This window comes from Flavobacterium sp. CFBP9031 (assembly GCF_034044945.1).
Classification (GTDB): domain Bacteria; phylum Bacteroidota; class Bacteroidia; order Flavobacteriales; family Flavobacteriaceae; genus Flavobacterium.
The window spans coordinates 57,672-173,014 of record NZ_JAXCWF010000005.1; the positions used below are offsets into that span (position 1 = coordinate 57,672).

The window sequence follows — 115,343 nt, forward strand, 5'->3', positions numbered from 1 at the left end:
TGAACAGGGGAAAGAGATTTACATCTAAAAGAACATAGAGGAAAGATATGATTGTGATTACAAATCCTTTTTTTATTGAAGATGAAACTCAAATTCTTCATTCTTTATTGGAAGAAGGATTGTATTCGCTTCATATCCGCAAACCTGATTTTTCAGAATTAGAAATGGCAAAGTTCATTCATCAGATCAAATTAGAATTTCGGACTAATCTGGTTTTGCACAGTCATCATCAGTTAGCCGAAGATCTTGGCATTGAAAGATTTCATTTTTCTGAGAAAGATAGAAAAGAATTTCCTGCAAGGTTTCCAAAACCTTGTAGGTTTAAATGCGAATCAATTTCAACATCAACGCATTCCATCGAAGATTTCAATTCGTTAGAAACGAAATTTAATTATGCGTTCTTAAGTCCTGTTTTTAAAAGTATTTCTAAAGAAAATTATTCTCCTCAAAAAGATCTTTTTGAAGAAATAAAATCAAGAAAAAATCATAAAACAAAAATGGTTGCTTTGGGCGGAATTGATTCAGGAAACATTCAAAAAGCATTTGAAAATGGTTTTGATGATGTCGCACTTTTGGGAACTATTTGGAAAAATGAAAATCCGTTAAAACAATTTAAATTATGTCAGAAAATCGTCCATTCGCACTTACAATAGCAGGTTTAGATCCGTCTGGAGGCGCTGGAATTTTGGCTGACATCAAGACATTTGAACAGCATAAAGTGACTGGTTTTGCTATTTCTACAGCGAATACTATTCAAACTGAAAATCAGTTTTATGAAATTCAGTGGACTGATTTGAGTTTTGTAATTCGTTCGATCGAAACTTTGTTTTTAAATTATAAAATCAGCGTTGTGAAAATAGGAATTGTGTCTTCTTTACATGATTTAAACCAGATTCTTTCAATTATAAAACAGCTTTCTCCTTCAACAAAAATTGTTTGGGATCCTGTTTTGAAATCGACTACAAAATTTGAATTTATGAATATTGAAGATCAATTAGATTTAAATAAAATACTGTCAAAAATAGATTTGATTACACCGAACTATCATGAAGCTGAAATTTTATTTCCTGATTATATTTCTAAAAAAAATAGATTTTCAACGAACATTTTATTAAAAGGCGGACATAACGAAAAGGCACTAGGAACAGATCGTCTGTTTCTAAAAGATGAAGTATTAGAATTGCTTCCATCAGAAAAAAACTGCTTTGAAAAACATGGCTCAGGTTGTGTACTTTCTTCTGCCATTGCTTCGAATTTAGCTTTAAATCAGCCTGCAAAAGAAGCCTGTAAAAACGCTAAAATCTATATCGAAAATTACTTGAGCTCAACTACAACTTTAATAGGATATCACTATGTATAGCAAACTTCAATATATTTCGCAGGGCGAAACTATCGAAAATCAATTGTATAATATTCATAAAGCACTTGACGCTGGTTGCAATTGGATACAAATGCGTTTTAAAAACCAAACACAAAAAGATGCTTTCACTTTAGCGGAAGCGGTAAAATGTTTGTGCGAAAAGTACACCGCCAATTTTATTGTAAATGACGATTTACATCTTACCAAAGAAATAGACGCTTGTGGAGTTCACTTAGGGTTAACCGATACCAAAATCGACGAAGCAAGAGCAATTTTAGGCGCTACAAAAATTATCGGAGGAACTGCAAATACTTTTGAAGATATCGAAAATCATGTTAAAAATGGCTGTGATTATATTGGTTTAGGGCCTTTTCGCTTTACTGCCACAAAAGAAAAACTAAGTCCAATTTTAGGGCTATCAGGCTATTTCGATATTCTTCAAAAACTGAAAAAAAATAAAATCGACATTCCGGTTTATGCCATTGGAGGAATCACATTAAGAGATGTGAGTCCGTTAATGGAGACTGGAATTCATGGAATTGCCGTTTCTGGAATCATTACCGAAAGTGATGAGAAAGAAAAATTAATTCAACAACTAAACGAAAAATTACATGCAAACATCATTGTTTAATATAGGAGACAAAACCCTTCAATCCCGCTTGTTTCTTGGAACGGGAAAATTTGGTTCTAATGAAGAAATGGAAAGCGCTATTTTAGCTTCAGAAAGTGAATTGGTTACGGTTGCCTTAAAACGTATCGATCTGGAAACTGATACAGATGCTATTTTATCGCATTTAAATCATCCAAATATTAATTTATTACCCAACACTTCAGGAGCAAGAAATGCCAAGGAAGCTGTTTTTGCAGCACAACTGGCTCGTGAAGCTTTAGAAACAAACTGGGTAAAACTCGAAATTCATCCCGATCCGAAATATTTAATGCCAGATCCAATTGAGACTTTAAAAGCAACAGAAGAATTGGCTAAACTCGGCTTTATTGTACTTCCTTACATTCATGCTGATCCTGTTTTGTGCAAACATTTAGAAAGTGCAGGAACTTCTGCCGTTATGCCTTTGGGTTCGCCAATTGGAAGCAATAAAGGTTTAAAAACGATTGATTTCTTAGAGATTATAATTGAACAAAGTGCGGTTCCTGTTATTGTCGATGCAGGAATTGGAGCTCCTTCTGATGCCGCAAAAGCAATGGAAATTGGTGCCGATGCTGTTTTGGTAAATACTGCAATTGCTGTTGCAGGAAACCCGAAATTAATGGCTGAGGCTTTTAAGGAAGCTGTAATTGCAGGAAGAAAAGCCTTTGAAGCCAAAGTTGCCAATCAACAAAATTATGCTTCGGCTTCTAGCCCTTTGACTTCTTTTCTTTATGAGTAATTTTTGGTTTCACGCAGATTTCTGCAGATTAAAGCAGATTTAATTTGATTTTTTTTATCGCTCAAATCTGTATAAAACCAACACCTTAAAAAAGAAAGAAAATTCTTTAATTTTGTTTTTTTTAATAAAATTTAAAGAATTATGACTGAGAATGAAATTTCGTATCTGATAAGAGGAGCAATTTTTAAAGTGTATAACAATTTAGGGCCAGGTTTGTTTGAATCTGTTTATGAAAGCGCTTTGTTTTATGAATTAGAAAAGCTGGATTTAAAGATTCAAAAACAAGTTGAAGTTATAATTCCATATGAAGAAATAACGTTAGATCCAGCTTTTAGAATTGATATTTTAGTAGAAGACAAAGTAATTATAGAATTAAAATCTGTAGAGGATTTAGCCCCTATTCATTACAAACAAGTAGCAACATACTTAAGATTAACAAACAAAAAATTAGGCTTGTTAGTAAATTTCAATACGACAAACATTCTTAATGACATTAAAAGAATTGCAAATAAAATCTAATCAATCACACAGATCAAAATTTAAATCATTTTAATCAGCTTAAATCTGTAAAATCTGCGTGAAACCAAAACAAAATGAAAACATTCAAATCTATTTTTGAGCAATATAATTGGGATGAAATCCAATCCAAGATATATAAAACCACTTCAAAAGATGTTGAACGCACTTTGGCCAAAACCAAATACAATCTTGATGATTTTTTAGTTCTAATTTCACCTATTGCTCAAAATTATTTAGAGCAAATGGCACAAAAATGCCATGAAATTACCAAGAAACGTTTCGGGAAAACCATCCAGATGTATGCCCCGCTTTACTTAAGCAACGAATGCCAAAACATTTGTACCTATTGCGGATTTAGTCTAGACAATAAAATCAAAAGAAAAACACTTTCTGATGCTGAGATAAAACTGGAAGTAGAAGCCCTAAAAAACACTGGCTTTGATCATGTTTTATTGGTTACAGGCGAGGCGAATTATACTGTAAACATCAATTATTTCTTGAATGCCATTAACTTAATCAAAAAAGATTTTTCGATTATTTCTGTTGAAGTGCAACCCCTTTCTACAGAAGATTACGAACGTTTACACAATGCTGGAGTATATTCGGTTTTGGTTTATCAGGAAACGTATCATCAGGAAGTTTACAAAAAGTATCATACAAAAGGGAAGAAATCAAACTTCGATTATCGATTAGAAACTCCAGATCGAATTGGAACTGCCGGAATTCACAAAATAGGTTTGGGCGTTTTATTAGGTTTAGAAGACTGGCGAACAGATAGTTTTTTTAATGCTTTGCATTTAGATTATCTGCAAAAAAAATATTGGCAAACGAAATATTCTGTTTCTTTTCCGCGTCTCCGTCCTGCTGAAGGCATTATCGAACCTAATTTTATTATGGATGATAAAGATTTGACACAACTTATCTGTGCTTACAGATTGTGGAATGAAGATTTAGAAATTTCGATTTCAACTCGCGAAAACGAAAAATTCAGAAACCACATTATTCCAATTGGGGTTACAAGTATGAGTGCTGGTTCTAAAACCAATCCGGGTGGTTATGTTGTAGATCCGCAATCTTTGGAACAATTTGAAATCAGCGATGAGCGCTCAGCAGAAGAAATTTCAAAAATCATTAAAAACGCGGGCTATGAACCCGTTTGGAAAGACTGGGACAAAGCTTATAGTTGAAATGTTTCAAGTTTCAGGTTTGAAAACTTAACATTTTACAATTCACAATTCACAATTCACAATTAAAAAAATGAGTATTATACAAGAGTTCCTTCGTTACAACAGACAAACTATTCTGCCTGAAATTGGTGATGAGGGTCAGGAAAAATTAAAAAAAGCTAGAGTTTTAGTAATTGGCGCAGGAGGTTTGGGCTGTCCGATTTTACAATACATTGCAACTGCAGGAGTTGGTTTTATTGGAATCATGGATTTTGACATTATTGAAATTCACAATCTTCACAGACAGATTTTGTATACCGAAAATGAAATTGGTCAACATAAAGCAATTGTGGCAAAAGATGTAGTTTCAAAACTCAATCCGTTGATTGAAACTGTTGCAATTAATGAAAAACTAACTGCTGAAAATGCTTCAGAAATCATTCAGCAGTATGATATTGTTGTTGATGGTTCTGATAATTTTTCAACTCGCTATTTAGTCAATGATACTTGCATTGAGCACGGCAAACCTTTAGTTTACGGAAGTATTTTAAAATTTGAAGGGCAAATTGCGGTTTTCAATCATAACGGAAGTAAAAATCTTAGAGATTTATTTCCCGAAATGCCAGATCCAAAAGATGTTCCAAATTGCAATTTAAACGGTGTTTTGGGAACATTGCCAGGAATTATTGGCAACATGATGGCGCACGAAACCTTAAAATTAATTTTAGAATTACCAACTTTAAAAAATGAATTGGTCATTTTTAATACTCTAAATTGGAATTTTACAAAACTGAATTTCTAAAAAATAACCTCATCACCAACGCTAATAATTCCAGAATTCAAACTCACGATATTAGTCCCAAATAAAACCGAATTATCTACATTTCGGTATTTACTTAAAGTTTTCAAAGGTTCTTTTTTTAAACGTCCATTTTCTGGATCATTGTTCACCATAACGCATCTTCCGCAAGGTTTTATGTTTTTAAATTGAACTCCGCCTATCGCAAAAGTCTTAAAATCATCTTCTTCATGAGGGTTTTCGGTGCTTACTACAATGTTGGGACGAAATCTTTTTATGGTAATTTTTTCATCGAGCTTCTCATTCAAAAAATCTAAACTTTTGGATCCAATTAATAAATAGGGATAACCGTCTGCCAAACTCACATTGAATGTTTCTTTTAATCTGGAGCTTTCGTGTTTACGATCTCCATTTTTTATTATTTTAACCAATTTGCATTCAAAACCTAAATGCAGGCTAAACCATTTTGATATTTCTAGATTTACCTCAACAACTTGGCTTTTATCATCCCACACATTTACTTCTATTGCATCTTCTAAACTTTCGTCAGTAGAGAATTCATGTTTTTGATCCTGAAACGTAATACTGATTTTTCCATTTGAGATCTGCGGATAAAATTGGCTCATAATGCGATGTTCTCTCTGCGTCAGCATTTGATTTTCTGCATTAATGAGCATCCAACGTCGATCGTTTTCAAATCCCATTTCTTCAGCTTTTGCAGACGTAAGGCTGATTCCCGCCAAACTCTTTATCGGATAAATATAAATTTCTTTTACGCTGTAAATTGCATTCATTTTCTATTTACTTTTTAAAATGGACATAAAGTCTTCACGATCAATTTGGCGACAACCCAAACTATCCAAATGTGGATTATAAACCTGACAATCTAATAATTTATAATTCTCTTTTTCTAAATGATTTACTAGAGATATAAAAGCCACTTTAGAAGCATTTGACACTTTCGAAAACATACTTTCTCCACAGAAAATATGTCCCAAATCGACGCCATACAAACCTCCAACTAAAACATCGTCTTGCCAAACCTCAACTGATTTTGCAATTCCTTGACGATTAAGTTCACAATACGATTCTACTATATCATCTGAAATCCAAGTTCCGTCCTGGCCAATACGTTGTATTTTCTGGCAGTTCGAAATTACTTCTTTAAAATTGGTATTAAAGGTAACTGTAAATTGTTTTCTATTTAAAATATTCCGCATGCTTTTAGAAATAACTAATTCGTCTAAAAACAAAACCATACGAGGATCAGGTGCCCACCAAAGTATAGGCTCACCTTCATTAAACCAAGGAAAAATTCCTTTTTGGTACGCCAATTTTAAGCGTTCGGGACTCAAATCACCACCAACAGCCAAAATACCTTCTTCATCGGCTTCTGAAACGGGCGGAAAATATAAATTATCAAATAAGAAATACATTATTTAAATTTCAATGACAAAATTCTAATTAGAATTATTAATTCAAAAACAAAATTCCAAATCCCAAACTCACGTGAATGAATTGGAATTTGGAATTTATAATTTGGAATTTAAACCTTTTTTAGAACGGTAAATCGTCTGGTTCGTCTTCGTTTATACTTGTTGCTGGTGCAAAAGTTTCTGCAGCTGGCATTGGTGCTCCTTGTGCAGGCCCTTCTGGAGCTAATCTTTCGATTCTCCAACCTTGAATACTATTGAAATATCTAGTTTCTCCTTGTGGGTTAACCCATTCTCTTCCTCTTAAATTGATAGAAACTTTTACTGCATCTCCTTGTTTATAGCTACTCAATAAATCGCATTTATCTTGTGTAAATTCGATTAAAATATGTTGTGGATACTGCTCCTCAGTAGTAACAACTAACTCTCTTTTTTTGAATGAGGCACTAACTTGCTGCTCTGGGTTAACCACTTTTACTTTTCCTGTAACTTCCATCTTCGTCTATTTAATTATTGTTTCTATTTCTTTTTATTTTTTAGCTAAAAGTACTTTCCAAGCCGATTCTACATCGCCATTATCCAAGTATTTTTTGGCCTCTAAGTGTACTTTTTTCTGGTCGTCTGAGCTTAAAACTCCTTTGACTGCGAAATTTTCTTTCACAAATATAGTAACTTCTTCTTTTGTAGGCAAGGCTTCTATATTACCTAATTTTCCTAAATCATTTCCATCAAAAACAAGGCTTTCTTTTACAAAATCTGGTATTGCATCTACTCCAACCCCTAGTGTTGTCAAGGGTTTTGCGACTTCAAAAAGTCCTTGATTAGATCTTGAATACCAATTATTTCCAAGTCTCGAAACTAAGTCAATTTTATGCTGATCGATTGCTCCATTTTCATCTAGAATCGATTCATCGATATGAATTTTCACCACTTCGCACAAAATCAGATTTCCTGCTCCACCTTCTGTTCCTAACGGAATAATCTGCGTAATCTTACACTCAAACTGAACGGGAGATTCTTTTACACGATATGGTTTTACTAAATCTGAAGGAATTTGGGTTAATCCCGCTTTAATAAATTCGTTTACTCCGTCTCCATATTCTGTGCTTGCTAAAGAAGTTTGCTGTACAATATCGTAATTTACAACATTTATCACTACTTCTCGAGTTGCTTCGGCATTAATTAAAGTATGTTTAATGGTATTATCGCGAACACGTCTTGATGGCGAAAAAACCAAAATTGGCGGATTGGCACTAAATACATTAAAGAAACTAAAGGGAGATAAATTTGGAATCCCTGTTTCGCTAATTGTGCTTGCAAAAGCAATAGGCCTCGGTCCGATTGAACTCTGCAGATAGCCTTGCAATTTGGCCGTTGGAATTTCTTTTGGGTTAACGCTGATCATACTTTAAAATTTAGACAGAATCTCATTTTAGTAGCTACAAAAGTATTGAAATGGTTTAATTCGAAGAAATAGTTTTGCAGATAAAAACGAAAAATCTTTCCACATCGGCAAAATATAAAATGTGTATATTTCGTTATATTTATACCTCAAAAAAACTGATATGTCTTTTTCTGAAAGAACAAATACAACCCGCTGGATTATTATTTCGGTCTGTTTTATAATCATTTCTCTAATTCTTTGGAACACTTATACTTTCTTCCAAATTTTTAAAAATGAAGAACGCTTGAAAATGAACCTTTTTGTAAAGGCTCAAATTTCAATAGTTAATGCAGATGAAAATACCGATGTAGAGCTTCCTCTTCAGATTTTCAACAATAACACTTCTATTCCGGGTATAATAATGTTGTATGATAAAGTGGTGAGTGCAGTAAATGTTCCCGACGAAATTCTGAATGATAAGAAAAAAAGAATTGCTTTCTTGAATAAGCTGAAAAATGAAAATGAACCAATCACTTTCGAATATGCACCAGGAAAATATCAGACGTTATATTATGGCAACTCTTCATTGCTAAATAAACTCAAATATTATCCAATTGCACTGCTTCTAATTATATTTTTATGTATTGCTTTAATTTACAACTTTTATAAAAGCACCAAAATGGCAACCCAGAACAAACTTTGGGCAGGGATGGCAAAAGAAACAGCGCATCAGATTGGCACACCACTTTCTTCATTAATTGGCTGGGTTGAAATATTAAAAACAGAAGATATTGATCCGTCTATTAGTATCGAAATCGAAAAAGATATCGAACGTTTACAGACTATTACAGATCGTTTTTCCAAGATTGGTTCGATACCCGTTTTAGAACTTCATGACATCGTACAAGAAACTAAAACTGCTTATGAATATCTACAATCTCGTTTTTCAAAGCAAGTCGCGTTTACGTTTCAAGCTCCAAACGAACCTATTTTAGCTATGATAAATCCAACGCTACATAGCTGGACAATCGAAAATTTAGTTAAAAATGCTATTGATGCTATGAAAGGAAAAGGAACACTAGATCTCTATCTCGAACAAGATGCAAATCATGTAAAAATCAACATTAAAGATTCTGGAAGCGGAATTCCTAAAAAACAATTTAAAACTATTTTTGAAACTGGTTTCACCACTAAAAAACGCGGCTGGGGTCTTGGTCTTTCTTTAACTAAAAGAATTGTCGAAGAATATCACAATGGAAAAATAAAAGTACTAAGTTCGGAAATTGGGAAAGGAACTACTTTTCAGATTTCATTAAATAAAAAAGTGCAGTAATATTGCTGCACTTTTTTGTTTTCTATATAATTTTTCAGCTTTATATGGCTTCGACTCCGCTCAGCCTGACAAGCTTATTCTATTTGAATCTTATAAATTTGACTGAATATCTTTTGCTAAAGCTTCGAATTCTTCTTTTGAAAGAGAAACTTTATCAATAAAACGCATTTCATCCATATGATTTAACGGAATCAAATGTACGTGTGCATGGGGCACTTCAAGCCCAACAACTGCAATTCCGATTCTTTTGCATGAAACTGTCTTTTCTAATGCTGCTGCTACTTTTTTAGAAAACTTCATTAGCCCTAAATACAGTTCTTCATCCATATCAAAAATCTTATCGATTTCTTGTTTCGGAATACAAAGTGTATGTCCTTTAGCATTCGGATTTACGTCTAAAAATGCTAAATAGTTCTCGTCTTCAGCGATTTTGTATGCCGGAATTTCTCCGTTAACTATTTTAGTGAATATTGAGCTCATGGTTTATTTGGTTAATCGTTTAACTGTTTATTCGTTTAACCGATTAAACAGTTAAACGATTAAACTTTAAAATATTTAGTCTCTAGAAATTTCTAGAATTTCAAATTTCAAAATTCCGTTTGGAACTGTAATTTCAGCTACTTCTCCAACAGATTTTCCTAATAAACCTTTCCCGATAGGAGAAGTTACAGAGATTTTACCTGTCTTTAAATCTGCTTCACTTTCAGCAACAAGCGTATATTTCATCTCCATTCCGTTGCTTTGATTTTTGATTTTTACATTCGATAAAACCAAAACTTTAGAAACATCCAATTGAGATTCGTCAATTAATCTTGCATTTGCATATACTTCTTCTAGTTTAGAAATTCTCATCTCTAACAAGCCTTGTGCTTCTTTTGCCGCATCATATTCTGCATTTTCAGACAAATCTCCTTTATCTCTTGCGTCTGCAATATCTTGAGATGCTTTTGGACGCATTACACTTTTCAGGTGCTCCAATTCATCTTTTAATTTTTTTAATCCTTCAGCTGTATAATAAGATACTTTACTCATAACTTCATCGTTTATATAAATACAAAAAATCCCATCGCGACGGGATTTTCTTACCACAAATATACTATAATTTTTAATAGTACATAATTATATGTTAATCATATAGATTTCAAATCTAAATAAATTATTTTTGTTTTAACTAATTCTTATTCAAATAATGAAAAAAATCTGGTTTTTTATCGCATTTACTGCTATTTTATTCTCTTGTAGTGACAATAGCAAGAGCAACAACAATCCTTACATTCCTAATTATTCTGTAAACGCATATCTTGATACCAATTTGCCAACTTATAACAAGTTAATGTATCCGAGCAACCCTGTTTATGTTGCCAATTACGGTGCAAAAGGAATTATTGTTATGAAAACTGGCGAAGGAACCTACACCGCTTTTGATGCTGCGTGTCCAAATCAAGCCTTAACTTCTTGCACTGCAATGACAATTGACGGAATTTATGCTGTTTGTTCTTGTGATAAAACTCAATATAATTTATACACGGGACTTGGAGACAAAGAATATCCGATGAAACAATATCGAGTGGAATCTTCTGGAACTGTTATTCACGTATACAACTAAAAACAAAAAAGCCTGAAAAATAAATTTCAGGCTTTTTTTGCATTTGGCTTAATTAGAATTTCAAACTCAAACCAATTAAGAAATTGGTTCCCGCTTGAGGATAATAGTATGGATAAACATCGTACATGTATCCGTTTGAAACATATTTTTTGTCGAAAATATTATTAACCAAAGCCGTTATGGTTATCGATTTAAAAATCTTATTAGGAATTATTTCGTAAGAAGCATTAAAATCGTTTACGAAGTAATCTGCCAATTTTGCCGCAGGAAGTTCAATGTTATTCATGTATTGTTCTCCAACATATTTCTGCAATAATGAAAGATACAATCCCTTAAGCGGTTTATATACTACTACGTTTCCGGCAATAACTTCTGGAGAATACGCAATTTTAGTTGTTCCGTAGTATTCGCCATCAACAGCCAAATCTACATTTTTGTTGCTGCTCAAAGTAAAGTTTGGTCGTAAAGTAAATTTCTCAGAAAGCGCAATTGTGGCGTCAAATTCAAAACCTAAACGGTAACTTTTCTCTGTGTTGGCACGAATTGGGTTTCCAACATCGTCTAATCTACCTGTTAAGATTAATTGATCTTTGTAAGCCATATAATACACATTAGAATTAAGTTGGAATTTCTCTGTATTAAATCTCCATCCTAACTCGTAATCATTTAATTTTTCAGGTTTTACATTTCCGCCTTCGTAATCGGTTCTATTTGGCTCACGATTCGCTCTTGCATAAGAAAAATACAAAGTACTATTTTGAGTAAAGGCATAATTTAAACCTGCTTTAGGATTAAAAAAATTGAAATTATCATCTACCAAGCCAGTTTCTGCACTATTAGCCTTGTACTTTACATTTCTATATTGTAAATCGCCATAGAAACTTAATTTTTCTGTGAATTGATAATTTGCTTTCGCAAAAATATTACCGTCTGTTTTTGATGAATAATCATCGTAGTAGTGATCTCCTAATTCAGACTGAGAAGCATATCTCGCCCAAATTACTTTTCCGAAATGATCTCCTTCATATTTATTCCAGCCTCCGCCTAAAATCACATTCAAGTCCTCTGTTACATATTTAGCAGAAAAAGTAGTTCCGTAGAAATCATTATCCAACCATTTTTGACGAATCAAATCTGTTGTTGTTACTGTTCCAACAGGATTTAAACTATAATCGGCCATGTCTGCATCTTCTTTATAATTTTCGAAATAACCTTTTCCTTTTGTATAATGCAATGCAAAATTTGTACTCCATTTATCAGAAATTGATTCGCTCCAATGCAATTGATAATGATCTTGATTGTAATTATCGGTTTCGTTATCATAATAACGTGTTACACCAAACTCATCTGTATATACTCCTGCCGAATTATATTTTCTGTTTTCGTTTAATGTTTCCCCGTCAATTCCATTCCAGGATTGATATGTTTTTTGAGTTCCGCCAAAAACCAAAGCTTTAATCAAAGTCGTTTTGCCAACATAAGTCCCTTGAAGGAAATATGATTTTAAGTCTGCGCTTCCACGATCAATATAACCATCTGTTTTTATTGTAGATAAACGTCCCGCAATTTCAAAATGATCATTCATCAAACCAGTACTAAATTTCACTGTATTTTTAAATGTATTGAAAGATCCTGCAGAACTAGAAATTTCGCCAGTTGCTTTATTAGCATAATTATCTGTTAGTAAATTTAAACTAGCTCCAAAAGCACCTGCTCCATTTGTAGATGTCCCAACCCCGCGTTGTAGTTGAAGGCTTTCTACAGAAGAAGCAAAATCAGGCATATTTACCCAAAAAGTTCCTTGACTTTCTGCATCATTATACGGAATTCCGTTTATGGTTACATTTACACGAGTAGCATCACTTCCACGCACACGAATTCCGGTATAACCTACACCGTTACCTGCATCTGAAGTTGTTACAACCGAAGGAAGATAATTCATCAGAACAGGAATGTCCTGACCTAAATTTCTGTACTTAATTTCTTTTTTATCCATATTGCTAAAACTCACTGGGGTCTTAGAAGTGACACGAACTGCAGAAACTAGAACATCGTCAAGCTGATTAACCTTTGTAGAATCTTGCTGTTGCGCAAAAGAGAAAAGAGAATAGAAAAAAGAGAATAGAAGAAATAAAATAGATTTGGTTCTGCTCATTTTTTGAACCTTAGAACCTTTGCAACTTAGTACCTCAGTACCTTTAAAGATAGTTTTCATTCGTAAAGAATTACGAATAAAAGGGGGAATTATTCTTTTGTTAAATTAATAAATGTGTTTCCCGACAAAATAAAGTGTGTACGCTCGATTGTGTCGTTTTTCCCTTAGCAACATTACTCGCTCAGGTTCTTTGGGTATGATCTCAGCTCGTTATTTAGAGCACCCCTTTGAGACAGTGCAAAGGTAATGTTAAAATATTTAAAACTCCAAAAAAGAAATTCCAAATTCCAAAACAGACTAATTCTGATTCTTTTGGAATTTGGAATTTTAAAACTTGGAATTTATTCCAAGTTCGGTTTTCTTCGAGATTGTTTTAAATCAGAAACATTCTTTTTGTCTTTAATTCTCTTTTTAATTACCGCTTTCGGAACTTTTGTAGCCTTCCTTACTTTCGGAACATGCAATCCTTTTTTGATAATTTCCAAAAATCGTTTAATTACAATTTCTTTATTTTTAAGCTGACTTCTGTCTTCGTCACAATTTAAAATCAGGAGATTTTCTGAAGTTAATCTTGCTGAGAGATTTTCCTGCAAGAGTAGTTTTTCTTCATCAGACAAAGCTTGAGAAGCATTCAAATCAAAATTCAGAACTACTTTTGATGAAACTTTATTTACGTTTTGTCCGCCCGAGCCGCTACTGCGAACGGCTTTAAAGCTTAATTCTGATATAATTTTTTCTGCATCCATATTATTGTGGCTGATGTGCCGCTTTCAATAAATCGTTTACCGTTTTTACGGGATTAAAAGTAATCAAAGGAACAGCGACAAAAACGGTTAACCAGTTGGCCATTGATCCGTTCCATAAACCAGGTAATTCGTAATTTTTAACTGATTTTCCCTCAACACTTTTTTCAACAATAAATCCTGCTTCTTGATCTACATATTGCAGCAGATTAAATTTTTCGTTTTTATAGTTTTTTATACCACAAACCAAATCTACAGGATTAAAATGTGTTGCCTCGGCTAAAATTTTCTCTTGTTTTTTATCTTCTAAATCAACTTGTGAAGTCTCTACAATCTGAAGCGATTTTATTCCTTTTTTATTCATAACCCAAAAAGGGCCACCGCCTGGTTCTCCTTCATTTTTAACCATTCCGCAAACGCGAATTGGTCTATCTAAAAGCTCTTTCAGTTTACTTATTTTATTTTCAAAAGTAAATTTATTGAAATCAGCAGTCATTTCAACGCTAAAACCCTTCTCTAAAAAAAGAAGTATTTCTTCAATATTATCTTCTTTAATTTTCTCTTGATCAATTAATCTTAAATATTCAAAAACCTTTTGCTGCATCTCAACCAAAACGCCTGCCAAAGCTTTTTTATACAATGTAATTTGATCAATATGATTTTGGATTACATTATCTATATTTTTAATAAAAATTACATCGGCATCCAGATTATTTAAGTTTTCAATCAAAGCGCCATGTCCTCCTGGCCTGAAAACCAAATTGTCGTTCTTATCTTTTACCAGCTTATTTTTTGTATCTATTGTGATAGAATCTGTGCTTTTACTTTGATAGGAATATCCAATGTCAATCTTAATACCTGAAGGTTTTTCGATTTTATCTTTAATTTCAGCAACCGCTATTTCAAATAAGTTTTGATGTATCTCTGAAACTGTAAAATGCAAATTAGATACATTTTTTGATGATGCATAATGTACGCACTCATTCAAATGTTCTTCAATCGGATTGGCAATGTGGGTATCATATTGATGAAATGGTAAAACAGCTTTGGGTTTGTTCGCTGAATTAAAATATTCTGGAGACAGGAGTAATTTTATAAAATAGTAATTTTTATAATCTCTTTCTAAACTCTCAAATTCAGGATAAATTTCTCTTAATTTTTTATCTACCGTCTCAAAGAAGGGAAACTTCTCCATACCAACAATAAAAATAGCAAGTTCTTTATCGTTTTTTCTGTTTATGTATGCATTTATTGTTTCTTTTGTAATATCAAAATCATTCAGAAATGCTATTAAGAATTTATACATTCTTGTTGCCGCACCTGATGCTGGAACAAATTTTTTAATTTTAAATTTATCCTTTTGCTGATCAAAAAATAAGGCTTTCTGCTGAAATTCATTCTCCGATAAATTTAAAATCCCATCATTGATTGTGGCTGGTCTAATTAAATTACTTTTTGCAATTCCTTTTTTAAAACTTTTTAACTGTTTTAGAATAGCATCAAAAGAAATACCTCTATTGTATATCTGCACAAAATCATTCGATGAGAAATCATTTTCTTTAGCAATAGTCAAATTCTCAATAATGGCTGTTGCTTTTTCCAATCTCGTTTCTTTATTACCAGATAAGATTATAAAGGGCTTTTTTGTATCTATTAAAGTTTGTTTAAAAGCAGAAAAAACAGTTTCTCTTCCTTCGGGAGTATCGCGAATATCGTCTTTTTCCCAAGGAACATCAATATCGGTCAAGAAAAATAAATCGTATTCATGTTTTAATGCCGCCTCATTCAAAAGCGGGTCACAAAAACCATAATACATTTCAGAGAATACTTTAGTCACCATTAAGTTGGTGTCACAAAACAAATATTTGTTTGCACTGGCCAATTTTTCGTTTTCTAATGCAGTCTGTCCATAAGCAATTGGCAACATATCATCTGCTACACAAATATGCTGATTTTCTTCCCATTTTTCTTGCAAATAGTCACGTGCAAACTCAGGAACCCATTCTGTTTCGTAGTAATCGGCAAGCTGTTTTGCTAAGGTTGTTTTCCCTGTACTTTCAGGTCCAAACAAAGCAATTTTTATGATATTTGTTTTTTGCTGTCTAAGATCTTTCTCCATTCTAAATAAGCTGAAATAGCCAAAATTGTAAAAATTATATACTGAAGTGACAGCATCCCTAGGCCACGATAAGCATAAAGAGGCACAACAATAATATCACCAATAATCCAAAGTGTCCAGTTTTCTATTTTTTTTCTGGCCATGTACCACATTCCAGCAAAAAATATCCCAGACGAAATCATATCGACATAATTGTCTTTATGAATTTCATAGTCAAAATATTTATAAATCCCGAAAACTACAAAAACGGTCACAATAAACAGTAAGATTCCGATTATTTTTTCATTAAAACTTGTACGGGTAATCGGCAGATTGTCTTCAGTCGTTCCTCCTTTTGCCCAAACGTACCATCCATAAATACTCATTATTGAGAAATAAGCATTAATAATCATGTCTCCTATATAACCCGCAACATAAAGCAGATAAACCGATATTACGGTAGCAATTAGTCCTGTTGGATATACCCAAATATTTTCCTTTTTAGCAAACCAAACGCTCAAAATTCCGCAAACAAATACTAAAAACTCTAAAGCAATATGCCATAGCGGTGCATTTTTATAACTTTCTAAGAAAAAATCTATCATCGGAAATGTGGTATTTGGCGTTTATTGTTCAAAAAAATGACTGTTGTTTTCAAAAGCAGTTCCAATAACAACCAAATCTGCACCAGCCTTATATGCTTTCTGAATTCCGTGCAAATCTACAATTCCTCCACCAACAATAACAGGAATTTTAATATTTTGAGAAATCAGCTCAATCATTTCTGTCGGAACAGACTGTTTTGCGCCACTTCCGGCTTCTAAATAAATCAGTTGATTTCCTAACATTTCTCCTGCCTGTGCTGTCGCCAAGACCAAATCAAGATTTTCGCGACTTAAGGGTTTCGTTTTACTTACACGAGCAACAGCGGTTTCTTTACCGCTTTCTATCAAAATATAACCAGTAGAAATAACTTCTAAGTTTGTTTTCTTAAGAATTGGAGCAGCCTGAACTTGATATTCAATTAAATAATCGGGATTTCGGCCAGATAATAAAGATAGAAACAAAATACCATCTGCCTTTGGTGAAATCTGCGAAGGATCTCCAGGAAACAAAATAACAGGCAGATTCGTTTCTTGTTTTAATGCCGTAATTAATTCCTCTAAAATATTATTCTGAACAATACTTCCTCCCACAAAAATATGAGTTGCCGGAGACTGAATGATTTTATCAATTAAATGATTTAAATTTTCCAGTACAATTTTATCAGGATCCAAAAGCACTGCCAGTAGTTTTTGACCGTTGCTTTTAGCTTCTAAAATCTGTTGTCTAATAGTGAGTAATTGTTCTTGCATACCAAGGTGTAAAAGTAAAAGTTTTTTAATGCAGAAGAACTATTTTGAATAAATTATATTTGTTCTACGTCTTTTGATAACATAAATAATACATTATGATTACAGTTGAATTACTAGAAAAATATGGTGTTGCAAAAAAATCATTTGATAAAAATGACATTATTTTCGAAGAAGGAAATCTGCCCTTACACTATTATCAGATTATTTCGGGTGAAATAAAAATGAGTAATTATAATGATGACGGACGAGAATTTATTCAAGGTATATTTTATAACGGACAATCTTTTGGCGAACCACCTTTATTTTTAAACCAAAAATATCCAGCAAATGCTATTGCTGTAGAAAAAGCTGAGGTTTTCATTCTTCCAAAAGAAAACTTTATGAAGCTTTTAGAAGAAAACCCAAAAGTCAGCATTAAAGTAATTGAGAATCTTGCGCAGCGATTGTATTATAAATCGGTTATGGCCGCCGAAATTTCTACACACGAACCCGAACATCGTGTATTGAAGCTCATAGATCACGGTATTGCCTATTTCAATTTTCAGAAAGATAAAAATGGATATCTGATTAATTTTACCAGACAGCAAATTGGAGACTTAACAGGTTTACGTGTTGAAACAGTTATTAGGACCATAAAAGCATTGGAGAAAAAAGGCGAATTGAAGATTATTAACCGAAAAGTATACAGATAAAAAAAATCCCATTTTATGATTTTAATCATAAAACGCAGCACTATTGTAGGCGTAATTTTGTTGGTATAAAAAACTGAATACCATGACACTATATCAAACAACATTCGACATTTTCAATAGAAACTATATGGGCTCTGCTGCAATGGCAGTTATTGGACAAAGCTGTTTAGGAGGCGCTGCAGCTATGTATGTTTTAGCCAACGGAACTTCAATTCCGCAAATGATTCAGCTAGGAATTATTGTTTTAGCTTGTGTTTTTGCAAACACATCTATTTTGGCACAAATGAAACATAAAGTAGTTTTCAACCTTATAATGCTAAGTGCATTTTTAAGTTTGTTCTTTATACTTTTAAATAGTTTAATTCTATGAAAAAACAAATAGACAATAGAGCTGATGTTTCCTTTTTGGTTCATCAGTTTTATGCTAAAATAAGAGCCGATCGAGAAATCGGCTTTTATTTTAATGAAATGATTTCTGATTGGGACGCTCATCTCGAAAAACTGACTGATTTTTGGGAAACCAATCTATTTGGTGTTCGCAAATACAAAGGAAATCCTCATGCGGTCCATAATGAAGTTGACGCTCATTTTGACGAAAAAATCACAACAAACGAATTCGGAATCTGGTTGAATCATTGGTTTCAAACTATTGACGAACATTTTGAAGGCGAAAATGCCGAAACACTAAAAAGACGCGCTCGAAAAATGAGCACTTTTTTATACATGAGTATGTTTCAGCACCGTCAAAAAGAAAGTGAAGTTTAAATATATAAATCTTGGGTTTGGAATTTGGAATTTTTAAATTGAAATTTTACTTCTCAAAAGCATAAACCAAAGTAAACTTACCCTCAAAATTATCTGATTGGACTTCTTGATAATGCACATCAAAATCCTTGATCAGATTATCAAAATGAAGACTTGCCTGCGTTTGGGTTTCTCCTAAAGAAAAGTTGCTCACATTAATATGATCTTTAAAACTGATCCCTTTTTCATTTCTGATTTTAAAGATCGCCTCTTTGGCACCCCAGATTACGGTAAGTTTTTTTATGTATTCTTCTATAGATGAAGTATCTAAATAATTACTTTCAAAGTCTGTAAATTTATCTGCAATTCTCTGGATTTTTTCTCGCTGCAATTCCATGTCAATTCCAACCTTTTCTTTGCTTATAATTATCGCCGCAAAATGGTAAGAATGTGTAATTGAGATATGATTATCACAATCAAAATAAGGTTTTCCAAACTCATCATAATGCAAATCTTTATCCGTAAAACCCATTTCCTGAATCAGCATACGAACACTTAAAAAAGCACGCTGATGCATTTGCGATTTCATTCCGTCCAATCTCTTTTGTGTTTTTTCTTTCAACACCACTTTACTCAATAATTCTTCGAGAGATTCTGTGATTTCCCAAATTAAAATTTTAGTCGTTTCATTGAATTGTATGGTCTGAAATAAAGGCATTACTTTTTTAGTTGTAAATTATGAATGGTGAATGATAAATTATTCTCTTGATTACTAAACCATATAAGTCATTTAAGAAGATATAACTGCTGGTTCAAAAAATGTATTAGTAAATATAAACAATTTGCAACAAAGGTAATAGTTTCAGAATCTTTTTTAAAATGAACTTATATTACTTATATGGTTTAAAACGATTCAGAAACTAACATTCTAGAGATTAAGAAATTAAAGATTTCACAAATCTGTCAGAAATTAGTAAAAATAAAAAGCTATTCCTTAAATTCGCAAAAAATTTACAATTCTACAAATATAATATAAATGAGTACAACGACTACGCCTTACGTGGCTTTCAAAGTAAAAGACATTTCTCTAGCGGCTTGGGGAAGAAAAGAAATTGAACTAGCTGAAGCTGAAATGCCAGGTTTAATGGCACTTCGCGCTGAATACAAAGACGAACAACCATTAAAAGGCGCTCGTATTGCTGGATGTTTACACATGACGATTCAAACTGCTGTTTTAATCGAAACTTTAATTGCTCTTGGTGCAGAAGTTACTTGGTCTTCTTGTAACATTTTCTCTACTCAAGATCAGGCTGCTGCTGCTATTGCTGCTGCTGGAATTTCAGTTTACGCTTGGAAAGGTCTTGACGAAGAATCATTTGACTGGTGTATTGAGCAAACTTTATTCTTTGGAGAAGACAGAAAACCATTAAACATGATTTTGGATGATGGTGGAGATTTAACTAATATGGTTATTGATCGTTACCCAGAATTGGTTCCTGGAATTAAAGGTCTTTCTGAAGAAACTACAACTGGTGTTCACAGACTTTACGAAAGAGTAAAAGCTGGAACTTTACCAATGCCTGCAATTAACATTAATGACTCTGTTACTAAATCTAAATTTGATAACAAATACGGATGTAAAGAATCTGCTGTAGATGCTGTGCGTCGTGCAACTGACTTAATGTTAGCTGGGAAAAGAGTAATTGTTTGCGGATACGGTGATGTTGGAAAAGGAACTGCTGCTTCTTTTAGAGGTGCTGGTTCTATTGTAACAGTTACTGAAATTGATCCAATCTGTGCTTTACAAGCTGCAATGGACGGTTATGAAGTTAAAAAATTAAACACTGTAATTGCTAATGCTGATATCATCATTACAACTACAGGAAATAAAGATATCGTTCTTGGAGAGCACTTCGAGCAAATGAAAGATAAAACTGTTGTTTGTAACATCGGTCACTTCGATAACGAAATCGACATGGCTTGGTTAAATAAAAACCACGGTGCATCTAAAATCGAAATCAAACCTCAGGTTGACAAATACAACATCAACGGAAAAGATATCATCATCTTGGCTGAAGGTCGTTTAGTAAACCTTGGTTGTGCTACTGGTCACCCAAGTTTTGTAATGAGTAACTCATTTACAAACCAAACCTTGGCTCAAATCGAATTATGGAACAACAGCGCAGCTTACAAAAACGAAGTTTACATGTTACCAAAACACTTAGATGAAAAAGTTGCTGCTTTACACTTAGCTAAATTAGGTGTTGAACTTGAAGTTCTAAGAGAAGATCAAGCTGCTTACATCGGTGTTGAAGTTCAAGGTCCATTTAAACCAGAATACTACAGATATTAATTGATTTTAGTCCCGATAGCTATCGGGATTAAATATCTTTGATTAAATATTTCAAACCCGACAGGTTTTAAAAACCTGTCGGGTTTTCTGTTTTTATGCTTCAGTAAAAAAACATTTCTCTCAAAAAATTGTACTTTTATAAATATCTGCTTACTTTTAATAACCAGAATAAGAATCTATTTATCAAATACTTAAATAGTAAAAAATTGAAAAAAACATCTTATTTACTCGTCTTCTTATTTTTATTAACCCTTCCGCACTTTCTTTTCTCTCAGGAAAAAAAGCCCAAAGTTGTATTAGTATTAAGTGGTGGCGGTGCAAAAGGAATTGCACATATTCCTCTTTTGCAAAAATTAGATTCTCTTCACATCGTTCCAGACCTTATTGTTGGAAACAGTATGGGAAGTATTATAGGTGGTTTGTATGCAATGGGATATTCTGGTGACAGCATAGAAAAAATCACTAAAGATATTTATTGGGATAAACTCCTAGGCGGAGGACAGGCGCTACGATCTGTAAGTGCCGAAGAAAAAAGAGAATTCCAAAGGTATTTAGTCGGAATAGGCGTTAAAGACGGGAAACTTAACAGCATTGGTTCTTTGTTAAATGATCAAAATCTAAGAGAATACCTTTCTGAATTAACTTTCCCTGTATACAATGTTAAAGATTTTGACAGTCTTCCGATTCCCTTTAGAGCCATGGCTACGGACTTGGTAGAAGGAAAAGAAGTTATTTTAAGCAAAGGAAGTTTATCCTACGCTATGCGCGCTAGTATGTCGCTACCCGCTATTTTTAAGCCAATGCCTTACGGAAAAACGGTTTTAGTAGACGGCGGAGTATTGAATAATTTCCCAACAGATGTTGCCAAACAAATGGGGGCCGACATTATTATTGGAAGTGACGTCGGAGGCGGAATGGAACCCGTAGATAAGCTAAACAATCTTATGACGATCTTAATGCAGACCAGTATGTTTCCGAGTAACATTAAAAATCCTGCAAATCGTGATTTATGTAATATATTGGTTGATCATCTACCCAATCTCCGTTTCTCAACAGCCGATTTTGCCGATAGCAACGAAATCTACAAAGATGGAAAAATAGCAACAAATCAAAATCTCCCAGCTTTAATTGCTCTTTCAGAAAAATTAAAAGGATTTCAGCAGCGAACGCACAAATTGCCCGATATGCCAAATGAGTTTGTTCTAGACACCATTGTTTATAAAAAAATAAGCCCCGAAAATCTTCCTCTTGTTGTTGGAAGAGCCAATCTTAAAACCCATGTAAAATACACTACAAAAGATTTAATAGCAGGCATTAACAGAGCAATGGGAACCAATCTTTTTGATGAGATTACATACAGTTATTTCATCCAAGACGGTGATAAATTAGGCATTACATTGTTTGGTTTTGAACGTGCCAAAAATCAGCTAAACACATCAGTGCATTATGATACATATAGAGGTGTTGGAATAATTTTTAACTACACCGGAAGAAATATCTTAGCTGATGCCTCACGACTTTTGATAACTGCCGATATTGCCGAACAGCCAAAAGCTAGAATCAATTATCAGAAAAATTTTGGAGGCCATAGAGAATGGTGGTGGGCAACTGAAGCTTATGGAGCTTTTCTCCGTCAAGAAATTTATATAAATGGTAAAGCATCAGACAATATACTCTACAATACTTTTGAAATCAACAGTGAAGTAAACAGAAACATAAATTCCCTGAAAAGCTATTTAGGCTTTGGACTAAATTACAGCTATACGAATCTAAAACCAAAATATGACCGAGAATACAACCCAAATTCTGTGAGTATTAACGACTACAACTTTAACAACATCGAATTCAACCTGCATTATTCTTATAATGACATGGATCGAGTTTTCTTTGCCACAAACGGAACCATTATAAAATCAAACATAGCACGGTCATTTCTTACCGATCTTAATGCCGCATTTTCAGATCCGGACTTAACACGTGTTTCTGGCTCAACAAATGGCTACACCAAATTTGGTTTAACCTACGAAAAGAGATTGCCTATAAAAAAGAAAATTACAGGAATCGTAGGGTTTGATTCTTATTTTATTTTTCAAGACAAACTTAAACATGACGATATTCCATTTTCAGGATTTGGTTATGCTGCAAAATATTTCATAGGCGGTATTATACCTAGTTCTGGCAGCAATCGCTTCTCGTTTGCTGGGCTCCATGAAGACGAACTTAATGTTACGCAATATATGGGAGTCAAACTTGCATCTCAGATCAATCTAATCGGAAAAATTTATCTAACGCCCCACTTCAATATCGCATCTGTAGGTTTTGACACTTTTAACGATTATCTAAAACATGCCTTCAATCCAAAAGGAAATTGGGACGAAAATATCGAGACCAGTCTCGTAATATCGGGAGGCGCCGCAATTTCCTATCAATCCATTTTAGGCCCAATCCATTTCGATACTTCATGGATCAATAATATCGACAAAGTACGATTATTTTTTAGCGTTGGACTATCCCTTAATCCTTAAAAGAAAAACCTAACGCCTAAACTTGAAACCTGAAACCTGAAACTTTAAACAAAAAAACAATCTGGGCGTGCCACCATCCCGATAAGAGGGCAAAAATACTTTATGCTCATTCGCCCTCTTATCGGGATGCTGTCGGGCTATACGTGCTACTTTGGTAGCCTACTTCTATCCCTCACGCTCACGTAGATCAAGAACGACTTAATTTAACAAGACATTTACAAGGTTTTTAATTTATAGCTTTAAATTTGAACTTAAAGCTTTTTAAAATTCAAAAAATGATCGAAAAAATTTCCTGCGACATACACGGCTCAAAAGAAATGTCTTTTACCTGCATTCATATCGCAACTGCAATAGATTCAAAAAATCAAGTTGGATTTTTCTATTCAGAAGCCGAGGAAGATCTTCCACAAATTGCTTGGTGCGGTTCCTGCGAACAATATCTTTTGGATAATGGAGAAGAATGGACAGAAACTTTTCAATCTCTTGCCGATTTCAAAATGTTATGTTCTGATTGTTTTGAAGAAGCAAGAAACAACGAAACAGAAGTTCATATTCGATAACTGCCTTTTCATGAAAAAAATCCTTATCCTCATTCTATTCTTTCTCTTTAATTCTTTAACATTTGCTCAAAGCAATGACATCTGGACTGCATTTCCTAACAAAGACACTACATTAACCGGGTTTAAAGACAAAAATGGAATAATCAAAATAGAACCCAAGTTTAGTGGTTTTACCATTGCGCGCAAATTCGAAAATATAATTGCTGTTACTGAAGAAGAAAACGGTAAATGGAACAGCTATTATTTAACCAAACAAGGAAAGATTATCGGGCAAGATAGCCTGTATGTATTTGATAATGGTCCTGACTGCGAAAACGAAGGTTTTATAAGATTTACAGATCGTAAAACTGATAAAATGGGAGTATTTAATGCCGAAGGAAAAATTGCAATTCCAGCAGAATACAGCGCCTTAACCAAAGTAAAAAACGGAATTATTACGGTTTTGAAAGACGCCAAAAAGCAACAAGACGGAGAACACTTTTTCTTGACAGGAGGAAAAGAGTTTTTAATCGACATCAATAACAAAGTCCTGATTGAGAATTTCTCCTATGATGACGAGTTGAATTTTTATTCTTTAGAAAAGTCAAAAGAACCAAGCAAAGACCCAACAAGAGACAGTTTTCTTGGAGTTGATGGACAATATTATTCTTTCATAAATTTTGATAAAGAGTTTAAATATTGGTTAGAAAATACTCTACTTAAGGACTTATCCAAAACCAATTTAGAAAAACATACTTTCGATAAAATAACCTATTGGAAAGAACCAGACGGCTGGATAAATGCTTCGAAAACCAAATTCATTAATCAAAATTATATCTATTTAAAACTAAAACTTCAGGAGCTTAAAAATCCAAAAACAGATTATTTTATTTCTTCTGGCGGATTAAATCAGTTTATTTTTGAATCAAGCGAATACGACATTTACTTCAACAATTGTAATGAATCTAAAGATTGGATTTATCCAACAATGGATATTGTTATCAATCCAAAAAAGCAAACCGATCGCGGGCAAGATCATTTTGAATTTCTAAGAACAGAAAACGGATACAAGCTGATCAGTGTTTCTTCTAGAACAGATAATCTTAAATAATTTTCAGCTTTAAAGTTTACCTTTGTAAAAAAGTGAACTATGAAGAATTTTATATTTTTAGGCCTAGCCATAATCTTCGAAATTATTGCTACTTCAGCATTAAAAAAGTCTGAAGAATTCACCAAACTTATTCCGAGCATCATCACCATTATTGGATATTGTGGTGCATTTTATTTTTTAAGTTTTGCCATTAGAACCATTCCGGTTGGTTTTGCTTACGCCATTTGGTCTGGTGTTGGAATTGTTTTAATTACTGCAATTGGCGCTCTTTTCTTCAAAGAAATTCCAGATTTGCCAGCAATAATTGGTCTTGCATTGATTGTAATTGGCGTTATTGTAATTAATGTTTTTTCTAAAACTACTGCTCACTAATTTAAATCTTAGGAGAAAATGACTTTTAGAAATGCTACAATTTCAGATTTAAACGAAATGCAGCAATTGTATATCGAAACCATACAATCTGTATGCAAAAAGGATTATAATGAAGCGCAAAGAGAAGCTTGGATTTCTGGCGTAAAAAATACAGAACGCTGGATTGCCGTTATCGAAACACAATACGTTCTATTAGCGGTAATTGAAAACAAAATTGCAGGCTTCGCAACTTTAAAAGATGGAGATTACATTGATTTTTTCTACATTCACAAAGATTTTCAACGACAAGGAATTGCAGATAAACTTTTAACCAAATTAGAACTTGAAGCTCAAAAACAGCATTCAAAAATGATAACTTCGGATATTAGCATTACTGCCAAACCTTTTTTTGAAAAGAAAGGATTTGTTGCAAAAGCTGAGCAAAAAAACGTACGCTTGGGCGTTGAATTGATTAATTACAAAATGGAGAAAAATTTATAATTTTTGTACAAGGCTTTATGCCAATCTTTGTTGAGTTACTTGCGGAGATTTCTCCTTCGTCGAAATGACAAAAAGACGAACCCTTTGCACCGTTACAAGAAAAAACATAGCGAACTTTGCGTAAATCTTCGCGCTCTTTGCGGTTAGAAAAAAACTTCCGCAAGTTTCGGATTTTATACCTTCTAAAACCAATCGATATTTGTATTATAAAATGGAAAGAAGATGAACACACAGGAAACCATAAATTATAATCGTATCGCTGAAGCTATAGATTATATCAAAGCTAATTTTAAAGAACAGCCCAATCTGGATGAGGTGGCTGAGAAAGTGCATTTAAGTCCGTTTCACTTTCAGAGACTTTTTAGTGAATGGGCAGGAACAAGTCCGAAGAAGTTTTTACAATATACCAGCATCGAACACGCTAAAAAGTTACTTAAAGAAAATCAAGCCACAATATCTGAAACTGCTTTTGAAACTGGCCTTTCAGGAACCAGCCGACTTCATGATTTATTTGTAAATATCGAAGGAATGACACCTGCAGAATATAAAAATGGAGGAAAAAATCTTGAGATCAATTATAGTTTTGCCGAAAGTCCATTTGGGAATATTATCGTTGCGTCTACTCAAAAGGGCGTTTGTTTTATGGCTTTCGCCGAAGATGAAATGACTGGATTTATCGCGTTGAAAGATAAATTCCCGAATGCTCAATTTTCGAAAAAACTGGATTTATTGCAGCAAAATGCCTTATTTATTTTTCAAAACGATTGGAGCAAATTATCTGAAATCAAACTGCATTTAAAAGGAACCGATTTTCAATTGAAAGTTTGGGAAACTTTACTAAAAATTCCAATGGGACAGCTTTCTACATACGGAACTATTGCGCACCAAATTCAGAAACCAAATGCATCACGAGCAGTTGGAACAGCAATTGGAAGTAATCCTGTGGCGTTTTTAATTCCGTGTCACCGCGTAATTCAATCTTCGGGAACATTTGGTGGCTATATGTGGGGAAATACACGAAAAACAGCCATTATTGGCTGGGAAGGTGCTCAAATAAAACCATAAAAACAAAATTCCAAATTTCGAATCCCAAATTCCAAATTTCAATGATTGATCTTCATTGAAAATTTCATAAAATATAATTGCCATGCAAACTATACAATCAAAAATCGCTTCTCAAGACTGGGAAAGCATCACCAAATCTATGCACGAAAACGGCTTTGCCATTATTCCAAAAGTGCTTAATAACGAACAATGCGAAGATTTAAAATTCGATTATGATAATCCGAATTTATATAGAAAAACCGTTGTTATGGAACGCTATCGATTTGGTTTAGGCGAGTACAAATATTTCAATTATCCGTTGCCTGATTTAATTCAAGATATTCGTTCTTCAATTTATCCGAAACTAGCTTCGATTGCTAATTCTTGGATGAAAGCATTGAACATCGATACCGTTTTCCCTAACAAACACGAAGAATTATTGAAAAAATGTCACGACAATAATCAGCTGAAAGCGACTGTTTTAATTTTAAAATATGGAAAAAGCGGATTCAATACTTTACATCAGGATTTATATGGAGATGTATATTTTCCTATTCAAATTGTGCTTTTTCTAAACGAACCTGATGAAGATTTTACTGGCGGAGAATTTGTGCTTACGCAACAAACTCCACGAGCACAATCGAAAGCCATTGTCTTAAAACCTAAAAAGGGAGATATTCTTGTTTTTACAACTAATTTCAGGCCAGTAAAAGGCACAAAAGGATATTATCGCGTGAATATGAAACATGGGGTAAGCGAAGTCCTTTCTGGCGAAAGATACACGTTGGGAATTATTTTTCATGATGCCCTTTCGTGATTTTTGCTCGCAAAGTCGTGAAGTCGTCAAGAGATGTTTTTAAGACTTAGCTAACATAATTTTTTAAGATTAATAAGTTCTAAACTTTGCGATTCTGCGACTTTGCGAGAAATAAATCTTTAACAATATAATTATGATTGAACACAATAAAATTTCAGATCGAGAACTTCGAAATAAAATCAAAAAAGGCGAAATTTGTTTCGGCGGCAATCAAAAACTAAAAATCTACGGAACGCTCAAATGTTCTTCGGGAAAAAGAATGAAAAGAGAAAATCGTGTTTTCTTTTTATCTGAAAATGACGCCAAACAAAATGGTTTCAGGCCTTGCGGGCATTGTATGAAATCGGAATATCAAAAATGGAAAAATGGACTTATTTAATCCTCAAACAGACGAAACAACCAATCTGCTTCCGAAAGATGGAACGGTGAATTATTATGGAAAATGCTTCTCCAGACAGGAAGCCGATTTCTATCGCGATGTCTTATTAAATACAATTGAATGGAAAAATGACGAAGCGGTGATCTTCGGAAAATTAATTTTAACCAAACGAAAAGTGGCTTGGTACGGCGATCAGGAATTTGAATATACGTATTCGAATACGACCAAAAAAGCGTTGCCTTGGACTCCTGAACTTTTAAAGTTAAAGAAAATCATTGAAGAGAAAACGGGAGAAACTTTCAATTCTTGCTTACTGAATTTATATCATACTGGCGAAGAAGGAATGGCGTGGCACAGCGATGCTGAGAAAGATTTGAAAAAAAATGGCGCAATCGGATCGGTAAGTTTTGGTGCCGAACGCAAATTTGCCTTCAAACATAAAGAATCTAAAGAAACCGTTTCTCTAATTCTGGAACACGGAAGTTTATTGGTTATGAAAGACGAAACACAAACGCATTGGCTGCATCGATTACCTCCAACAAAAACAACTCAAAAACCTCGAGTAAATTTGACTTTTAGAACTATTGTGAGATAAAATATTACTTCTTTTTTGTAGCAACATTTTCGTACGAACGTATTAAAGCGTCCTCGAACATTTCGGGTCTTACTCTTAAAAGCTCAACAATAGTCCAGCCTTGCGCTCCCCATTTATTTGGAATTGGATAAAAAATCTTTTCGCTTGACGCACAAAAAACCGATTGATCTATTTCGTTTAGTTTTAAAACCGCATGATTATTCTTTTCGTCAAAAGTGGCAAAAATCTTTTTTTTGATTCGAAAGGAAGTTTTCTCAAAATGGGGTTCTTCAGTCGCATCTGGAAACGACATTGCTAATTTTCTAAATTCTTCAATTGAAATCATATCGGCTTTTTTAGTTAGACCTAACAGTTTTTAAAAACCTGTTCGGTCTTCGTTATGTAAAATTTACCACCCTTGATTCAGTCCGTTTTTAAGCACCTCATCATATTTTTCTTTATCAAAAGAATATAAGTTTGGAGCTTTGTGTGCTACGTTACTTTTCTTTTCGTCCAATTTATTAAGAATTCCTATATTGGTGATTTTGCGTAAAAAATTTCGTCGGTCTAATTTTTTATCCAAAATCGTTTCGTACAATTTTTGCAGTTCTGGAATGGTAAATTTCTCTGGCAATAAATTGTAACCCACTGGCATTAAATTTAATTCTGTACGCAAAGTGTCTAAAGCTTTATCCAAAATTTCCTTATGATCTAGAATAAGCTCAGGAACTTCTTTATGATCAATCCATTCCACTATTTCGTATCTGCCTGTTGGATTTGGAAGAATTTTAGAAAAATCCACCAAAGCATAATATCCAATTGTAACAAAACGGCGTGTTAGCCATTTTCCTTTTTCTTCTTCAATTTGAAGATATTCCAAGATTTTTTTATCAAAATGCTGATGGTTACGATTTACTTTTCCAAACGTTGCAAATTGCCTTAAAAATACTCCATCAACACCTGTTCTGCCATTCAGAACCGTGATTGCAGCCGTATCAATATCCTGATCTACAGGAATAAAACCGCCGGGCAAAGACCATTTATTGGCACGTTCCACTTTAATCAATAAAACTTTTAACTGATTGTCATGAAAACCAAAAATAACACAGTCTATAGAAAGTCCTGGTTGATAATTTTCGTTATTATCTATAATGTCTTTTAACATCAGATTCGTATAAATTCTTTCTTTTAATAACGCTGCAATTTACTTCATTTTTATAAAACTGAAATATATTAAAAAACAAAGCGCTGATTTTCATTAAAACAGAAGTGTTGAAACTACAATTTTAACGAAAATTTAAAATCAAATTTAAAAAAAATAAGTACATTGCGTCATAATAACACATTAATGATTTTAATTGTTAAAATTAGAATCAAATTCAAAGAAAAATAATACAAGCTGTTTCCATTTTTCTTCAAGTGAGCGTAGAAATTTAAACACAGAAGTTATGATTGCCAATCCTTTAAAAGACATCAATAAAAAAATTAGAACCAGAATCTGGTCTTCATTCGGATTTGTTTCGAAAACATATCTTCTGGAAGAATCTCTAAAATATAGCGAAGAACAGGAGAGAATTTTCAATGAAATGATCGTCGAAACTGATGCAAAAGATAAAAAAGCAAAGCGAGAAGCTTATGAAAAAGCTTTGTATGCATCTTATAAAGGAATTGGCGCAATGGATTTTATAAATACCGTTTTAAAATAAATACCTACACATTTTTATAATTTATAATGCTGGCCTCACTTCGGTGAGGTTTTTTATTATAAATTTTACACTAAAATGAAAGAAAATGGTCATTTATTAGTTATTTTAGCCGTTTTAAAAGTAAGAATATACCCCTATAGAACGAATACATGGAAAACATCATTGAATCAGAAAGTTACAAAATTCAAAAACCAGAAAACTGGGCTCCCACAATTAATGACGATCAACTTATTGAATATATAAAAGAATCCGATTTCTCAAAAAAACAAGTTGAAGAAGGTCGTGATTTCTGCTACTTCTTAGATAAAATCTACTACACAAGCGATACTGAAAACAGCGAATATGCTTGCGTGGCCTATACTCTTAACGAGCCTTCCAATCTTGAAAACGCTTCGGTAAAAGATGTTGTTGTGGAAGAAAATGAAACTTATTTAATACACAGAATTAGCGTGCTGAGAGATGGTATTCTGATTGATAAAATTCCTGATACTAAAATTAAAGTTTTAGATAGTGAAAATCAGAGTGAAGGCGGCATTTTAAGCAGTAACAAAAAAGTAAATATTACGATTAAAGATTTACGTCTTTATGATGTTTTAATTACTGAAGATTCGCGCACCAAGGTTTTTACTGATCGCGATTTTATGCGAAAAGAATTTCTTAAGTATGTTTACGTAACACCAAGCACTTATTGGGCTTATGGCAAATACAAGTTTTCTTTTATCAATGACAGAAAGGAAGCAATCACATACAAAAAGACATTCTTTAGAGATGAAGAGGGAAATGTTTTGGAACCAGAAATTAATTTCTTGAAAAAAGAAGAAAAGTTTGTAATCGAAAAAGAAGATTATATTAACTCTTTTGATTCAAACCGAGAAATTGCTCCTTTTATTGATTTTGCAACAGATCGCAACTGGGTTGACTTATCAAATTACATTTCTCCGCTTTACGAAGACATATACAGTAAAGCTTCTTTAACAGAATTTGCTCCAAAACTGGTAGAAAAATTGGATGCCATTGCAGATCAAGACGAAAAATTACAATTTGCAATTGATTACGTGCAGAACCATGTTTACTACATTTATAATGCGGATGAAATGAATGGCCATAAACCGCAAGAGCCATCAGTAACGTATGAAAATAAACAGGGAGATTGCAAGGCAAAATCGGTTTTACTTAAAGTGGTTTTAGATTATATCAATATTGATGCTTCTGTAGTTTTGGTTAATTTCAATTCAGATCTTTACATTAAATATTACCTTCCGTCATTATTGACTTTTAATCATGTTATTGTAAAAATCAATTACAAAGGCGGAACTTATTTTGTTGATGCTACTTCAAGAGACGAATTCGGGCTAATTGAAAATCGCGGCTATATCTATTTTATGCATTACTTGGAAGTAAAACCAAATCAGGAATTGCAGATTAAGGAGCCTTACAGATTTCCTTATTATGGAATAACTGAAAAAGCAGATTTTAGTGCTCAAAATAATATAGGAACGCTAAAATTGGTTTCGACTTACAAAGGAGGTCGTGCCAATTATATGCGTAAATATTTCAAAAACACAAACAAAAGAGAGATCATTGACAGCTGGAATAATTTCTTGTTCTATGCTTTAAATTATTCTAATGATCGAAACGGAACGGATATCAGAACCATTTTTAAAGATGCGACGATTGAACTTGTAAGCGATGATAAAAAGCTAAATGAATTTACGATTCAGTATAATGCTACAGTCGAAAATCCGTATTTTACAGATGCAGAAAAGAATCGCTTTTTAATGTATTTTGATCGCAATGTGGTTAAAAATGCTGCACGCGACTTTATGCACACGGATCTTTTGTTTTGGCATAATTTTGATAACGAGAAGTACGAAATCAATTTAACGACAGATCAAAAAATCGATACTCAGGAAAAATATACAATTCAGGAAAGTACGATCACAAATCCTTATTTTGATTTCACAAGCCGTAAAAAAGTAACCAAACATGGTGCTTCTATAATTGTTGATTATAAACCGTTAATCAACTTAGAAATTCCAAGTGAAGATTTTGAAGATTTTAGAAATGCACATCATGAAATTGCCGACAGTAATTATGGCGTTGGAATTGACATTATCGAACAAGGTTTAATGAATATGCTGAAATATAGTTTTAAAAAACGATTAAAATAATTTCGATATAAAAAAACGGGGCTCAAAAAGAAGCCCCGTTTTTTATTTAATTTACTAATTCAAAATCAGATCTTAATTTAATATCTGCTGATGAAGTTCCGATCATTACTTCAAAATCTCCTGGTTCAGCAACCCATTCTACTTTATCATTATAGAAAGAAAGTTTCTCTTTGTCAATTGTAAATTCGATTGTTTTAGATTCTCCTGCATTTAATTTCACTTTCTGGAAATCTCTTAATTCTAAAACTGGTCTTACAACAGATCCAAATTTATCTTTCAAATACAATTGAGCAACTTCTTCTCCAGCTACTTTTCCGCTATTTGTCAATTGGAAAGAAACTTTAATCGTTTCATTGCTTTTTATTTTAGTTGAAGATAATTTCAAACCTGAATAATCAAACGTTGTATAGCTCAAACCATATCCAAAAGGATATTTTGGAGAGTTTTTCAAATCGATATAAGCCGAAACATAGTTTGTTGCGTTTTCGTCTTTAGCAGGTCTTCCTGTACTAAAGTGATTGTAGTAAATTGGAATCTGCCCTACTTCTCTTGGAAAAGTCATTGGCAATTTTCCAGACGGATTGTAGTCTCCAAATAAAACATTTGCAATAGCATTTCCAGCTTCAGTTCCTAACCACCAAGTGTATAAAATTGCCGGAACATTATCTGCAGTCCAGTTGAAAACCAAAGGTCTTCCAGCATTTATTAAAACGACAACTGGTTTTCCTGTTGCCATAACTGCTTTTACTAAATCTTCTTGAACTCCTGGCAAATGCAAGTCGCTTCTACTTTTGGCTTCACCGCTCATGTCGCGTCTTTCACCAATACTCAAAATCACAACATCGGCTTGTTTAGCTGTCGCAACCGCTTCTGCAAAACCATCTTTGTTTGTTCCTTCAATTTCACAACCTTTTGCATACAATAATTTGGTGTTTTTGCCCACTTTATTTTGCAATCCATCCCATTGCGAAACGATCCATTTATTGTAATCAACTTCTGGAAGTTCTACAGACCAGAATCCCATATTTTCTTTATATTCTTTTACCATTGGACCAATAAATGCAATGGTTTTAACATTTTTTGAAATTGGCAAAGTTTGGTTTTCGTTCTTTAATAAAACGATACTTTTTTCAGCCATTTCTCTAGCTGCTTTTCTGTGCTCCGGATTGTTTAATGCTTTTTCAGCACGTTTTTCATCTGAGTATCTGTAAGGATCATCAAATAATCCTAATTCGAATTTCTTACGAAGAATACGTTTTACAGCATCATCAATTAAATCAATAGAAACTCTACCTTCTTTTACCAAAGCTGCTAAATTGTAGCGATATGCATTACTTTCCATATCCATGTCGCTTCCTGCTGTAATCGCTGAATAAGCTGCTTCTTTAAGATCTTTAGAATAACCGTGTGCGACCATTTCTCCAATTGATCCCCAGTCTGAAACTACGAAACCTTGAAAGTTCCATTTTCCTTTTAAGATATCTCTTTGTAAATGTGCATTCCCAGTTGCTGGAATTCCGTTAATATCATTAAATGAATTCATAAATGTTGCAGCTCCTGCATCTAAAGCCGCTTTAAATGGCGGTAAATAGGTTTCCCATAACATTCTTTCGCTCATGTCTACAGAGTTGTAATCTCTTCCTCCAACTCCGGCTCCATAAGCCGCGAAATGTTTTACACAGGCCATAACAGAGTTTAAGTCTCCAAGTTTGTTTCCTTGAAAACCTTTTACTCTTGCGTAAGCAATTTTAGAGCCCAAATAAGTATCTTCTCCCGCACCTTCCATTACACGTCCCCAGCGAGGATCACGACCAATATCTACCATTGGAGCAAATGTCCAATGAATTCCGCTTGCTGCTGCTTCTGTTGCCGCAACTCTTGCGCCTAATTCGATTGCTGCTAAATCCCAACTTGCCGCTTCTGCTAACGGAAGAGGAAAAGTCATTTTGTAACCGTGAATAACGTCTTGGCCAAACAACAACGGAATTTTAAGTCTTGACTGCATCGCCAATTCCTGATATCCTCTGGTATATTTTGTTCCGATAACATTTAGCATCGAACCAATTAAACCTTGTTTGATTTCGTTTTGCTTGTTCGGATTAATTGTAATTGGTCCCGTAGCCTGATTGTCTCCAGTGTACTGATTTAACTGGCCAATTTTTTCTTCAATTGTCATTTTTTTCAACAGATCATTGACTTTCTGATCTATTGACTGCTGTGCCGTCGCAAAAAGCGAGAGCATAAACAGTGTAATTGTAGTTGCTTTTTTCATAGTTTAAGTGGTTTACCAAACGTAAGTAGCAACTGCTCCTGCGTTTAGTGTGGTTGTAGTTTGTTTGTCGTTGTATTTTATATTAAAAGTTTCTGCTGAAGCTCCGTCATTTTCTACAATTAAAACTGTTTGTCCTAACGGAGTTATGAAAGAAACATTGTGTAAATTTCCTACAATATTACTGCCAATTCTTACCGAACCTTCTGGAACAAATTTAGAAGCATGTCCGATGATATAATATCCTACTTCTCTTTTGATATTTTGATTTTGGTCAATCATCAAAGCACCTTTACAAGTTGAACATCCTCCTGGCGTGAAAGGTTTGTAAAACTCATCATTTGCTAATCCCCAAGAAAGCGCATTTTTACTCCAGTTACGCATTGAACCAATTACTACATTTTTCACACTCCATTTCAAGTCGGTTTCGAAATTAGTTCCGCTTCCGGTATATTGTTCTGTAAAATACAAATCCTTATTTGGAAATTCGTTATGAACAGTTGATAAAGCACTAATATCTCCTTCATACAAGTGAAAAGCTGATCCTTCTACAAACGGATTTGCTTTTGGATCTCTTAAAATCGTCAAAGGATATTCTGGTTTATTACAGTTGTGATCGTAAACAATAATTTTGGTTTTGATTCCTGCTTTCGCGAAAGCGGGCCCCAAATTATTCCCAACAAAATCTGCTTGCTGTTCTGCCAACATTAGCAAACTTGGGTTATTTCCTGGGTGTAAAGGTTCATTTTGAGGCGTAATCGCATCAATTACAATTCCGTGCGATTTCATTGCTTGAATATATTTCACAAAATATTCTGCGTAAACCTGATAGTATTTTGGCTGTAAACTACCGCCTTTTGAGCTTCCGTTATCTTTCATCCAAACTGGAGGCGACCATGGAGAACCCATTATTTTTATTTTAGGATTTATAGCTAAAATCTCTTTTAGAACCGGAATCACATCGTCTAAATCTGGACCAAGATTGAAATGTTCCAATTTTAAATCGGTTTGACCTTCTGGCATATCATCATACGAAAAAACTTTTTCATTCAAATCTGATGCACCAATACTTATTCTTAAATAACTTAAACCAATGGCATCTTCTTTTCTAGAAAACAATTCCTGAAGCAAAGCTTCTCTTTTTGATTTGTCTAGCTTTTTAATGGCTTGCGCACTTCCTCCAGTTAATGAAAATCCGAAACCTTCAATAGTTTGGAATTTCTCTGAAGGATTTACTTCAATGGTTTGATTTGAATTTGTTTCTGAAGTGAAAATTAACTCAGGTTGTTTTTTAAGTTTTGAAGTTTCATCTGTTGTGGTAATCCAAGAAGAAACTTTTCCAGTATTTTTTACAGCATTTGTTGAAGATCCACAGTTGAACTGCATTGCAATTAATGGCAGCAAAACTAGGATCTGAAGTTTTTTGTTGATGTTTTTCATTTTTAATCTATTTCTATTAAGACAGGCAAATGATCTGACGGATATTTTAAATCTTTAGAATCACTTAACACTGCGTGTTTTTGAACTTTTAGACCACTATTTTTTGAAATAAAAATGTAGTCTAATAATAATGTTACGGGTTCATTGTGTTTGAAATCGTTGAAAGTTCCAGAAGGACCAAAAGGCTTTTCTATGGAAACATCTTTGGTATCATCCATCACTTTTCTAATTTCTCCAATTTGCGTTGTGTTTGGTTCAGAATTGAAATCACCCATTAAAAAAGCGGGATAATTTTTTGTGTTTAATTCTTTTATTTTAGAAAGAGCAAGCTGTACGCCTTTTACTCTTGCTTCTTCCCCCATGTGATCTAAATGCAAATTGAAAATCCAAAATATTTTTTTAGTCTTTAGATCTTTAAAAAGTCCGTATGTACAAACTCTATTGCAAGCAGCATCCCAACCTCTTGAAACCACATTTGGAGTTTCAGACAACCAGAAAGTATTAGATTGCTCTACTTTAAATCGGTCTTTTTTGTAGTAAATCGTACACGCTTCACCTAAACCTCCTTCTTCTCTTCCAACTCCGAATTTGTTATAATTTGGCAAAGCCGATGCAATATCTAACACTTGGTTTGGCATTGCTTCCTGAACTCCGAAAACGTCTGGACTGTAAAAACCAATTTGAGATGTAAAATAATCTTTTCGGTTTGGCCAAGCATTTTCTCCATCTGAGGCAACATCCAGACGGATATTATAAGTCATAATTTTTAAATTCTGACCATAAAATAAGTTCACGCTTAAAAGCAGCATTACTGCAAAAACAAGTTTGTTTATCTTTTTCATGTTAAAAAATTTTAATCTTGTAAAGCTAGTGTTTACGAGGCTTTAAAGAAAAAAATCTGTTTAAAAATTATGTTAATTATATACTCTTACATAATCAATTTCGTAGGTTGCTCTTTGAAAGTTTGGATCGACAGCTCCTCCAAAATTTCCTCCCATTGCAAAGTTTATAATCACAAAGAATTTATCATTAAATGGAGTTGTACTAGAGTTTTTGTAGCTATAAAATAAATTATCATCTACATAAAAATTGATGTTTTCTGCACTCCATTCGGCAGCATAGATGTGAAATTCGGTTGTCGAATTTGGAGCCGTTGTTGTTTTAGTATCTGGCGTATTTCCTGAGCGTCCTGGTGAATGCAAGGACGAATGGATTACATTTGGATTATTACCAACTGATTCTAAAATATCTATTTCTCCGCATAATGGCCATCCTGCCGTATCTATATTATCTCCAAGTAGCCAGAAAGCAGGCCAAGTACCGCCGCCAGCTGGTAATTTTGCGCGAATCTCTGCTCTTCCGTATTTAAAAGAAAACTTCCCTTTGGTTAGCATTCTTGTAGAAGTGTATTGGCTTCCTTGGTAATTTTCTTTGATTGCCGTAATTTTCAAAAGACCTCCTTCGATTTTTACATTTTCAGAACGATTGGTGTAATATTCCAATTCGTTATTTCCCCAGCCATTTCCTGTTCCTAAATCATAACCCCATTTTGAACTATCAGGCGCTCCATCGGTATTGAATTCATCTGACCAAATTAATTTTCTGGCTACGAAAATATTTACTGTTGCAGAAGTATTCGTATACTTTATTCCGTTAAATGCTGTAACATCAATCGTATAGGTTTTGGTTCCTGGCTGCGTAAATTCATATGTAAAACTGCTAGTTGTAAACTCTTTTGTTTCGTTGTTTACCACTACCTTATATGACTTTGCATTAGGAGCTTCAATTTTTAAATTAATTTTTCCGCTTCCGTCTCCATTTGGCATTTCGGCGGTTTTGCCCACTACATCAACTTGTACAGAAATTTTATCGGGAGCTACAACAACAGGAGTATCTGTCGTATCGTTATTACTGCTGCAAGACTGGAATACAAACAATAGGATTAAAGTAAGAACTCCAGCTCTATTTGCGAGATTAATCATTTTCATCTTTTTATTATTTAAATGGTTTAGTTAATAAATTGAATATCAAGATAAATATTATTTCTTCTACTTTTTGTTTTTGTTCATAACAAAGTCAAAATAGTTCAAATTAAAACCTCCTTTTTCAAATACAACTTTTACTTTATTTGAACCCGATTTTAATGCTACCGTAGATAAAACTACAGTCTTCCATTTGTTATCTCCAGCTGTTGCGGGAAGCGTGATTTCATTAGATTTTGTTCCATCAATTTCTAAGTGCAATTTTCCTTCAGCTTTCTCGCTAGAATAACGAATGGCAACATTGTAAGTTCCTTCTTTTGCATCAACCGTATATTGAATCCATTCTCCGTCTTCAATAAAAGAAACTTGATAACCGTTTGAATCTTTGTCTTGGCAAGGCAAAATATCAACTCCATCATTTCTCATACTGTTACCGCGATTCCATTGATCATCTTTTCCGGTAACGCTTCTATAATTTACAAAATCAGTATCTGAATAGGCTTTTCCGTTGGTTCCTAAATCGTAATGCGTTGCGGCAACTTTTCCTGGAACAGCATTCTTCTTGTATGGTTTTGTATCGTCTGTTTGCACTTGTCTAAACATGGCATCTACAACATCTGGCTTAACGGTTACGTTTTCCATTTTGTAGTTGTCGGCCATTTTCATCAGCGTCTTTTTTGCAAATTCTGGAGATGGTTTTAGACCACCGTCTTTCCAATATTTCAACAGAACATCATATTCACGAGTTTTAGTAACAGAAGCTACTCCAGCGATATTGTCTATTTTTTTCATTGGCCAAAATGCCCATCCGATATTATGGTTTTCTACTAAAGTAAGTACATCTTTAAACCAAACATTCGAATTTTCTCCACTTTCTCCCATCCAGATTGGCACATTGTATTTTTCCCTGTACTCTAGCATCTTTTCGATAGAAGCTTTGTCGTTATAGTTCCAATATTTATGAAAACTTAAAGCCAAATTATCATCCCATAACGGAAAAATTCCGTTGTAGTTATTTCCCCAACAATTTCCTTCAATAAAAATTAAATGATTGGTATCGACTTCGCGAATGGCTTTTGTAACTGCGACCATTAAATCTCTTAAAGGTCCGTTTGAATTTTCGTCACAACCATTCTTGTTTGATCCTGTAAAATTCCAGTTGGGTTCGTTGATAATATCATACGCTCCAATCCAAGGATTATCTCGGTAACGAGAAGCCAATTTCTTCCATAAAGCAATCATTTTTTTCTGATTGGCTTCGCTCTGCCAAAGCGCTGGTTTTGTAGTATCAAAATCTGAAATTGCAGCGTCGTTTCCTTGTCCTCCAGGAGCTGCGTGCAAATCTAAAATCAGATATATTTTATTCTCTGCACACCATTTCAACAAATTATCGGTCATGGTAAAACCTTCTTCTATCCAAGTGATTTCACCATTTTTTTCCTGCTCGATTGGCGGTGTGTACAGATTGTAATGCATTGGAAGACGAATCGAATTGAATCCCCATTTTGCCAAAGAATCAATATCTCGCTTTGTGATCCCGTTTGCTTTATAGGCTGCGTAGAATTCTTTTGTTCCCTCTACGCCTATTACATCTTCTATTTTTTGTTTTATCTGATATTGCGGACTAGCAAATGGCTGGGTCTTCAACATATAACCTTCCTGCACCATCCATCCGCCAAGACCTAAACCTCTTAAAAGAACATTTTTACCATTTCCGTCTACTATTTTTTGTCCGTCTCTATGCAAAAAACCTTGTCCAAAAGAGGCAATCGAAACAAAAAGCAGCGATGTTAAAAGTATTTTTTTCATATAAAATAGTTTTTCAATTATTTCCAAGTATAAGTTCCGACAGATCCTCCTTCAAGTGAAGTGGTTACCCATTTTCCATTGAATTTAATATTGAAAGTTTCTGTTGCAGATCCATCATTTTCAACAATCAATACTTTTGAACCTGAAGGGGTGATAAAAGCGACATTTTGCAAGCTACCACCAGAATTGCTCTCGATTCTAGTAGATCCCATTGGAACAAATTTTGAAGCATGAGCAATAATATAATACGCCACATTACGCTGAAAACTATCGGCTGAAGTTATCGTGATAGCCCCTTTACACATTGTACAACCACCATCAGTATGCGGGCCAAAATTTTGATTGTTGGCCACATTCCATTCTAAAGCATTTTTACTGTAATTTCTCATTGATCCGATAATTACATTTCGAAGATGCCATTTTAAATCGCCATCAAAACTACCTTCAGAAGAAGTCCATTGTTCTGTAAAATATACGTTTTTGGTCGGATAAGAATTGTACACATTGGTTAGCGCACTAATATCTCCTGCATATAAATGAAAAGCCGATCCGTCTATAAAAGGAAAGGCATCTGCATCTGCCAAAATTGCTTTTGGATAATTTGGATTATCGCAATTGTGATCGTAAGCAATAATTTTTACATTTAGATTTGCGGCTTTAAATGCAGGCCCCAAACTATTTTTAATAAAACTTCCCTGATCAGCAGCAGACATATACATACTTGGGTTATTCCCGTCATGCAAAGGTTCGTTTTGAGGAGTTACAGCATCAATGGTAATTCCTTCTGCTTTCATTTGCTGAATGTATTTTACAAAATATTTAGCGTAAACATCATAGTATTCTGTTTTCAGTTTTCCGCCTTTAAAACTTGCTACATCTTTCATCCAAATAGGTGCAGACCAAGGTGTTGCTAAGATTAATATTTTAGGATTAATTGCCACAATTTCTTTCAGCATGGCAATTAGATTTTTGTCTTTTTCTAAACTGAATTTCTCTAGATTTAAATCTGTTTCTCCAGCTGCAAGATCGTTGTAAGTAAATGGTGTTGCATTTAAATCTGAAGCTCCGATACTGATTCTAATATAACTCACTCCAATTGAGTTTTCTCCATTACCGAATAATTCCTGCAAAAGAGCGGTTCTTTTAGCAGCGTTTAATTGGTTTATAACATCTACACTTCCTCCTGTCAAGGTATATCCGAAACCATCGATAGTCTGGTATTTTTGAGCAACATTCACTTCAATATTAGCATACCCATTTGCTGTTGTACCAAATCCTAATGTCCCTGATTGTTTTGCCAATAAAACACTTTGATTGCCTTTTGTAAGCCAAAAATCAACATCGTTTGTTACTACTACTGGAGGGTTTACAACCGGTGGATCTACCGGCGGATTTTCTACCGGATCGCTTGAAGAAGAGCATTTTACTTGAGCCAATACAGCTGTAATAAAGAAAAATACTTTTATAGTGTTCTTTAAATTAAATTTCATATTTCGTGGTTATTTAGTTAGCTGACAATTAATATACAATTGTCTGTATAGCGTGTGCCGGAATTGTAATTGTTGTTTTTTCTTTTTGATTTTCTAAAGAATAAACAATCTCTTTTTCAGATTGATTCATTACGATCGTAATCAATTTTCCGTCAGAATTTTTAAAAGAAGTACTTAACAACGATTTGTCATTTACGGTTTCAAGTACTCTTTTTGCATTTGGTCTAATGAATTTTGAGAAATGTCCAATATAATAATACATTGGAGTATAGATTAATTCATCTTTTGTGGTGTCGGCATGAATAGGCGCAAAACAGAAATTACCAACATGGTTAGGCCCTCCGTTCTGGTCTAAAAGAATATTCCAGTCTGTCCAGCCCACAGTACCGTTATTAAAATCATGAATGATATTGGTTCCGTAACGTTCTGCATTTCCCCAAAACTGATATTTTGCAGCATCAAATTTCTCAATACATCCTTCGGTAAAAAGGAGATTTTTATTTGGAAATGCTTCATGAACTTTCGCTACAGATTCGAATTGAGGTGGGCCTCCGTTCCAAGTTTCATACCAGTGAAATCCAATTCCCCAAGCATATTTAGAAACTTCTGGATCTGAGAAAACAAGATTGGCTCTCTTTTCCAACATATCTCCCCTATTATGATCCCAAATAATAACGTTTTTAGAACCCAGCCCTTCTTTTTCTAAAGTTGGACCAAGATGATTTTTAAGAAAATCTCTTTCTGCTTCTGGAGTGTAAATACAAGATTCCCATCTTTGTTTAGCCATTGGTTCGTTCTGAACCGTTAATCCCCAGATTGGGATTCCTTCTTTTTCGTATTCTTTTATAAACTTAGCATAATACAATGCCCAGGCAGGAGCAAATTCTGGCAACAAAACGCCGCCGTGCAAAATATCGTTATTGTCTTTCATGAAAGCTGGGGGACTCCAAGGGCTGACAAATAAGGTTAGTTTCCCGCCGGCTGTTTCAATTGCTTTTTTAATTAATGGAATTCTATATTTGCGATCGTGGTTTATATTAAAAGTCTTTAATTCTTTGTCTCCTTCTGAAACATAAGTATAGCTGTCACTGCTGAAATCACAGCTGTGAATGTTTGTTCTTGCTAAAGTATATCCAATGCCTTTGTTTTTATCGTAATAAGCAGTTAAGAATTCCTGCTGTTTTTTAGGCGATAATTTTGCGAAAACTTCTGCGCTTGCATCTGTAATTGCTCCTCCTATTCCAAGGAAAGTCTGGTCTGTTTTTTCAGTATTTATTCGAATAGATACTGTTGCTGTTTTTTGTTGTGTAGTGTTGTTTTTTGAAATTAAATCGTTTGATAAAGACAATTTCAAATTGGTGTTTTCGGCTGTAGTATAAACCTTTATTTTGCTGTTTTTTTGAGCTGTTATTTTTGAGCTAAAACCGCTTAATTGAATTAAGACAAAGGCTGATAAAAATATTTGAGAGGTAACTTTCATGTTGCTTAAATAATCGTTTTAAAATTAAAAGCAAGAGAAGACTAAGATGGATGATTCAAATTAGTCCTCTTCATTACTTTACTACAAAATATTAATAAACAAGTGTTTGTATAGCGTGTGGCGGAATTTTTACTTCTGCCTTTTTATCTCCAATAATCAAATTGTAGGTAAGGTCGTTTGCCGATTGGTTCATGACAATTGTTGCCATTGTTCCGTCAGCATTTAAAAAAGAGGTGCTTAATAAAGCGCTTTTGCTTACTGCTGTACTTACTCTAACTGCATCTAAACGGATGAATTTTGAAAAGTGTCCGATATAATAATAAGATGGTGTGTAGATTAATTCGCCTGTTGTAGTATCTGCATGGATTGGTGCAAAACAGAAATTTCCAACATGATTAGGTCCTCCAAACTGGTCTAAAAGAATATTCCAGTCTGTCCAAGCTACTGTTCCATTATTAAAATCATTTATCATATTGATTCCGTAACGCTCTGCATTACCCCAAAATTGATATTTCGATGCGTCAAATTTTTCGATACATCCTTCGGTAAACATCAATTTTTTATCTGGATAAGCTTCATTTACTTTCCCTACATTATCAAACATCGGTGCACCGCCCGACCAAGTTTCATACCAGTGAAATCCCATTCCCCAAACATATTTTGACGCTTCGGGATCTGAGTAAATTACGTTTGCACGATAGTTCATTAAATCGCGGTTATGATCCCAAACGATTATTTTTTTATTGCCAAGGTTCTCTTTTTTCAAAGTTGGTCCAAGGTAATTTTTGATAAAGTCTCTTTCAGCTTCAGCTGTATAAATACAAGATTCCCAAGTCTGCACCGCCATTGGCTCATTTTGTGTAGAAGTTCCCCAAATTGGAATACCTTCTTTTTCGTAGGCTTTAATAAACTTTACATAGAAATTTGCCCAGGTCTGGTAGTATTCTGGAAGTAAAGTACCACCTTTCAATACATTTTTATTGCTTTTCATAAAAGCATTTGGAGACCAAGGCGCAACGTATGTTGTCAATTTTCCTCCCGCTTTCTGAATGGCTTGTTTGATTAAAGGAATACGATATTGCCTGTCATGATCAATAGAAAAAGTCTTCAAATCTTTGTCACCTTCTTCGATGTAAGAATAGCTTCCACTGCTAAAATCAGAACTTTGAATTGTTGTTCTTAGCAAAGAATAGCCAATACCTTTTTGTTGATCGTAGTAGGCATTTAAAAATTCTGCTTGTTTTTCTTTTGAAAGTTTAGCAAATATTTCGGCGCTAGCGTCTGTAATAGCACCTCCGATTCCCATAAAAGTCTGAAATTTTTTAGCTGGCTGTACAAAAACAGAAGTTTCTATTTCTAAAGGCTGTTTTGCGGCAGAAAAAGTCAAATTGTCTGTGGTAGTTAATCGCAACTTAGAGTTCTCTGCGGTAGTGTAAACGGTTATTTTTTTGCCGTTGGTTGTAAACTCTTTTTTTGTTTTTGGCTGTTGTGCAAAAGCTGCAGCAGAAAACAAAAGGCATATAATTTTTAGGCTATTTTTTTTCATTCGCTTCCAATTATTGTGTGTTATTAAATTGAAGTTTAGAAGAAATCAAAAATCGAGTTCTACCCTTTGAAGGATTTAAAAAATAGCCCATACTCATAATGATTATGGGCTATTTACAACCAAACTTAAACTTAAACTTAAACTTAACTTAACTTTTTATTTTCCTCTGAATTCAACCTTTGTGATAGTAATTGGCTCATTACCTGTAGCATTACATCCAGATCTAATTAAAAGGTAAATTGTTCCGCTTTCAGAGAATTTAACCACATTAGAAACTGTCTTAGTTACATCGTTTTTTACACATCCAATTCCAGATAATTTTCCTGAAAATTTAGATGTTCCGCAACCATCCCAAGTACTTAATCCCATCACTTTATTCTCTTTATACTCAACACCTGGTTGTGGTACCGATTTACCAGCATATACTTCAAAAAAAGTTTCTTTTAAACCGCTAGGGCAAGAGATTGACATGTCGATAGTATATTCTCTATCTTTTACAACCTCGATTGCTTGATAAATACCTTCCTGAGCCCATCCGCCTGGCGAATGAATTGTAGCACTGTTATTAGCATAAGACCAAAAAGCAGTACCAGATGGGCTTAATTTTGCACTTGTCCATTTAGCTTGATCTGCAGCTGTTGCAAAAGTTCCGCCTTGCACTAAGTTTCCTTTTGCAGGATCTGTCTGAGCAACCACAATCTGCTGAGAAGAAGTTCCCATAGCAGCTCCAGCTCCAATAGCTGTATGTGTAACTGTATACGTTCCTGCATCAGGTAAAGAAATCACTTGATTCATTTTTCCTGGGCTAGCACCGTCTCCAGTATCCCATTTTGAAGAAATAACTCCTTTAGTCTGTGCCGTTAGAAGATATGTATTCATTGCGCCCGCAACTGGTGTAATAGTAAACGCAGCATCAACATTAGTAGCTACAAGAGGATTTTCATTAACTTCTTCGCTGCAGCTATTTAGTGTTCCTAATGCTAAAGCTAGCATTAGGTATACACTTTTTCTAAAATATATATTTAGGTTCATTTCTTTTTGTTTTGGTTAATTAGTAAATACTATTGGTAATTAGGATTTTGTTTCAATTTAGTACCGTTAAGTTCTGTGTACGGAATTGGGAAAATCTCATCTGTTCCAGCATCAAAACCTCTATCAGATAAAGCTGCCGCTGCATCTCCCCATCTTACTAAATCGAAGAATCTATGTCCTTCACCTGCTAACTCCATTCTTCTTTCATGCTTGATAGCTGCTAATGTTACAGGAACTGGATCTAGTCCTGCTCTTTTTCTAACTGCATCAAGTAATTGCTGTGCTCTTGTTCCAGATCCTAAAGCTTCTGCTTCCATTAAGTAAGTATCTGCAAGTCTGATTATATAAGAATTTTGTTTGTAGTTCAACTCTGAGTTACCTCCACCAGTACTAACATCTGACTGTCTTGGAAGGTATTTGTTCAAGAAATATCCAGTATCTTGGTAAGCTGGAATATAATCTGCTTTTCCTGCTGCTTTTAATGCTTTTAGATCAAGAATTGTAGCTTCTAAACGTGGATCACCTTGCATTGCATCATATAATTTTTGAGTTGCAACGTTAAATGCCCATCCCGCAGGAAGATTTGGTGCATCAGAACCTTCTGGTCTAGAATATCCTCTAGGTCCAACCATGATGTTTAATGAGTTACCTTCGTCTCTACCATTCCCCCAGAAAGTCCAATCAGAGTTTCCTGCACTACTGTGAGATACTTCGATTAATGATTCTGCGTTGAATTTGTTTGATGTAATCCATAAGTCACTAAATTTATCTAACAATTTATTGCCATATTGATTTACTCCTCCTGGAGTACCATTTACTTCTGCTAAAACAGCTGCTGCTTCAGCTTTTTTACCTTCAAATAAATATACTTTTCCTAATAGTGCTTGAGCTGCTCCTTTGTTAAATCTTCCAGCTTCAGTTTTTGCAACTACCGTATTTGGTAAAACTGCAATAGCCTCTGTTAAATCTTTTTCGATTTGAGCATAAATTACCTCTGGTGCAACTTGCTCAGGTGTAAAGATTGTTTCTGTTGTTAATGGCTCTAAAACTAATGCAATGTTTTTGAACAATCGTACTAAGTTAAAATAGTAAAATGCACGTAGTGTTTTAGCTTCTGCAGCAAATCTACTTCTAACTGCATCATTCATTGAAGCAGCTGGTAACTTAGCTAACAAAATATTTGCTCTAGAAATACCTTGATAGTGATCGTTCCAGTAGCTTCCTGGAATAGTGATTGAAGAAAGTGAGTGTGTAGAGAAATTTTGAATTCCTGTTCCATCTGTAGAACTACCTCCACCAGCATAAAAATCATCAGAACCAGCATTCAACATTGCTACTAGGTTTTCAAAACCACCTGTGTTTTTTCTAATTGGATCGTAAACTCCAATTAAAGCCGCATAACATTGCTGCTCATTAGAAAAGTAGGTACTTGTATCAAATTTTCCTTGTGGATCGATGGTCACAAAATCTTCAGAACAAGATCCTAGAACAGCCATTGCCACAGCGATATATATATATTTAAATTTTATCGTTTTCATGATTCTTTAATTTTTTTAAAATTGAACGTTAGCTCCAAACAGAATAGATCTTGCTTGCGGATAAACTCCTTTATCTACACCATAAACCTGACCTCCAATTTCTGGATCAAATCCAGTATATTTTGTAAAAGTGATTAAGTTTTCTCCAGTTAAATAAAAACGTAATTTATCTGCTCCAATTTTAGATGATAAACTAGCTGGCATTGTGTAACCAAGAGTTACAACTTTTAGACGCAAGTAGTTTCCATTTTCAAGATAAAAATCAGACATGTTAGTGTAATTTTTATTTGGGTCATTATTTGTCAATCTTGGATAATCGTTTGAAGTTCCCTCTCCAACCCAACGCTCTAAAGCTTTAGTCTGATAGTTTGCATTAAGCACATCTAATCTTCTTAAACCTTGGAAAATTTTACTTCCCGCAGCTCCTTGAGTAAATGCCATAAAGTCAAAGTTTTTGTAATCTAAATTTACTGTAAAACCAAAAGTATATTTAGGCAAGTTTGTTCCTAAGAATTGTTTATCGTCCTCAGTAATATTTCCGTCACCATTTGTATCTACCCAACGGAAATCTCCAGGTCTTGCATTTGGTTGGATTAAACCACCTGCTGCATTTTTGTATGCTGCAACTTCAGCTTCATTTTGGAAAATACCTGCTGTTTTAAAACCATAGAATTCGTTAAATGAGTGCCCAACTTGTGTTCTAGTTACTGGCCCCATAGATTGGAAACTAGCATCTCCAACAATGAAATTAGTAGATGATCCTACATAAGTAATTTCGTTTTTCAGGTAAGCAACGTTGGCATTAACACCTAAGTTAAAATCGCCAAGTCTTTTCTTGTATCCTAATTCAAGCTCAAAACCGCTATTGTCCATATCTGCGATATTTGCAGAAGGCGCATCAACAACTCCTACATATCCAGGAATTACAATGTTTCTTAAGATTCCTTTTGTTGTTTTTTTGTAGTAATCAGCAGTAAAAGTAAAATCATTAAATAATTTTGCGTCAAGACCTACAGTTGTTTGAGAAGTTTCTTCCCATCCTAAGTTTGCATTTGGAAGAGTAGAGTTTCCGTATCCTGTTGTAATATCTCCTGTATTTCCTACAGCATAATTGTAACCTCCAACTACTAATGCTCTATATTTAAAATCATCAATATTATCGTTACCTACAACTCCATAACCTCCACGTATTTTTAAAGTATTAACTACATTGTTTTCTTTCCAGAAACCTTCTTTAGAAAGTACCCATCCAAGAGAGAATGAAGGGAAAACTCCCCATTTGTTATTTTCTCCAAAACGAGTTGAACCATCACGACGAACAATACCAGTAAAAAGATATTTTTCCATGTAATCGTAGTTTGCACGTAAGAATAGTGAAGATAATTTGTGCTCTACTTTATCGCTTGTTCTTGTTGATCTATCTGTTTGAGGAATATCAAAATTCCAAGAAGCATCTTTGTAGCTTGTAATTGGAAGACCAAACATTGTTGTTCCGATAGTAGTACCAATATTCTCAACATAAGCACCTTGTCCTGCTAAAACACTAAAATTGTGATCTCCAAATTTGTTAGCGTATGTTAAGATATTTTCAAGAGTCCAAGAAAATGATTTCTCATTGTTTTGGTTATAGTTATTTCTATCCGCTTTCATGTTTGGGTTTAAGAAGTTAACCGGAGTAAACATCTCATCTCCCCAATATGCAATCTTACCACCAAGTGTAGTTCTAAATTTTAAATGACTTGTGATGTTAGCTTCTAAATAAGCATTACCAACAAAATCATCTGACCAGTTGTAACCTCCTAATCTTGTTTGAGTATATGCTAGAGGGTTTGTCATCTCTTGCTGCACTAAAGAAGAAATTCCGTAAGGATTTCCGTTTGCATCTCTAATAACATTTGGGTTTGTATAGAAACCTGTATTTGCTACAGCAGGGTCAGTAACCACTAGTGGAGTAAGTGGGTCTAAGTTAATTGCAGAGCTTAAAGGTCCACCAAACTCACTGTTTGTATTACCAATGCCTTTAGACTTTTGGTGTGTATATCCGAAAGTTTGTCCGAAAGTAAAGTAATCAGAAATTTTGTGTGTAGAGTTTAATCTGAAGTTTTTCTTTGTATAGTTAGAAATTTGAGTAGCTACGATACCTTCTTGATCTTGAATTCCAAAAGAAGCATAAAAAGTAGATTTTTCACCACCACCGCTAATGCTTAATTCATGTGTGTATCTGAAAGCAGAATCATTAAAAATGGCATCTTGCCAATCTGTACCTTTACCGAAAGAAGCTGGATTTGCATATTTAATAGCACCACCATCATTCAAAGATTTTTCATTCATAAGAGTTGCATACTGAGTCGCATTCAACATATCTAATCTTTTAGCTGGAGCAGAAATACCTGCAAAACCATTATAGTTTACAGAAATTTTTCCTGATTTTCCTTTTTTAGTAGTAACTAAAATAACCCCAGTTGCAGCACGAGTACCATAGATTGCAGCAGAAGCAGCATCTTTAAGCACCTCAATAGACTCAATGTCAGATTGATTGATGAAACCAATTGCACCAGCATCTACAGCAATACCGTCAACAACCCATAAAGGATCATTTCCACCTTCTCTAAATGTAGTGATACCTCTTACACGAACTTTTGATGCCGCACCAGGTTGTCCAGAAGTTGCCGCTACAGAAACCCCTGCTACTCTACCTTGTAGCGTCTGCTCGACTCTTCCGTTTGGCACTTTTTCAAGATCAGCTGCTTTTACACTAGAGATTGCTCCAGTTACAACAGATTTCTTTTGAGTACCGTATCCAACAACAACAACTTCATTTAAAGATTGTGATTCTGGTTTTAATTGAATAGTAATTTTTGTTCTTCCGTTTACCGCTTCTGTTACTGTAGAGTAACCAATAAACGTAATTGTTAATGATCCGTTTGAAGGTACCTGCATCTGGAATTTTCCGTCAAAGTCTGACGCAGTAGATTTAGTAGTACCTTTTAATAAAATTGTTGCACCTGGAACAGGCATACCAGTTTCATCTTTAATTATTCCATTTACTGTGACATCCTGAGCCACAGCGATAACCGAGAATAACAAAGATGAAATACAAAAAACAAGTAATTTTGTTAATTTCATTTTTCTAAAAATTTTGGTTAATTAATTAGTAATTTGATGCAATACTAAAACTAAATTTTTACTTTTCACATCTAAAAGTCATTACAAAAACACATCAAAAACAAAAAAATAATATTATAAAAACACATCAAAAAATGTATAAATATTTGATTATTAATATTTTGACAAAACAAAAAATAGTACTAAAAAAAAGTTAATATTAAAAAATAACACTACATGAACTTTTTAGCAGAATAGTTTATTAAAAATCATCAAAACTACAACGTGATAGTGCCTACTATTACGTTGTAAATAGCTATTAAATAAACAATTAGAAGAATAAAACGTTCATTTTTACTAAAATCAAAAAAATAGAGAATATCATTTTTTTTACCCTACTTTTTTTACATTATCAGCAATTATTTTTATTATAAGAAAAATCTTATTTTTCTAAATTTCACAAGAAATTACTTTCTTTTAAATGGCTTTACCAATCAAAAAAATGGGAAATAGCGTCTTAAAAAATGGGAAAAACATCATTTTTTAGCGCAAATGAGAAGAAGCTTGGTTTTTTCAATGAAATTTAATCTCGCAATTGGGATTTCTTTTAAGCCTTTTCAGGACAACTATAATTTTATTTTAAAGAAGAACGAATACAGAAAGAAAAGAATCTTCCAGAAAAGCTTTAAAAAGCTTCAAAACACCATTTCTACATGTTTAAAACTGTCCTATACTACTTTAAATGAAATAAAAAAGAGTTATGTTGGAGTACCGTCAAGAAATTGGACATAAAGAGCCTTTTAAGGCTATTAGAGAGCATATCAATACATAAAATCAAAGTAATAAATTCTACGAAAGTAATAAGCAAAAAATAGCCCATAATCGAAATTATGGGCTAACCAGGCAATAAACTTAACTTAAACTAACCATAGTTTAAATCTTAAATACACTTCTTTCTTAGAATGAAGCATAAAAGGTTTGAAATTCGAAAAAGGAATCTTTTAGTCTTCCTTTTTCGAAATAACTAACACAAAATATTATTCAGGTCTGTATACAAATGTCCAACCAGTTCCAGCATCTTTTAAACTTCTTGGCACATATAAAACCAATTTATCTTCTGTAAGTGTAACAATAGAATATTCGTTAGCTGTATTTCCTGCCTCATATCCTAAAATTTTTGAATTAGTGATAAATAACTTTTTATTAGCAATATCCATAACAAAGCTTCCTTTTTCAGCTGTTGCAGAAGCCGTTTGATAATGATTATAATTCGCAGCCCCATTTAAGTCAAAATGCATTTTACCATCAACGTCTAAAGGAGGACAACAATCTCCCGCATTCCACCAAGCAGTCATGGCTGAATCAGGATTATCTGGAGGAGACATAAACCAATAAGCTTCCCCTGTACCTGCAGCACCATCAAAAACCCATGTCTTACCTGCCGCAGTGTTAGTACTAACTAAATCATACCAATCTTGATCTAATGGAGTATCAAGTCTGTCAACTTGCACATCTATTGTTTTACTAAAGAACTCACCTCCTAAAGTTCCTATGAACGTAAAAGTAGACTTGCCAGGAATTGGGTAAACAACAGTTACTTCATTTGTAAGCGCTTTCCCTAAATTATAGTCCCAATACCCTGTAACACCAGGCGTATTCATACTTAAGGTAATTTTATTTCCGCCAGGAGGGGTTTGCACACTTTTTAATTGAACACCAGCAACGTCTGTAGAATTCTGTAAATGCTGTTCATCTACAATTGGGTCACATGCTGAAAAGACCAGCATAAACGCAGCAATTAGTAAATATTTTATATTATGAATTTTCATCTTTCTAATTATTAATAGTTATTAAATATTACCAACCCGGATTTTGATTGTAAACTCCATTCAATAGTCTGATTTCAGTTTCAGGAATCGGAACCAAACCTTTAGTTTCGGTTCTGTATTTTACACTATAATTAGCATCAACACCAGAATTTCTAACTTGAGTTACATCATTAAAAGCGGTTTCAACATCTCCCCAACGAACTAAGTCAAACCAGTGTAAACCTTCAAAAGCCAATTCATGCAAGCGTTCTGTTTTAATATTGTCAAGAGAATATCCTACTGGGCCAAGGTGTGCTCTTCCTCTCACTGCATTCATACCGTCAGCTGTTTTAGTAATTTCAGAGTGCATTAATAATACATCTGCAAAACGCATGAAAATAAAGTCTTGAGCATGCATTAACTGCATATCTGTAATTGACCAAGCATACATTTGAACAAACATACCAACATATGATCCTTTACCATTGTCGTGCTGTAATGAAACATATTTTTTATTAAAATACCCTGTTTCATGGTCTCCTTTATCTGCTGCATAGCCATCTGTTCCTTGATCTGCTTTACCCACTTCAAGTATAGAACCTCTTTTTCTTGGGTCAGCATCATCCCAGCCGCTATATAATCTTGGGTTTACGGTACACCATCCCCAACCTTCTCCAAAAGGCGCTAGTGAGTTACCACGTAATGAATTAAATAAAGCAAGTCTATTCGTATAGCTCTGACCATTTGTCCAATCCCAGTTACCAAAAGAATATCTTTGTACAAACATAGTCTCTAAATTTCCTGTTCCAAATGTTGGTGTAATACCATCTTGGCCTACCCATGACAAACCTTCTGCAGCAGCCCAAGGCAACACGGTATTGCTTTTTGCACTTTTATTCACATAAGAATACGGCCAAAGGTTTCTGAAATCAGATGCTAGTTTATGTCCACTATTATTGATACAATCATCTAAATAAGAAGCAACTTGTGTTCCTGTTAAAGAACCACCGCCTACAAGAGGTAAATCTGCGGTTGCTTTCTTTTCGATATTGCTCATGTATCCAGTATAAAACAAAAATACACGTCCTAAATAGGCTTCAGCAACCCATTTATTAGCATGTCCGTATCTAGAAGTCGGAATACTTGTAAACGGTGTAGAAGGCAATGTTTCAATAGACAATTTCAAATCAGACGCAATTTGTGCAAAGGTCTCCTCATAAGTTGCTCTTGGCACTAATCTATCAGCATCATATGTTATAATCAATGGAACTCCTCCAAAGAATTTAGCTAATCTGAAATAAAAGAAAGCTCTCATAAATAAAGCCTCACCAAGCGCTTGCTTTTTAAAATCGTCTGCTTCTTGCGGTGTATTAAAATACTTAGAAAAATCTGCCGTTGGAACTTTTTCTATAATAGCATTTGCTCTAGAAATTCCATTGTATGATTGTTTCCACATGTCGCGATAAGTATCTTCAGCAGGGTCTTCAAAATTATCTACCCACTTTGCAGATTTATCATCAGGACCTCCTCCACCAAACATCATATTATCCATCAAGTTGGCAGCAACCTGTTCTTCACTATGAACATTTGGTGTATAGATGGCATTATAAACACCTGCCATGGCTTCGTTTATATCAGTAGGGCTCTTATAAAAACTATTTAAACTCTTTTCTGAAAGGTTCTCGGTATCCAGATAATCATCACAGCTTGATACTGCAAAAATTGCTGAAATTGCTATTATATATCTTAGTTTTTTCATTGTCAATGTTTTAATATTAAAAATCTGCACTTAATCCAAACATTACTGTTCTCGATTGTGGATATAGACCAAGATCTACCCCAGAAGCCCATGAATAGTTTGTATTATCTCCTCCCCAGCGCACCTCTGGATCCATACCATCATATTTAGTAAATGTGTACAAGTTATTTACAGCAACATAAAATTTAAGATTCGAGATAAATTTAAAATCTTTCAGTATTTCATTAAAGTTATAACCTACAGTTAAATTATTAATTCTCAAATAATCAGCATTATGCATGTATATATCAGAAATATAATTTGTGTTTCTGTTTGATACAGAACTTAAACGAGGCATTTTGTTTGAAGTTCCTTCTCCGTGCCAACGATCAAAAACATCTGAAGTATAATTTTGTTTCGGACTATCAGCAAACGATCTGTAAGATTGCATTACCTGCATTCCATACTTCCCTGCCATTGTAGTGTTTAAATACACATTTTTATATTCGAAGTTTAACTGAATACCTAATTGGAAATCAGGATTTGGATCTCCTAACATTGTTTTATCCTTTTCGTCTATAACACCATCATTATTTAGATCGACAAAACGAACATCTCCAGGACGCTGATCATTAAAATACGGCTGACCTGTAGGACCTACGTAAGCCTCAACCTCTTGTTGGTTTTGTAAAATTCCTGCTGATTTAAAGCCATAGAAAGAACCAATCGCGTAACCTACTTGTGCTCTTGAAATCTCTGAGGTTCCTTGAGATAGTACGTGAGATAAACCGTTAATGATACCATTACCGTTTGCAATTCTTGTAACTCTATTTTTATTGAAAGCTCCACTTACAGTAGCTCCATATTTAAAACCACCTATTTTATCTTTCCAAGTAACAGAAAGCTCATAACCCGTATTTTCAATATCTCCTCCATTAATATAAGGATCATCGGCACCAGCAGTTCCAGGGTATTGTGCTTTAACCAACCAGTCTTTTGTTGTTTTCTTGTACCAGTCAAATGTTACTCCTAATCTTGAATCGAAAAAACTTGCATCAAATCCGAAATCTAACTGTTCTGACGTTTCCCAGCTAACATCTGGATTTGGCACTGTTGAAGGATATGCAGTCTGTCCAGAAACTGGCTTTGTATCTCCAAAGAAGTACCCAGGGAAAGCATATTTAATACTAGATGAGTAATAGAAAGCATAATCAGTATATTGATTACCGTTTTGCCCCCAACTTGCTCTTAACTTCAAGAAATTAAGATATTTTGAAGTGCTGGCCATAAAATCTTCTTTTGTAACAACCCATCCTGCAGATACTGACGGGAAATTACCATACTTGTTTCCATCACCAAAGTTTGAAGATCCGTCACGACGTATAACTGCAGAAAGAAGATACTTCTCTTTATAATCGTATTGTGCACGTGCAAAATAAGACATAATAGCACCACCACCCGCTGCTTTATCAAAGCCCGTTGTATTAATATCAGCAACAGTTCCAGGACTCTTAGTGTTATCTAAATAAGAATACTTTGGATCATTTGGAAACAATAAACCGTTTCTTGAACCATATACATTATTATCAACAATTCTTTGCCATAACTCTGTACCAATTACTGCATTAATATTATGATTACCAATTTGTTTCTGATACGCAGCTGTATTCGTCCATGTTGAGTTAGCACCAAAATACTGAGATTGCGTAGCGCCATCAATAGCATCATTGTACAGTACTCCCAAATGATAGGTTGGGTTCATTGTTCTATTGTATCCAAACCATGAATCGATTCCATAAACTGATTTAAATCTCAGGTTAGAAATTGGTTCAATCTCTACAAATACATTCCCAATAATTTTATGATCTTTTGGATAATTGTAATTACTTCTGTAATACATTACCGCCAAAGGGTTAGTTTGATTTGTATTTAATCCGTCTAATGTAGGAGTAAATCCGTATTCGTTGATATTTCTATCAATCGCTGTCTGCCAGTAAGCAGGCTGTAACGGGTTTTGTGTAAGAGCGTTATGTAAGTCGTTTCCATAAATGTTTCCATTTGAAACATCTCTTTTTTGAATATTGGTATACGTTACATTCTCTCCAATAGTGATGATGTTATGGCTTTCATTTTTTTTCAAAACCATTTGCGTATTCATCCTTGCGGTTAATCTTTTAAATCCAGCATCTACGATATTTCCACCTAGTATACCGTCTTGATCAAAATAAGAAACCCCAAATGAATACGTAATATCTTCAGTTCCTCCAGTAATATTAATCGAATGGTTTACTACAGGAGCATCCTTTTTAGACATTTCATTGATCCAGTTCGTTCCTGTCCAACCATTTTGCAGTTTACTCCAGATCTCTTCTCCAAGCTGTGTTCCAGCTCCAGGATAATTTCTCTCTAACCAATCGTTGGTAGTTAACATTGTTTTCCAATCATTTGGAGCAAGACCATCATTTACTCTTCCTTCATCCATGATGTACATGTATTCTTGCGCATTTAAAGGATCCAGATTTTTGTAGATGTTCTGAATTCCAAAATAAGTGTCATAAGAAATTTTAGCTGGTCTTCCTTTACGTCCTTTCACTGTAGTTACCAAAACAACTCCATTTGCTGCTCTAGAACCATAGATTGCAGCTGAAGCCGCATCTTTAAGAACATCTATAGATTCGATATCTGAAGGGCTTAGATAATCTATATCTCCAACAGCCACTCCGTCTACGATGTACAACGGATTTGAAGACCCAATGGTACCGATACCACGGATAACAACTTTTGTACCTGCTCCTGGCGCACCACTATTTCTTGTAATGCTAATACCAGGCGCAATACCTTGAAGAGCTTCCATAGCCGATCCCGTATTCAATTCCTTTAGTGTCTCTCCTTTTAAGTTAGTAGAAGCACCCGTAATCAAAGCTTTCTTTTGCGTACCGTATCCGATAACCACAACTTCATTTAAACTTTGAGATACTGCTTTAAGAACAATAGTAAGTTTGGTTTTTCCTCCTATTACTTCATTTACAGTTTCAAAACCAACGAAACTAATAGTCAAAGTTCCGTTAGAGGGAGCACTAATCTGAAATTTCCCATCAAAGTCAGATGCAGTTGCTTTATTGGTCCCCTTTACTAAAACCGTCGCACCTGGGACGGGTAATCCACTTTCGTCTTTAATGATTCCATTTATTGTCACATCCTGAGCTAATGCGACAACAGAAAACAGTAAAGACGAAACACAAAAAATAAATAATTTTGTCAATTTCATTTTTCTAAAAATTTTGGTTAATTAATTAGTAATTTAATGCAATGATAATGTTAAATTTGAATAAACTCAGATTAAAATTCTTTACAAAAACACTTCAAACTAAATCTTAACACACTACAAAAACACAACATTTATATTTTAAATATTTGATTTACTTAATATTAACTTTTAAAAAAAAATGTTATAAAAATGTTAATTAAAAAAAACGTATATTACATTAGCAGAAGAGTAACTATTACGTTATAATTTGTAAATAAATCAAAAAACGAGATTTATCATCATTGATAAATCAACAATATAAAATCAAAATAAAGCATTTCTAATAAAAATATATTTAAAATTTTATGAAATCCATAGTTAGAATTTTTACATTAATTTTACTATTATTCTTACAATTTAAAGGTTTTTCGCAGGTAAAAAATATTGGAATTCCAGATATAAAAAATTATAAACGATCAGAATATAAAGGAGGAACTCAAAACTGGAGTATTGATCAGGATAAAAATGGAAATATTTATTTTGCAAACAACAGCGGTCTAATTCAATTTGACGGCTCCAACTGGCATAAATACTCTTTACCGAACAAATCTGAGATTAGAAGCTTAAAAATTGATGCTTTAGGAAGGATATTTGTCGGAGGAAATAACGAATTTGGCTATTTCAAAAACGACGAAAAAGGAATTTTAAAATACCATTCTCTTTACAATCTATTGAGCCCAATAGACAAAGAAAACATTAATCTAATATGGAGAATTCACATCTTTAATGGAGAAGTTATCTTTCAGTCTTTCAGCAAAGTATTTTTTCTGAAAAATGAAAAAGTCACCACACTTACAGCTCCTCATAAATTTCAATTTTCATTTTTAGTAAACAATCGACTTTATTTTCAAGACAAAACATTAGGCGTACTCGAATACAAAAACAGAAGACTTACTGCAATAAAAGGTACCACTGTGTTTAATGACAAAGAGATCTGGTCACTTTTCCCGTTGTCTAACAATAAGTTATTATATGCTACTTTAGAGAAAGGACTTTTTGTATCCGAAAATGGCATTATTAAACCTTGGGCAACTGAAGCCAATGAATTCATAAAGAAAAATACTTCGCTGGGTGGATCTATCATCAAAAATAAATTTATAATACTTAATTCGGTGTTAGACGGAGCGATTATCTGCGATCTAAACGGAAAAATAATCCAGCATTTAAACCGCCAAAAAGGAATTCAGAACAATACAATTCTTGCTTCATTTGTTGACAATAAAAGCAATATCTGGCTCGGACTTGATAATGGAATCACTTTCATAAATGAAAATTCTCCTTTCTCCTACTTTGACTACAGTTATAATATAGGTACAGTATACGCTTCTACGATGTATAACGGGAATCTTTATGTTGCCACCAATCAGGGATTATTTTATCACAATTGGGGAGGTTCTTTTAAAGACAGTCCGTTTACAAGAGTCGAAGGAACAATCTCTCAAGTTTGGAACATTCAGGTTTTAAATAATGTATTAATATGCGCCAGTAATAGTGGAGCTTTAATTATTGAAAACAATAGGGTATCAAAAATACTGGACAATAAAGGATATTTTGGCTTCAAAAAAATACCTGATCATGAAAACTACATTATAGGTGAAAGTTATAATGGATTTTCAGTCTTTAAACGATCAGCAACTGGATACGATTATTTACATCAAGTAAAAGGATTTGATGAAACGACCAATAATTTTTCTATAGAAATTGATGCGAACTATCTATGGCTAAAGAAAAACCCTTTCTTGTACCAAGTAAAACTATCTGAAGATTTACAGCGCTTTGATTTCATAAAAAAGCACATCAACATATCAGAAAAGTACAAAGGCATAAACAGTCTGCAAAATATAAATGGCAGAGTCTATTTTCAGGTAAAAAATCATTTTTTCAGATATTCTGTCGAGCAGGAAGCCTTTTTTGAAGATAAAAAAATAACAAACCTATTCACCGGAATTCCTACTATTAATACCTTAATTGAAGATTCTGCCGGAAACCTTTGGTATGCATTTAACGAATCTCTGGGCGTATTAGTCAAAAACAAGAAGGGAACTTTCACGAAAAAACAAGCTATTTTTTCAAATTTAACGGGGAATTTGGTTAACAATTACATATCCGTAAATGCAATAGATCCGCAAAATGTTTTTATAGGATTAACAGACCGTTTGGCGCATTATAACTCCACTATTCCAAACACTTTTATGACAAAGCCAAAAGCTTTTATTGAAAGCTTTACGAATCCTGGAGACACTATTTTAACTGGTAATTTGGCCCATAAACTAGAATCCTACAGCATACCGTATAAATACAATCGTGTCAAATTTACTTTTGCGTCGCCAACATATGAAAATCAGGAAAATGTAATGTATTCCTATAAGCTAGAACCTTTCGAAGAAAATTGGCGCGGATGGTCATCGACAGCAATAAAAGAATATACCAATCTAAGAGAAGGCAATTATGTGATGAAACTCAAAGCCAGAAATAGTTATGGCATAGAATCTAGCATTACAGAAGTAGAATTTACAGTTTCTCCGCCTTGGTACAGACACTTTTTGGCTTACCTATTTTATCTGGTGCTCATATTGCTTGGCGCGTATTTAATCTCTGTTAGAATTAAACTGAAGATTAGAAAAAACAGATATTATGAAACCATCGAACAAAGAAGACTATATCTTGAAAAGGAGTCTAAAATTAGACATGAACAACATGATTTGGAAAAAGAAATTGAAAAGCTGAAAAACGACAAGCTTCAAATCAAAATCTTAGCTAAGGATAAAGAACTAGTAAACAACTCTTTACAGGTTGTAAAAAAGAACAAAGTTTTAAACGGGATTATACATAAACTGAAAGATATTGACACTGGAATTTTAGACGAAACCACCAAATCTGAGTTTAGCAAATTACACAAAAGCATTGTAAAAGAAGTAAATACAGACAAGAGTTGGAAAGACCTCGAAAAACACATTAAAAACGTTCATTTTGAGTTTTTAAAGCGTTTAAAAGGACAATATCCAACCATTTCTCCAAGAGAATTAGATTTATCTACTTATCTATTGATGAATATGTCTACCAAAGAAATAGCCGAAATTATGAACATTTCTACAGGTGGGGTCGAGTTAGCTCGTTATCGTCTAAGAAAGAAATTAGGCTTAAACAAAAAGGAAAACCTAATCGGATTCTTAATGAGCATATAAAAGAAAAGCCATTCAAATTTGAATGGCTTTTCTTTTAATTAAATATAATCTAAAGTTCGTTCTAAGGCCATACCTCGAGAACCTTTTATCAGTATCATATTAGACTCAAAGCTGAAAGTCTTTAAAAATTCGGCAAAAGCATCGAATGTTTCAAAAAATTGAATATTTTCACTCGAAATCTTATTCGCAAAAAAGGCTTTTCCTATTAGAAAACATAAAGCCTGTTTTTGATCTGCTAAAGAATCAATTATAACTTTATGCTCGTGAAGACTTTCATCTCCTAATTCGAACATATCTCCAAGAATCATAATCTTATTTTTCTTGTCCAATTGCAAGAAATTGGTAATCGCCACCGCCATACTACTTGGGTTAGCATTATAAGCATCTAAAATAATCTCATTTGAGCCTTTTTGCATCATTTGAGATCTATTATTAGCCGGAATATAATTCTCAATAGCACTTTTAATATCGCTTTCGTTTACCTCAAAATATTTTCCGATTGCTGTAGCCGCATTTATATTGTTGGCGTTGTAAAGACCAATTAAATGAGATTCTATTGAAAAATCATTGTATTTAATAGCAACAAAAGGATTTGCCGTAATATTCTCGATATTTAAGTCTGCTTTTTCTTTTTTTAATCCAAAAGTAAAAGACTTTATACCTGCTGATTTCTCAATCTGAATCGGATCTTCTAAATTTACAAAAACAGTTTTCTGGTTTGCAGAAAGATATTGGTACATTTCGCTTTTACCTGCGATTACACCCTCAACTCCGCCAAAACCTTCCAAGTGCGCTTTTCCAAAATTGGTTATATAGCCAAAATCAGGCTGTGCAATCTGACATAAAAATTCAATTTCTTTTTGATGGTTGGCCCCCATTTCTACAATTCCGATTTCGGTTTCCTTTGTAAAAGAAAGCAATGTTAACGGAACACCAATGTGGTTATTTAAATTACCAACAGTCGCTTTTGTCTTGAACTTTTTTGACAAAACAACATTGATTAATTCTTTTGTTGTCGTTTTTCCGTTACTACCTGTTAAAGCAACAATTGGGAGCGCTAAATAAGTACGGTGAAACTTTGCCAGTTCCTGAAGCGTCTCCAGACTGTTTTTTACCAAAATAGTCCTATCGTCTATAAAATAAGATTCGTTGTCAATAACAACAAATAAAGCTCCTAAATCTAATGCTTCTTTCGCAAATGTATTAGCATCAAAATTCTCTCCTTTAATAGCAAAAAACATCGAGTCCTTTTCGATTTTTCTTGTATCGATAGACAAAGAACTGCACTTTAAATATAAGTTATGAATGTCTTGAATATTCATTTATAATTTTTTTAATATGTCATAAAAGTAGAAAAAAAACAATAAAAAAATTCCAAATTCCAGACTGAATATTCAGCTTTTGGAATTTGGAATTTTTATTATTTGAATTCCTAAATCTTAGTTTCTAGGAGATTTTCTTTTTTCAGCTTTAGAACCTACTCTAGACATTGCACATCTGAAACCAATGTAATCAGTTGCCATATCTTGTGGGAAGTATCTTCTTTGAGCTGGATCTAACCAGTAAGCTCTATCTCTCCAAGATCCTCCTTTGTAAACTCTTACTTTATCATCGATCAAAGTAGTACGCTTACTAGAGTTATCGTATTTTCTGATCATTTTTCCTAAACTGTCTGTTGTAACATTATGTTTAGGAGAGTTGTACATTGCCTGTTCTGTTTTAGATCCAGACTCTGAGTCACCAAAATCAAAATATCTAGAAGATTGTTTATCACCATCTCTGTAATTGATATTGTCGCTTGTGCTAAAGTTTTGTCTCAAATATGTTTCTTGTTCGTCAACTGGAATCTGAGCAATTTCTCCTGGAAGGTTTCTTGCAATAACTTTACCGTTACTTAAAGTATCATATTTAATATTAGCAGTAGAAACGATTTCAAGTTTACCATCTTTACCAATTTTGTTTTTAGCATATTGATTTCCTCTGTAGTAGTTAAAATCATTTGCTTCATTATCAATAATAGGTCTGTAAACGTCAGCTACCCATTCTGCAACGTTTCCTGCCATATCATAAAGACCGAAATCGTTTGGTGCGTAACTTTTTACTTCATTCGTAATATCAGCTCCATCATCAGACCAACCTGCAATTCCACCGTAATCACCGTTTCCTTGTTTAAAGTTAGCCAATTGATCACCTTTATTTTTACGTTTGTTAGAACGTGTATAATCTCCAGACCAAGGATATTTCTTTTGCCCTTTGTAGATGTTGTATTCTCTTTGTCCAACGTCTGCAGCAGCTGCATATTCCCATTCTGCTTCAGTAGGAAGTCTATATTCTGGTAAAATGATACCAGAAGAACGCTGAGCATAAACGTTTTTCTCTTCAGGAACTACACCGTCTTTACCAGCTCTAGGTTTTCTTCCTGTTGGATTTTTCTTCAATACTAACTCTTCGTTTCCACCATAAGTAGTAGATGGAGAAGCTAAATAAGCCTCAGTATTAAACAAGCTTTCTGCACTTACATCTGCAGTTTTAGCTCCTTTTTTAAGATAACCACTTTTTTCAAGAACAGCCTCATTAACACGGTCTGTTCTCCATTTACTAAACTCAACTGCTTGAATCCAGTTAACACCAACTACAGGATAGTTAGCATAAGATGGGTGTCTTAAATAGTTATTAGTCATCGTTTCGTTGTATCCTAAACGATTTCTCCAAACTAATGTATCAGGAGATGCTCCTTCATAAATATTCTTGTAATTTTCTTCTGTTGGTGGAAAAACTTTCTTTAACCACTCTAGGTATTCTAAGTACATACCGTTCGTAACTTCGGTTTCATCCATATAGAATGATTGAACGTGTTGTTGAGTCGGCGTGTTATTCCAATCATGCATAACATCATCCTGTACTTTACCCATAGTAAACGTACCTCCTTCAACAAAAACCAAACCAGGACCAGCCTGTTGTTTTTTACCTGCATTTCTGGCAGCAGTTCCATTCTGACTATCTACATCCCAGCCTGTAGCTCTAGAAGCATGGCTCGAACTCGATTTTTTGCTACAACTAGCCGTGCCCAACATCAATACCATTGACATCATTAACTGCAAGACTACAATTTTGTTTACTTTCATACTCATTCTTAGGTGATAAATTTAGGTGCTGCAATATAATAATTAACATTTAATTGGCAACATCTGTTCTAATAATTTTATTTAGCTGTTTTTTCCAGAAAATAACCTTTAGTTACGAACGCAAAAATATACTTTTTATTATTTACTGTAACATGAAATACTATATTTTTACTTACTAATTATTTTTTAATTAAATTTCGGTTTTTTAACTCATGAAACAAGCAATTCTTATCTCTCTTTTACTGATCCCAATTCTTTCGTTTTCCCAGATAAATGGGAGTATAACGATAGATTGGCAAAACAAAAAAGAGGTAAATTATGGCGAAAATAAAATTACAATTCCATTCTTCTCAGGAAGTAGTTTTCGCTTCGACACTACAAAAAAAAACATAATGTTCCTGCAAAATCTGAATCAACCTAACGCTTCAGGCAGTAGTTCGGCACAAATTAGTAATGTCATTTATGAGTCGGTTTCTAGAGCAGATTTAGGAGATTTAACACTTGAAAACATTCCAGAAAAACCAAATGAATCCTTAATAGTGACCAATGCAAGAGACATAAGATATACTTTTCTCTCCTTATCTCCTATAATTAAGGAAGGAAACAGCTACAAACGCATCAAATCTTTTTCTTACTTTATTAGTAACACAACAGGACGAACGGCGTCTACTTCTTCCTTTCAAAAATCGGCAGCAATTTCAAATTCGGTCTTAGCATCTGGTGATTGGTATCGCTTTTATATTCAGAAATCTGGTGTTTACAGAATAAACCGATCTTTTTTACAAAGCCTAGGATTTGACGCTTCTAAAGCTGACCCGAGAAAAATTAAAATCTATGGAAATGGCGGAAGAATGTTACCTCTTCCTAATGACAGTTATTATCCTGATGATTTAACAGAAAACACTATACAGGTAATAGGTGAAAATGATGGCGTTTTTAACAATGAAGATTACATTCTTTTTTATGCCGAAGGCCCCGACAATTGGAGTTCTGAAAACCAAACTAACTTAAATTTATACGACACCAAGTCCTATTATTATATTACAGCTTCTGGCGGAGACGGAAAAAGAATTCCAAACTTAAATCAGCCTTCAGGAAATAGCACCTTAGAGCTAAACACGTTTGATGACTATCAATATCATGAAATCGACCAAACCAACATTGTCCATCTTGGTCGTCAATGGGTCGGCGAATCGTTTGATATTAATCAGGAACAGGAATTTTCTTTTACTTTTCCAAACCTTGATACCACTGTGCCTGTAAAAATAGAAGTAAGTGCAGCATCTGCGTCTTTAACCAACACTTCTTTTTCAATAGCTGCAAACACACAAAATGCGGGATCTATAAGCTTTCCTTCTTTAATTGCAAACTCTGACACTAAATATAGGACGGGAAAACTTCCAGCTAATACCGAATTTACTGGAACAGACAATATCAAAATAAAGCTTACCTATAATAATAATGGTGTTCCGGGATCTAAAGGCTATTTAGATTATATCAATCTTACTGCCAAACGAAAACTTTTAGGAACAGGCAAACAATTTCATTTTCAATACAATGATGCTGGCTCTAAAGCAGGAATTGTCAATTACACCATCGGAAACGCATCTGGAATAACACAAATCTGGGACGTTACTGACCTATATAATGCATATAAAATCGAAAATGCCAATCAAACCTCTTTTAGCTTTAAGGCCAATTTGGGAGAAGTTAGAAAATATATTGCAATAGATGCTTCTGATTATTATACACCATTAAAAGAAAATCAGTCAAAAGTTGCCAACCAGAATTTAAAAGGAACGCTTTTCAGAAACAATCAAAGCTCTTTTCAAGATATTGACTATGTAATTATAACTCCAAAGGTATTAGCGTCACAGGCCGAAAGATTAGCGAGTTTTCATAGAACCAATTCCAATTTAAATGTAAAAGTGATTGCATTAGAAAACATCTATCAAGAATTTTCTTCTGGCAAACAAGATATTGCCGCTATTAGAAACTGCATCAGATACATCTACAACAATGCTTCTTCGCCAGAAAAAAGAGTACGCTATGTAAACTTATTTGGAGATGCTTCGTTTGATTATAAAGATCGTATCTCAAACAATTCCAATATTGTACCTATATATCAATCTTTAATAAGCAATACAGTCGGAGAATCTTCATTTGCTTCTGATGATTTTTACGGATTAATGGATCCTAACGAAGGAATTATTATTCCGTCTGTTGCAGGAATAGACATAGCCGTAGGAAGAATGTTAGTTTCAGATAATGCCCAAGCACAGGAAATGGTGAACAAAGTCTTTGAATATTATGACACAAAATCATACGGAAATTGGAGAAATAATGTTGTTTTAATTAGTGACGATTCAGACAAAGCTGGTGATCAGACCTTACAAGCCAACCAAAATGCTCTTGCAGATCAAATTGCAACCGAAAAGCCTTTTTTTAATATTGATAAAATATTTTTAGACGCTTATACGCAAGAAGCTTCTGCGGGTGGAGCGCGATATCCTAAAGCAAGAACCGACTTTTTTAATGCTTTCGAAAAAGGTGCTTTAATATTTAACTATTTAGGTCATGGTGGAGAGGACGGACTAGCAAGCGAAAGAATTTGGGAAAAATCGGATGGGCAAAACCTGGCCAATCAATACAAATATCCTTTATTTATTACCATTACCTGCGAATTTTCTCGTTTTGATGATCCGACGAGACCAACCGCTGGCGAATATGTTTTCTGGAATCCAAAAGGAGGAGCTATTTCAATGCTGACAACCATTCGCGAAATCGGACAGGCAAACGCAGAAGAATTCAACAGAACACTCAGCAAAAACCTTCTTTCTTATGGCTCAAATCAATACAACACTATTGCAGAGTCTTTAAGAATATCCAAAAACGAAAATCCAAGTTCTTCCAGCAATGTTGTATTTTATTTAGGAGATCCTGCTTTGATGCTTGCTATTGCAAAACCCCGAATTAATTTAACTAAAGTAAACGATATTGTGATTTCGCAGGCAATTCCTGATTTAAAATCATTGTCAAAAATTAAAATTTCAGGAGAAATCACAGACGAAAACAATACGCTTTTAAGCAATTATAATGGAGAATTGGCAACGGCCATTTTCGATAAATTAATCACAAACACCACTTTAAACAATGACGGATTTAGCCCTCCAATGCAGTTTAAAACTTTGGGAGAAACCATTTTTAGAGGAAATGCATCTGTTACCAACGGACAATTCGAATTTAGTTTTGTTGTCCCTAGAGACATTAGAATTCCTGTTGACAACGGCAGAATCAGTTTTTATTCAAAGAAAAACGAATCGCTAGAAAACCAAACAGGATACAACAATACGATCAAAATTGGAGGAATTAACGAAAATGCACCTCAGGACAATATAAGTCCAAAAGTGAAGTTATATATGAACGACGAAACTTTTGTATCTGGTGGAATAACGAATGAATCGCCTTTTCTTTTGGCTTTTTTAGAAGATGAAAACGGAATTAATACAGCAAGTGGAATCGGACATGATATTGTCGCTATTTTAGACGGAGATGTGAGTAATCCTTATATTTTGAATGATTATTACCAAACAAAATTAGACGATTACACTAATGGAAATTTACGTTTTCCTTTCCGAAATTTAGCCCCTGGACTGCACACTATAAGCTTTACCGCTTGGGATGTTTACAATAATCCCGTAACGAGTGAAATCCAATTTACAGTGGTAGGAGACGATTCCTTGACACTATCACACGTTCTTAATTATCCAAATCCATTTTCAACTTATACCCAATTCTGGTTTTCGCACAATAGACCTTATGAACCATTAGACGTACAAGTACAAGTAATGACTATTACAGGAAAAGTAGTTTGGACAAAAAATCAAACGATTACAACAGAAGGTTTTTTATCTAGAGAAATAACATGGGACGGAAGAGACGATTTTGGTGACAAAATCGGAAAAGGAGTGTATATTTACAAACTGACTGTAAAATCTAATTTAACAAATAAAAAAGCAGAAAAATACGAAAAGCTTGTCATCCTATAATATTATATATATTTGCACCACCAAAAACATTAGTCCCATAAATGAAAAAACTATCACTTTTATTAATTTGTATTTTTAGCATTTACAATTCTAGGGCTCAGGAATCAAGACCTATTGTTACCGGAGTACCTTTTTTATTAGTCGCTGCTGATGCTAGAGCAGCAGGTTTGGCAGATCAAGGTGTCGCCACTTCTGCAGACGTTTTCTCTCAACAATGGAACCCTGCAAAGTATGCATTTTCTGAAGATGCACAAGGGCTTTCTATCAGTTACACTCCTTATTTAACAGATCTTGCCAATGATATCTCATTAGGTCAGATTACGTACTACAACAAAATCAACGAAAAAAGTGCCTTTGCAGGAAGTTTTCGCTATTTTGGTTTTGGAGGAATTGAATTAAGATACACTGGAGACCCAAATGAAGCCGTAAGAGAAGTAAATCCAAACGAATTTGCCTTAGACGGATCTTATTCATTAAAATTAAGCGAGAAATTCTCGATGGCTGTTGCCGGACGTTTCATCAGTTCAAACTTAAAAGTTGCTTCAGAAGAAGTTGATGCTACATCTGCAAGATCTTTTGCTGTTGATGTGGCCGCTTTTTACCAATCTGAAGAAATTGCTTATCAAGATTTCAATGGTAGATGGAGAGCCGGTGTTAACTTCCAAAACATGGGACCAAAAATCAGCTATGATAATGACGACGTAAGCACAAACTTCTTACCTGCAAATTTAAGATTAGGAGGAGGATTTGATTTTATCTTTGATGATTACAACAAACTTACTTTAAGTGCTGAGCTTACTAAACTTTTAGTTCCGACTCCTCCAGGAATTGGAACACCTGTAGACGTAAACGGCGATGGTGATTTTGACGATCCAGAAGATATTTCTCAACAAGAAGCAACAGACATTGGTTATAAAAATTATAACGACATTGGCTGGTTTCAAGGAATCTTTAAGTCTTTTGGAGATGCACCAGGCGGATTTAAAGAAGAAATAAAAGAAGTAACGTATAGCGTAGCTGCAGAGTATATGTATCAAGATGCTTTTGCAATGCGTTTAGGATATTACCATGAAAGCCCAGAAAAAGGTGCTAAACAATTTTTCTCTTTAGGAGCAGGATTCAAATACAACATTATGAAAATCGATGTGTCGTACTTATTCTCAGCATCTAAAATAAAAAATCCTTTAGAAAACACACTTCGTTTCTCTTTAACGTTTAACTTTGGAGACAAATACGAAACGTATTAATAGAGAAAGTTTAAAATAAAAATAATTCAATCCAAATTCCGGCATTTTAGGAATTTGGATTTTTTTTCCCTTAAAAACAGATGAAAGAAATCAATATAACAACGTCATTTACCATATTTGATACCCTAAATGAACTTCCAACTGAAATTCAGGATTTAATGCATCAAGCTATTGAGGTTAGAAAAAAAGCTTACGCACCCTATTCAAAATTTAAAGTTGGAGCCGCTTTGCTTTTAGATAACGGAAAAGTTATTTTAGGTTCTAATCAAGAAAATGCCGCTTATCCGTCTGGACTTTGTGCAGAAAGAACTGCGATTTTTTACGCAGGAAGTACGTATCCAGAAGCAAAAATCTTAAAAATGGCAATTACAGCAGCGTCAGACATCAATCAGACCACTGCCCCTATTCCGCCTTGTGGATCTTGTCGACAATCAATAGCAGAATACGAAATAAAACAAGACACCCCTATTGAAATCTATTTTATGGGAGAAATTGGTGAAATTTATAAATCATCATCCCTAAAAAATTTACTCCCATTGATGTTCGACAAAAAGTTCTTGTAAAAAAAAGCCAAAAAGTATCGTTTTAATTTTAGTTCTTAAATGTAATGTCTTATTTTTGCATCCCGACCTTTCGGGCGCAAATTTGTGGGAGGAAACTATTTTGCGTTACAGGCACAATAATCGATAACACAAACAACTTTAGCAAAAGAAAGAATTCAGATGAAAGAAGTTACAAAAGAGGTATATTTAAAGTGGTATGAGGACATGCTACTTTGGAGAAAGTTTGAAGACAAACTTGCAGCATTATACATTCAACAAAAAGTTAGAGGTTTTCTACACCTATATAATGGTCAAGAAGCTGTATTAGCTGGCGCACTGCACGCTATGGATTTGACCAAAGATAAAATGATTACTGCTTACAGAAACCACGTTCAGCCAATTGGTATGGGAGTTGATCCTAGAAACGTAATGGCAGAACTTTTAGGAAAAGCAACAGGAACTTCTAAAGGTATGGGAGGTTCTATGCACATTTTCTCTAAAGAACATGGTTTTTACGGAGGACACGGGATCGTAGGTGCTCAAATTCCTGTGGGAGCTGGTATTGCTTTTGCAGACAAATATTTCAACACTGGCGGTGTTACTATGACTTACTTTGGTGATGGTGCTGCTAGACAAGGTTCTCTTCACGAAGCTTTTAACATGGCTATGTTATGGAAACTTCCAGTTGTATTTATCGTTGAAAACAATGGTTACGCAATGGGAACTTCTGTAGAAAGAACTGCAAACCACACTGACATCTGGAAATTAGGTTTAGGTTATGAAATGCCTTGCGGACCTGTTGACGGAATGAACCCTGTAAAAGTTGCTGAAGCAATGCACGAAGCTATCGAAAGAGCACGTCGCGGAGATGGACCAACTTTCCTTGAAATGAAAACGTACCGTTACAGAGGACATTCTATGTCTGATGCTCAATTATACCGTTCTAAAGAAGAGGTTGAAGAGTATAAAAAAATCGACCCAATTACTCAAGTTCTTGACGTAATCTTGGATCAAAAATATGCTACACAAGAAGAAATTGAAGTAATTGACCAAAGAGTTAAAGACTTAGTTGAAGAGTGTGCGAAATTCGCTGAAGAATCTCCATACCCAGACTTACAACAATTATACGATGTAGTATACGCACAAGAAGACTATCCATTTACACCTCATAAATTATAATATCATGGCGATTAAAGTAACAATGCCTCGTTTGAGCGATACTATGACTGAAGGAACGGTAGCAACTTGGCTTAAAAAAGTAGGCGACAAAGTAAGCGAAGGTGATATCTTAGCTGAAATCGAAACAGACAAAGCAACAATGGAGTTCGAATCTTTTAACGAAGGAACTCTTTTACATATCGGAATTCAAGCTGGAGAAACTGCTCCAGTTGATTCATTATTAGCTATCATTGGTAAAGAGGGAGAAGATATATCTGCTCTTTTAGCTGGTGGTGATGCTCCTGCTGCTGAAGCTCCAAAAGCGGATGCTCCTGCTGCTGAAGCAAAAACTGAAACTGCTGCTCCTGCAAAAGCTGCTGAATTACCAAAAGGTGTTATAGTTGTAACTATGCCACGTTTGAGTGATACAATGACTGAAGGTACTGTAGCAACTTGGTTGAAAAAAGTTGGCGATACTGTAGCTGAAGGAGATATTTTAGCAGAAATTGAAACAGACAAAGCTACTATGGAGTTTGAGTCTTTCAATGCTGGTACATTATTATATATCGGAATTCAAGAAGGAAACACTGCTCCTGTTGACAGCTTATTAGCGATCATTGGACCTCCAGGAACTGATATTTCTGGAGTTGCTGACAACTTTACTGCTGGAGGCGCTGCAACTGCAAGTGCTCCTGCTGCAGAAGAAAAAGCTGCTCCTGCTGCTGAAAAAGCACCTGAAGCTGCTGCTGAAACTTCAAACGGAGGAAGAATTTTAGCTTCACCATTAGCTAAGAAAATTGCTTCTGACAAAGGAATCCAATTATCTCAAGTTAAAGGTTCTGGAGAAAACGGACGTATCGTGAAAAGCGATATCGAGAACTTTACTCCATCTGCTCAAGCGCAAACTGCTTCTGCACCTGCTGCTAAACAAGAAGCGTCTGCTCCTGCTGCACCAAAAGTTTTTGTTCCTGCTGGAGAAGTTTACACAGAAGAGATCAAAAATTCTCAAATGCGTAAAATCATTGCAAAACGTTTGGCAGAATCTTTATTTACTGCGCCTCACTACAACTTAGTGATCGAAGTAAGTATGGACGAAGCAATGCAAGCAAGAGCTGCTATCAATAGCGTTCCAGATACAAAAGTATCTTTCAACGATATGGTAATCAAAGCTTGTGCTTTAGCATTGAAAAAACATCCAAAAATCAACTCTCAGTGGAAAGAAGATGCTATCATCATCAACCACCACGTAAACATTGGTGTTGCTGTAGCAGTTGAAGACGGATTAGTAGTTCCTGTATTGAAATTTACAGATGCTATGAGTTTATCTCAAATTGGCGGTTCTGTAAGAGATCTTGCTGGAAGAGCTAAAAACAAAAAATTAGGACCACAAGAAATGGAAGGAAGTACTTTTACAGTATCTAACCTTGGAATGTTTGGTATTACTGAATTCAATTCAATTATCAACCAACCAAACTCTGCTATCCTTTCTGTAGGTGCAATTGTTGAGAAACCAGTAGTTAAAAACGGTCAAATCGTAGTTGGAAACACAATGATGTTATCATTAGCATGTGACCACAGAACAATTGACGGTGCAACTGGAGCTCAGTTCTTACAAACATTAAAACAATACATCGAAAGCCCAGTTACAATGTTGGCATAATTTCAAATTGCCAGCCTGAGCGAAGTCGAAGGTATCCATAATAAAATCCCGTCCCGAAGTTTTTCGGGACGGGATTTTTTGTTTAATTTTCATCCTCAAATTCAAAACCTCACAAAATGAAGAAACTAATTCTTGTTACTTTATTTCTGACAGCAATTGCCTGCCAGAAAAAAGAGCAAACAGAAAAACCAACCAACGTTGTAGACGAACACAGTTATTCTAAACCAGAACTTGCTGTTGTAAAACATCTTGATCTTGATATTAAAGTTGATTTTGATACACAGACAATTTCAGGAAAAGCATCTTGGACAATTGATAACATCAGCAAAGGGAACGAAATTATTTTCGACGAAAACACTTTAGACATCACAAAAGTAACTTTAGGCGATGACGAAAAAGAAACCAAATTCGAACTTGGGGCAGCCACTGAATTTCACGGAAAACCGCTTCATATTACAATCGAACCCAATACAACCAAAGTAAATATTTACTACAACACCACTAAAGATGCTGTGGCATTGCAATGGTTAAAACCAGAACAAACTGCAGACAAAAAGAAACCTTTTGTTTTCTCTCAAGGCGAAAGTGTTTGGTCACGCACATGGATTCCGTGTCAAGATTCACCTGGAATTCGTTTTACTTACAATGCAAAAGTTACGGTTCCTAAAGATTTATTAGCCGTAATGAGCGCTGTAAATCCGCAGAAGAAAAATGATACCGGAGTTTATACTTTCAAACAAGACAAAGCAATTCCTTCTTATTTAATGGCAATTGCTGTTGGAGATATCGAATTTCAAGCAATCGACAACAGAACTGGAGTTTACGCAGAACCATCTGTTCTAAAAAGCGCTGCTTATGAATTTGCTGAATTAGGAAAAATGGTAAATGCTGCCGAAAAACTATACGGACCATACCGCTGGGGACGTTACGATGTTCTAGTTTTACCTCCAAGTTTCCCTTATGGCGGAATGGAAAATCCAAACTTGACTTTCTTAACTCCGGGAGTAATTGCTGGAGATCGTTCTCTTACGAGTTTACTAGCACACGAATTGGGACACAGCTGGAGCGGAAACTTAGTTACAAACGCAACTTGGGATGATATTTGGTTAAACGAAGGTTTTACTACTTATGTTGAGCATAGAATTGGAGAAGCAATCTTCGGGAAGAAAGAATTTGACATGCAGAATGTTATCACCAATAAAGAATTGGTTGATAATGTTGCCGAATATGGAGATACAAATCCAGACACAAGATTAAAAGTTAGCTTGACAGGAAGAAACCCTGATGAAGGTATCAGTATGATTCCTTACGTAAAAGGATATGCTTTTTTAAGAGTTATTGAAAATGCTGTCGGGCGTGAAAAATTCGATCCGTTTATTAAAAATTATTTTGATTCTCACGCTTTTCAATCTATTACAACAGAAGATTTCGTTAAATACATCAACGAAAACCTTATTAAAGGCGACAAAGCTTTAGCAGATAAAATCCAATTAGACAACTGGATTTACAAACCAGGAATTCCGTCAAACATTCTTCCTGTAAGTTCTGCAGATTTTGATGCCATTGATGCTATTCAAAAAAGCTGGAGAGAAACTGGCGTTGCAGGTTTAAGCAAAAAAATCACAACTACAGCAGAAAAACAGCATTTTATTGATCATCTTCCTGTTGATATTACTGCAAAAGAAATGGAAGCAATTGATAAAGAATTCAACTTTACTAAAGGCGGTAATTTCATCATTAAACGCCAATGGTTTGTTCAGGCAATTCGTCATCAATATAAAGTAGCAAATCCTGCAATTGAACAATTCCTAATTGGAAGCAGCAGAACTGGCTCTATTATGATGCTTTATAAAGAAATGGTTAAAACTCCAGAAGGAAAAATTTGGGCTAAACAAGTATTTGACAAAGCTAAATCTGGCTATCATGCAACTACAATTCAGGATGCTGAAGGTGTTTTGAAATAATTTTTTCAAGATTATAACTCTAAAAAGTGGCTGTTCTTTAGGAATAGCCACTTTTTTTTTACGCCTTATTTGTCATTTCGACGAAGGAGAAATCTTCACAAGAAGCTCGACAAAGATTGGATTCTCATTGCGGAGTTACTCGCGAAGATTTCTCCTTCGTCGAAATGACAAGATTGTGTTAATTGTTTGCAGAATTTCTAGTGTGATCCTTCCTTCGTCAGGATGACAAATAAACGAAAACAATCTTATGAAAACGAGTGTTCTAGCCCCGATAGAAGTGGAAATCCTTTTGTGCCGGGGTTCGGCACAAAAGATTGCAACGGATAGCGGGATTAGCTCCTGAAAAACCACTGGGGAAAATTGTCCATCACATAGCGTACATTCTCCATGTTTTAAAATCTGTAATCGTCGCAACTTTGTAATGTCAAAAGACAACAACAAATAATAGCAATTAAATATTAAATAAAATGACACGATTAACAGCTTTAAACCCAGAAGAAGTAACAGGAAAAACTAAAGATTTATTCAACGCAGTTCAGGCAAAATTAGGCGTTGTTCCAAACATGATGAGAACAATGGGAAATTCTCCAGCCGTTTTGGAAGGATATTTGAATTTGAGCGGTGCATTAAGCCACGGAAAATTAAGCGCAAAAACAGGCGAATTAATTGCCTTGGCGGTTTCAGAAAGCAACTCTTGCGATTATTGTTTAGCAGCGCACACTTTTATTGGAGAAAAATTGGTAAAAGCAGATCCTGCAATTTTAAAAGCAGCGAGAACAGGAAATTCCGATGATGCCAAAACAGAGGCTATTTTAAAATTGGCTAAAACACTAATCAGCAAAGGCGGTTTAGTAAATGACGAAGATGTAAACAAAGCTAAAAACGCAGGAGTTTCAGATGCTGAAATTGCAGAAACTATCGCTCATGTAGCTTTGAATGTATTGACAAACTACTTTAACAATGTAGCAAATACTCAAATAGACTTTCCGACAGTTTAAATCAAGATTTACGCAATTACTATAACAAAAAACAATTTATAAAGATAGTTGTGAATTTATTTCATAACTATCTTTATATTTTCAAAAACAAGACCGAATATGAGCGCTCAAAATGTTTTCACTTTAATAAATCCGCAGAATGGAAATTTGGCCTTTAAAATCCTTCCTTTTGAAGACAACAGCTATTTTGATCATTTGCAGCGAAACAATTATTACTCTTTAATTTGGGTAACCAAAGGAAAAGGCAAAGTAAAAGCCGATTTTGCAGAACATCATTTTGAAGAAAATTCACTTCTCGCCTTTTCGCCTTACCAGCCTTTTATGCTTTGTGTAAGCGAACCAATTGAAGGAATCGCAATCCATTTTCATTCTGATTTCTATTGCATTCACATGCATCAAAAAGAAGTTTCTTGCAATGGCGTTTTATTCAATAATATTTATCAGCCTCCGTATGTTCAGGTTACAGAACAAGCTTCACAAACTTTTAATATGGTAATTGATCAGATGAAAGCTGAAATTCAAAATGCAGAATTGGCGCAGTATGAATTATTGATTTCTTATTTGAAAATATTTCTAATTACCGCTTCAAGATTAAAAACAGAACAATTGGAAGAAATGAAATCGGTTCCAGATTCTAAAGAACCCGTAATTCTCCAAAACTTAAAAGATGCCATTGAACTGAATTTTAAAACGAAACATTCTGCTGGAAACTATGCTGAATTATTGAACATTTCTCCAAAAGCCTTGGCAAAATTATCTAAGAATTATTTCAATAAAACCTTAACAGATTTAATTTCGGAAAGAATCATCATTGAAGCCAAAAGGGAATTATACATGACCAACAAAACGGTCAAAGAAATTGCATACGAATTAGGTTATGATGATGAACATTATTTCAGTCGTTTCTTTAAAACTAATGCCGATGTTTCTCCACAAATTTATCGCGAAACGGTAGGTTTTGGAAAAATGGATGCTTAGTTTAGAGTCGCAGTTTGCTGATTACTGTAAAACTGTTACTAATTACTTATTTTTCGCTTCTATCCATTTAGACATGTATCTCGTACTTGTATAAGCGTGATGCTGCAGCAGATTTCCTATGAAATTATGAAGTCGGTGGCTTTTAGAATCTATTAAAAGTGAATTTATCAATGAAATCAATTGACTTGAATAAGTGCTTTTTTGATAGCATTTATTAATGATTTTAATTCCGTTTTTTTGTGATTGTCTCCAAAGATTTTCATCTTTATAAAGCTCAATCGCTTTTTTTGCAAACTCAACCGAATCATCTTCAATAAAACCATTCCAAGGCAAATTTTCATGCATTGCTTCAGAACCAATTGACGTTGTCGCACTTGGCGTTCCACATTGCATGGCTTCTAAAAGCTTACCTTTTAAACCCGCACCAAAACGAATTGGCGCTAGAACTACTCTAGCTTTTTTCACAACTTCATTGGCATCTTCAGTCCTTCCCATTATATAAAAACCATTTTTTGGCTGATGCAATTGCAGTACTTTTTGTGAGGGATATGCTCCGTAAACTTCCAAAATGGCTTCTGGAAAATCTCTTTTTATAGAAGGCCAGATTACTTCTTTCAAATATTGAACGGTATTCCAATTTGGTTCATGAAGAAAGTTTCCAATGAAAATGAAATTTTTTCGTTCATCAAAAGAAGGCAATTTCAAAAGTTCTTCTTCTTTCATTTCATCCACCAAAAAAGGAAGATAAAAAAATAAGTCTTCATTAATTTTGAAAACATCTTTTAGAATATTCATTTCGAATTCAGAAATAATCAAAGACAGATCACATCTTAAAATACTGGCAATTTCTCGTTTTGCTACTTCTTCAGATAACAAATCTTGGATTTCAAAAATGCGATTTTCCTTGAAAGCTTTTTGCCTCGCCGTTCTTAAACAATGCACATCTTCTGTGTCTAAAATTCTAATCGTTTTTGGGCACTTTTCAATTACGCGCCACCCAAATTGTTCTTCAATCATAAAGCGATCAAACAAGACAACATCTGGATTTAATTCCAAGATAAAATCATCAAAAGTGGAAGAATTGAGTTCGATGTTCTTTTTTATTACTCCAAACTCAGACAAATCAACCATAAAATTACTATCCTGAGCCGCACTTGCAAAAGTAATTTCGAATCCATTTTCTTTGAAAATAGAAATCAATTGCATCATTCTTCCACCTGCTGCAGAAGACTTTGGCTCGGGCCAGACAAACCCTATAATTAAAAGTTTTTTGATTTGATTCATAATCTTTGTTTCATATTACAAAATAATACTATTTTCCGCGGATTTGCACCCAATTTCCTGAAATTCGGTCGTAAAAAAACACTAATTTTGCAAAATCTAAATGGTGGGAAATTATGTTGGGATTAAAATTAGCTACGGACCCGCGCTGGGTAAATATCGTTGAGTCAAATATCGAAGAAATTTTAACGGATCATGCCTGGTGCGAACAAAAAGCGGCTTCAAATGCGATTAGTATCGTTACTTACAACTCTGAACTCGAAGAATTGGTAACCGAAATGCTTGAAATTGCAAGAGAAGAACTGGAACATTTTCAGATGGTTCATAACATTATAAAGCAACGCGGACTTGCTTTAGGCCGCGAAAGAAAAGATCATTACGTAAATGTACTTTTTAAATTCATGAAAAAAGATGGTAGCCGTAGAGATGCACTTTGCGATCGATTATTGTTTTCTGCAATGATCGAAGCTAGAAGTTGCGAGCGCTTTAAAGTACTTTCTGAAAACATTAAAGATGAAGAATTAGCAAAATTCTACCGCGATTTAATGATCTCTGAAGCTGGCCATTACACTACATTTTTAGGATTTGCCAGAAAATATCAAGATAATATTGATATCGATAAACGCTGGAAAGAATGGATTGAATATGAAGGTTCGATTATTACTAATTATGGTAAAAACGAAACCGTTCACGGATAAATTACGCTCTTTTTTATTACTCTATTTTCATATTTAAACACCACTATTCGCTATGCAGAAAAGTAAGTCCAGATCAATCGTTTTTAAAATTGCGAAGTATTTCGGAATAACTTTCGCGGTTATTATAGGATTATTATTTTTAACGCCTATCGTCTTTGAGGATCAAATAAAAGAGCAAATAAAGAAAACAGCTAATGAAAGATTAAGCGCAGAACTAAATTATTCTGACGTTTCTGTCTCATTCTTCCGCCATTTTCCTTCTCTTACTTTAACTTTAGATAATTTAAGTTTAAATGGTTCAGCTCCATATACAAACGAAAAATTTATCACTGCAAAAGAGGTTTCTTTCGGAATCAATGTAGCGAGTCTTATTTTCAGCAAATCGGTAAAAATTGACCAGATCTATTTATCCGATTCTTTTATAAATGTAAAAGTGAATCCAAATGGAGAAGCCAATTACAACATTTATAAATCTCAGGAACAGGCTTCACAACCAAAAGACAGCTCCGACACTGCCTTAAAACTAGAGCGAATTGAGATTTTGAATAGTAAAATTATTTACGACGATAAATCGACAAAAGTCCATTTTGATGCTTACGGATTTAATTATTTAGGAAAAGGAGATTTGAATAAAGCAGTTTTTGATTTGTATTCGAAAGCTAAAATCGAGAAATTAAATATCGTTTATGAAGACGAACCTTATTTAATGAACAAAAAAATTGATGCTGATTTGATCACAAAAGTCAACATCAACTCGCTTTCTTTCTTTTTCCAACAAAACAACCTTAAAATCAATCAGCTTCTGGTTGACTTTAAAGGAAAATTTGACATTTTAAAAGATGGTTACAACATGGATTTTGTTATTAAATCTGACAATAGCAATCTATATGATGTTTTTACCGCTTTTCCTCCAAAATACATTACTTGGCTTTCTAAAACCGAATTGAAAGGAAATACGAATCTTTTACTGACCTTAAAAGGAAAGTATATCGCTTCAGAAAATATTGCTCCAGATTTGAACTTAGATGTAAAGATAAATGACGGTTTTGTCAATTATAACAAAAGCTCATTCCCTGTTTCAAACTTAAATTTAGACATTAAAACAAAAGTTCCGTCTTTAAATCCGGATCTGGTTATTGTCGATGCAAAAAACCTTTCCTTGAACATTAATCAGGATTATTTAAAATCTACATTTTTGGTTAAAGGGGTAAACACACCCGAAATTAACGCCGATTTTAAAGCTAAAATTGATCTTGAAAAGCTAACCAAAGCACTCGGAATTCCTGATATTGAGCTAAAAGGAGCTTTGGCTGGAGATGTAAAAGCAAACGGAGTATTCGATCAAAAAAACAAGCGTTTTCCTGTTACAAACGGAATCGTTAATTTAGAAAATGGTTATTTAAAAACACCGTATTACCCAAATCCGATTACAAACATTACTATTAAATCGAAAATCGAAAACCAAAAAGGGACTTTTGAGGATTTAAGAATAAACTTAACCCCAACTCAATTTACTTTTGAAGGAAAACCGGTTTTTGTGCAAGCTTATTTAAGCAATTTTGACGATTTAAATTACGACATAAAAGCAAAAGGAGAATTGGATGTGAGCAGAATTTATAAAGTTTTCTCGCAAAAAGGCCTTGATCTTGACGGTTTCGTAAAAGCAGATTTGTCTTTGAAAGGAAAACAAAGCGATGCCGAAAAAGGAAATTACAGCAAACTAAACAATAAAGGAACTCTTGAATTAAGAAACATCGGAATTGCTTCTGAATATCTTCCAAAGAGATTCATTATCAAAGAAGGAATTTTCAAAATCAATCAGGATAAAATGTCGTTCAATAATTTCTTGGCCGCTTACGGACAATCTGATTTTAAAATGAATGGTTATTTACAGAATGTTTTCAATTACGCCATGACCAATACAGGCGTTTTAAGAGGCTCTTTTAAAGTTACTTCTCGATATATCAATATTGACGAATTTATGTCGAGTGTAGATCCTAATACACCTGTAACACAAAGTCCAGCTCCAAAAACAGAAGCCAAACAATCAAACAACACCCAAACTGGCGTTATTATCATTCCAAACAATTTGAATTTACAGTTATTCGCAAATGCACAAAAAGTTAATTTCGACAAACTAAATCTGCAAAATGCAACTGGAAATTTAACCATGAAAAATGGTAAATTAACTATGCAAAATACTGGTTTCAACCTAATTGGATGCAACGTTTCTATGAACGCCAATTATCAAGCTGTAACTCCGCAAAAAGCAAATTTTGATTATGCTATAAAAGCTACTGATTTTGATATTAAAAGAGCGTATAATGAAATCGAAGTTTTCAGAAAAATGGCCAGCGCTGCAGAGAAAGCACAAGGGATTGTTTCTTTAGATTATCAATTAAAAGGTCGCTTAAATGCAAATATGGATCCTGTCTATCCTTCCCTTGTAGGCGGTGGGACACTTTCTGTAAAAGATGTAAAAGTGAGAGGTTTGAAAATGTTTAATGCTGTAAGCAAACAAACAAATTCAGAGTCTATGAAAAATCCAGATCTTTCTAAAGTAGATATTAAAACAACCGTTAAAAACAATATTATAACTGTAGAGCGCTTTAAATTTAAGTTTGCTGGCTTTAGACCAAGAATCGAAGGAACATCAAGCCTAGACGGAAGACTTAACCTAAAAATGCGTTTAGGACTGCCTCCTTTTGGTATTTTTGGAATTCCGTTAACTGTAACAGGAACACAGGATAATCCAAAAGTAAAAGTGGGAAGAAAAACTGAAGACCTGGAAGAAACTAAGGACACTGAAGATTAAAATTTCAAACTACAAAATTCCAAACTGGATCTCAACATATCAACCTTTGTCATATTGTAAAATTTTGACAAAGGTTTTTTTATATAAATTTGATAAAGTTTTACTCTCTTAAATCATGGCTATTCCAAAAAACAAAGAAGAATTGCAAACTGCAATCAAAACCAATTACAGTAAGCTCAAAAAAGAGTTGTCTAAAACTCCTGAAGAATCCACCACAATTCCAAATTTACAGGGGCATGCAAAAGATACATTAATAAGCATTAACAATCTTGTTTCTTATTTAATAGGATGGGGAGAATTGGTGCTAAAATGGAACACAAAGAAAGAACTAAACGAAACGGTCGATTTTCCTGAAACAGGTTACAAATGGAATGAATTGGGAAAACTGGCACAAAAATTCTATAAGGATTATGAAAAAGACGACTTTAATACCTTATGCACTAAACTAAACAATACCGTTCAAAAGATTCTTTCTTTAATTGAAGAGAAATCTAATACCGAATTATATGAAACCGCTTGGTATGAAAAGTGGACATTAGGCAGAATGATACAATTTAATACGGCATCTCCTTACAATAATGCAAGAGGCAGAATTCGCAAGTGGAAAAAAGAAAACAATATTTTATAATTTCAATTAAGAAAAGACAAATTTAGAAACATACAAAATCCCTTTGCCCATTAACCACAACAATAAAGCAAGTCCCAATAATTTCCAAGCCCAACCTCTTCCTCTTTTCCAATTTGAGAAAAAAGAAAAAACTTCCATATACTTTATTATTACAAATAAGGTTGATCCTATAATGGCAAACCAGATCACTTCGTATAAACCAAAATAAAAACCATACAGAAAAACCGCACCAAGAAAAAGGAACGTTACCAATTGTATAAAATAATAATTTCTAAAACTGTATTTATGATTCATTTTTAATGACAGTATTAAAAATGAAAAAATCTCCAAACTTATGAATGCCGCAATAACATTATAAAAAACAGCACTCCATTGCAGCACAAGAACAATAGTCAAAACAACCGCTACAACTGTACATGCGGCTAGAGAATTGACACTTCTTTCTCTATATACTTCATTCTTAAAAGGAAATAAAATTGGATACATAAATTTTTCCAATGTACGCCAAAACGGTAAAGCATAAATTGCAGCAATTGCTGAAACCACAATTTCGTAGTTATAAAAAATATCTGCAGGAACTTTATACAATACATACCAAAGAGCCAATGTAACCAAAACAGCTGGCAGACATATTGTTTTTATGGTCTCCCACGGATCTTTTCCCCAGAAATTACTTCCGATCTCAAAAACGTATTTTTTAACCCAATATTCTCTAGTAAACAAAGCCGTTGACTGACTCCACAATAAAAATAATCCTAAATGAATAATTACTGTTCGCACTACAAAATCCTCAACAGAAACAGCATAAAAGATACAAGCGAGTCCGATTACCAGCAATTCAAAAGTCAACAATAAGGGAGAAAATAAATATCTTAAAACAGGCTCTAAACGCTTGAGAAGAAATCCAATCCATAAACTCCAATATTTTTTAAAGAGCGCGATAACCGCACAAATAGCTATAAAGGCCGACAAATAAAACATCCAGTTCGTAAACAATTGAGTCTGCATCCAAATTTGAACTCTGGAGTTTTTTTGAGGTTCGTAGATTACTTTGGAATTTTCAAAAATCTGCTGCGCTAATTCATCTCTCGTTTTAGAATCAAACTCTGGAAACAATCTTTTGTTTTCCTCCCAAAATTGATCTGTTTTAAAGCCATTCCTTTTTAGAACTTCAAATTCATATAAAGTTTTTTTCTGTTTTTCATTTAAAGAACTTAAATGACTTACAATATTTTCCGAAGGAGTATTTGCATAAGTGCCAAGACAGCACAACAAAAACAATAATAAAATCTTTTTCAAACTTTTTTATTTAAAGAGGCTAAACAAATGTAAGTTTTAAAGTCTTTCCAAAAAAGCTATAGAAATAAAAAAACCCGATCATTTCTGAACGGGTTTTTTATAAAAAGTAATCTTAAATTATTAAGCCTCGAAAGGAATAATAGATACATAAGATTTGTTATCTCTTTTCTTTTGGAACTTAACAACTCCAGCAACTCTTGCGTGAAGAGTGTGATCTTTACTAATGTAAACGTTTTCACCTGGATTGTGTTTTGAACCTCTTTGTCTAACGATGATGTTCCCAGCAATAGCAGCTTGTCCACCATAAATCTTAACGCCTAAACGTTTTGATTCTGATTCTCTACCATTCTTCGAACTACCGACACCTTTCTTGTGAGCCATGACGTATGAGTTTAAATATTGTTATTATTCTTTAGTAGCTTCTTTTTTTGCTTTTGGAGCTGCTTTTTTAGCTTTTGGAGCTTCTACTTCTTCAGTAGCTGCTTCTTCTGCTACAACCGCTTTTTTAGCTGCTGCTTTTTTAGTTCCTCCTGCTGCAGTAATACCTTCAATTACAATTTGTGTAAGATATTGTCTGTGACCATTTCTTTTTTTGTATCCTTTTCTTCTTTTCTTTTTGAAAACGATAACTTTATCACCTTTTAAGTGTTGTAACACTTTAGCTTCTACTGAAGCACCTTCTATAGCTGGGGCGCCTAAAGTTACATTTCCATTATCATCTAATAAAAGAACTTTGTCAAAAGAAACTTTTGAACCTTCTTCATTAGCTAAACGGTGAACATAAACCTTTAAGTCTTTGCTTACTTTAAATTGTTGCCCTGCTATCTCTACGATTGCATACATATCAAATTGATTTATTGAATTTTAAGGTTGCAAATATACAACTAATAATTTACTATGCAACCCATACAAGCAAAAATATTTTTACCCGAAAAAACCTTGTTTTTCAAGTAGTTCTGCACATAAAATAGAATTAATTTAAAGTAAAAGATTGTTAAAATCGTATTTATTTAAAAACAAATCTACAATTCGTAATTAAAAAAAACTATTTTTGATGTAACCAAAATCAACTCTTATCTACCTACTATATGTTGATATTTTAAAATTATTAATCTTTATGAAAAAATCAGTAATGATGTTAAGTGCTGCATTAATGCTTGGCGGAGTGGCTCATGCCCAAAAAGTAGCTTTCGAAGAATACGACTTAGACAATGGCCTACATGTCATTTTACACAATGACCCTTCTGCCCCTGTCGTTATCACTTCGGTAATGTATCATGTGGGATCAAAAGACGAACGTCCTGACAGAACTGGATTTGCTCACTTTTTTGAACATCTATTATTTGAAGGAACCCAAAATATAAAACGTGGGGAATGGATGAAAATTGTTACTGCAAATGGAGGCGTAAACAACGCCAACACATCTGATGACCGAACTTATTATTATGAAGTTTTTCCTTCTAACAGTTTAGAACTTGGTTTATGGATGGAATCTGAAAGATTAATGCATCCTATTATTAATAAGATTGGAGTTGACACGCAGAATGAAGTCGTAAAAGAAGAAAAAAGAATGCGTTATGACAATCAGCCGTACGGAAATATTCTTCCTGAGGTTAAAAAGAACATGTTCAAAAATCATCCTTATAGATGGACTACAATTGGTTCTATGAAAGATTTGGATGCCGCAACTCTTGAAGAATTCCAAGCTTTCAATAAAAAATTCTATACTCCAAATAATGCCGTTTTGGTCGTTGCAGGAGATTTTGAAAAAACAAAAACCAAAGAATGGATTCAGAAATATTTTGGACCAATTCCAAAAGGTGAAGAAGTTAAAAAACAAACCTACACAGAAGAACCTATAAACCAAACCATTAAAGCAACTTACGAAGATCCGAATATTCAGATCCCAATGATTGTGGCTTCTTATAGAACACCTTCAATGAAAACAAGAGATGCAAGGGTTTTAGATTTAATTTCTTCTTATTTAAGTGATGGAAAAAGTTCTAAACTTTATAAAAAAATAGTTGACGACAAAAAAATGGCGTTACAAATTGGCGCAGTAGGATTTAGTCAAGAAGATTATGGAATGTACATTCTTTACGGCCTACCAATGGCACCATACACCATTAATGATATTTTAAAGGAAATGGATGAGGAAATTGTAAAAATCCAAACCGATCTTATTTCCGAAAAAGATTATGAAAAATTACAGAATAAATTCGATAACAATTACGTAAATGCCAATGCAAGCGTAGAAGGAATTGCAGAAAATCTGGCTTCTTATTATCTTCTTTACGGAGATGTCAATTTAATTAATACCGAAATCGACATTTACCATTCTATTACGAGAGAAGAAATTAGAGAAGTTGCCAAAAAATACCTGAATCCGAATCAGCGTTTGATTTTAGATTATGTTCCTACTGCCAAATCTCAAAACTAAGAATATCGAATCATGAAAAAAATATATCCTTTTTTAATCCTTATTTTCCTAACTGGAATTATGCAAGCACAAGATCGTCCACAACCCAAACCAGGAAATGCCCCAGTAGTCAACATCAAAAAACCGCAGACCTTTGTTTTAGCAAACGGAATGAAAGTTTTAGTTGTTGAAAACCACAAATTACCTAGAGTGAGCTATACACTTACTTTAGATAATGCTCCGTTTACTGAAGGCAACAAAAAAGGGGTTGATGAATTGACCAGCAGCTTAATTGGAAACGGAACTAAAAAAACAACCAAAGAAGCTTTTAACGAAGAAATTGATTTTTACGGAGCTAATATCAACTTTACTTCTCAAGGCGCCTATGCAAGTTCATTGTCAAAATATTCTGGCCGCGTTTTAGAGCTTTTAGCAGAAGGTGCTTTACAACCTAATTTCACTCAAACTGAATTTGATAAAGAAAAAGCAAAACTTTTGGAAGGTCTTAAAGCCGACGAAAAAAGCGTTCCTGCCATTTCAAACCGAGTAGTTGACGTTTTGGCTTTTGGGAAAAATCATCCGGTAGGAGAATATCTTTCTGAAGAGACTGTAAAAAATGTAACTCTTGCAGATGTCCAAAACAATTACAATACTTATTTCGTTCCAGAAAATGCTTATTTAGTTATTATTGGAGACGTCAAATTTAAAGAAGCAAAAACTGCTGTTGAAAAATTATTCAGCGGATGGAAAAAGCAGACTGCACCAAAAAACACTTACCCAACTCCAGTAAATGTTTCGAGCTTACAAATCGATTTTGTTGATGTTCCAAATGCGGTTCAATCTGAAATTTCATTAGTAAATACGGTAAATTTAAGAATGAACGATCCAGATTTTTTTCCTGCCGTTATTGCCAATCAAATTCTTGGAGGCGATTTTAATAGCTACTTAAACATGAATTTACGCGAACAGCACGCTTGGACTTATGGAGCAAGTTCTAGCATTGGGAGCGGGAAATATGTCACTAAATTTAAGGCTTCATCTGCTGTTAGAAATACGGTAACAGATAGCGCTGTTGTTCAATTCGTTAAAGAAATAAAGCGAATTAGAACAGAAAGAGTTGATCCAGAAGTTTTAAGAAATGTAAAAGCAGGCTATATTGGAAGATTTGTAATGCAAGTTGAAAAACCGCAAGCTGTTGCGCGTTACGCCTTGAACATTGAAACAGAAAAACTTCCTGCAGATTTCTACGAAAAATACATTCAGACCATTAACAATGTTACTGCCGATGATATTTATCGTGTGGCCAACAAGTATTTCTTGTTAGACAATATGCGTATCGTAATAGTTGGCAAAGGTTCTGATGTACTTCCTGGTTTAGAAAAATTACAAATTCCGATTCATTATTTCGACAAATACGGAAATCCAGTTGAAAAACCTGCTACAAAAAAAGAGGCTCCTAAAGATGTTAGCGCAAAAACGGTTTTTGAAAACTATATTAACGCAATTGGTGGAGAAAAAGCTGTTACCGCAGTAAAAACATTATACATGAATGGCACAACAACTGTTCCGCAGGCCCCTAATCCATTAACGTTTACCTCTAAATTAGATTCGAAAGGAAAAATGATGGTTTCGCTTTCTATGGGAACTATGAATTTAATGAAACAGGTGGTTAACGAAAAAGGTGCTTACGTTGAACAGCAAGGCCAAAGAAAAAACCTTGAAGGTGAAGATTTAGCCGAAATGAAAGCTAATGCCGCTCCTTTTGAAGAATTACAACTTGTAAAAAGAACAGACCTTAAAGTAGAAGGAATTGAACCAATTAACGGAAATGATGCTTACGTAATTAAAGATGGCAAAACAAAGTATTATTACGACGTTAAATCTGGATTAAAAACAGCCGAATCTAAAGTTCGCGAACAAGGCGGAAAATCAGTTGAACAAATCACTAATTTCAATGATTATAAAGAAGTAAAAGGCGTTAAAGTTCCTTTTAACTTAGTTCAGAATGTTGGTTTTGAATTAGATATTAAGATGTCTGATATTAAGATTAACGAAGGGGTTTCTGAGAAAGATTTTCTTTAAAAGATGCTAAGTTCTGAGATACTAAGATACTAAGTTGCTAAGGGCCTAAGACTTTAAGGCTTTGTCAAAGTTTAAAACTTTGACAAAGCTTTTTTTTATTCATTACGTTTTGTCAGGCTAAGCGACTCCGCGATATTAGAAAAAAACTCTCTTTTGTTAGGCTGAATGAAGTCGAAGCCCCACCCCTATTGGAACGCCTTTCTCCCCAAGCCTCGGAATCGCTCAGGGAGACATTCGCATCAAATCACATTTTACATTTTACAAGTAACATTTCACAATTCAAATCACTTCTTAGCCGACAAATAAACTCCAATTAAAATAATAAAAGCGCCAACAGATTGAATTGGCGTCAGGAATTCATTATCTAAAAGTCCCCAGAAGAATGCTACGATCGGAATTAAATATGTCACAGATGTTGCAAAAACTGGCGATGACATCTGAATCAGCTTGAAGAAAAGAATGTTGGCGATTCCTGTCCCAAGAACACCTAAAATCGCTACAAAAAGTATAGAATGCTGTGTTTCTGCAAAATGTATTTTCTGACTGATATCGGTTGTACTTAAAATGATTAATGCAGGTAAAAGTAAAACTGCAAAATTTCCTGTTGTAATACTTACAGAATTTAGATCGTGAAGATATTTTTTAATTAGATTTACGTTAATAGCATAACTAAGCGTTGCAATAACAACCAATAAAACATAGAGGTAATTTTGAGTTCCACTTGCAGAATCTCCGCTTAAAACCAAAAGCAGACAACCTACAAGTCCGACAAAAACGCCTAAAACCTGTCGTTTTTGAAACTGAATCCCAAATGCTATAATTCCTAGAATCAAAGTGTTTAATGGCGTTAACGAATTTAAAATCGCAACTATCGAACTATTAACCTGAGTTTCTGCAATAGCAAAAAGATAAGCCGGTATAAAAGTCCCGAAAAGCGAAGTTATGGCGACAAATTTCCATTGGCGGCGCGAAATCTTTTTCAGACTATTAAAACCCACAATCAATAAAAACAAAGCAGCAAAAATAATTCGGAACGATCCTACCTGAACAGCACTTAAGCCAATCAATCCTTTTTTTATTAGAATAAAAGAGCTTCCCCAGATAAGAGAAAGTATCGTTAAGTAAATCCACTTTAACTGTTTTGTTTCCATAAATTGTTATTTACTGCAAATTTGTAATTATTTTACGGACTAAGCATTCTCTTTTTATTAATTTTGCAAGAATCTTATTCGCAATTTTTAAATTTATATATAATGAAAATTTCAAAAATCTTATTCGCTGCAGCAATCGCTGGTTTAGTATTTGTTGGCTGTAAAAAAGCAGAAGACAAAAGTCTTGAGGTTGTAAATGCAGAAAAAAGTGCTCCAAAAGAACACAAACCTATTGCTGCCGAAAATCTTCAAACAGCAAGCTTCAAAATTGACGGAATGACTTGTGCTATGGGATGCGCAAAAACAATAGAAGAAGAATTAGCTAATCTTGACGGCGTTGACAAAGCAACAGTTGATTTTGACAAAAAAACTGCAACGGTAAGTTTTGACAAAACAATCCAAAACTCAGAATCTTTAACAAAAGTGGTTCAAGAAACTGGAGATGGGAAAACATATAAAGTTTCGAATTTTAAATCGTAAACAGATCAATTACAATAAAAAAAGGAATCCGATTTGGATTCCTTTTTTTATTTCCATTTCAACGTTTCCATCAAACGCTGCATATCATTTTTAACGTAACTCGCGGCAGGCATAATCGAGTCGAAATTTGGTTTTGCATAAAAATACACAGAACCTATTAAAAAATGTTTTGTGCTATCTGTAACGTAAAATTGAGAGTTTGTCGCTGCATTTCCGTCAACTTGATAAAACATTCCGTAAACCTTTTTCTGCGGATTTAAATACGGCTGTTCCAAAATATCATCGGCTTTAATAACGTGTTCGTAAGTCAGTTTTTGTGCATCACGCAATAACTTATCAATATTTCCATTTACTGGCTTATATGTCAAATAAATCGTTGCTTTCATCTTTGGATACGTGATTGCAAATCCGCATTCTTTCTCTCCTTTGATGATTGCATCTTCATTCATTTCGAAAGCAAACGGACAATTGTTTTCAAAATTCACATATTTTGCTTCCGGATAATCTAATCGCAGGTAACTTGCTGGTTTTGGCAAAACATCATTTTTACAGCTTATAACCGTTAGAGCAAGCAAAATTGCTGTTATTGAAAGTATTTTATTAAACATTTTTATTTATTGTTACTTTTATTTGTTTTACACGCTTTTTATCAACTGTTTCTACAGTGAAAATACAGTTTTCAAAAGGCACTTTTTGATCTTTTTTCGGAAAATTACCCAAAATCTCCAGAATGAATCCGGCCAATGTTTCGGCTTCTCCTTTATGAGCTTCAAAGACATCTTCATCGACATCTACAATTCGATAGAAATCTTTCAGGTTTATTTTTCCTTCAAAAAGAAAATTATTCTCATCGATCTGCGAGAAGTTTAGATTTTCATCGTCAAACTCATCACTAATATCACCAACAATTTCTTCGATAACATCTTCTAAAGAAACTAATCCAGAAGTACCTCCATATTCATCAACCACAATGGCTAAATGGCTTTTTAAGCTCTGAAAATCCTTTAGCAGATTATCTAATTTTTTATTCTCAGGAACAAAAAAGGCTTCTCTAATCAAAGAAGTCCAGTCAAATTCTTCTTTCTCAATATGAGGCAATAAATCTTTTACGAAAAGTACGCCTTCAATCTGATCGATATTATCTCGATAAACCGGAATTCTCGAAAAACCTGTTTCTATTATTTTAGGATAAATCTCCGCAAATGTTTCTGATATTTCCAATGCAAAAATATCAATTCTCGGACTCATTACCTGTTTTGTATCTGTATTTCCAAAAGAAACAATTCCTTCTAGAATTTTCTGCTCTTCTGTAGATGTTCCTTCCGAATCAGTAAGTTCCAATGCCTGAGAAAGTTGATTGACAGAAAAATTACTTTTTTGCTTTCCTAATTTATTTTGAAAATATATAGTAACGGCACGCATTGGCAAACTAACCGGAGAAAGCACTTTGTCTAAAAATGCCAGCGGATACGCAACTCGCTTAGCAAAACGAATACTATTTCTGCTAGCGTAAACTTTAGGAAGAACTTCGCCAAATAATAAAATTAAAAAAGTAACTAAAATTACCTCTAGAGTAAACTTAAAGGCTGGCGAACTTATGTTGGCAAAAATATTTTGCCCTATATAAGCGAACAGGATTACTACACCAATATTAAAAAAGTTATTCGCAACCAATAAAGTTGCCAAAAGTTTTTTAGGCTTTTCTAGTAGATTCGAAATAATTTTACCTTTTGCTGGACTATCATTTAAAGAATCATCTATGTCTTGCTGCGATAAAGAAAAAAGAGCTACTTCAGCACCAGAAACGATTGCTGAAAGAAATAATAAAATAAAAATTCCGACGAAACCAATAATTAAATTGGCGTCAAGATTTGTAGAAAAAAGTAAACTGGGCTCTGGGTCCAAATTGCATAAAATTAGTTAAACATCGCTTAAAAGGGCAGATCGTTAATTGGAAGCCCTTCAGGAGCATCAAAGTTAGTGTTTTTTGCCGACTCTGTATCCTGGTTTTGTTTAGTATACGCAGTTTCTTTTTTAGTTGTCAGGAAAGTAAACTCCGTTACCTGAATTTCGGTCGTATATTTTGTCGTCCCATCTTCTGTTTGCCACTGGCGAGATTTTATTCTTCCTTCGACATAAATTTTGTCTCCTTTAGAAAGATATTTTTCGCAAATCTCTGCGGCTTTATTACGCACAACCAAATTATGCCATTCTGTAGAAGTTATCTTTTCATTAGTCGTTTTATTGATATATACCTCATTGGTAGCCAGCTGAAAACGTCCGATGCAGTTTCCTCCATCAAAATAATGCATCTTTACATCATCGCCTAAATGGCCAATAAGCATCACTTTATTTAATGTTCCGTTCATAGTTTTGGTGGTATTTCTCCCAAAGATACATTTTTTTAGCAATTTATTTCTTGCTTTTCTATAAAATTATACAACACAATAGGAAAAGGAAAAGTTTTCAATTTTTGAGCATCTACTCCGTTTTCGACTTCCTCTTTCACTTTAATTTTCCAAAATTGAATATGCAAATGTTGGTGCGAAAGCTTGTGTATAAGCGTCGATTCGTTGCAATCTTCTATACTTATAATAGTATACTTTGTAAAAATTTCATTTTTGACTGCTTGAGAAATCTCATCAAAATCAACAATTGATTGCGTTTCCAATAACGGAAACTCATATAAATTATGCCAAATTCCTTTTGCAGTTCTTTTTTGAATTAATGTGTTTCCTGAAGCATCTTCTAAAATCAAATAATTAAAGTAACGATTGGTCACTTTTACCTTTTTTGACTTAACAGGAAGCATATTTACTTTTCCTTTTTGCAAAGCAGCACAGCTTTCGTTAAAAACACAAATCGCACAATTAGGACTTTTAGGAACACATTGCAGCGCACCAAACTCCATTATGGCCTGATTGAATATCGCTGGATTATCTTTAGGCATTAATTGCTGTGCCAAAGCGGCAAACTCTTTTTTGGTTGCAGGAAGCGCAATATCAGATTCAATATCAAAATAACGAGCCAAAACCCTAAACACATTTCCATCTACAACAGGAACCGCTTCATTATAAGAAAAAGAAGCTATTGCAGCAGCTGTATATTCGCCAACACCTTTGAGTTTTAGCAGCTCTTTATAAGAATCAGGAAAAACTCCATTTAAGTCATTAGATATATATTGAGCCGTTTTATGAAGATTACGAGCGCGAGAATAATACCCCAGACCTTGCCAAAGTTTCAAAACTTTCTCTTCTGAAGCATCTGCTAAATGTTTTACAGTAGGAAATTCCTGAGTAAATGAAAAAAAATAAGGCATTCCTTGCGCAACTCGCGTCTGCTGAAGCATGATTTCTGAGAGCCAAATCTGGTACGGATCGACCGTTTTTCGCCACGGTAAATCACGCTGGTGCTGTAAATACCATTTTATCAATATGTTATGAAAATCCATTGCAAAATACTTAGATTGCAAAAGTAAATGTTTATGTAATTAAAATTTAACGAATTAGCTTGATTAATTATTTTTTTAATTCCTATATTTGCAAACTCAAAAAAATAGTACACCATTTATAAAATAAAATAGGAAAGAAAATGACGAAAGCAGATATCGTAGCGAAGATTTCAGAGAAGCTAGGTCTTGAAAAAGGAGACGTTCAAGCAACAGTAGAAACTTTTATGGAAGAAGTTAAAACTTCTTTAGAGACTGGAGACAATGTATACCTTAGAGGTTTTGGTAGTTTTATCGTTAAAACTAGAGCTGAAAAAACTGGAAGAAACATTTCTAAAAACACTACTATTAAAATTCCAGCACACAACATTCCTGCTTTCAAACCTGCAAAAGTTTTTGTAGAAGGAGTTAAAACCAACAACGAAGCAAAATAATATTAATTAACATAAATCTGACACAATATGCCAAGTGGTAAAAAAAGAAAGAGACATAAGGTAGCTACTCACAAACGTAAAAAAAGAGCGAGAGCTAACCGCCACAAAAAGAAAAAGTAGTTTTAAACTACTTTTTTCTTTTTAAACGTTCATTGAAATTGAAAATTAGTATTCAGTCATCAGTTTTTAGTCTTCAGTCTACTGATTACTTAGAACTACAAACTGCAAGCTGATTTTCCCCGGGTTCAATACCTGTTAAAATATTGTTTAATCCATCTGTAGATAAGATTTTAGATTTTAGACTTAAGATTTTAGATTTTTATTAATCTATACTCTTCTCTCTTTTTCTATTTTCTGAAAAAACAGATAAAAATTTACAGTGTGAATAAAGAATTAATCATTAGATCTAGTTCTGAAGCAGTAGATTTTGCCTTATTAAAAGATGGAAAACTAATTGAATTACACAAAGAAGAAGAAAAAAGCAACTTTCAGGTTGGTGATATTTTTATTGCCAAAATCAGAAAACCAGTTGCTGGACTTAACGCCGCTTTTGTAAATGTAGGCTTCGAAAAAGATGCCTTTTTACATTATCACGATTTGGGTCCAAATCTAGCTTCTCAGCTGAAATTCATAAAACTTGTAAGCGCAGGTAAATTAAAAGATTTCTCCCTAAAAACCTTTCAGTTTGAAAAAGAGATTGACAAAGATGGCATCATTACTGATATTTTAAGTGCCAATCAATCTGTCTTAGTTCAAGTAGTTAAAGAACCTATATCAACCAAAGGCCCAAGAATAAGTGCTGAGCTTTCTCTTGCCGGAAGATTTATTGTTCTAGTTCCTTTCTCTGACCGTGTTTCTATTTCTCAAAAAATAGAGGACAAAAAAGAAAAGGATCGTCTAAAAAAACTTGTTCTATCGATCAAACCTAAAGGATTTGGTGTTATTGTTCGTACAGTAGCCGAAGGCAAAAACGTAGCCGAATTAGAAAAAGATTTGCAGAACCTGCTTGGCAGATGGTCTGCAATGTGTAAAAAATTACCAACTGCTCATCATCCATCAAAAGTATTAGGAGAGCTTAATAGAGCTTCTTCGATATTAAGAGATGTATTTAATGATACCTTCAGTGGTATTCAAATAGATGATGAAGAGTTGTACCATCAAACGAAGGAATATTTGCAAGAAATTGCACCTTCAAAACAATCGATTGTTAAGTTTTATCAATCAAATGACACTCCCATTTTTGAGAAATACAATATAGAGAGACAAATCAAAACTTCTTTTGGCCGAACTGTTTCCATGAGCAAAGGTGCGTATCTTATTATAGAACACACTGAAGCGTTACACGTTATAGACGTAAACAGCGGAAACCGTTCTAATAAAGCGACCAACCAAGAAGACACAGCCATGGAAGTGAATATGATTGCCGCAGCAGAAATCGCACGACAACTTCGTTTGCGTGATATGGGCGGAATAATCGTAGTTGATTTTATCGATATGTCTAATCCAGAAAACAGGAAAGTTTTGTTCGACTTCTTGCGAGAAGAAATGAGCGACGATAAAGCAAAACATAAAATATTACCGCCGAGTAAATTTGGTTTGGTCCAGATTACAAGACAGCGCGTAAGACCAGAAGTGAATATCAAAACCAGAGAGGAAGATCCTAACAAACATAATGGTGAAATTGAAGCTCCAATTTTAATCATTGATAAGATCACCGCTGATTTAGAAAGACTTTTAAAAACCCACAATAAGGTTGTACTAAACACACACCCGTTTGTGGCTGCATACCTCAGTAAAGGTTTTCCATCATTACGTTCAAAATGGTTTTTTGAACATAAGAAATGGGTGAAAATCATACCTCGTGACGCTTACACGTACTTAGAATACCATTTCTATGATAAAAAAGGAAATGTTATTTCAGAATAAATCAAAAACCGCCTTTCGTGAGATTGGCGGTTTTTTTGTGCTTTTTTATAACTTCTTTTATGTCTTATACTAACACAAAAAAAGCTTATGCGTTTACAAAATATTTATATTTTAAAGTAAGTTTATATAATCTTTAAAAGATAATAAATGAAAATTGTTACGACTTATAGTTTTGAGAAAAAAAAATATGCCATTTACCTTCTTATAACAATCCTTTTTTTGCTTTCTTCGAAAGTGGCTGCGCAAAACGATACTCTCTTTTTTGATAAACAATGGAAAATATCTACCAAAGAAGTTGCTTTTTATTACAGAATTAAGCCTTTAAAAATAAAAACAAAAGATGCTTTAGGATATAAAATAAAGAATACTGACTCTCTTTTTACAATTAACGATTACTATTTAAATAGCAATAAAATACAATTTCAAGGCTATTCTAAAGATTACAATGGTGATTATTTAGTTGGGAAAGCAAAATGGTATAATGAAAACGACGACACAATTGAAACGAGAGAATTTGACTACAGAGAAAACAATGCTACACCAAAATTTAGGATTCCAGATTGGCCTATACTTTATTTAAATTATTCAATTGCCAACAAAAGTCTTTTAACTGCAGGTATGGAATTTTGTTTAGTTTGCCATACTGACAACAAACTCTTCATAGGTGCTGGGTACGGAATTACAAACAGCTACAATGACAAATATTATGGTCTTCCAGATCTTCATTTATCATTTAATACAGAATATTTTCTATTTTTAAAAGCTGGGAGTTCTACTAAAAATGCATATGCAATGGGAGGTGTAACCTTTTTAAACATGATAGATTTAGGCTTAGGTTATTCACTTTCATATAACAAAGAAAAAATTCCAACTTATGAGGGATTTACCACTTCAATTACGTTCCGATTTACAAACAATAAAAATGTATATGGCAAATTCAAAATCATGTAATAAATTCATTATTCCTTGACAATTTCAATTTTTCTTCTAATTTCATTTCCAGAAGCATCTACAACTGTTATGTAATGTATTCCTGTTGTTGGCGTAATAGGCAGTTCATGAAAAGTTTTTGTTGTTGCTTTATAAACATCATCAACATACCAAAATAATTCTTTATCTCTTTCAGAATACGCTACTTTCAAAATTACGGGCTGTATGTTACTGTTAAAATCCTTTGTTAAATATATTTTACTATTCGCTTTCGGATAAATAAAGTCCATTGTAGTAGTTTGCGTTCCTTCGCATCCTTCTTTAAATGGCGGTAACGGCAAATATTCAATATGCTGGCTTTTATAATACCAAGCCATAACAGGAGGCAGTACAAACCAGTTTCTAGTCACAATATTATCGATACTCTCACAGCTGCTATTAACCTGAAATTGCTCTGTTTTATCCAAATGAATGGTTCTATGATACGGACAAACCTTAGTCGATTTACCTTTTTTAGAGACCCATTGTTTAATTTTTGGGCAATTTTCTTTTGCCAGATAACCGCTTAAACGGCAAACCTCAACTTCTGCTAAATCATTATACGGAGTATCAAACCATCGTTGTCTTGGCAATAAATTAAAAACGTCAAATAAAATTGGTGCAGCGCTCGTAACTCCAGTTAAAGTTGGCCTTCCTTCTCCTGTTGCATTTCCTACCCAAATTCCAACTACATATCTTGAATTGGTTCCAATAGCCCACGCATCACGATTTCCGAAACTGGTTCCCGTTTTCCATGCAATTTTAAGCGAACTGTCATAAAACTTCCAGGCTTCATCTCCTTCCGGCCTATTAACTTCTTCCATCGCATTATACGTTAACCAAATTGATCCAGCACCCAAAATATTCTTCTGGTCGGTTTCTGAGCCAAAATCCGATTTAAAATCATTTTTATAATTGAGTTCGGTAAATTCGTTACTACGATATTTACTTTTATTTTTAGTGTAATAATTGACCGTAGACGAAAGATTTGCATACGTGCGGCATAAATCCCATAAATTACTTTCAGCACCTCCCAAAATAAGCGATAGCCCATAATGATCGGGAGTTTTATTTATGTTTTTTAATTTAAATTTTTGAAGTTCTTCGTAAAACTTGTTTACAGTAAATTCCTGAAGCATTAAAACCGCAGGAATATTCAACGAACGTGACAATGCACGATTTGCAGGAACAGCGCCATCAAAAGTTAAATTGAAATTTTGAGGCGTATATCCAGAAATCTGTGTTGGTATATCAGCTACTAAAGTATTGGGCAGTAATTCGCCATCATCCAACATTGCTCCATACAAAAGTGGTTTTAGAATACTTCCTGTACTTCTTGGCGAATCAACAATATCTACGTCTTTTTGATGATCTGCATCTGCCGGAGAATTTCCAACATAACTCATTACATTTCTACTCTGAACATCAATAACCAAAATCGCCAGATTATGAACCTCATTCTGTTTATACTGGTTGTAATAATATCTTGCAATTTGATTGACACGATTTTGCAAGGCATAATCAATAGTAGTTTTTACTCTTGTTCCTTCTTCATTTTTTGCAACTCTCTGTAATAAATGCGGAGCGATTTGAGGCAAATCATACGGTTTTTGAGGCAATGGTTCTTCTACTGAAAGTTCGTACGTCTGCTTATCGATAATACCTTCCTCATGTAGTTTTAGTAAAAGTCGGTTTCTTTTGTTCAATAATTTTATCTGGTTTTTCCCCGGATAAATTAAACTTGGCGCATTGGGTAAAACAGCCAAAACTGCATTTTCTGCCCATGATAACTGATTGGACTGCACTCCAAAATAGCGCCATGAAGCCATTTCCAATCCCACAACATTTCCACCAAAAGGCGCATGTGCAGCATACATTTCTAGAATTTCATTTTTAGAATACCCTAATTCTAATCTCGTGGCGAGAATAATTTCTATTATTTTTTCAAAATACGTTCTGTTTTTTCCTTTTCGGGATAATCGAATAACCTGTTGTGTTAAGGTACTTCCTCCTCTGACCACTTTTCCTGCTTTTCGGTTTTGCTTAAAAGCATTAATCATCGCACCAGGATTGAATCCGGGGTGTTTATAGAAATACTCGTCTTCAAAATACACAATGCATTTTTTAAACTTATCTGGAACGCTATCTTGTGCTGGAAAACGCCATTGTCCGTCACGGGCAATTTTAGCTCCAAGTAATTCTCCTTCTTTGCTTTCAATTACGGTTGAATAAGGTTCTTTGAATAACGTTCGAGGTATCGAAAAATAGTAAATCAGCAAGAGCAGAAATGCAATTGCTGATTTTATTTTATTTCTTTTTATCCAGTTTAGAATGCGCTGAAAGAACGCTTTTAATTTATTTTTCAATGCTTGTTTTTTTTAACCGCAAAGGCGCTAAGTTATCGCAAATTCACAAAGTTTTTTTTTGCTCGCAGATTCAGCAGATCTTATTTTATCTGCTTGATCTGCAAAATCTGCGAGAAACTTTTTTCCTAAGTTTGCAAAGTTTTTGTCACAGATTAAAGGATTAAAAAAGATTTTGAAATCTGTGATAATCTGTGCAATCTGTGGCTAAAAAAAATTATTTCACAACCTCAACCCAGAATCCTTTTGTTCTGGCTAAGAATGTATTATCATACATCGCTTCACATTGTAATCCTGGCAGGTAATAATTCCCTAAATACGATGCATTTAACAGGATTCTAAATACTTTAGTTTCTCTAGCTTTCATTCCGAAATAGAAATTAGTTCTGTCATCTCGAATATCAATATAATCTGCAATGTTGTTTACAGCATCTCCATAATCGGTAAAACGAGTGTTTACAATTTCGAATCCTGAAGGCAGAATTTGAGATAACGCTACGTTTTGAACGCTTTCTCCTCTTTGGTTTTTAATCGTAACCTCGGCCACAAATTCAGTTCCCTGATTAATTCTTGAAACATTGATTACGCTTCCTTTTCTGTTTTTGAAAACAATAGAAGCCGTAACATCACTTTGAACCGCATTTTCTTGTCCGATAGGCAATATTCCGGTGTTCAATACACGAACATAAACTGTATTGGCTTTATTGTTTTTCAACGTAACGCTATTTGTTCCAGAAGCAACAGACAAACTGCGATCAGCAACCGATTTACCTGTATTGATTGTCTCTCCTTTTCCGTTTTTACTAAATTGGATATTGATTCCTTTCGGACCATTACTCACCGCAAATTTCGACATTGCATACAAACAATAAGCCGTTGTCTGCGTACTCATCCATTGATTGGCTGACATTTCTTTAGCTAATTTTGTTGCAGTAACAAATGCTTTTTGTTTCTGATCTAAAAGAAGCATCGTTTCTAAAGCCATTGCTCGGTTTCTTTCACTTGAACCATAATAGTAATAGCTGTAGCCATCTGAACTTCCATCAATGCTGGTTTTCAGGAACAAACTTTGCCCAGCCGATTTCTGACCTGCTAAAACATAAGCTGCGGCTAAGCGAAGCATACTTTCATTCGAAATGCCTTTTGTTTCTCTCAATCTGTTCATTGCTGATAAATCAGCATTTCCTGCTAAAGCTAAAGTATATAAACGATATGCCTGAGCCAGATCATTTCCGTATTTTGGTTCAAAACGCCATTGTTTCGCTTCTTTCTGCTGATACGACAGCCATTTCGATTTGAAATTAATTGGCAGTACATATCCTTTTTTCTCTGCTTCAATTAAGAAATGTCCAGCATAAGAAGTTCCCCAATCATCTGCAATTGCATTTCCTTGCCAGTACGGCATTCCGCCATTTGATAATTGGAAATTACCCAATCTGGCAATTCCGGCTGCAATATTTTTCTGAATCAGATCTTTGCGTTTTGCATCTATATCGGCCACATCGCCTAAATACAATTGTGGGAAAACAGATGAAGTCGTCTGTTCTACACATCCATGTGGATATTGAATCAAGAATTGCAATCTTCCATTCAAATTCATTGATGGCATTGACGAAACTTCTAATCTGGCTTTGTTGCTTCCTGCAATTCCGAAAGTATTCCATGAAATTGTCTTCGTACTATTTGGCGTTAAAACAACATCTGTAAAAGTACTCGTAACCGGATTTGGATTCGTCATGTCAATTTCAACATCATAAGTTGATCTCTCACTTCCAAATGTTGCTATTACTTGAACTTTTGCAATTCCTGTTGCAGAGCCTACAACCAAGTTAAAATAAGCCATTTTCTCATCTGGCTGTGCAAAACTTAGCTTCTGAACCGGACTTCCCATTACTTTCAATCCGTTGCTGGTTTTTACCTGAATTGAAACATTTTTAATTTTATTTTCAGTTGCAAAAACAGTTACAGGAAGTGTTACTTTCTCTGATGGAGAAATCTTTCTAGGCAACGAAGCCAGCACCATTAAAGGGCTCTTAACTTGCGTTGCTTTTTCGACGCTTCCGTAAGCGCTTGTATTCGCATCACCCGCTACTACCATTGTTCGAACAGAACCAATATATTTTGGAAGCTTTAAATCATGCGATTTCGTTTCTCCTTTTCCTAATTTAAATGGTCCATAATATAACACTACAGGTTTAAAACGGTTGGCTTTTTTAGCTTTTCCACCACCTAAATCCTGGTCACCACCAATACTAAAAATCTGATTTATTTTTCCGCCATAAGCGCCAATTACATCATCGTACACGTCCCAAGTTTTTACTCCTAAAGCTTCACGCACATAGAAACTATCCCACGCATTTGGTGTTTTAAAACGAGTTAAATCTAAAAGACCTTCATCTACAACTGCGATTGTATAAGTCATTTCTTTACCTGATTTTTCACCCACTTTAACCGTAAATGGCTGTTCTGGTCTTAATACATCTGGCATAGTAAGAATTGGTGACAAAATGGTGTTTTTATCTACGACTTCGATTGGCACAATTCCGTACATGCGAATCGGAGAATCGTTTTTAGTCGAAGCATGAGGCTGTAATAAGGTGATATTGAAATATACATTTGGCGCCATCGCTCCCGTAATTGGAACCTCTACTTTTGTTTCTCCATTTTTAGTTTCAGCCCAAATAGTCTGTACAACTCTCGATCCGTTTTCAATTGAAATTAAAGCACGGCCACCTTCACTTGAAGGGAAAGAAATCTGTGCTTTTTCTCCAACAGCATAATTCTTTTTATCGGTAGAGAAAACTAACATATTGGCTGTTGAAGCATCTCTATTACGTGTTTTTCCAGACCAGATTGGCCAATCGATATTTACGGTTAAAGATGTTGCATGACCATCTTGCTGATCGGCGACACGAATTAAATAACGTCCCCATTCTTCATCTGTCAAGGCAAACTGGAAACTTCCTTTTCCACTTGAATCGGTATTGATGACAAAAGTTTTGTATGAAGTTGTTGCATTCGACGAGTTGTAATTTGATAAATTATCACTCGAAGAATCCCACCACCATCTCCAGTCTACTTTATAAACTCGTACTTCGAGATTACGAACCGATTTTGGTCTTCCGTTTTCGTCAACTGTTACAACATCAAAACGATTGTTTGTTCTCGTTTCAAGCATGCTGTATTTATTCAGTTCCGGCGTTTTTAAACCTACATAGGTTTTGTATGGAGAATAGGTCGTTGACATCACATCTGTACTAAAATCTCCTCCTTCTTCGTACACTTTTGTAATGAATGAAGCACGAAGCATTCCGGGTGCCTGACCTTGTAATCTTGGCTGAATGTTTACTGATGCTTTTCCGCTTTCATTTAATTTGCCAGAGAAAATATTAATTTCTTCTGTACTGAATTGACGTGCTAAATCATCAAAAGTATATTTTTCATAACCTTTAAAAGTCGTGCTTTGTTGAGAGAATTTAGCCTGCATTTCTACATTCAAATTCTTAGCAATTGCACCGTGAAGCCATGTTACCTCAAGATTGTCTGTATTTGGATACGAAGCCGAAAGTGTTTTTCTGCTAAATGTATTCTTGATTTTTAAACGATTTGGTTTGATGGTTTCAATCTTAATGTTCTTATAGAATTTAGCTCCACCAACACTTACCATTGCTTCCCAGTTTCCTGTTGGTGCATCTTGATTTGTTGGCACTATAAAGGCATAATGATTTAAATCATTCGTTTTTTGAACAGTCTGATAAACCGTTTTACCGTTCGGGTCGTTTAATCTGAATTTAATTGGATGTGATTTTGGAAGTTTATTCGCGGCATCATTCAAAATAAATGACAGATACAAATTATCTCCCGGACGCCAAACGCCTCTTTCTCCATAAATAAATCCTTTCAGTCCTTTTTGCAAAGTTTCACCTGCAACATCAAAATTACTTACAGATAACGAAAGTCCATCGTCTAACTTCACATAAGTCGACTGATCGCCTAAAGTAACAATGGCAAAATAGGCAAATTTATCCAATTGGAAAGATGCAATACCTTCACTGCTGGTTGCTTCTGTCGCTATTTTTTGCTGTTGGTAATTGTATAAATCTACCCTTGCATTTGAAACAGGTTCAGTTGTAACGATATTATTTACCGCAAATAAATATGATTTGTTTTCTCCTCTTTTGGCAATAACTCCTAAATCTGATGCTAAAATATTGGTTGCAATTCTAGCGTTGTAATAGTAAGAACCTGTACACGGATCTTGACTTTCTCTCCAGTCATAATCATCATAATAATAGTAATCGTCATAAGAGTTTCCGCTGTAGTTTACGTCGTTTTCATCAACTTCTTCTTCCTCGGCTTCATCATCGCTATTGTCTGATGTTTCACATTTATAAAGCGAATATTTCTTTTTATAAACAAATTCAACTCTGTAAATTGCTCCTGGTTCTGGTTTAATGATCTTAGATAAATCTAAGGCATACGTATTCCATTTCGCCAGATTTACGAGCGTACTTTCTTTTAAATTTAAAGTGGTTTTAGCAATTGGCTGTGCGACTTTTTTAAGATTTTGCCCGCCATTTAATTCATTGTATTGAAGAAATTGCAGAATATTATTTTTATAAATCTTGTATACTTTTACATCTACAGCACTTAGATTTACAGCTTCAAAATTCAGTTTTAAATTGTTGGAACTTGGCAAAATTGTTCCATTTTTAATAAAACGAATGTTTGGTTTTATCTGGTCAAAAGAAATTTTCTCGCTGTAATTGTTTTCCAGTTTTTTACCATATTGGCTCTCGATTCCCTGAAAAACTTCCAATAATAGTTCGCCCGTAACAACTTGTTCTGGTTCTTCGTCTGGTACATATTCAAAGGCTTCTTCTACAACTGCCACGGCTGAATCTACAGCAACAGCAGCTGAGTCAACCATTACCGCAGCCGAATCTACTGCAACTGCAACTGGTTCTTGCACAGCTACTGCTACAGGCTCTTGTTTTTTAGAAGCATTTTGGTTTGTAAAATATACTTTAAGTAAATTTCCTTGGGTAGAAAATTTCAGATTATTGGTGTTTTGAATCGAAACCAATCCCGCAAAATCTTGACCTTTTTCTAAAGGCTCAGAAAAATTAATTAAAACCTGCTGATTGTTTCCGTCTGGAACTTCAACTTTTATAACTTTAAATTCGTTGATGCTCGTAATCGGGAAATCGATTTGTCCTTTTTGATCAATGTCAAAATCATTTCCGTCATAGATAATTTCTAAATTAGAAGCTTCCGATTGACGCTGAATACTGTCAATTATAAAACGAAATTCTTTAGCAGGGCCAGCTACTTTCTCAAATTTAATTTTAAGATTATTACCTTTCTGCTTCGCTTCAACAAGCTTTTGAGCGGTTTCCAAATCAATATTGTCGGCTGTTTTTAAAACACAGTTTAAATATTGGTATTCTTTGCTGTACGATTGAATATCACCCGTATTGATGGTAAAATCTTGCTTAACCGTTTTAACTGTAAAGTTGAATTTTGACAGCTCCTTTTCTTTCTCTTTCGGAATGGCAGTCAGTTTATCTAAGTTTAAAGTAACCTGATATTCTGTTCCCATTTTTAGTTTTTTCTCCGGAATAAAAGCTACCGTGTTTGTTGAAAGCGCTATGACTTTTCCGTGAACACTTGGCGAAATGTCAAACAAATCGTCATCTAATTCCTGATTTGGCTTCCAGTCGTTTTTATCGAAAGCCAAAACCACACGAATGTCAGAATCCGAAGAAACAATTCCGCCCGTAAAACTGGTAATGTAATCTTTAAATAGTGAAAAATCTGAATTGAAATCTGCTGCTGATTTACGCCCGCAAGATTGAAAAATAAAAAACACAAAAGATACGAGAATTAGTCCTTTTACTTTCACCTTTAATTAGAGTTAATTGGTTAATAAACTAAGAATTTAATACAATTTACCGTCAAAAGCCTTAACAGCAAAAACGTAATTAAATTATTATAAAAGTAAAATATTTTCCGAATCCTTTAAGAAGAAAATTCTCTAATATGATTATTTAACTTTTGTTGAAGTTTTATCATTGCTCTCAAAGCTCAGAACCTAATTTTGATATAACTTTATCCATTTCTAAAAAGTGTTCTTCTGTACCCGATGAATAAAAAATTTGATTGTTACTCATTACTATAATTACATCATCATCATGATTTCCATAGAAATTTATTCCATCTGCCCATTGCGTAAAAGAAACAATTTTATTTTTATAATTCGTAGCAATAAAGCGAAAACCTTCATCGTCTATTTCGTAAAAACAATCAGAAGTAAACCCTAACGCAAAACCAGCCTGAAGATAAGCCATTGCAGTAAAAAAGTCTGTCAAGTTCTCTGTTTCCAAATTCCATTCTTTTTCATCATAACTCATGTAAACTGGCGGATTCGTTTTTGACAAATCGTCTTTATGAATTCCCCAAACACAAGCCCGTTGATTTTCATAGTAAAAAATCAAATAATCATTGTGCTTAAAATATTGAAAACGTTCTGGAACAATCAATAAATCTTGGGTCTGATTTAAATTTTGAATTTTCCCCAATTCATTATAGTAATCAACAAAAACTGCTGGAAGATCTCCAAAAATATCTCTTATAAGTTGAATTTCATTTTCGGTAAAACCATTGGGTTCTGTAATGCCAAAAAGCTTTTTTATTTTTGAAAAATCTGTCATGGTATATTGGAATTATTTACGTCTTTCAAGAAAGAATCGTTTCATCAAATCTGCAGCTTCATTAGCCATCACCCCAGAAACGACAGTCGTTTTAGGATGCAGCTTTGTTCCCATATTGATAAACCCACGTTGTTCGTCTCTTGCGCCAAAAACAATTTTAGAAATCTGGCTCCAGTACAAAGCGCCCGCACACATTTGGCAAGGTTCAAGAGTGACATAAAGGGTACAGTCTTTTAAGTATTTTCCGCCTAGAAAGTTTGCTGCTGCTGTGATAGATTGCATTTCAGCATGAGCTGTAACATCATTTAATAATTCGGTTAAGTTATGACTGCTTGCAATTACTTTATCTGCAACGACAATTATAGCGCCAACAGGAATTTCGCCTCTTTCAAAGGCTTTTTCTGCTTCCTGCAAAGCTTTTTTCATAAAATATTCGTCTGTAAAAGGATTTATCATAATTGCAAAAATAGGATTTTAGAACTTATTTTTATTACATTTAATCTTTGATATCTGAATATGGAAAGAAATTACAAAATCAGCATTCCTGAACCATGCTCTGAAGAATGGAACAAAATGACGCCAAATGAAAATGGCCGTTTCTGCATGAGCTGTTCAAAAACTGTTGTTGATTTTACCTTGATGTCTCCAGAAGAAATTCAGCACTATTTTACTCAAAATAAAAATGAAGGGGTTTGTGGGAGATTTAAAAACTCGCAACTAGAAACCATAACAATTCAAATTCCAAGTCGAATTTTACATACGCAAACACAATACCATAAAATATTTCTGCTCGCTTTATTTATTGCTATGGGAACAACTCTATTTAGTTGTTCGGACAAAGATGGAAACAAAAACAGAATCCATAAGGTCGAAATTGTGAACACAGAGAAAAATCAAGATGAAAATGAAACTGTTCCGGCATGTTATGGACATCAATTTGAACCTAAAAAAGCAAAATATGTCGGAGAACTTTCTAAAGGATTCACAACTGGAGTACTTGTAATGACTGAAAAACCTTTGAAATATGATGTCGTTTTTAGTTCAAATGATTTAGATATAGTACCCTCTCCAAAAGATGGAATGAAAAAATTCTATTCTTATTTTACAAAAAATTATAAGGCTTCAAAACAGTTAAAAATGTCAATCTTATTTGTTGTAGAAAAAGATGGCACTTTAAGTAATTTCAATGTAACAAAAAATACATCATCAGCAAATGAAGCAGAAGTTATTAAAGTTTTAGAATCTGGTCCAAAATGGATTCCTGGAAAAGTAAACAATCAATTTGTTCGATCAACTTTCATTTTGCCAATTACACTTAAATAATGAAAATAAAACATGAAATAACTACTTATATAAATCGCAAATCGTTTTTGCCAACGTTGTATGTAGTTATGGCTGTAGTTTTTTTCGGTTGTCAAAACAAAGAAAATAAACAGCAGGAAGTTAAAAGTATTGAGGTTGCCAAAGATACTTTGACAGCAAAACCAGAAGCTTTAGATGCAACTGCAATTAGTACAAAAAAAACAGATCAAGTGCCATCAGATTTATCAAAAATTGAGCAGCTTAAAATAAAAAAAACAACAACAATAGCCTCTAGAGAAGTTGATGATAACAAATCTTCAAAATCTGATAAAGTAAAAAAAGATGATGCTTCTTCTTCAACTCTAAAACCTCTTTCGAATACCAATGCCGAATTTCCTGGTGGTATTGATCAATTTCATACTTTCTTCATGAAAGAATATAAAAAACCAGAAAATGTGAATTACTGGAAACTCAATTTCACACTTGCCTTTGCGATAGAAAAAAATGGAAGTGTTTCATTTCTTGAATGTTCGCCGCCTGTTGAAGAGCCTCTAGAAAAAGAAATTATAAGGGTTTTAAACTTATGTCCTAAATGGCAACCAGGCGAATCAAACGGAAAAAAAGTCAGAATGCAATATTCTGTGCCTATTCTTCTAAAATAATACGCACAGAGAAATTAAATTTAAAACCGTAAATTTGCTTTTTACCATACAATGAAAAGCGATTTACTTTCAAACATATACAATCCGACCGATTTACGTCTTTTAAAAGAAGAACAGCTTACTCAGGTTGCTCAAGAACTTCGTCAATTTATTATTGATATCGTTTCTGTAAAAGAAGGGCATTTGGGGGCAAGCTTGGGCGTTGTAGAGCTTACAATTGCTTTGCATTATGTTTTTAACACCCCCGATGATTTATTGGTTTGGGATGTTGGACATCAAGCTTATGGGCACAAAATATTGACCGAAAGAAGAGAAAACTTTCATACCAATAGGCAAATCGAAGGTATTTCTGGTTTCCCTAAAAGAAGCGAAAGTGTTTACGATACTTTTGGCGTTGGGCATTCTTCCACTTCAATTTCTGCAGCTTTAGGAATGGCGATTGCTTCTAAGCTAAAAGGTGATTTTGACAAAGAACATATTGCTGTAATTGGCGATGCTTCTATTGCAAGCGGAATGGCGTTTGAAGGACTTAATCATGCTGGAGTTACCGATGCTAATATTTTGGTTATTCTAAATGACAATGCAATCGGAATTGACCCCAGTGTTGGCGCTTTAAAACAATATCTGACTTCTGTCAAAAACGGAAAAAATCCAATACAAAATAATATCATAAAGTCTTTAAATTTTGATTATTCGGGACCAATAGACGGTCACGATCTTCCGAAATTAATTAAAGAATTAAAACGTTTAAAAAAGATTAAAGGCCCAAAATTCCTTCATATCGTAACTACAAAAGGAAAAGGCTTGCTTCAGGCTGAAGAAAATCAGGTAAAATATCACGCGCCTGGAAAGTTTGATGCTTCGACTGGCGAAATTCATTTAAAATCGGAAGAAAATCTTCCTCCAAAATATCAAGATGTTTTTGGCTTGACCATTTTAGATTTAGCTAAAAAGAATGAAAAAATAATCGGAATTACGCCTGCAATGCCATCTGGAAGCTCATTAAAATTTATGATGGACGAATTGCCAGATCGCGCCTTTGACGTTGGAATTGCCGAACAGCATGCCGTTACATTAGCGGCTGGTATGGCAACGCAAGGAATGATTGTTTACTGCAATATTTATTCGACTTTTTTACAGCGTGCGTACGATCAAGTGATTCATGATGTGGCGCTACAAAACCTTCCTATTATTTTTTGTTTGGACAGAGCAGGTTTAGTTGGCGAAGACGGAGCAACACATCATGGTGTTTTTGATATTGCCTACTTGCGTTCGATTCCGAATATGATTATCTATGCGCCTTTAAACGAAATTGAACTTCAAAACATTTTGTATACTGCGCAACTTGGATTAGATCATCCAATTGCAATTCGATATCCAAGAGGTCGAGGCGTACTTCCAAATTGGGAAGTAGAAAATTTCGGACATTATAAAAAAATTAATTTAGGTGAAGCAAAATGTTTAAAAGATGGTACAAAAGTTGCGGTACTGTCGACCGGAACAATTGGAAATAATGTTATAGATGCCCTCAAAGAATCTCCCCATTCTGATGAGATTGCCCATTACAACTTTAGCTTTATTAAACCACTAGATACCAATACATTAACCACTATATTTAAAACTTTTAAAAACATTATTACAATCGAAGATGGAGTTAAAAATGGTGGTTTTGGAAGTGCTGTTTTAGAATTTGCAGCATCAAATAATTTTAAAAATTCGATTGAAATTTTGGGGGTTCCAGACCAATTTATTGAGCATGGAACAGTAAATCAATTACAACAATTGTGTAAAATTGACGTTAAAAATTTAATAAATCTTTTTTCTAACGGTTCAAAATAATTATTTTGCGATACCAAAACAAAAATTACCTATAATGAAATTATTGCGTTCTACCCTTTTGCTATTATTGCTTTTGTGTACTTCTAATAACTTTGCCCAGATTATACAAACAACTCTAAGCCCCAATCAAGCACCTAAACCGCCTTCAAACTGGACAGAAAAAAACCAACTTGGTTTTGACCTTTCACAAATAGCTTTTGTAAACTGGAGCGCGGGGGGAACAAGTTCTATCTCTGGATTATTTAAAGGAGAATTCTCTAGAACTTATTTGAAAGGAAATCATAAATGGTTCAACGAACTTATTATGAAATATGGTCTAAACAAACAAGAAGATATTGAAACGAGAAAAACGGATGATGCGATTCAATTGAACTCTACTTACGGTTTTAGAAAAGATACCGCTTCAAATTGGTACTACTCAGCAAAGTTTAACTTCAATACGCAGTTTACCAACGGTTACAATTATCCTAATCGAGACGTTCCTATTTCTAGACCTTTTGCACCAGCATATGTCTTTTTAGGAGCCGGAGCAGAAAATTCAAATAAAGAGAAAAACAGAACATTTTATTTCTCACCAATTACTTTAAAGACTACATTGGTATTAGATCAAAATTTGGCAAACCAAGGTTCTTTTGGTGTTAAAAAAGCCGTTTATGCGCCAGATCCTTTAGATCCAACCCAGCAAATTTTGATTGAAGAAGGTCAAAAGGTAAAAGCCGAATTTGGTATCCTTTTTACTGCCTACATGAAAAACGAAATCTATAAAAATGTTTTTTACGAAAACAGACTTTCCTTATATACTGACTATTTAAATCGATTCGGAAATGTCGACATTGATTATGACACACGTCTAGATTTGGTTGTAAATGCTTATGTCAAAGCAAATATTGGCGTTCATTTAATTTACGATGATGACATTAAAAACAAAAAAGACGTTATTGATCCAGCCACAGGAACAAAAAGTCAAGTTACTGAAGGTCCAAGAATGCAGTTAAAACAAGTTCTTGGTGTTGGTCTCGTGTATGCTTTCAAATAAAGAAATCAATAAAAATAAAAAAAGCTTCTTTTAGAATATTTCTGAAAGAAGCTTTTTTATTTAACGCTTTTTTTGTCCTTGAATCATTTCATAGAGTTCAAGCGCATTTCCGTCTGTTAAGAGCGAAACATAATGACAGATATGCAATAGGCGCTCATATAAATTGGTTTTCTCTAAATGATGTTTTTCTGGAAGCATTTTCAAAATCAACTTATCGTAGTTTGAAGCAGTTCCATCATATTTATTATTAAATGCTGTAATAAATTTATCCAACAGCGTTTGAATAATTTGGTAACCTACAATTTCTTTTTCAATTACTTCTCTGCTTTGGTATATTTTTTCAACACTCAGTTTGATAATATCATTCATCTGTGCTTTGTATTTGCTTTTATCTGTTAAAGCATACGGAAAATTTCCCGCCAGAATTGCTTCTTCATTTTCAACAAAAACATTTACAGCATCATTAATCAAAGTTCCAATTGCCAAAGCTCTCAAATAACTGATACGATCTTCTTTTGTAGTTAACGATTTGTATTTAGAAACCCCAATATTATCTTTTACGAGATTAATCAGATATTCTAAAGCAAAATCTTCAGAAACCAAACCTAAATTAATTCCGTCTTCAAAATCAATAATCGTATAGCAAATATCATCTGCCGCTTCAACCAAATACGCTAAAGGATGTCTTTCAAAACCAATATCGTCTCCAGATTTATTGGCAATCATTCCCATATCTTTGGCAACTTCTTCAAAGAATAATTTATCTGTTTGAAAGAAACCGTATTTCTTATCAGCGATATTATTGGTCGGCTTTTTCGGAAGACTCTCTTTCGGATATTTCATAAAAGCCCCCAAAGTAGCATACGAAATACGAAGTCCGCCTTCAATTCCAGGGCGGCTTGCGGTTAGAACTGAAAATCCGTTTGCATTTCCTTCAAAATCAATTAAATCCTGCCATTGCTTATCTGTTAGCTGATTTCTATATTTCTGCCCATTTCCGATAGCAAAATATTCGCCAATTGCTTTTTCGCCAGAATGCCCAAAAGGTGGGTTTCCGATATCGTGCGCTAAAGAAGCCGCAGCCACAATTGCGCCAAAATCGTTCATATGATAACCATGAACTTCTTTTAAATAAGGGTATTTTTCAATGATTTTCTTTCCAACCAAACGCCCAAGCGAACGCCCTACAACAGAAACTTCCAAACTATGCGTTAAACGCGTGTGCACGAAATCGGTTTTAGAAAGCGGAATAACTTGTGTCTTATCTTGCAAACTTCTAAAAGCGGCGGAGAATATAATTCGGTCGTAATCGACTTCAAATCCTAGACGAGTATCATCTTGTTCTACACGTAATCTTTTGCTTGTATCCCCCTGACGTTTTAATGATAAAAGTTGTTCCCAGTTCATTTTAATTTTTGATTGTAGATTAACGATTTTAGATTTTTGATCTAAATTGCTGATTTTAGATTTCAAAAATACGTTTTATTTTAGGATTTTCTTCTGCTTTAAAATTCTAAAGCGGTGCTGTGTTTGATTTCTCCCATTACAAAAATACTGTTCGTATTTCCAATGTTTTCAATCATTGACAGCTTATTCATTACAAAATCCTGATAACTAGCCATCTCTTGCACTAAGATCTTGAGCATAAAATCGTAATCGCCAGCAATATTCTAACATTCTATAATTTGACTTAATACCTTTAAATAGTTTTTGTTTTTTATGTCAACAAATAAGGCCGAATATTAGTTCTGATTCGGTTCGGCTTCATTTTGTTGGTATTTTATAGCCAGAAATAGATTTGTAGAATAGCAGTCAGTACTTTCTTGCTTTTACTAAAACAAATTGTTTTTCTATTCAGTCTTTTTAAATGTGTTCGCATTGAAAGATTCTTTCTTTCTATACGATTTGTACCAAATTGTTTTGTTTTATGAATTCCTGAAGAGATAAGATATTTATAATGCTTCAGTTTATCTGTATAAATCGCTTTTGGTTGTGATAACTTCAAAGTAGTTAAAACTACATTTAATGTTTTATTGGTTCTACTGCCTACATTAAAACTAACTACTCTTCCCGACTCTCTTTCTAGTGCGTAGACAATCCATATTAGTTTATCTTTACTTTTTATATAACTTCTCATTTCGTCTACTTCATAAATCTTACCTAAACTCAAGATAGGTCTTGTACAATTTTCTGAAATTAGCAGGATACGTTTGATCAAAGTTGTTGTAGAAATTTTCAGAACCCTAGCAGTACTTCTTATTCCCAAACCTTCTTTTGTAAATAAAATAATCTGCTGATCAACATCCTTCTGACAGGCATTATAGTTATAATTCAATTGTTGTTTCTTTTTGCAAACCTTGCATTTATAACGCTGAATTCCGTTAGCCTGACAACCATTTTTATTACATTTTCCTCCGCAAAATCTACACTCTACATCCATGCCCTAATTTGATACACTTAATCAGTTTTACCTTGTTTTTCAGTAGCAAAATGCTTAAAAAATAAGAAAGGCAACCCTAAGGTTGCCTCATTTTATATAAAAATTAATATTCATTCTTTACTCTAATGCTCTTAAAAGCATATTTTCTTATAAATGCCCTAATCTGATACATTACCAATTACTTCGTAAATATGCAACTGAAAAAATAATAATCAAGGGAGCTAAAACTAATATAATTTTAATTCTTTTTTTCATAACTCACTATTTTACTTCCTGAGGAATTGAATTAGCCGTAACCCCTGCCCCTAACTTAAAGTATTCTCTAACAATAGCATCACCAAAACCTGAACCTGAAAGGTAGCTATCGGCTGCTTTCCCAAAACGGTTGCTTATAACTGCTGAACCAGCTTGAACAGCTTCGTGCGGGAGCTGTGCTGTTGGCTATCCTTTAACTAAACATATCGAACCCGTTGTATTAAATATCAATGCTTCTTTAAAATTGTTTTCACCCACTTTCAAAATTATTGGACAATCGTCATAAACATATAAAAAATTAATCCAATTCTGTTTAAATATTTTCCAAGTAGTACAAATTATTAAATCTGAGTTCAAACAAAAAAATATTCTATCTATATCTTTCCATAGCAAATTTTCTAACAAACTAATAATTCTAACATCATATTCGTCATTAAAATCTATAATATAATTCTGGTCTATAATTATACTCTCATGGCTAATCAACCAATTTTCATCTTTAAGCTTAAAAAAATGCAAATCGTTTTTATCGATATTTGCTTCCCATATTTTTACTGCTTCATCTTTGGATAATAAATATATCTCCTCTGAATTAATATCTTCAAAAGCAAAATTATAAATAGTCTTTTTTATTTCTTTCATGTTAGTTTGGGATGTTGTAATATATATGTCCTTGTGCTTTTCCATCATACCATTTTATATGTTGTAGATCATTTCCCGCACCAACTTCTCTTGCATTTTTAACATTATGAACTTCATAACCTTTAGTATAAGGTGTTCTCGTATAATTTTTATATCTGTTCATATTTCCTCTCTCTTGCAACAATTTTTTTGCCTCTGTTGCTGTATTTACTCTAATATTAAGTTTTCCCTTCTCTATACTTTTTATAGCCTTTGAAGCTTCTTTAAAACTTGATATTTTCAGCCCTTGTGAAACAGGAACCTTTTCAGTAATTGCAATTTCCGTCACAACTATTGCTAACACTCCTAATGCAGCACCTTGTTGCTCATTATTCATATTTGGAGTACTAGCAATTGTATTTACTACTCCACCAATTGCATCACGAGTATTGTTTTTCATGCCTAACGCATCGGTTAGACCTATACCATCACTTACAAAAGTAGCTATTCCATTAAGCAAATCATGTACTCCATCTGCAACTTGTGGAAATGGATTTTCTCTAAAAAATGTATCTACTTTGTTATTGAAGTTAGCATTATACTCACTAACCGTCCTATTATAACCATCAAGTCTCGAAGTCGTATCAGCTTTTTTAGATTTAGCTGGAGGATCAATACCGTCCTCTGAACTCATCCCCGAAGGATCTGTAAACTTTACAGGATTATTAAGAGCATAAGCATACGAAGAATATCCTGCATATTGCTCCGCCAATGGATCGACCGATATAAAGATTCCAAGTTTAGGATCTTGATAACGAGCTGAGAAATAATACAGCCCAGATTCTTTATCTAGCTCTTTTGCATTGAATAAATACGGTGTATTCCATTTAGCATTCTTTTCTTCCAAGAAAACTTCCCCGAAAGGTACGTATTCGACATGTTGAACAACCTCGCCGTCTAAATTAGTGATATAAGATGAACTTCCCAAATGATCAGGGTGATAATAAAACTGCTGTAGCTCAGCATTGTCATTTTTACCAGCCATAAGTTTACCAGTTGTAGAACTAGAAGAACTAGAACTTTCCCCAGAAGGATTGCAGCAGAAACCAATTCCATTTACATAATCATTGTTGTCCAAACCATAGTAAGGCACTTCAAAAGTATCATAATTCGCTTTTACAACTTCTAGAGATTTCTTGTATTTAGCATCGTAATTCACTTTCACTCCTGAGAATGATTCTCCAGCCTTTTCAACACGTCGTGGATCTGCTCCGTAGCTGTCAAAATCTCCAAGTTTACTCACAATCCTTTGACTTCCAATATAAATATGTTTGGTATAGCGCCCGCCATTTTGTGCAACCAAATAAGGATTCACATACAATGTAAAGTCTGATGTAGAAGTTTTACCTCCCGCAAAAACAGAGTTTACAAAAATTCCCTGCCCGCCTCCTGACATTTTCGTTACACGTTCACCTCCTGCATCGTAAGTGTAGTTAGAAACGTAACCATTAATATCAATCGCTCCTAAACGGTTTTCTTCGTCCCAGATAAATTTCTTTTCCTGCGCTTTTTCAGCCACTTTTCCATCAAGTTTTACTTCCTCGGTATTTACATAAATCATGTTACCGTTTTTGTCGTAAACATATTTGTTGTTTTTCTGTTTATCGACTTTTGGGTCTGTGTTTTTCGTTCTGTATTCCGTTTCCGTTACATTCTCCAATTGATGTTTATTCGTGCCGTTATAATTGTAATTCAACGTATAACCTGCTTTGAGTGCGCCTGTTTCTGAAACTTTGTTCTGCATCACGTTTTGTGTTTTACTCACAATATTGTGCAGGTCATCGTATTTCATTTCCAGATTATAATTGGCCGTTTTCTGGTCGGCTCCCGTGTAGACTCCGTTGGCACTTATCAGCTGATACAAATTATCGTAACTGTAATTGTGCGCCATGATCCCGCCCATTTTATTGGTTACGCCTGCAGCACTGTTGGTTACATTCAGCACGTTGCTTACTTTGTCGTACTGGTAGTTGTTGTTCATGAACATTCTCGACGTATTGGTTCCCTGATAACCAGTTCCCGAAGCCACGGTCATATTATCGAGTCTTCTTCTCAGAGGCTCGTAATTGTACTTGGTTTCGGTTCCGTTGCAGTATTTCAGGTAACTTCTCTGCTCAAATTTATCG

95 protein-coding genes (2 of these 95 cut by a window edge) are annotated in these 115,343 nt (G+C 34.1%); 47 read left to right on the plus strand and 48 right to left on the minus strand.

What is annotated here, in order from left to right:
- The 8 genes from thiC to SOM12_RS10040 all read left to right on the plus strand — a co-directional run.
- Positions 1–28, plus strand: partial view of a phosphomethylpyrimidine synthase ThiC gene (gene thiC, locus SOM12_RS10005; protein WP_320493335.1) — the 3' end only. Its footprint begins 1,796 nt before the window's first position; the window shows 28 of its 1,824 coding nt (coding positions 1,797–1,824); its start codon lies off the left edge, out of view; the stop codon is at positions 26–28.
- Between the two features lie 19 nt (positions 29–47).
- A complete protein-coding gene (locus SOM12_RS10010; RefSeq protein WP_320493336.1) occupies positions 48–653 on the plus strand; it encodes a thiamine phosphate synthase in 606 nt (201 codons plus the stop codon).
- Positions 620–1,360 carry a hydroxymethylpyrimidine/phosphomethylpyrimidine kinase gene (locus tag SOM12_RS10015; RefSeq protein WP_320493337.1) on the plus strand — a complete coding sequence of 247 codons (741 nt, stop codon included), beginning with the start codon at positions 620–622 and terminating at the stop codon, positions 1,358–1,360. Before SOM12_RS10010 ends, SOM12_RS10015 begins: the two co-directional genes overlap by 34 nt.
- Entirely contained in the window at positions 1,353–1,991 is a 639-nt protein-coding gene (locus tag SOM12_RS10020; RefSeq protein WP_320493338.1) for a thiamine phosphate synthase, read from the plus strand. Before SOM12_RS10015 ends, SOM12_RS10020 begins: the two co-directional genes overlap by 8 nt.
- Entirely contained in the window at positions 1,972–2,748 is a 777-nt protein-coding gene (locus SOM12_RS10025; RefSeq protein ID WP_095927966.1) for a thiazole synthase, read from the plus strand. The genes SOM12_RS10020 and SOM12_RS10025 overlap by 20 nt, the downstream gene beginning before the upstream one ends.
- Positions 2,749–2,889: 141 nt before the next feature.
- The gene (locus SOM12_RS10030) at positions 2,890–3,267 is read left to right on the plus strand and encodes a GxxExxY protein (protein WP_095927967.1); all 378 of its coding nucleotides are present in this window, start codon (positions 2,890–2,892) and stop codon (positions 3,265–3,267) included.
- A 74-nt stretch (positions 3,268–3,341) separates the two neighbouring features.
- The gene (gene thiH, locus SOM12_RS10035) at positions 3,342–4,454 is read left to right on the plus strand and encodes a 2-iminoacetate synthase ThiH (protein ID WP_095927968.1); all 1,113 of its coding nucleotides are present in this window, start codon (positions 3,342–3,344) and stop codon (positions 4,452–4,454) included.
- A 70-nt stretch (positions 4,455–4,524) separates the two neighbouring features.
- The gene (locus SOM12_RS10040; protein WP_320493339.1) at positions 4,525–5,235 is read left to right on the plus strand and encodes a HesA/MoeB/ThiF family protein; all 711 of its coding nucleotides are present in this window, start codon (positions 4,525–4,527) and stop codon (positions 5,233–5,235) included.
- Here the strand turns inward: SOM12_RS10040 and SOM12_RS10045 are convergent.
- The 4 genes from SOM12_RS10045 to SOM12_RS10060 all read right to left on the minus strand — a co-directional run bounded on the left by SOM12_RS10045 (position 5,232) and on the right by SOM12_RS10060 (position 8,070).
- Entirely contained in the window at positions 5,232–6,026 is a 795-nt protein-coding gene (locus tag SOM12_RS10045; protein WP_320493340.1) for an MOSC domain-containing protein, read from the minus strand. The two genes, SOM12_RS10040 and SOM12_RS10045, sit on opposite strands and share 4 nt — an antisense overlap.
- Before the next feature lie 3 nt (positions 6,027–6,029).
- On the minus strand, positions 6,030–6,668 hold the full coding sequence (aat, locus tag SOM12_RS10050; RefSeq protein WP_320493341.1) for a leucyl/phenylalanyl-tRNA--protein transferase: 639 nt from the start codon (positions 6,666–6,668) through the stop codon (positions 6,030–6,032).
- Between the two features lie 121 nt (positions 6,669–6,789).
- A complete protein-coding gene (locus SOM12_RS10055) occupies positions 6,790–7,161 on the minus strand; it encodes a DUF3127 domain-containing protein (RefSeq protein WP_095927972.1) in 372 nt (123 codons plus the stop codon).
- Positions 7,162–7,194: 33 nt separating this feature from the next.
- Positions 7,195–8,070, minus strand: a complete 876-nt coding sequence (locus SOM12_RS10060) for a flavin reductase family protein (RefSeq protein WP_095927973.1) — start codon at positions 8,068–8,070, stop codon at positions 7,195–7,197.
- Positions 8,071–8,230: 160 nt separating this feature from the next.
- Here SOM12_RS10060 and SOM12_RS10065 point away from each other — a divergent pair, with 160 nt between their 5' ends.
- Positions 8,231–9,382: a HAMP domain-containing sensor histidine kinase gene (locus SOM12_RS10065; protein ID WP_320493342.1), complete on the plus strand. Its 1,152-nt coding sequence runs from the start codon at positions 8,231–8,233 to the stop codon at positions 9,380–9,382.
- Positions 9,383–9,472: 90 nt separating this feature from the next.
- Here the strand turns inward: SOM12_RS10065 and SOM12_RS10070 are convergent, their stop codons facing one another.
- Together SOM12_RS10070 and greA are read right to left on the minus strand one after the other, a co-directional pair.
- Positions 9,473–9,862 carry an HIT family protein gene (locus SOM12_RS10070; protein ID WP_320493343.1) on the minus strand — a complete coding sequence of 130 codons (390 nt, stop codon included), beginning with the start codon at positions 9,860–9,862 and terminating at the stop codon, positions 9,473–9,475.
- Positions 9,863–9,937: 75 nt separating this feature from the next.
- Positions 9,938–10,414 carry a transcription elongation factor GreA gene (gene greA / locus SOM12_RS10075; RefSeq protein WP_057117494.1) on the minus strand — a complete coding sequence of 159 codons (477 nt, stop codon included), beginning with the start codon at positions 10,412–10,414 and terminating at the stop codon, positions 9,938–9,940.
- A 157-nt stretch (positions 10,415–10,571) separates the two neighbouring features.
- Between greA and SOM12_RS10080 the strand changes: the two genes are divergently transcribed.
- Positions 10,572–10,988 (plus strand): hypothetical protein, encoded by a 417-nt coding sequence (locus tag SOM12_RS10080; RefSeq protein WP_095927976.1) that lies wholly within the window; start codon positions 10,572–10,574, stop codon positions 10,986–10,988.
- Between the two features lie 52 nt (positions 10,989–11,040).
- On the opposite strand, the gene SOM12_RS10085 is transcribed toward SOM12_RS10080, so the two are convergent.
- From SOM12_RS10085 to SOM12_RS10105, 5 genes are all read right to left on the minus strand, one after another.
- Positions 11,041–13,203: a TonB-dependent receptor gene (locus SOM12_RS10085; protein ID WP_320493344.1), complete on the minus strand. Its 2,163-nt coding sequence runs from the start codon at positions 13,201–13,203 to the stop codon at positions 11,041–11,043.
- 281 nt (positions 13,204–13,484) lie between these two features.
- Positions 13,485–13,889, minus strand: a complete 405-nt coding sequence (gene arfB, locus SOM12_RS10090; RefSeq protein WP_095927978.1) for an alternative ribosome rescue aminoacyl-tRNA hydrolase ArfB — start codon at positions 13,887–13,889, stop codon at positions 13,485–13,487.
- Between the two features lies 1 nt (position 13,890).
- Positions 13,891–16,005 carry a DUF4301 family protein gene (locus SOM12_RS10095; protein ID WP_095927979.1) on the minus strand — a complete coding sequence of 705 codons (2,115 nt, stop codon included), beginning with the start codon at positions 16,003–16,005 and terminating at the stop codon, positions 13,891–13,893.
- Positions 15,966–16,589: a nicotinamide riboside transporter PnuC gene (gene pnuC / locus SOM12_RS10100; protein ID WP_095927980.1), complete on the minus strand. Its 624-nt coding sequence runs from the start codon at positions 16,587–16,589 to the stop codon at positions 15,966–15,968. The genes SOM12_RS10095 and pnuC overlap by 40 nt, the downstream gene beginning before the upstream one ends.
- Positions 16,590–16,610: 21 nt before the next feature.
- Positions 16,611–17,339 carry a geranylgeranylglyceryl/heptaprenylglyceryl phosphate synthase gene (locus SOM12_RS10105; RefSeq protein WP_320493345.1) on the minus strand — a complete coding sequence of 243 codons (729 nt, stop codon included), beginning with the start codon at positions 17,337–17,339 and terminating at the stop codon, positions 16,611–16,613.
- Positions 17,340–17,434: 95 nt separating this feature from the next.
- On the opposite strand from SOM12_RS10105, the gene SOM12_RS10110 reads away from it, so the two are divergent.
- The 3 genes from SOM12_RS10110 (at position 17,435) to SOM12_RS10120 (ending at position 18,796) form a co-directional block, all read left to right on the plus strand.
- Entirely contained in the window at positions 17,435–18,031 is a 597-nt protein-coding gene (locus SOM12_RS10110; protein ID WP_095927982.1) for a Crp/Fnr family transcriptional regulator, read from the plus strand.
- Between the two features lie 82 nt (positions 18,032–18,113).
- The gene (locus tag SOM12_RS10115) at positions 18,114–18,401 is read left to right on the plus strand and encodes a hypothetical protein (protein WP_095927983.1); all 288 of its coding nucleotides are present in this window, start codon (positions 18,114–18,116) and stop codon (positions 18,399–18,401) included.
- Positions 18,398–18,796, plus strand: coding sequence for a group III truncated hemoglobin (locus SOM12_RS10120; RefSeq protein ID WP_095927984.1), 399 nt, complete (start codon positions 18,398–18,400; stop codon positions 18,794–18,796). The genes SOM12_RS10115 and SOM12_RS10120 overlap by 4 nt, the downstream gene beginning before the upstream one ends.
- Before the next feature lie 46 nt (positions 18,797–18,842).
- Here SOM12_RS10120 and SOM12_RS10125 read toward each other — a convergent pair whose 3' ends face one another.
- Positions 18,843–19,493, minus strand: coding sequence for a 4'-phosphopantetheinyl transferase family protein (locus SOM12_RS10125; protein ID WP_320493346.1), 651 nt, complete (start codon positions 19,491–19,493; stop codon positions 18,843–18,845).
- 318 nt (positions 19,494–19,811) lie between these two features.
- Between SOM12_RS10125 and ahcY the strand changes: the two genes are divergently transcribed.
- The 10 genes from ahcY to SOM12_RS10175 all read left to right on the plus strand — a co-directional run bounded on the left by ahcY (position 19,812) and on the right by SOM12_RS10175 (position 28,990).
- Positions 19,812–21,128 carry an adenosylhomocysteinase gene (gene ahcY / locus SOM12_RS10130; protein WP_320493347.1) on the plus strand — a complete coding sequence of 439 codons (1,317 nt, stop codon included), beginning with the start codon at positions 19,812–19,814 and terminating at the stop codon, positions 21,126–21,128.
- Between the two features lie 206 nt (positions 21,129–21,334).
- A complete protein-coding gene (locus SOM12_RS10135; protein ID WP_320493348.1) occupies positions 21,335–23,653 on the plus strand; it encodes a patatin-like phospholipase family protein in 2,319 nt (772 codons plus the stop codon).
- A gap of 275 nt (positions 23,654–23,928) precedes the next feature.
- Entirely contained in the window at positions 23,929–24,213 is a 285-nt protein-coding gene (locus SOM12_RS10140) for a hypothetical protein (protein WP_095927987.1), read from the plus strand.
- Positions 24,214–24,223: 10 nt separating this feature from the next.
- The gene (locus tag SOM12_RS10145) at positions 24,224–25,303 is read left to right on the plus strand and encodes a hypothetical protein (protein ID WP_320493349.1); all 1,080 of its coding nucleotides are present in this window, start codon (positions 24,224–24,226) and stop codon (positions 25,301–25,303) included.
- Between the two features lie 39 nt (positions 25,304–25,342).
- Positions 25,343–25,675 carry a DMT family transporter gene (locus tag SOM12_RS10150; RefSeq protein WP_320493350.1) on the plus strand — a complete coding sequence of 111 codons (333 nt, stop codon included), beginning with the start codon at positions 25,343–25,345 and terminating at the stop codon, positions 25,673–25,675.
- 18 nt (positions 25,676–25,693) lie between these two features.
- Entirely contained in the window at positions 25,694–26,155 is a 462-nt protein-coding gene (locus tag SOM12_RS10155) for a GNAT family N-acetyltransferase (protein ID WP_320493351.1), read from the plus strand.
- A gap of 222 nt (positions 26,156–26,377) precedes the next feature.
- A complete protein-coding gene (locus tag SOM12_RS10160) occupies positions 26,378–27,220 on the plus strand; it encodes a methylated-DNA--[protein]-cysteine S-methyltransferase (RefSeq protein WP_320493352.1) in 843 nt (280 codons plus the stop codon).
- Positions 27,221–27,302: 82 nt separating this feature from the next.
- Positions 27,303–28,016, plus strand: coding sequence for a 2OG-Fe(II) oxygenase (locus tag SOM12_RS10165; protein WP_320493353.1), 714 nt, complete (start codon positions 27,303–27,305; stop codon positions 28,014–28,016).
- A gap of 133 nt (positions 28,017–28,149) precedes the next feature.
- Positions 28,150–28,395, plus strand: a complete 246-nt coding sequence (locus SOM12_RS10170; RefSeq protein ID WP_095927993.1) for an Ada metal-binding domain-containing protein — start codon at positions 28,150–28,152, stop codon at positions 28,393–28,395.
- On the plus strand, positions 28,382–28,990 hold the full coding sequence (locus SOM12_RS10175) for an alpha-ketoglutarate-dependent dioxygenase AlkB family protein (RefSeq protein ID WP_095927994.1): 609 nt from the start codon (positions 28,382–28,384) through the stop codon (positions 28,988–28,990). The genes SOM12_RS10170 and SOM12_RS10175 overlap by 14 nt, the downstream gene beginning before the upstream one ends.
- A gap of 4 nt (positions 28,991–28,994) precedes the next feature.
- Here the strand turns inward: SOM12_RS10175 and SOM12_RS10180 are convergent, their stop codons facing one another.
- Together SOM12_RS10180 and SOM12_RS10185 are read right to left on the minus strand one after the other, a co-directional pair.
- On the minus strand, positions 28,995–29,315 hold the full coding sequence (locus SOM12_RS10180) for an MmcQ/YjbR family DNA-binding protein (RefSeq protein WP_095927995.1): 321 nt from the start codon (positions 29,313–29,315) through the stop codon (positions 28,995–28,997).
- A 63-nt stretch (positions 29,316–29,378) separates the two neighbouring features.
- Positions 29,379–30,134, minus strand: a complete 756-nt coding sequence (locus tag SOM12_RS10185) for an NUDIX hydrolase (RefSeq protein WP_095927996.1) — start codon at positions 30,132–30,134, stop codon at positions 29,379–29,381.
- 283 nt (positions 30,135–30,417) lie between these two features.
- Here SOM12_RS10185 and SOM12_RS10190 point away from each other — a divergent pair, with 283 nt between their 5' ends.
- Both SOM12_RS10190 and SOM12_RS10195 read left to right on the plus strand, forming a co-directional pair.
- Positions 30,418–30,675, plus strand: coding sequence for a hypothetical protein (locus SOM12_RS10190; RefSeq protein ID WP_320493354.1), 258 nt, complete (start codon positions 30,418–30,420; stop codon positions 30,673–30,675).
- Positions 30,676–30,824: 149 nt separating this feature from the next.
- Positions 30,825–32,846, plus strand: coding sequence for a hypothetical protein (locus SOM12_RS10195; protein ID WP_320493355.1), 2,022 nt, complete (start codon positions 30,825–30,827; stop codon positions 32,844–32,846).
- 46 nt (positions 32,847–32,892) lie between these two features.
- On the opposite strand, the gene SOM12_RS10200 is transcribed toward SOM12_RS10195, so the two are convergent.
- From SOM12_RS10200 to SOM12_RS10265, 14 genes are all read right to left on the minus strand, one after another.
- Entirely contained in the window at positions 32,893–35,118 is a 2,226-nt protein-coding gene (locus SOM12_RS10200; protein WP_320493356.1) for a glycoside hydrolase family 3 N-terminal domain-containing protein, read from the minus strand.
- A gap of 12 nt (positions 35,119–35,130) precedes the next feature.
- Complete coding sequence (locus tag SOM12_RS10205) at positions 35,131–36,555, minus strand: glycoside hydrolase family 30 protein (protein WP_320493357.1); 1,425 nt, start codon at positions 36,553–36,555, stop codon at positions 35,131–35,133.
- A gap of 2 nt (positions 36,556–36,557) precedes the next feature.
- Positions 36,558–37,397 carry an endonuclease/exonuclease/phosphatase family protein gene (locus SOM12_RS10210; RefSeq protein WP_320493358.1) on the minus strand — a complete coding sequence of 280 codons (840 nt, stop codon included), beginning with the start codon at positions 37,395–37,397 and terminating at the stop codon, positions 36,558–36,560.
- A gap of 72 nt (positions 37,398–37,469) precedes the next feature.
- Positions 37,470–38,543: a glycoside hydrolase family 16 protein gene (locus SOM12_RS10215; RefSeq protein ID WP_095928002.1), complete on the minus strand. Its 1,074-nt coding sequence runs from the start codon at positions 38,541–38,543 to the stop codon at positions 37,470–37,472.
- A 60-nt stretch (positions 38,544–38,603) separates the two neighbouring features.
- Positions 38,604–40,346 carry a cellulase family glycosylhydrolase gene (locus SOM12_RS10220; RefSeq protein WP_095928201.1) on the minus strand — a complete coding sequence of 581 codons (1,743 nt, stop codon included), beginning with the start codon at positions 40,344–40,346 and terminating at the stop codon, positions 38,604–38,606.
- A gap of 17 nt (positions 40,347–40,363) precedes the next feature.
- A complete protein-coding gene (locus tag SOM12_RS10225; protein WP_320493359.1) occupies positions 40,364–41,836 on the minus strand; it encodes a glycoside hydrolase family 30 protein in 1,473 nt (490 codons plus the stop codon).
- A gap of 28 nt (positions 41,837–41,864) precedes the next feature.
- The gene (locus SOM12_RS10230) at positions 41,865–43,316 is read right to left on the minus strand and encodes a glycoside hydrolase family 30 protein (protein ID WP_320493360.1); all 1,452 of its coding nucleotides are present in this window, start codon (positions 43,314–43,316) and stop codon (positions 41,865–41,867) included.
- 91 nt (positions 43,317–43,407) lie between these two features.
- Positions 43,408–44,862: a glycoside hydrolase family 30 protein gene (locus SOM12_RS10235; RefSeq protein WP_095928005.1), complete on the minus strand. Its 1,455-nt coding sequence runs from the start codon at positions 44,860–44,862 to the stop codon at positions 43,408–43,410.
- A gap of 156 nt (positions 44,863–45,018) precedes the next feature.
- Positions 45,019–45,894, minus strand: coding sequence for a hypothetical protein (locus SOM12_RS10240; RefSeq protein ID WP_141248111.1), 876 nt, complete (start codon positions 45,892–45,894; stop codon positions 45,019–45,021).
- Between the two features lie 29 nt (positions 45,895–45,923).
- Complete coding sequence (locus SOM12_RS10245; protein ID WP_095928007.1) at positions 45,924–47,432, minus strand: RagB/SusD family nutrient uptake outer membrane protein; 1,509 nt, start codon at positions 47,430–47,432, stop codon at positions 45,924–45,926.
- 15 nt (positions 47,433–47,447) lie between these two features.
- The gene (locus tag SOM12_RS10250; protein ID WP_095928008.1) at positions 47,448–50,558 is read right to left on the minus strand and encodes a SusC/RagA family TonB-linked outer membrane protein; all 3,111 of its coding nucleotides are present in this window, start codon (positions 50,556–50,558) and stop codon (positions 47,448–47,450) included.
- 1,016 nt (positions 50,559–51,574) lie between these two features.
- On the minus strand, positions 51,575–52,366 hold the full coding sequence (locus tag SOM12_RS10255; protein WP_320493361.1) for a hypothetical protein: 792 nt from the start codon (positions 52,364–52,366) through the stop codon (positions 51,575–51,577).
- A 28-nt stretch (positions 52,367–52,394) separates the two neighbouring features.
- Positions 52,395–54,104 carry a RagB/SusD family nutrient uptake outer membrane protein gene (locus SOM12_RS10260; protein ID WP_320493362.1) on the minus strand — a complete coding sequence of 570 codons (1,710 nt, stop codon included), beginning with the start codon at positions 54,102–54,104 and terminating at the stop codon, positions 52,395–52,397.
- Between the two features lie 16 nt (positions 54,105–54,120).
- A complete protein-coding gene (locus SOM12_RS10265) occupies positions 54,121–57,351 on the minus strand; it encodes a TonB-dependent receptor (RefSeq protein ID WP_320493363.1) in 3,231 nt (1,076 codons plus the stop codon).
- A gap of 344 nt (positions 57,352–57,695) precedes the next feature.
- On the opposite strand from SOM12_RS10265, the gene SOM12_RS10270 reads away from it, so the two are divergent.
- Positions 57,696–60,575: a helix-turn-helix and ligand-binding sensor domain-containing protein gene (locus SOM12_RS10270; RefSeq protein ID WP_320493364.1), complete on the plus strand. Its 2,880-nt coding sequence runs from the start codon at positions 57,696–57,698 to the stop codon at positions 60,573–60,575.
- Between the two features lie 38 nt (positions 60,576–60,613).
- On the opposite strand, the gene SOM12_RS10275 is transcribed toward SOM12_RS10270, so the two are convergent.
- Together SOM12_RS10275 and gldJ are read right to left on the minus strand one after the other, a co-directional pair.
- Positions 60,614–61,897 (minus strand): UDP-N-acetylmuramoyl-tripeptide--D-alanyl-D-alanine ligase, encoded by a 1,284-nt coding sequence (locus SOM12_RS10275; protein ID WP_320493365.1) that lies wholly within the window; start codon positions 61,895–61,897, stop codon positions 60,614–60,616.
- A gap of 117 nt (positions 61,898–62,014) precedes the next feature.
- Positions 62,015–63,700, minus strand: a complete 1,686-nt coding sequence (gene gldJ, locus SOM12_RS10280) for a gliding motility lipoprotein GldJ (RefSeq protein WP_095928014.1) — start codon at positions 63,698–63,700, stop codon at positions 62,015–62,017.
- Positions 63,701–63,912: 212 nt separating this feature from the next.
- Here gldJ and porU point away from each other — a divergent pair, with 212 nt between their 5' ends.
- The 8 genes from porU to SOM12_RS10320 all read left to right on the plus strand — a co-directional run bounded on the left by porU (position 63,913) and on the right by SOM12_RS10320 (position 76,296).
- Positions 63,913–67,749 (plus strand): type IX secretion system sortase PorU, encoded by a 3,837-nt coding sequence (gene porU / locus SOM12_RS10285; RefSeq protein ID WP_320493366.1) that lies wholly within the window; start codon positions 63,913–63,915, stop codon positions 67,747–67,749.
- Between the two features lie 41 nt (positions 67,750–67,790).
- A complete protein-coding gene (porV, locus tag SOM12_RS10290; RefSeq protein ID WP_320493367.1) occupies positions 67,791–68,996 on the plus strand; it encodes a type IX secretion system outer membrane channel protein PorV in 1,206 nt (401 codons plus the stop codon).
- A gap of 80 nt (positions 68,997–69,076) precedes the next feature.
- Positions 69,077–69,559: a cytidine deaminase gene (gene cdd, locus SOM12_RS10295; protein WP_095928017.1), complete on the plus strand. Its 483-nt coding sequence runs from the start codon at positions 69,077–69,079 to the stop codon at positions 69,557–69,559.
- Positions 69,560–69,718: 159 nt separating this feature from the next.
- Entirely contained in the window at positions 69,719–70,717 is a 999-nt protein-coding gene (gene pdhA, locus SOM12_RS10300) for a pyruvate dehydrogenase (acetyl-transferring) E1 component subunit alpha (protein ID WP_095928018.1), read from the plus strand.
- A gap of 4 nt (positions 70,718–70,721) precedes the next feature.
- On the plus strand, positions 70,722–72,356 hold the full coding sequence (locus SOM12_RS10305) for a pyruvate dehydrogenase complex dihydrolipoamide acetyltransferase (RefSeq protein WP_320493368.1): 1,635 nt from the start codon (positions 70,722–70,724) through the stop codon (positions 72,354–72,356).
- A 116-nt stretch (positions 72,357–72,472) separates the two neighbouring features.
- Positions 72,473–74,320: a hydrolase/aminopeptidase gene (locus SOM12_RS10310; RefSeq protein WP_320493369.1), complete on the plus strand. Its 1,848-nt coding sequence runs from the start codon at positions 72,473–72,475 to the stop codon at positions 74,318–74,320.
- Positions 74,321–74,787: 467 nt separating this feature from the next.
- On the plus strand, positions 74,788–75,318 hold the full coding sequence (locus SOM12_RS10315) for a carboxymuconolactone decarboxylase family protein (RefSeq protein ID WP_320493370.1): 531 nt from the start codon (positions 74,788–74,790) through the stop codon (positions 75,316–75,318).
- A 99-nt stretch (positions 75,319–75,417) separates the two neighbouring features.
- Complete coding sequence (locus SOM12_RS10320; RefSeq protein ID WP_320493371.1) at positions 75,418–76,296, plus strand: helix-turn-helix domain-containing protein; 879 nt, start codon at positions 75,418–75,420, stop codon at positions 76,294–76,296.
- Positions 76,297–76,338: 42 nt separating this feature from the next.
- Here the strand turns inward: SOM12_RS10320 and SOM12_RS10325 are convergent, their stop codons facing one another.
- Positions 76,339–77,580: a glycosyltransferase gene (locus tag SOM12_RS10325; RefSeq protein WP_320493372.1), complete on the minus strand. Its 1,242-nt coding sequence runs from the start codon at positions 77,578–77,580 to the stop codon at positions 76,339–76,341.
- A 113-nt stretch (positions 77,581–77,693) separates the two neighbouring features.
- Here SOM12_RS10325 and SOM12_RS10330 point away from each other — a divergent pair, with 113 nt between their 5' ends.
- The 3 genes from SOM12_RS10330 to SOM12_RS10340 all read left to right on the plus strand — a co-directional run bounded on the left by SOM12_RS10330 (position 77,694) and on the right by SOM12_RS10340 (position 81,718).
- A complete protein-coding gene (locus SOM12_RS10330) occupies positions 77,694–78,275 on the plus strand; it encodes a tRNA-(ms[2]io[6]A)-hydroxylase (RefSeq protein ID WP_095928023.1) in 582 nt (193 codons plus the stop codon).
- Between the two features lie 52 nt (positions 78,276–78,327).
- Positions 78,328–81,090, plus strand: a complete 2,763-nt coding sequence (locus tag SOM12_RS10335) for an AsmA-like C-terminal region-containing protein (protein WP_320493373.1) — start codon at positions 78,328–78,330, stop codon at positions 81,088–81,090.
- Positions 81,091–81,205: 115 nt separating this feature from the next.
- Positions 81,206–81,718 carry a ClbS/DfsB family four-helix bundle protein gene (locus tag SOM12_RS10340; RefSeq protein WP_320493374.1) on the plus strand — a complete coding sequence of 171 codons (513 nt, stop codon included), beginning with the start codon at positions 81,206–81,208 and terminating at the stop codon, positions 81,716–81,718.
- Positions 81,719–81,724: 6 nt separating this feature from the next.
- Here the strand turns inward: SOM12_RS10340 and SOM12_RS10345 are convergent, their stop codons facing one another.
- From SOM12_RS10345 to rplU, 3 genes are all read right to left on the minus strand, one after another.
- A complete protein-coding gene (locus SOM12_RS10345) occupies positions 81,725–83,017 on the minus strand; it encodes a hypothetical protein (protein ID WP_320493375.1) in 1,293 nt (430 codons plus the stop codon).
- 120 nt (positions 83,018–83,137) lie between these two features.
- On the minus strand, positions 83,138–83,398 hold the full coding sequence (rpmA, locus tag SOM12_RS10350; protein WP_012023622.1) for a 50S ribosomal protein L27: 261 nt from the start codon (positions 83,396–83,398) through the stop codon (positions 83,138–83,140).
- Positions 83,399–83,422: 24 nt separating this feature from the next.
- Positions 83,423–83,860: a 50S ribosomal protein L21 gene (gene rplU, locus SOM12_RS10355; RefSeq protein WP_073412831.1), complete on the minus strand. Its 438-nt coding sequence runs from the start codon at positions 83,858–83,860 to the stop codon at positions 83,423–83,425.
- 274 nt (positions 83,861–84,134) lie between these two features.
- On the opposite strand from rplU, the gene SOM12_RS10360 reads away from it, so the two are divergent.
- Positions 84,135–85,457: a M16 family metallopeptidase gene (locus tag SOM12_RS10360; RefSeq protein ID WP_095928027.1), complete on the plus strand. Its 1,323-nt coding sequence runs from the start codon at positions 84,135–84,137 to the stop codon at positions 85,455–85,457.
- Positions 85,458–85,469: 12 nt separating this feature from the next.
- On the plus strand, positions 85,470–87,518 hold the full coding sequence (locus tag SOM12_RS10365; RefSeq protein WP_172426840.1) for a M16 family metallopeptidase: 2,049 nt from the start codon (positions 85,470–85,472) through the stop codon (positions 87,516–87,518).
- Positions 87,519–87,802: 284 nt separating this feature from the next.
- Here the strand turns inward: SOM12_RS10365 and SOM12_RS10370 are convergent, their stop codons facing one another.
- On the minus strand, positions 87,803–88,669 hold the full coding sequence (locus tag SOM12_RS10370; RefSeq protein ID WP_095928029.1) for a DMT family transporter: 867 nt from the start codon (positions 88,667–88,669) through the stop codon (positions 87,803–87,805).
- 102 nt (positions 88,670–88,771) lie between these two features.
- On the opposite strand from SOM12_RS10370, the gene SOM12_RS10375 reads away from it, so the two are divergent.
- Positions 88,772–89,149 (plus strand): heavy-metal-associated domain-containing protein, encoded by a 378-nt coding sequence (locus SOM12_RS10375; RefSeq protein WP_320493376.1) that lies wholly within the window; start codon positions 88,772–88,774, stop codon positions 89,147–89,149.
- Positions 89,150–89,196: 47 nt separating this feature from the next.
- Here SOM12_RS10375 and gldD read toward each other — a convergent pair whose 3' ends face one another.
- The 4 genes from gldD to mutY are packed head-to-tail and all read right to left on the minus strand — an operon-like array spanning position 89,197 to position 92,600.
- Positions 89,197–89,757 carry a gliding motility lipoprotein GldD gene (gldD, locus tag SOM12_RS10380; RefSeq protein ID WP_320493377.1) on the minus strand — a complete coding sequence of 187 codons (561 nt, stop codon included), beginning with the start codon at positions 89,755–89,757 and terminating at the stop codon, positions 89,197–89,199.
- Positions 89,750–91,054, minus strand: coding sequence for a gliding motility-associated protein GldE (locus SOM12_RS10385; protein WP_320493378.1), 1,305 nt, complete (start codon positions 91,052–91,054; stop codon positions 89,750–89,752). The genes gldD and SOM12_RS10385 overlap by 8 nt, the downstream gene beginning before the upstream one ends.
- 26 nt (positions 91,055–91,080) lie before the next feature.
- Positions 91,081–91,518, minus strand: coding sequence for a single-stranded DNA-binding protein (locus SOM12_RS10390; RefSeq protein ID WP_095928033.1), 438 nt, complete (start codon positions 91,516–91,518; stop codon positions 91,081–91,083).
- Positions 91,519–91,553: 35 nt separating this feature from the next.
- The gene (gene mutY, locus SOM12_RS10395) at positions 91,554–92,600 is read right to left on the minus strand and encodes an A/G-specific adenine glycosylase (RefSeq protein ID WP_320493379.1); all 1,047 of its coding nucleotides are present in this window, start codon (positions 92,598–92,600) and stop codon (positions 91,554–91,556) included.
- Between the two features lie 140 nt (positions 92,601–92,740).
- Here mutY and SOM12_RS10400 point away from each other — a divergent pair, with 140 nt between their 5' ends.
- From SOM12_RS10400 to SOM12_RS10410, 3 genes are all read left to right on the plus strand, one after another.
- A complete protein-coding gene (locus tag SOM12_RS10400) occupies positions 92,741–93,031 on the plus strand; it encodes an HU family DNA-binding protein (RefSeq protein ID WP_007805026.1) in 291 nt (96 codons plus the stop codon).
- Between the two features lie 381 nt (positions 93,032–93,412).
- Positions 93,413–94,957, plus strand: a complete 1,545-nt coding sequence (locus tag SOM12_RS10405) for an Rne/Rng family ribonuclease (protein WP_248729267.1) — start codon at positions 93,413–93,415, stop codon at positions 94,955–94,957.
- A 147-nt stretch (positions 94,958–95,104) separates the two neighbouring features.
- Positions 95,105–95,908: a hypothetical protein gene (locus tag SOM12_RS10410; RefSeq protein ID WP_253251751.1), complete on the plus strand. Its 804-nt coding sequence runs from the start codon at positions 95,105–95,107 to the stop codon at positions 95,906–95,908.
- A gap of 8 nt (positions 95,909–95,916) precedes the next feature.
- Here SOM12_RS10410 and pbpC read toward each other — a convergent pair whose 3' ends face one another.
- The 4 genes from pbpC to SOM12_RS10430 all read right to left on the minus strand — a co-directional run bounded on the left by pbpC (position 95,917) and on the right by SOM12_RS10430 (position 105,458).
- Positions 95,917–98,292 carry a penicillin-binding protein 1C gene (gene pbpC / locus SOM12_RS10415; protein WP_320493380.1) on the minus strand — a complete coding sequence of 792 codons (2,376 nt, stop codon included), beginning with the start codon at positions 98,290–98,292 and terminating at the stop codon, positions 95,917–95,919.
- Between the two features lie 214 nt (positions 98,293–98,506).
- Positions 98,507–104,194: an alpha-2-macroglobulin family protein gene (locus tag SOM12_RS10420; RefSeq protein ID WP_320493381.1), complete on the minus strand. Its 5,688-nt coding sequence runs from the start codon at positions 104,192–104,194 to the stop codon at positions 98,507–98,509.
- Between the two features lie 175 nt (positions 104,195–104,369).
- Complete coding sequence (locus SOM12_RS10425) at positions 104,370–105,002, minus strand: hypothetical protein (RefSeq protein ID WP_320493382.1); 633 nt, start codon at positions 105,000–105,002, stop codon at positions 104,370–104,372.
- A gap of 12 nt (positions 105,003–105,014) precedes the next feature.
- On the minus strand, positions 105,015–105,458 hold the full coding sequence (locus tag SOM12_RS10430; RefSeq protein ID WP_320493383.1) for a nucleoside deaminase: 444 nt from the start codon (positions 105,456–105,458) through the stop codon (positions 105,015–105,017).
- Positions 105,459–105,518: 60 nt separating this feature from the next.
- Here SOM12_RS10430 and SOM12_RS10435 point away from each other — a divergent pair, with 60 nt between their 5' ends.
- Genes SOM12_RS10435 through SOM12_RS10450 form a run of 4 tightly spaced genes read left to right on the plus strand, consistent with a single transcriptional unit; the run spans position 105,519 to position 109,841 of the window.
- Entirely contained in the window at positions 105,519–106,325 is an 807-nt protein-coding gene (locus SOM12_RS10435) for a hypothetical protein (RefSeq protein ID WP_320493384.1), read from the plus strand.
- Positions 106,325–106,966, plus strand: coding sequence for a hypothetical protein (locus tag SOM12_RS10440; RefSeq protein ID WP_320493385.1), 642 nt, complete (start codon positions 106,325–106,327; stop codon positions 106,964–106,966). Before SOM12_RS10435 ends, SOM12_RS10440 begins: the two co-directional genes overlap by 1 nt.
- A gap of 51 nt (positions 106,967–107,017) precedes the next feature.
- Positions 107,018–108,805, plus strand: coding sequence for a 1-deoxy-D-xylulose-5-phosphate synthase (locus SOM12_RS10445; protein WP_320493386.1), 1,788 nt, complete (start codon positions 107,018–107,020; stop codon positions 108,803–108,805).
- Between the two features lie 34 nt (positions 108,806–108,839).
- The gene (locus tag SOM12_RS10450) at positions 108,840–109,841 is read left to right on the plus strand and encodes a DUF3078 domain-containing protein (protein WP_095928045.1); all 1,002 of its coding nucleotides are present in this window, start codon (positions 108,840–108,842) and stop codon (positions 109,839–109,841) included.
- A gap of 60 nt (positions 109,842–109,901) precedes the next feature.
- Here SOM12_RS10450 and SOM12_RS10455 read toward each other — a convergent pair whose 3' ends face one another.
- From SOM12_RS10455 to SOM12_RS10475, 5 genes are all read right to left on the minus strand, one after another.
- A complete protein-coding gene (locus SOM12_RS10455; RefSeq protein WP_095928204.1) occupies positions 109,902–111,248 on the minus strand; it encodes a deoxyguanosinetriphosphate triphosphohydrolase in 1,347 nt (448 codons plus the stop codon).
- 98 nt (positions 111,249–111,346) lie between these two features.
- Positions 111,347–111,508, minus strand: a complete 162-nt coding sequence (locus SOM12_RS10460) for an Lrp/AsnC ligand binding domain-containing protein (RefSeq protein ID WP_320493493.1) — start codon at positions 111,506–111,508, stop codon at positions 111,347–111,349.
- Positions 111,509–111,621: 113 nt separating this feature from the next.
- Positions 111,622–112,281, minus strand: a complete 660-nt coding sequence (locus SOM12_RS10465; RefSeq protein WP_320493387.1) for an IS1 family transposase — start codon at positions 112,279–112,281, stop codon at positions 111,622–111,624.
- 441 nt (positions 112,282–112,722) lie between these two features.
- Positions 112,723–113,178, minus strand: coding sequence for a DUF2947 family protein (locus SOM12_RS10470; protein ID WP_320493388.1), 456 nt, complete (start codon positions 113,176–113,178; stop codon positions 112,723–112,725).
- 1 nt (position 113,179) lies between these two features.
- Positions 113,180–115,343: the end of an RHS repeat-associated core domain-containing protein gene (locus tag SOM12_RS10475; protein WP_422653668.1), read on the minus strand. Its footprint extends 7,115 nt past the window's final position; only the last 2,164 of its 9,279 coding nucleotides appear in the window; its start codon lies beyond the right edge, outside the window; the stop codon is at positions 113,180–113,182.

Bases quoted from the DNA above. Each gene is read 5' to 3' on its own strand.
- SOM12_RS10010 (WP_320493336.1), top strand. From the start codon at position 48: ATGATTGTGATTACAAATCCTTTTTTTATTGAAGATGAAACTCAAATT.
- SOM12_RS10015 (WP_320493337.1), top strand. From the start codon at position 620: ATGTCAGAAAATCGTCCATTCGCACTTACAATAGCAGGTTTAGATCCG.
- SOM12_RS10020 (WP_320493338.1), top strand. From the start codon at position 1,353: ATGTATAGCAAACTTCAATATATTTCGCAGGGCGAAACTATCGAAAAT.
- SOM12_RS10025 (WP_095927966.1), top strand. From the start codon at position 1,972: ATGCAAACATCATTGTTTAATATAGGAGACAAAACCCTTCAATCCCGC.
- SOM12_RS10030 (WP_095927967.1), top strand. From the start codon at position 2,890: ATGACTGAGAATGAAATTTCGTATCTGATAAGAGGAGCAATTTTTAAA.
- thiH (WP_095927968.1), top strand. From the start codon at position 3,342: ATGAAAACATTCAAATCTATTTTTGAGCAATATAATTGGGATGAAATC.
- SOM12_RS10040 (WP_320493339.1), top strand. From the start codon at position 4,525: ATGAGTATTATACAAGAGTTCCTTCGTTACAACAGACAAACTATTCTG.
- SOM12_RS10045 (WP_320493340.1), bottom strand. From the start codon at position 6,026: ATGAATGCAATTTACAGCGTAAAAGAAATTTATATTTATCCGATAAAG.
- aat (WP_320493341.1), bottom strand. From the start codon at position 6,668: ATGTATTTCTTATTTGATAATTTATATTTTCCGCCCGTTTCAGAAGCC.
- SOM12_RS10055 (WP_095927972.1), bottom strand. From the start codon at position 7,161: ATGGAAGTTACAGGAAAAGTAAAAGTGGTTAACCCAGAGCAGCAAGTT.
- SOM12_RS10060 (WP_095927973.1), bottom strand. From the start codon at position 8,070: ATGATCAGCGTTAACCCAAAAGAAATTCCAACGGCCAAATTGCAAGGC.
- SOM12_RS10065 (WP_320493342.1), top strand. From the start codon at position 8,231: ATGTCTTTTTCTGAAAGAACAAATACAACCCGCTGGATTATTATTTCG.
- SOM12_RS10070 (WP_320493343.1), bottom strand. From the start codon at position 9,862: ATGAGCTCAATATTCACTAAAATAGTTAACGGAGAAATTCCGGCATAC.
- greA (WP_057117494.1), bottom strand. From the start codon at position 10,414: ATGAGTAAAGTATCTTATTATACAGCTGAAGGATTAAAAAAATTAAAA.
- SOM12_RS10080 (WP_095927976.1), top strand. From the start codon at position 10,572: ATGAAAAAAATCTGGTTTTTTATCGCATTTACTGCTATTTTATTCTCT.
- SOM12_RS10085 (WP_320493344.1), bottom strand. From the start codon at position 13,203: ATGAAAACTATCTTTAAAGGTACTGAGGTACTAAGTTGCAAAGGTTCT.
- arfB (WP_095927978.1), bottom strand. From the start codon at position 13,889: ATGGATGCAGAAAAAATTATATCAGAATTAAGCTTTAAAGCCGTTCGC.
- SOM12_RS10095 (WP_095927979.1), bottom strand. From the start codon at position 16,005: ATGGAGAAAGATCTTAGACAGCAAAAAACAAATATCATAAAAATTGCT.
- pnuC (WP_095927980.1), bottom strand. From the start codon at position 16,589: ATGATAGATTTTTTCTTAGAAAGTTATAAAAATGCACCGCTATGGCAT.
- SOM12_RS10105 (WP_320493345.1), bottom strand. From the start codon at position 17,339: ATGCAAGAACAATTACTCACTATTAGACAACAGATTTTAGAAGCTAAA.
- SOM12_RS10110 (WP_095927982.1), top strand. From the start codon at position 17,435: ATGATTACAGTTGAATTACTAGAAAAATATGGTGTTGCAAAAAAATCA.
- SOM12_RS10115 (WP_095927983.1), top strand. From the start codon at position 18,114: ATGACACTATATCAAACAACATTCGACATTTTCAATAGAAACTATATG.
- SOM12_RS10120 (WP_095927984.1), top strand. From the start codon at position 18,398: ATGAAAAAACAAATAGACAATAGAGCTGATGTTTCCTTTTTGGTTCAT.
- SOM12_RS10125 (WP_320493346.1), bottom strand. From the start codon at position 19,493: ATGCCTTTATTTCAGACCATACAATTCAATGAAACGACTAAAATTTTA.
- ahcY (WP_320493347.1), top strand. From the start codon at position 19,812: ATGAGTACAACGACTACGCCTTACGTGGCTTTCAAAGTAAAAGACATT.
- SOM12_RS10140 (WP_095927987.1), top strand. From the start codon at position 23,929: ATGATCGAAAAAATTTCCTGCGACATACACGGCTCAAAAGAAATGTCT.
- SOM12_RS10145 (WP_320493349.1), top strand. From the start codon at position 24,224: ATGAAAAAAATCCTTATCCTCATTCTATTCTTTCTCTTTAATTCTTTA.
- SOM12_RS10150 (WP_320493350.1), top strand. From the start codon at position 25,343: ATGAAGAATTTTATATTTTTAGGCCTAGCCATAATCTTCGAAATTATT.
- SOM12_RS10155 (WP_320493351.1), top strand. From the start codon at position 25,694: ATGACTTTTAGAAATGCTACAATTTCAGATTTAAACGAAATGCAGCAA.
- SOM12_RS10160 (WP_320493352.1), top strand. From the start codon at position 26,378: ATGAACACACAGGAAACCATAAATTATAATCGTATCGCTGAAGCTATA.
- SOM12_RS10165 (WP_320493353.1), top strand. From the start codon at position 27,303: ATGCAAACTATACAATCAAAAATCGCTTCTCAAGACTGGGAAAGCATC.
- SOM12_RS10170 (WP_095927993.1), top strand. From the start codon at position 28,150: ATGATTGAACACAATAAAATTTCAGATCGAGAACTTCGAAATAAAATC.
- SOM12_RS10175 (WP_095927994.1), top strand. From the start codon at position 28,382: ATGGACTTATTTAATCCTCAAACAGACGAAACAACCAATCTGCTTCCG.
- SOM12_RS10180 (WP_095927995.1), bottom strand. From the start codon at position 29,315: ATGATTTCAATTGAAGAATTTAGAAAATTAGCAATGTCGTTTCCAGAT.
- SOM12_RS10185 (WP_095927996.1), bottom strand. From the start codon at position 30,134: ATGTTAAAAGACATTATAGATAATAACGAAAATTATCAACCAGGACTT.
- SOM12_RS10190 (WP_320493354.1), top strand. From the start codon at position 30,418: ATGATTGCCAATCCTTTAAAAGACATCAATAAAAAAATTAGAACCAGA.
- SOM12_RS10195 (WP_320493355.1), top strand. From the start codon at position 30,825: ATGGAAAACATCATTGAATCAGAAAGTTACAAAATTCAAAAACCAGAA.
- SOM12_RS10200 (WP_320493356.1), bottom strand. From the start codon at position 35,118: ATGAAAAAAGCAACTACAATTACACTGTTTATGCTCTCGCTTTTTGCG.
- SOM12_RS10205 (WP_320493357.1), bottom strand. From the start codon at position 36,555: ATGAAAAACATCAACAAAAAACTTCAGATCCTAGTTTTGCTGCCATTA.
- SOM12_RS10210 (WP_320493358.1), bottom strand. From the start codon at position 37,397: ATGAAAAAGATAAACAAACTTGTTTTTGCAGTAATGCTGCTTTTAAGC.
- SOM12_RS10215 (WP_095928002.1), bottom strand. From the start codon at position 38,543: ATGAAAATGATTAATCTCGCAAATAGAGCTGGAGTTCTTACTTTAATC.
- SOM12_RS10220 (WP_095928201.1), bottom strand. From the start codon at position 40,346: ATGAAAAAAATACTTTTAACATCGCTGCTTTTTGTTTCGATTGCCTCT.
- SOM12_RS10225 (WP_320493359.1), bottom strand. From the start codon at position 41,836: ATGAAATTTAATTTAAAGAACACTATAAAAGTATTTTTCTTTATTACA.
- SOM12_RS10230 (WP_320493360.1), bottom strand. From the start codon at position 43,316: ATGAAAGTTACCTCTCAAATATTTTTATCAGCCTTTGTCTTAATTCAA.
- SOM12_RS10235 (WP_095928005.1), bottom strand. From the start codon at position 44,862: ATGAAAAAAAATAGCCTAAAAATTATATGCCTTTTGTTTTCTGCTGCA.
- SOM12_RS10240 (WP_141248111.1), bottom strand. From the start codon at position 45,894: ATGAACCTAAATATATATTTTAGAAAAAGTGTATACCTAATGCTAGCT.
- SOM12_RS10245 (WP_095928007.1), bottom strand. From the start codon at position 47,432: ATGAAAACGATAAAATTTAAATATATATATATCGCTGTGGCAATGGCT.
- SOM12_RS10250 (WP_095928008.1), bottom strand. From the start codon at position 50,558: ATGAAATTAACAAAATTACTTGTTTTTTGTATTTCATCTTTGTTATTC.
- SOM12_RS10255 (WP_320493361.1), bottom strand. From the start codon at position 52,366: ATGAAAATTCATAATATAAAATATTTACTAATTGCTGCGTTTATGCTG.
- SOM12_RS10260 (WP_320493362.1), bottom strand. From the start codon at position 54,104: ATGAAAAAACTAAGATATATAATAGCAATTTCAGCAATTTTTGCAGTA.
- SOM12_RS10265 (WP_320493363.1), bottom strand. From the start codon at position 57,351: ATGAAATTGACAAAATTATTTATTTTTTGTGTTTCGTCTTTACTGTTT.
- SOM12_RS10270 (WP_320493364.1), top strand. From the start codon at position 57,696: ATGAAATCCATAGTTAGAATTTTTACATTAATTTTACTATTATTCTTA.
- SOM12_RS10275 (WP_320493365.1), bottom strand. From the start codon at position 61,897: ATGAATATTCAAGACATTCATAACTTATATTTAAAGTGCAGTTCTTTG.
- gldJ (WP_095928014.1), bottom strand. From the start codon at position 63,700: ATGAAAGTAAACAAAATTGTAGTCTTGCAGTTAATGATGTCAATGGTA.
- porU (WP_320493366.1), top strand. From the start codon at position 63,913: ATGAAACAAGCAATTCTTATCTCTCTTTTACTGATCCCAATTCTTTCG.
- porV (WP_320493367.1), top strand. From the start codon at position 67,791: ATGAAAAAACTATCACTTTTATTAATTTGTATTTTTAGCATTTACAAT.
- cdd (WP_095928017.1), top strand. From the start codon at position 69,077: ATGAAAGAAATCAATATAACAACGTCATTTACCATATTTGATACCCTA.
- pdhA (WP_095928018.1), top strand. From the start codon at position 69,719: ATGAAAGAAGTTACAAAAGAGGTATATTTAAAGTGGTATGAGGACATG.
- SOM12_RS10305 (WP_320493368.1), top strand. From the start codon at position 70,722: ATGGCGATTAAAGTAACAATGCCTCGTTTGAGCGATACTATGACTGAA.
- SOM12_RS10310 (WP_320493369.1), top strand. From the start codon at position 72,473: ATGAAGAAACTAATTCTTGTTACTTTATTTCTGACAGCAATTGCCTGC.
- SOM12_RS10315 (WP_320493370.1), top strand. From the start codon at position 74,788: ATGACACGATTAACAGCTTTAAACCCAGAAGAAGTAACAGGAAAAACT.
- SOM12_RS10320 (WP_320493371.1), top strand. From the start codon at position 75,418: ATGAGCGCTCAAAATGTTTTCACTTTAATAAATCCGCAGAATGGAAAT.
- SOM12_RS10325 (WP_320493372.1), bottom strand. From the start codon at position 77,580: ATGAATCAAATCAAAAAACTTTTAATTATAGGGTTTGTCTGGCCCGAG.
- SOM12_RS10330 (WP_095928023.1), top strand. From the start codon at position 77,694: ATGTTGGGATTAAAATTAGCTACGGACCCGCGCTGGGTAAATATCGTT.
- SOM12_RS10335 (WP_320493373.1), top strand. From the start codon at position 78,328: ATGCAGAAAAGTAAGTCCAGATCAATCGTTTTTAAAATTGCGAAGTAT.
- SOM12_RS10340 (WP_320493374.1), top strand. From the start codon at position 81,206: ATGGCTATTCCAAAAAACAAAGAAGAATTGCAAACTGCAATCAAAACC.
- rpmA (WP_012023622.1), bottom strand. From the start codon at position 83,398: ATGGCTCACAAGAAAGGTGTCGGTAGTTCGAAGAATGGTAGAGAATCA.
- rplU (WP_073412831.1), bottom strand. From the start codon at position 83,860: ATGTATGCAATCGTAGAGATAGCAGGGCAACAATTTAAAGTAAGCAAA.
- SOM12_RS10360 (WP_095928027.1), top strand. From the start codon at position 84,135: ATGAAAAAATCAGTAATGATGTTAAGTGCTGCATTAATGCTTGGCGGA.
- SOM12_RS10365 (WP_172426840.1), top strand. From the start codon at position 85,470: ATGAAAAAAATATATCCTTTTTTAATCCTTATTTTCCTAACTGGAATT.
- SOM12_RS10370 (WP_095928029.1), bottom strand. From the start codon at position 88,669: ATGGAAACAAAACAGTTAAAGTGGATTTACTTAACGATACTTTCTCTT.
- SOM12_RS10375 (WP_320493376.1), top strand. From the start codon at position 88,772: ATGAAAATTTCAAAAATCTTATTCGCTGCAGCAATCGCTGGTTTAGTA.
- gldD (WP_320493377.1), bottom strand. From the start codon at position 89,757: ATGTTTAATAAAATACTTTCAATAACAGCAATTTTGCTTGCTCTAACG.
- SOM12_RS10390 (WP_095928033.1), bottom strand. From the start codon at position 91,518: ATGAACGGAACATTAAATAAAGTGATGCTTATTGGCCATTTAGGCGAT.
- mutY (WP_320493379.1), bottom strand. From the start codon at position 92,600: ATGGATTTTCATAACATATTGATAAAATGGTATTTACAGCACCAGCGT.
- SOM12_RS10400 (WP_007805026.1), top strand. From the start codon at position 92,741: ATGACGAAAGCAGATATCGTAGCGAAGATTTCAGAGAAGCTAGGTCTT.
- SOM12_RS10410 (WP_253251751.1), top strand. From the start codon at position 95,105: ATGAAAATTGTTACGACTTATAGTTTTGAGAAAAAAAAATATGCCATT.
- SOM12_RS10425 (WP_320493382.1), bottom strand. From the start codon at position 105,002: ATGACAGATTTTTCAAAAATAAAAAAGCTTTTTGGCATTACAGAACCC.
- SOM12_RS10430 (WP_320493383.1), bottom strand. From the start codon at position 105,458: ATGATAAATCCTTTTACAGACGAATATTTTATGAAAAAAGCTTTGCAG.
- SOM12_RS10435 (WP_320493384.1), top strand. From the start codon at position 105,519: ATGGAAAGAAATTACAAAATCAGCATTCCTGAACCATGCTCTGAAGAA.
- SOM12_RS10440 (WP_320493385.1), top strand. From the start codon at position 106,325: ATGAAAATAAAACATGAAATAACTACTTATATAAATCGCAAATCGTTT.
- SOM12_RS10445 (WP_320493386.1), top strand. From the start codon at position 107,018: ATGAAAAGCGATTTACTTTCAAACATATACAATCCGACCGATTTACGT.
- SOM12_RS10450 (WP_095928045.1), top strand. From the start codon at position 108,840: ATGAAATTATTGCGTTCTACCCTTTTGCTATTATTGCTTTTGTGTACT.
- SOM12_RS10455 (WP_095928204.1), bottom strand. From the start codon at position 111,248: ATGAACTGGGAACAACTTTTATCATTAAAACGTCAGGGGGATACAAGC.
- SOM12_RS10465 (WP_320493387.1), bottom strand. From the start codon at position 112,281: ATGGATGTAGAGTGTAGATTTTGCGGAGGAAAATGTAATAAAAATGGT.
- SOM12_RS10470 (WP_320493388.1), bottom strand. From the start codon at position 113,178: ATGAAAGAAATAAAAAAGACTATTTATAATTTTGCTTTTGAAGATATT.